The sequence below is a fragment of the Nocardia rhizosphaerihabitans genome (assembly GCF_014646295.1).
Lineage (GTDB): Bacteria > Actinomycetota > Actinomycetes > Mycobacteriales > Mycobacteriaceae > Nocardia > Nocardia rhizosphaerihabitans.
Map to the genome: position 1 here is coordinate 516302 of NZ_BMNE01000002.1, position 114157 is coordinate 630458.

Here is a 114157-nt window from a genome sequence, read left to right on the forward strand (position 1 = left end):
CATGTCGCGGCGAGCATGGTGACCAACGTGGTCGCCATCGCCTCCGTCCTCGCCGTCGGCTTCGCGCTGGGATTCCGCTCCCCGGCGACCGCTGTGCAGTGGCTGGGCGCGCTCGGCGTCCTGCTGGCCACGGCCTTCGCCGCGGCCTGGCTCACCGTCGCACTCGGCATCGCCGCGAAAACCCCTGAAGCCGCGGGTATGTCGGTGGTGCCGCTGATCATGCTGCCCTTCGTGAGCAGCGCGATCGTGCCCGCGGAGAAGATGGGTCCCGGCGTCCGGCAGTTCGCCGAGTACCAGCCCTTCACCCCGATCATCGAATCCGTGCGCGGATTCCTGGCAGGCAACCCCTCCGCCGGCTACACCGCCGCTGCGCTCGCCTGGTGCGCCGGGTTCGCCGTTGTCGGATACCTGTGGTCGCGTGCCACGTTCACCAAGCGAGCGTGAGTGCCACCAGTTCCGGCCTGCTCGCCAGCGCACCCTCCCGCATCGCCTCGGTGAATTCCACATCACCGAGGCGATGTCGTGCTGTCTGCTCGATTCTGGCGACATCCGGCTGGGAACGATCGGGCAGCCCGCGCGTCGCGGTGCTCGCCGCGAGCAGTCGCGCGGCCTGCTCGTACTGTTCCGCGCGCACCGCCAGGTCCGCGATGCCGACGAGCACCTGGGCCATCAGCGGAGCGTGGCCTGCCGCCGACGCCGCCTCGAAGGCCGAATTATGGTGCGCGCGAGCCTCATCGAGGTCATCGGCGAGGTAGCCGAGCAGGCCGTGCACCATCGCAGCGACATTCGGATGTTCGGCATCGCTGCCGAACAGCGTGCGCGCGAGGTCGAGCTGCTGGAGTGCCAGCTCGGTGTCACCGCGCCAGCGCGCCAATTCCACACGCGCCAAGGCGACTTCGGCCAGGGCTGTCGGCCAGCCGGTCCGGTCCGCGCAGCGCTGTGCTTCGGTCAGGGCGGCGGTGCTCGCCTCGGCATCGTCGAGCAGCCAGTACAGCTGGGCCTGCCGGGATCGCATCCCGACCACGTCCTCGATCGCGCCGACCTCGGTGACCACCCCGATCGCCTGCTCGTACAGCTCACACGCAGCGACGAATTCGCCGCGCAGGGCGGTGCGGTTCGCCAGTTCGGTCAGTGCGAACGAAATCCCCCAGCGCTCACCGAGGGCACGGAACTCGGTGAGCGCCTGGGCGAGATATTCGTCCGCCTCCGGCCCGTCGTGGCCGAGGACGGTGCGCAGCTTGCCCAGCTGTAGGCGCGCCAAAGCCCGCGCCCAGGGGTCGTCGTCGGTGAGCACCGCTTCGAAGGCGGGCAGATAGTGGTCAGGGCCGCCCAGCATGCGTTCCAGTGCGGCGGTGAAGCGCAGCGACGGATGGCTGCCCTGGCTGTCACGGCCGAAGCGGTACGCCTGGTGGATCCATTCCGCCACCTGGTGTTCGTCATTGCGTCCCGAGGTTCCGAAATGCACGGCCAGCCCGTACACCGTGGCCCTGGTCTCGTCGTCGACCTCGCCGGGCACCTCGGCGGCCGCGACGACCAGCTCGCTGCCCTCGGCCTTGTATCCGCCCAGCCACCAGTACCAGCCCGCTGCCGCGGCGAGCCCCATCGCCCCGGCCGCGTCACCGGACGCGAGCGCGCCACGCATCGCCGTCGCGATGTTGTCGTGCTCGGCGTCGAGGACGGCGAGCCACTCCAACTGCTCGGCGCGGCGCAGATGCGGCTCGGCGGTGGCGGCGAGGTCGGTGAAGTACGCCAGATGCGCATGGCGTGCGGACTCCGCGTCGCCCGCCTCGGCGAGCCGGTCGGCGGCGTACTGCTTGATCGTCTCGAGCATGCGGTAGCGCGGGACCTCGTCCTCGGTGACGAGCAGCAATGATTTCTCGGTCAGGGCGGTGAGCAGCTCGAGCACCTCCCACTGTTCGACCTTGCCCGCGCAGACCTGTTCGGCCGCTTCCAGACTCGCGCCGCCGGAGAACACCGAGAGCCGGCACAAGACCATCTTCTCGGCGTCGCTGAGCAGTTCCCAGCTCCAGTCGACAACCGCCCGCAACGTTCGGTGCTGCGGGATGGCGGTGCGGCTGCCGCCGGTCAGCAGGCGGAAGCGGTCATCGAGCCGGTGGGCGAGCTGATCGAGGGACATGGTGCGCAATCGGGCCGCGGCCAGTTCGATCGCCAGCGGTATCCCGTCGAGTGCCCGGCAGACCCGCGCCATGGTCGCCAGGGTGCCCGCATCGGTCGCGAGGTCCTTGCGCACCGCGCCCGCCCGGTCCCGCAGCAGCGCGACGGCGGGGGAGGTCTCGATCTCGCGGGCATCCGCGCCGTCGGCGGGCAACGTCAGCGGCTCGACCTGCCACAGCGCCTCGCCGGTGATGCCGAGCGGTTCCCTGCTCGTCGCGAGGATCCGCAGTCGCCTGCACTCGCCGAGTACCCGGTGGGCGAAGGCCGCCGCCGCCTCGATCACGTGCTCGCAGTTGTCCAGGATCAGCAGCGTCTCGCGGTCGCGGATCGCCGCGATCAGCCGGTCCATCGGGTCGGCGTTCGGGGCGTCGCCGAGCAGCGCGTCCCGGAGTCCGAGCGCGGCGAAGGCCGACTGCGCCAGGTCGCCACTGCCGTCGGCAGAGGCCAGTTCCACCAGCCAGGCGCCGTCGGGTAGATCGCCGAGCATGGTGCGCGCGGTCTCAACGGCCAGCCGGGTCTTGCCCGATCCGCCGGGTCCGGTCACGGTGGTAAGCCGGTGTGCCGCAATGAGTTCACGGACCGCGGCGATGTCGGCGCGCTTGCCGACGAAGCTGGTCAACTCGGCGCGCAGGTTCGTCGTGCGTGCCGCGGGCCTGCCCCCTACTTCGCCACGCAACAGCGCGACATGCAGCGCGGACAGCTCCGGTGACGGGTCTACGCCCAGTTCGTCGGCGAGGGCCTCCCTGGCGCGCTGGTACACGGTCAGCGCCTCCGCGCCACGGCCCGCGGCGCCCAGTGCCCGCATCAGCGCGGCAACGAGCCGTTCCCGCACCGGATGCTGGGACACCAGCTCGGTCAGCTCGGCTACCACTTCGGGGCCACGGCCGAGCCGGAGTTCGGCTTCGTAGCGATCCTCCATGGCGGCCAGGCGCAGCCCGTCGAAGCGCGTGATCACCGCGTCGAAGGCCGCGCTGTCGCCGATGTCCTGCATCAGCGGACCGCGCCACAGGTCGAGGGCTTCGCGTAGCAGCCGCGCCTGGTGCGCGTCGTCGCCGCCGCGCGCTTGGTCGAGAAGTTGTTCGAAACGGATGGCGTCGACCGCGCGAGGTTCCACCGTCAGCCGGTATCCACCCGCCTGCACCTCGACAGCCCCGTCGGGCAGCGCCCTGCGTAAGCGGGAGACCAGTGCCTGCAGGGCGTTCGCCGCGTCGGCGGGCGGCTGCTCGTCCCAGATCCAGTCGACGAGTCTCGACTTCGGGACCGCGCGACCTGCTTCGAGTGCCAGCGCGATCAACAGCGCCCGCAACCGAGCGCCCGGTACCTCTATCGATCCACCGTCCCCTGTTCGGATCTCCAGCGGCCCAAGCATCCCGATCTGCACCCGGCCCATTGTGCCTCGGACGTCAACGGGTCGCGACACCTGCTTCGACCGGCCGGAATTCGTGTCAGCGGGTGCGTCAGGCCGGTGTCAGGTCCGTGTCAGCGGCGCTCGCGACAGTAGTCACATCAACCGAACGGCAACACCCACCGAGGAGCACGAGATGATCACCTTCCAGACCCCGGCCCCGATCGCCGTCACCGTCGAAGTTCTCTCCGCCGGTGTCACTGTCATCGCCTCCGATCGCAGCGACACCACCGTCGAGATCAAGCCCGCCGACGCGACCAAGAAGGCCGACGTGCGCGCCGCCGAGCAGACCACCATCGATTTCACCGACGGCGCGCTGACGGTGACCACGCCGAAGAGCTGGCGCACCCACACTCCCTTCGGTGGCAACCCCACCATCGAGGTGACCATCCAGGTCCCCGACGGCTCGCAGCTGAGGAGCACCGCCGGTGTCGGGCACCTGCTCGGCGCCGGTGCGCTCGGCTCGTGTGACGTGACGGTCTCGCTCGGTGACATCGTCATCGAGCGCCCGCAGGGTTCGGTGACCGCGAAGGCAGCCAAGGGCAACATCCGCATCGGTGAAGCAGTCCGCGGCGAACTGCGCCTGGAGACCTCCGTCGGCGAGCTGGAGGTCGGCATCAGCCCCACCAGCGCGGTGCGCCTGGAGACCAACACCACCAGCGGCACCGTGCACAACATGATCAGCCCGGTCGCCGCGGCGCACGACCCGGCCGACACCGTCGAGGTGTTCGCGCGAAACAGCGTCGGCGACATCGTCATCGGGCACATCGTCGCCGCGTGAACGGCCTCGGCCACCGCATGGGCCGCGCCGAACCGGTGCGGCCCATGCCGATTCAGCGCTCCGGCGCATATCCTCGACAAGGAGAAACCGATGAGTGAATTTCCCGTCCCGCACGGCCTTCCGCAGCATCGCGATGCCGGCCCCTTCGATCCGCCCAGCGAGATCACCCGGCTTCGCGAGGCCCGCCCCGTCAGCCCACTGATCTTCCCCGACGGTCACGAGGGCTGGGTGGTCACCGGCTACGAGGCGGTCCGCAGGCTCCTGGCCGACACCCGGTTCAGCTCCCGCCAGGACCTCGGCATCGTCCATGTGGCGTACGAGACCCCCGGCATGCCCGTGCAGACCGAGCCGTCGCCGCAGATCCCGGGCTTGTTCGTCGCCATGGACCCGCCGGATCACACCCGGTTGCGGCGCAAGCTCACCGGCGCCTTCACCGTCAAGCGGATGAAGCAGCTCGAAGACCACATCATCGAGATCACCGAGCGGCAGCTGGACGAGATGGCGCGCCTGACCCCGCCGGTCGACCTGGTCACGGAGTTCGCGCTGCCGGTGCCCTCGCTGGTGATCTGCGAACTGCTCGGCGTCCCGTACGAGGACCGGGCGACCTTCCAGGTCAATTCGGCCCAGTTCCTGGTCAAGGATCAGGAACTGGAGCAGAAGATGGCCGCGTACGGCGCGATGACCTCGTACCTGGCCGACCTGGTCATGCGCAAACGCGCCGAACCCGGCGAGGACATCCTCTCCGACCTCGCCCGCGACGAGGATCTCGGCATCGAGGAACTGGTCGGCATCGCCTTCCTGCTGCTGCTGGCCGGTCACGAGACCACCGCCAACATGCTCGCGCTCGGCACCTTCGCGCTGCTCGAGCACCCCGGGCAGCTGGCCGAACTGCGCGCCGACCCGGAGCTGGTTCCCAACGCCGTCGAGGAGCTCATGCGCTACCTCTCGGTCGCCGACATCTTCTATCGCTACGCCACCGAAGACATCGAGCTCTGTGGCGAGACGATCGGCAAGGGCTCGACCGTGGTCATCTCGCTGCTGGCCGCCAACCGCGACCCCCTGCGCTTCGACAACCCCGACACCCTCGACGTGCACCGCACGGCCCGCGGCCACGTGTCCTTCGGCCACGGCGTCCACCTCTGCCTCGGCCAGCAGCTGGCCCGCCTGGAGATGCGCGCCGGCTTCACCGGGCTACTCCGCCGCTTTCCCACCCTCGAACTCGCCGTTCCCGCGGCCGACGTGAAGCTCAAGGCCGACATGAACATCTACGGCGTCCATGAACTGCCGGTCACCTGGACGGACCGCTAGAGTCCTGAGACCCATCGCCGCCGGGGGACCTCAGAGCTGGGTGACGCACACGACGAATTTGCGCTGGTTGTAGACGAATCCGAAATTGCCCGACTCGCATTGGTTGGCATCGGCGACGCCGTGCTTGACGTCCAGCACCTTCACGCCCTTGGTGGTTCCCCCGGTGGCGCAGTCGATGTGCATCGGCTCCTTCTTGCCGAGTTCCAGGCAACCGCCGACCACCCAGTCGATGTCCATGCACAACGAACCCTGCTCGACCGCACCCACCCGCTCGCTGTAGGTCTGATCGGTGTCGGTCGGGCAGGTACCGCCCATGGGGGCCTTGTCGAAGATCTTGTAGCTGGAAGGGTCACTGCCGCAGGTGGTCTTCTCGACCGTGACCTGCTCGCCCTCACCCTCGGCCACCACGCAGTCACCGACGGCCAGCTGGATCGCGATCGGCGTTTTGGCGGCCGAGCTGAGCGTGGCGACGGGGGCGGGTAGCTGAGGTTCGACCGGCGCCGACGGCATGTTCGTGCCCGATGCGGCTGCCGCGCTGACGTTCTCGGCCGGATGCCCGCTGCCCGCGATATCGTCCGAGGTCAGGGTGATCGCGGCCACCATCACCACGGTCGCGAGCAGAGCGGCTGAAGCGATGAAGACGGTCAGGACTAAACCGGCTTGAACACGTTGGCGTGACACGGACAGTCCTCCAGAGCTTTACTGTTGCACCTCGAATCAAGCAAATGCTTACACCATGTGACGCGCGCTCGTCGAATCACCTGTTCGGCCAAACGGATTCGGTCAAATGACTAGGTCACGATCCGGCAACGATGCGCGGCCAGGTCTGGCCGATTGCCATTCCCTGCCACAAGCTTCGGACGCTGTACAGCTGCTCGCCATTCGGTCACGCCGACCGGAGGTACCTGAGAAGGAAATGTCAGTATGAAGTTCGGCCCGTTGATCCCGGCGACCCTCCTGGCCGTCGCGGCCGTTGGCATCGCTGCGGGGACCGTGAACGCGAAACCGCAGGACAATCACGATATTTCGACGTCCGGCGTCGATCATGGCGTCGCTTACCACACCGTTGTCTCCGATTTCTCCAGGGTCGTCACGACCACCGTGGACCACGGCAAATTCGAACTGACCGACAACGGCGGCAAGGTGTCGTTGAAGTCGGATAACGGTGTCGTGATTACTGAAATACCGCTGACTTACATTGTTTCCGAAAGTCGCATGGCGGTAGCGCAGGAAATCAGCGCCGACGGCCGGAAACTCACCCTTACCCCAAAAGTGACCGCGCAAAACATCGGCGAGATGCAGCCCATCAACTCGATGGGCCGACTTGCCGCCGAGGTCAATCAGAACGTGGTCGGCGTCGTCGTCGGCGGACTGCTCGGCGCGCTGATCGGAACCGTGCTCGGCTTCGGCTTCTTCAGCATCATCACCGGGCCCGTCGGCCTGGTGGTCGGCGCGATCGCGGGTGGCGCCATCACGGGTGGCCAGTCGTTCATGGACGCGGTGACGGCGGTCGTCAGCGGCCAGCCCTGATACGAAAACTGCCACCCCCGGTCGCGTCGGACGCGACCGGGGGTGGCAGTTTTCGCGGGGGTTGTCAGCTCTTGACGAGTTCCGGCGACTCGGGTTCGTCGGACTGTTCCGGAGCGTGCGCACCGTGCGGGTTGTCGGAGCGGTTCGGCAGCAGGATCGCCATCGCGATGACGATCAGGGCCAGGCCGGCCGAGACCAGGAAGGCCAGGCGCATGCCGTCGAGGGTGGCGGTGGTCTGGTCGATGCCGTCGGCGACGAGCGAGGTGCTGCGGGCCGACATGACCGTGACGACCAGGGCGGTGCCGAAGGCGGCCGCCACCTGCTGCAGGGTGCCCAGCATCGAGCTGCCGTGCGAGTACAGGTGCATCGGCAGGGCGCCGAGGCCGAGGGTGAACACCGGGGTGAACGCGCCGGCCAGCGAGACCATCAGCAGGATGTGCAGGCCGAGCAGCTGCCAGTACGGCATGGTCAGCGAGATCTGGGTGAAGCCCGCCAGCGAGACGGCGATGCCGATCGAGCCGGGGATCACCAGCGCGCGACCGCCGAACTTGTCGAACAGGCGACCGACGGTCGGGCCGAGCAGACCCATCGCCAGACCACCCGGCATCACCAGCAGGCCGGTCTCCAGCGGGCTCAGGTGCCGCAGATTCTGCAGGTACAGCGGCAGCAGGATCATCGAACCCATCATCGCCAGGAACGCGATGGCCATCAGGACCAGCGCCTTGGCGTAGGTGCCCGACAGCAGCACCCGCAGGTCGAGCAGCGGGGTGCCGTTGCGCTGCAACTGCACCTGACGCAGCGCGAACGCGGCGATCAGGGCGACGCCACCGGCCACGATCAGCGACGGGACGGTGTAGCTGCCGCTGTGGAACTTGCTCAGACCGAACACGAGGCCACCGAAGCCGATGGCGGCCAGGAACACGCTGGGAATGTCGAGCACACCGGGCTGCGGTTCACCGACGTTCTCGAGCTGCCGCAGGCCCAGCCAGGTGACCACACCGGCGATCGGCAGCATCACCACGAACAGCAACCGCCACGAGTCGAGCGCCGGGACGCTGATCTGCAGGATCAGGCCGGAGATGACCGGGCCCATGGCGGGCGCCACCGAGATGGCCAGCGTGACGTTGCCCATCACCCGGCCGCGATCCTGCTCGGCCACGACGGTCATGAGGGTGGTCATCAGCAGCGGCATCATCACCGCGGTGCCACCCGCCTGGATGATGCGGCCGATCAGCAGCACCGCGAACGTCGGCGCGAGCGCCGAGAGCACGGTGCCCGCGATGAAGACGCCCATCGCGACCGCATAGGCCTGGCGGGTCGTGACCCGCTGCAGGAACCAGCCGGTGGTCGGGATGATCGCGGCCATCGTCAGCATGAACGCGGTCGAGACCCACTGCGCGGCGACATCGGTGACGTGCAGATCGCTCATCAGCCGCGGGATCGCGTTGATCATGATGGTTTCGTTGAGGATGACCACGAAGGTCGCGAGCACCAGCACCCGGATGACGGTCGGTGTCCGGCCTTTCGTCATCGATGGGGATAGTTCGGCCGGCATCGGGGTACCTCCAGGAGCAGCGGGGTCGGCAGGGCAAGCGGTGGCCCGATGCCGAGTCGACTGTGTCCCGGCACCACGAGAGAGAAGACGGATTCCGTCGGTCCAACTCATCGGGCGCGGGCCAGTATTCCGCTCACCACCGACACAAATCACCTTGTTTTCGGCTCGAGCGCCGCACCCGCATGGCGAAAACACGCAGGTCGAGTGGGCTTCTCGCCCACCGATCCGGTCGATGGTGAGCCTGGTCACTCTCGAAACCGATGCCGGAAAGGACTCGCCGGGGCGCGTGTGGCTGAGTGTTTGGGCCGAGTCGGCGGGGTATACCGGATCGGTGACTACATCGAGAGTGTGGCTTGCTGTGGTGTGCGCGATTGTCGCCTCGCTGGGCGGTGTCCAGGCGAAGGCCGATCCGGGGGTGTACGTGGCGGGGGAGGCGCCGCTCGGAGGGTCGGCCGCCCGGATCGATGTGTACTCTCCCGCGATGGACCGGGTGATCCAGAACCGGGTGATCAAGGCGGCGGGTGCGGGGGCGCCCACGCTGTACCTGCTCACCGGCTTGGGCGGCGGCGACGACGGGATCTCCTGGTGGGACGACACCGATGTGGTGCAGTTCTTCGCCGACAAGAACGTCAACGTGGTCATGCCGGTCGGCGGCGCGTTCACGCTGTACACCGACTGGATCGCCGACGATCCCGGCGTCGGCCGGGTGCGCTGGGAGACCTACCTGACCGACGAACTGCCCGGCGTGATCGACAGCGCGCTCGGCGCGAGCGGACGCAATGCCATCGCCGGCGTCTCGATGAGCGCGTCCTCGGCACTGGATCTGACCATCCGCGGCGGTTCCCGATTCGACGCCGTCGCCGCGCTCAGCGGCTGCCCCTGGGCGGCGGACCCGCTCGGCATCGGCATGGCCAGCGCCCAGGCCGTCCGCGGCGGCGGCAACCCGGGCAACATGTGGGGCGTCCCCGGCGGCGCGGTGTGGCGCGAACACGACGTCTTCGCCAACGCGGGCAGGCTCGCGGGCAAGACGATCTTCCTGTCGGCGGCCTCCGGGCTGCCCGGCGGCCTCGACCGGGGTTTGCCCATGCCGCCGGTCGAAGCGATCGCCGGGGCGTGCACAGCCGCCTTCGCGAACCGCCTGGGTCAGCTCGGTATCCCGGCTACCTACGTCCACCGGCCGACCGGCTCGCACACATGGGGCCAGTGGGAGGCCGACCTGCGCGAGGCCTGGCCGCACCTGGCCGCCGCCATCGGGGCCTGAGCTCAGGCCTCGACGGTGGCCGGTTGCTCGACCGGCGCGGGCGAGGCCGCCACGGGTTCGGGCCCGATCTCGGTGTCGCGCTTGCCCCGCCGGAACCACCACTGCAGGACACCGATGCCGATCAGCGCCAGCAGCGCGCTGGTGAGGCTGATCGACAGACCCGGCGGCCGCCAGGTGACGGTGAGCTGGGCGTTCTGGGTGCCCGGCGGGATGTCGACGGCGAGGAAGACGCCCGCGACCGCCCTGGTGGGAATCTCGCGGTCGCCGAGCGTGGCGGTGTAACCCGGCCAGGCCAAGCGGGACAACACGACCCGGCCGCCGGTGCCGGAGGACACGGTGGCCCGGTTGGTCAGGCCCGCCTCCGGCATCACGGTCGCGTGCACACCCGACTCGTGCGCGATGAGGTCGCCGGGGGAGGGCAGCGGGTTGACCCGCTCGAGCACCCAGATCTGCTGTTCGTGGCCGGGGTAGCGGACGAACTTCCAGCCGGCCGGAGCCGGCTTCTCGCCCGCGTCGGGGTGCTGGGCACGTTGCAGGACAACACGATCCAGCCGCATCAGATCGACGACGGGAGTATCGGTCGACGGCTCGACCGCGAACACCTTGCGATACGCGTCTGGGCAGGTGCCACCGTCCCAGGCCATGCACAGCAACCCGGCGAACGCCGCGTGCCCGACAGGGGTGTAGCCGTTGACGTACTGCAGGCCGAGGTTCTTGGCGTAGCTGCCGAGCGCGATCGAACCGTAGGTCGCCGCGAGGGTGCGCTCCTCGTCCCGCACCATGATCCGGTCGGCCAATTGCAGTGTGCGGCCGCCGAAATCGGGGAACGCGGCCGTCATCTCCGAGCGGCGTTCGGGGAACCCGTACGACATCGGTGTCGCGGGCGCCGCCGCCACCTGCGCGTAGGCGATGGGGAACGTCGCGACGATGGTCAGCGCGGCCGCGGCGGTGATTCCGCGGGTGCGCGCCAGCCAGACGACACCGGCGCCCAGCGCGACCACCACGGCCACCGCGAGCACATGGCGCTCGAGGAGTTTCGGTGCGGCGGAGAACGATCGGACGAACAGCAACCCGATCAGCGCGCCCGCCGCCGCGTACCGCCGCCGGGACGCGGCGAACACGCCGTAGCGGCTGAGCAGCACGCACACCAGCACCAGCAGCGCGATCGCCAGCATCGGCAGCACCCTGGCGGGCCAGCGCAGCGGACCGATCGCGCCGGGTCCCGCCGTCCACATCAGCGCGGCGACGGCGAACAGCGCGATTCCGCTCCAGTCGGCGGCGGTCCGCACGGCGGCCTTCCAGTCGATGAAGGCCAGCGCCGGGATCACGAACCACGCGATATAGACCATCGGCAGCGGCTGCACATGGCCCCACCAGGCGGTGAACGCGGGCACCGTGCTCGGCAGGCTCGCATTCAGCGATTCCGACCACGGCACGGTCAGGAACGGGTCGTTGTGGATGGTGGAGACGTCACCGCGCCAGGTCGCCTGCGAGGACAGCAGGATCGGCAGGTTGGCCACCATCGCGCCGAGCACCGCGAGCCCGGACACGGTGAGCAGCCGCAGCACCGGCGCCCACCGGCGCTGGTACAGGTACTCGCCCGCGGCGACGGCGGCGATCATCAGGCCGGATTCGACGGCGGGGAAGGCGTATTGGATGGTCAGGGCCAGGTACAGGAACACGAACAGCGGGATCGGCCCGGTGCGTCCCCGCGCGTACAGCACGGCCGAGGCCCAAGCGTGCACGAGCCAGGCGGTGCCGGTGTGCGAGGTGAACCAGCTGGCCTCGTCGAAGAACAGGAACCAGCCGCTGAACGGGAACGCGACGCCCGCCACCGCGGCCCAGGGCGCACGGGCGCCGTAGGCCAGGCAGATACGGAACACACCGAGCGCCGCGATCGCGGAGAACACCAGCTTCACCGCGGTGGCGTAGAGCGCGAGATTGTCGAACGAGGGCGCGAGCAGATACACCAGCAGCTGCGGCGGGTTGTAGAGCCCGGCCTCCTCGAGGCTGTAGTTGCCCGCCATCCATTCCCACGGCACCATCGCCGGGAACCGGCCCGCCCGCAGTTCGGTACCGAGCAGCTGCCACATCGGCACGTATTGCGCCTCGGTGTCGTCGGTGTAGAAGTGCCGCGGGTCGCCGAGCAAGACCGCGAGATAGCCGGCCAGTACCGCGATCACGACGATGATCGCCCACTGCGCCACTTGCTTTCGCGGTTCGAGCGCCGCGCGTATCCACACGAGCGCGGGAGCATAGGGCATAGACGTGAATCGGACAATACGTGGAGATGTCACGGCGTGGTGGTGGACGTTTGTCCAGCTCAGATGTGGTTAGGTTGGGGTAAGCACAACTCGGTGTGTCCCCGCTGTCGGGTTCGAAGTTGATAGCATGGCGCAACCGAGCCGACCCTTCGAGAGAGTCATCAATGCAGTTCGAAATCGTCGAGCGGGACGAGACATGGGTGGCCGGTCTGCCGGTCCGCAGTCCCAAGCGCGCCCTCGGTGAGCTGCGCGACCGGGATCTCGAAGCCGCGTGGTCGGCCGTCCTGCATCAGGACCTCGGCGGTCCGCTCGCCAGCGCCTACACCGACTACACCGGTGAGCTGAGCACCTACAACACCCAGATCGTCGGCTACCAGTGCGATTCCCTCGACCAGGTGACCCGTGGACATCTGGCGGCCCGCCTGCCGCGCGGCACCTACGCGCGCTTCTCCTCGGTCGGTAACTTTCCGCAGGTGATGACGGATCTGTGGACCCAGATCGCCTACGCCGAGGAGCACAACCAGATCAAGCGCACCTTCACCGGCGATTTCGAGTGCTACCCGCACGCGTACAAGATCGACCTGTATCTGGCGGTCGATCCGCGATGAGCTACACGATCGTCGTGCGCGGCAGCGCACTTTACGGGGGCCTGGCCGTGCCGCGAGTCCATCCGAGCTTCAAGGTCAGCAACAGCGACCTGATCGAGTTCCTCAAGGACCGCCTGCGCGACCGGCCCGGCGGCAGCGAGCCGCTGCACACGGTCTATGTCCCCGACCCGGCGGGCAACTGGAACGCGCTGGTGGCGCGGGAATACGCGACCCCCGACGAGGTTCCGGTCGGCGATCTCATGGTGCGGGTGCCCCGGGGCATCTACGCGCGATTCGCGCCCAACGGCGACTACCACGATCCGGTCGAGGACGTGTGGGCCCAGGTCGACGACGCGACGGCGTCGGCGGAGATCTCGCGCGCCTATCGCGAGGAGATCGAGGTCTGGCACGGCCCGGACACCGTAGAATTGTTCGTTTCGATCACGGCTGATAGCTGAGAAGTAGCCAGATTCGAACCGATTGGTCTGGATCTTGTCGGCATCACTCTGAGCACATGTTCTGACCTGCGAATACCTCACCCGCCGCGCGGTGTTTCCGGAAAATTAGCCACTCGCCTGGTGGATTCCATTCGGATGACGGATACTGCACGAGTCGGCATCGGTAGGACGCCGATCGCGCGCGGGCGCGTAGCACGGAGCTAGGAACACGATGGCTGTCGAAGCAGCGCGCAACGACGCGGGGTTGCGGCGCGTTCACCGCGGCGCCGGATGGCACGCGATGGCGCGGTTCGTGGTTCGGACCCGCCGATGATCGAACCGGACCCGCAGACGGCGGACTACCGCCCCCTTGTGCTCGATCCGGCCGATCACGCCGACGCGGCAACCTTGCGGCAGCTGGCCGGGTCGGCCGGCATCCGCCGATACGACCTGCGCGCCGGGATGCGCGCCGAACTGGCCGAGCTCACCGGCCCGCCGCCCGGACTCGATCCGGGCGAGGAACGGTGGGTCTACTACCCGTGGCGCCACGCCCTCGTCGCGATCCTCGGCCCCGCCGCGTTCCGGGCGATCCGGACCGACCGCAATCGCAACAAGCTCACCCGCGCCGAGCAGCAGCGCCTCGCGCAGCTGACGGTCGGTGTCGTCGGGCAGAGCGTCGGTCATTCGGTCGCGTACACGCTGGCGCTGGAAGGCGCGTGCGGACTGCTGCGGCTGGCCGACTTCGACACCATCGAGCTGTCGAATCTGAACCGGGTGCCGGGCGGGTTGTTCGACGTCGGCGTCAACAAGTCCGTCGTCACCGCCCGCCGGATCGCCGAACTCGATCCGTATCTGCCGGTCGAGATCTGGCAGGCAGGGGTGCTGATCGACACGGTCGACGAGTTCCTCGACGGGCTTTCGGTGGTCGTCGAGGAATGCGATTCGCTCGACATCAAATTCGCGGTCCGCGAGGCCGCGCGCAGGCGGCGGATCCCGCTGCTCATGGACACCAGCGACCGCGGTCTGTTCGACGTCGAACGCTACGACCTCGAACCCGGCCGCGAGCCCTTCCACGGACTGCTCGGCGCGACCACCGGTGCCCAGCTGGCCGACCTCGACACCAAGGCCAAGGCGCCGCATGTGCTGCGCATCCTCGACCCGGGCCAGCTCTCCTCGCGAATGGCCGCCAGCCTGGCCGAGGTCGGCGAGACCATCACCACCTGGCCGCAATTGGGCAGCGACGTGCAGCTGGGCGCGGCCATCGTGACCGCGGCCGTGCGCCGGATCGGGCTGGGCGCCAAGCTGTCCTCCGGCCGGACCCGCGTCGACCTCGAGGCGGCGCTGGACTCGCTGGCCGAACCCGGCTACCTCGACGAGGACATCGGCACCGTGCCCGAGCCGCCCGTCGACGAGCCGCCGGCCGACCCCGTCGCGGCGATCCTGGCCTGCGCCCAGCGCGCGCCATCGGGCGGCAATGTGCAGCCGTGGCGATTGCGCGGCGAACCGGGGCTGATCGAGATCGCCCTCGATCCCACCGGCTCCACCGCGATGGACATCGAGCTGCGCGGCAGTGCCGTCGCGGTCGGCGCGGCCGTGCACAACGCCCGCGCCGCCGCGGCCGCCCACGGCCTGCTCGGCGAGCCGCAATGGCGCGTCGACGACCCGGCCGTGCCCTTGCTCGCCCGGCTGCGGCTACGCGAGGGGACCGACCCCGATCTGGCCGCCGACTATCCCCTCGCCCTGGATCGGCACACCAACCGCAGGCTCGGCGCGACGACACCGCTACCGGGCACTGTCGTCCCCGCGCTCGGCACCGCCGCCGCGGCCGAAGACGCCACCGTGCACGCGATCACCGGTGCGGACGCACTGGCCGAGGCGGCCGAGCTGCTGGGCGCCAGCGACCGGGTCCGCTATCTCACACCCCAGCTGCACGGGCAGCTCTACGCCGAATTGCGCTGGCCCGGCGAGGATCTGCGCACCGGCATCGACGTGCGCACGCTCGAACCGGCGCCGGACGAACTGGCCAAGCTCCAGGTCGGCCGCCGCACCGATGTGATGGACCGGCTGCGCGAGTGGTCGGCGGGCGCCGCGCTCGGGGAATCCACCGTCGACCGGGTGCGCGCCAGCTCGGCTCTGGTGGCAATCGGTTTCCGCCCTCGCGCAGGGGGTATCCCTGATTTGGCCGACTACGCGAGAGCCGGTGCCGCGGTGGAAAGAGTGTGGCTACGGGCGCAACTGCTGGGGCTGGCGGTGCAGCCGGTGTCCCCGGTGTTCCTGTATGCCGACCGACGCGAGGATTTGCGCATCGTTTCTCCCGAGTTCACAGATACACTTGCCAGCATTCAGAGGCGTTTCCAGGACCTGTTGGGACTCCCTGAGGATGAGAACGTGGCATTGGTTCTTCGTCTGAGCTACGCCGCGGCTGCGAGCGTTCGCAGTCGACGGTTGCCGGTGCCCGGCAGTAGGAACGACGGATAGCGCGGATCGGAGACAACGTGCCTCGGCAAACGCTCGACTCACTGGTGACGCAGGTCGCCTCCGAGTTGATGGGTGTCGACGCCACGACCATGGTGGCGGCGAGCGAGCGGGTGCTCGCCTCCCTTGTCGACCACTTCGACGTCGACGTCAGCTATCTGCGCCATACCGACCGGGCGCGGCGCGCGACCGTCCTGGTCGCCGAATGGCCGCGCAGGCCCGATGTCCCCGATCCCGACCCGCTGCACACGGTCGAATTCGAGCACGCCGACTCGGTCTTCCGTGCCCTCGAATACGCGACCGAGCCGCTGATCGTGCGCCCCGGCCACGGCAGCGCCGACTACCAGGAGACGATCCGCAAGTCCTCGGGCATTCCCGAGGTGGCCATGGCCTGCGTGCCGCTGGTCTCGCGCGGCGAGTCGACCGGTGTCCTCGGCTTCGTGAAGATGGGCGACCGCGCCTGGTCCAAGCGCGAACTCAACGTCCTCAAGGCGATCGCGGCGCTCTTCGCCCAGCTGCAGGCACGCGTGGTCGCCGAGGAGAAGCTGCGCTACATCGCGCTGCACGACGACCTCACCGGGCTGGCCAACCGCCGCGCCCTGCTCGAATACATGGAGGAGCGGCTGCGCGCGGGCGAACAAGGCCCGATCGCCACCTTCTTCCTCGACCTGGACCGGCTCAAGGCGCTCAACGATTTCCTCGGGCACAGCGCGGGCGACAACTTCATCCGCACGCTGGCGCGCAGGCTCAAACAGAACCTCGAGCCCGGCGACATGATCGCGCGCCTCGGCGGCGACGAGTTCGTCATCGTCCCCGCCGCGCCGATGGACGCGGTGGCCGCCGAGCTCGAGGCGACCAGAATTCAGCAGCTCATCGGCCGCCGGGTATCGGTGGGGCAGGAGTCGGTCAGCCGCGGCGTGAGTGTCGGTGTCGCGCTGGGTATTCCGGGGGAGACCTCGGTGTCGGACGTGCTGCGCCGCGCCGACCATGCCCTGCTGTCGGCGAAATCCGGTGGCGGCAACGGGGTCGCGGTGTTCACCGACGCCATGCGCGCGCAATTCGAACTCCAGGACGACGTGGAGCTGAACCTGCGCAGCGCGGTCTCCGACGGCTCGCTGGTGCTGCACTACCAACCCGAGGTCGACCTGCGCACCGGCCGGATCGTGGCGCTGGAAGCGCTGGTCCGCTGGCAGCACCCGACGCGCGGCCTGCTGCCGCCGGGCGCGTTCGTCTCGGTGGCCGAGGCCACCAACCTCGCCGGTGAACTCGGCCGCTGGGTGATCCGTTCGGCCTGCTCGCAATTCGCCGACTGGCGCCGCCGCGGGCTGGCCGCCAATGTGGTGATCCGGATCAATGTGTCGCCGGTGCAGCTGGTCAGCGCCGATTTCGTCGAGCGCATCGAGGACATCCTGCGCCTGTTCGGGATCGACGGCAGCTCCGTCTGCCTCGAGATCACCGAGCATGTCGTCGTGCAGGACCTCGTGCGGACCAGGCTCACCCTGCGCGGGCTCAAGCGGATGGGCGTGCAGATCGCCATCGACGACTTCGGCACCGGCTACAGCTCGCTGTCGCACCTCAAGGCGCTGCCGGTCGACGCCGTGAAGATCGACCGCGGTTTCGTGCAGCGTCTCGGCGACAGCAACGACGACCTGGCGATCGTGAAGTCGATCATCGGCCTGGCCGGCTCGTTCGGGCTCGGCGTGGTCGGCGAGGGCGTCGAGACGCCGATGGCGGCCAGGACGCTGGTCGGCCTCGGTTGCTATCGCGCGCAGGGCTTCCTCATCGCCAGGCCCATGCCTGCCGAGGAAGTCGAGGCGCAGCTACGGGAAGGGCGCATCCCCCTCGACCTCGATCTGCCACGCGCGGGACGCGGCGTGGCGCCGAACTGATCGCGGCGATGCCTGCCGGGGAGTGGCTGCTGATCGAGACCCTCGTCGAGGATCTCGACCCCACCGTCGTCGCGGAAGGCGCGCAGGTCAGGCAGTGGGCTGGACCGGTGTGGCTGCACCGCAAACTCGGGCAGGCGCGCGTGGGTGTCGCCGCGGCGGCGGTGCGGCGCTGCCGGGCCGAGCAGACCTCGGTGCGGGAAGAGACCGACGGCCTGCGGATACTGGCCGAGCCGATTCGTTGCGCGTTCGACGGGATCCACGGTGTCCAGCTGTGGGCCGGACCGGCCGCGGCGCCGGTGCCGCCGCGTCGGCAGGTGGCGGCGTGGGACTGGGAAGCCGACACCGAACTCGCCTATCACGGACCGGGCTTGGAGGAGCTCATCTTCGCCCGCGATCCGGCCGAGGTGCGGGTGGTCCGCACCCCGCCGGACGCCTTCGGCCGGATGGTGCGGTTCGACGGCAGGGTCGAGTACTTCGCGATGGCCACCGGGCTCGTGCCCGGCGGTCACTGGCAGGGCGAGGTCGACATGCTCGGCGACGACGACGCGGTGCGCAGGTTCCAGATGGTCGCCAGGGCCGCACCGCGGGTGCGCCGGGTGAGCGGTCTGATGCACGCCGTCCCCGAACACAACGGGGTGCCCGACCCGGACGTGACCATCTTGCGCGCGGTATCGCAGCGCGCCGGGGTCGGTATCGGCCTGGTCGAGCTGTCCAGCGCGATCATCTACGAATGGGCCGCCGAGCCGCTGCCCCCGCTGGACCGGTGGGCGGTGGAGCGGCCCGCCGTCGACCCGGACGACCTGACCGCGTTGCGCGCCGCCTGCGCCGATGTCGCGCGCGAGCCGGGGACGGCACGGCGGCTCGCGCTGCGGGTGCGCTTCGCCGACGGCGAGTGGCTCACCGCGCAGGCCGAATTGGTCGCGATGGCCACCGCCGCGTCCGGACACGGCCTGCTGCGGGTCTGGTTCGACGGCGCGCCGGAATCCGGTTAGCCGCATCTTTCGCCGCTGTTCACGCGCTGTTCCACGGGCTGGTTCCAGGGGTCACCCGCGTCGCTGAACGATCGGGGTGTGCGCATCGTGCAGCTCGCCAACTTCTACGGCCCGCGATCGGGTGGGCTGCGCACCGCCTTGCACCACCTCGGCGAGGGCTATGTCGCGGCAGGTCACGAGGTGGTGCTGATCGTGCCGGGGCCGCGGCGCAGCGAGGAAGTGCTGCCCACCGGCGCGTTGCGAATCACCTTGCCCGCGCTGGCGATTCCGTGCACCGGTGGTTACCGCGCGGCCGATCCGCGGCGGGTGGCCGATGTGCTCGGCGGCCTGCGGCCCGACGTGCTCGAGGTCTCCGATCGGCTCACCCTGCGCGGTTTCGGGCGCTGGGCCCGGCGACGCGGGGTCGCGAGCGTGATGATCTCGCACGAACGGCTCGACCGCCTGCTCGGCCAGTTCCTGCCAGGGCCCGCCGCCCGCCGCTTCGCCGACGTGGCCAACCGGCGCACCGCCGACGACTACGACATGGTCGTGTGCACGACCGACTTCGCCCGCGAGGAATTCCAGCGGATCGGCGCACCCAATGTGGAACTGGTGCCGCTGGGCGTCGACCTCGACCTGTTCAGCCCGCGCCGCCGTGACCACCGGCTGCGCGCTGACCTCGGCGTCGCCGGGTATCCGATGCTGGTGCACTGCGGCAGGCTGTCGGTGGAGAAGCGGGTCGACCGCAGCATCGAAGCGGTCGGCGCCCTGCACCGCGCCGGTGTCCCCGCCCGGCTGGTCGTCGCGGGCGACGGCCCACGCCGCGAGTCGCTCGAACGCCGCGCTCGCACCATGCCCGCCCTCCCCGGCGGCGAACCGTCCGTCCACTTCACCGGATTCATCAGCGATCGCGCGATGGTCGCGAAACTCCTTGCCACCGCCGATGTCTCACTGGCTCCCGGACCCCACGAAACCTTCGGCCTCGCCGCCCTGGAAGCCCTGGCCGCGGGCACCCCCGTCGTCGCCAGCCGCTCCTCGGCCCTCGCCGACATCGTCACCGCCGAATGCGGCGCCATCGCCGCCGACCGCCCCCGAGCCTTCGCCAGAGCCGTCACCGACGTCCTCGCCATGCCGACCACCGGCCGCCGCAAAGCCGCCCGCACCCGCGCCGAACAATTCACCTGGCCCCGAGCGGTAGCGGGCATGCTCGCGGTCCTCGACCGGTGAGCAGCGGACCCGCCCGCGGGTGACGACTACTCGGCGGAACGGGCGGCCAGGACTGCTTCGTACAGGTCCTTGCGGGAGGCGCCGCGGCCTGCGGAGACTTCGGCGCAGGCGTCCTTGAGGCGCATGCCGCCCGCGACGAGTGTTTCCACTTCGGTGACCAGGTCGGCCGGGTCGGCCGAAACCGGCTGGGCGCCTTCGAGGACCACGGTGATCTCGCCCCGGGCGCCCTCGACGGACCAGGCGGCGAGTTCGGCGAGGGTGCCCCGGACGACTTCCTCGTAGGTCTTGGTGAGTTCGCGGCAGACGGCGGCGCGGCGGTCGGGGCCGAGGACCGTGACGGCGTCGGCGAGGCAGTCGGCGAGGCGATGCGGGGCTTCGAAGAAGACACAGGCGCGTTGTTCGGAAGCCAAGGTGCGCAGCCACTCCCGGCGCTGGCCGCCCTTGCGCGGGGCGAAACCGTCGAAACAGAAGCGTTCGACCGGCAGGCCGGACAGAGCGAGGGCGGTGGTGACCGCGGACGGACCGGGCAGACAGGTCACCGGGAGGTCGCGTTCGACGGCGGCGGCGACCAGCCGATAGCCGGGATCGCTGACCGAGGGCATGCCCGCGTCGGTCACCAGGAGCACGGTGAGGCCGCTCGCGATGTCGTCGAGCAGGGCGGGGATACGGGCCGTCTCGACATGGTCGTAGAAGCTGACGATCCGGCCGGTGATCTCCACGCCGAGTGCCTTCGCCAGCGCCTTGGTGCGGCGGGTGTCCTCGGCCGCGACCACATCGGCCGAGCCGAGCGCGTCGCGCAGTCGCTGGGACGCGTCCCCGATGTCGCCCATCGGTGTAGCCGCTAAGACCAACACAGTGTTGTCCAGCCTCTCCGGTATTTTGGCCGTACCGAGCGAGTGCGGCGGCGGGGCTTGCATGCGGTGTTCGGCCATTCTGTCAGGCGGGCCCGCCACGCCGGATCGCGCATCTGCCGGGAAACGAGGGGGAACAGTGTCGGCTCGGACTTCGATGGGCGCACCGCCTACGATCGGGGCGTGATCCCGGTGACCGAAACGCGCGCGACGCCACCGTCGCGGTCGGCGGCGTTGGTCGCGCCGGCTCCGCTGCGACCCGCCCCCGACTTCGGCCCGCTCGACACCGCCCGCGGCTGGGCGGTCACCGCCGTGCTCACGGTCATCGCGGCGATCACCCGCTTCGCGAACCTGAACTACCCGACCGACGCGCGCACCCCCGTCTTCGACGAGAAGCACTACGCGCCACAGGCCTGGCAGATGGTCACCGGCGGCGGCGTGGAGGACAACCCCGCCTACGGGCTGGTGGTGCATCCGCCGGTCGGCAAGCAGTTCATCGCGATCAGCGAGGCCCTGTTCGGTTACAACGCGTGGGGCTGGCGCGGCACCGCGGCCCTGGCGGGCACCCTGCTGGTGCTGCTGGTGATCCGGATCGTGCGCCGCATGTCGCGCTCGACGCTGATCGGCGCGTTCGCGGGCATCCTGCTCATCGCCGACGGGCTGACCTTCGTCTCCTCCCGGATCGGCATGCTCGACATCTTCATGGCGCTGCTGGTGACCGCCGCGTTCGGCTGTCTGATCGTCGACCGCGACGAGGTCCGCGAACGGATGGCCGCCGCCGACCTGGCGGGCCGGATCGGAATCACCGACTGGGGGCCACGCCTAGGCGTGCGCTGGTGGCGCTTCGGCGCGGGCGTGCTGCTCGGGCTGTCGTGCGGCACCAAATGGTCGGGCGTCTACTTCATCATGTTCTTCGGGCTGCTGAGCGTGGCCTTCGACGTGAGCGCCCGCCGCGCGTACGGGGTGCGCAAGCCGTGGATCGGCACCCTGGTCCGTGACGTGGGCCCGGCGCTGTACGCGCTGGTCGTCATTCCGCTCGTGGTCTATCTGTCCTCGTATTGGGCCTGGTTCGCCAGCGAGAACGGGGTGTACCGGTACGCGGTCGGCAACCAGATCGGCACCGGCGGCCCGTTCGCGTTCCTGCCCGACGCACTGCGCTCGCTCTGGTACTACCAGGGCGAAACCCTGGACTTCCATTCGAGTCTCACCAACTCGGCGGGCAACCATCATCCGTGGGAATCCAAGCCGTGGACCTGGCCGATGGGCCTGCGCCCGATGCTCTACTACTACGCCGACGGCACCGTCACCGGCTGCGGCGAGGCGCAGTGCGTGAAGGCCGTGATGGCGGTCGGCACGCCCGCGCTGTGGTGGCTGGCGCTGCCCGCGCTCGGCTGGATGGTGTGGCGCTCGGTCGTGCGCAAGGACTGGCGCTACGCCGCCGTGCTGGTCGGCTACGGCGCTGGCCTGCTGCCCTGGTTCCTCACCCTCGACCGGCAGATGTACTTCTTCTACGCGGTGGTGCTCGCGCCGTTCCTGGCGATGGGCGTCGCGCTGATCCTCGGCGACATCCTCGGCTCGGCCCGGCCCGCGGGGATACCGCGCAGTCCCACCGGCACCTATCTGCCAGCCCCGGTGAACGAGCGGTACGCGCTCGGACTGCTCATCGTCAGCATCTACCTGGGCCTGGTGATCGCGAACTTCGTCTGGCTCTGGCCGATCCTCACCGCCCAGCCGATCACTCCCGCCAGCTGGCAGGACCACCTCTGGCTACCGAGCTGGCGGTAGAACCTAGCTGTCCAATGTCCGCTCGACGAACTCGAGCGCGTCGGCGTCGGTGAGGCCGAGGCGGCGGATCGTCGTCACGTAGTCGACGGCGGCGCGGCCTGCGATATCGCGGGTGGGATCGCCGGAGGAGGCGATGAAGGAGCCTTGGCGGCCCCGGGTTTCGAGGACTCCGTCGGCCTCGAGTTCGCGGTAGGCGCGGGCGACGGTGTTGGGAGCGATGCCCAGATCGGCGGCCAGCGCGCGGACGGTGGGGATCTTGGTGCCCGCGGTGAGCGTGCCCGCGCGGACCTGTTCGATCACGGCCATACGCAGCTGCTCATACGGCGGCTGAGTGGAATCGGCGGACAGCTCGACGTGGAACATGATCGCTCATACCTCGTCTCGGGCCAGTGGGCAGGACATGCAGCGCGGACCGCCACGGCCGGAGCCCAGCTCCGACCCCTGGATCGTGAGTACCTCGACCCCGGCGTCGGTCAGGCGCGAGTTGGTCATCTCGTTGCGTTCGTAGGCGACGACCACGCCCGGCGCGAGGGCCAGGGTGTTGTTGCCATCGTCCCACTGTTCGCGTTCGGCGGTCGGTCCGTCGCGGCCGGTGTCGATCACCCGCAGGCGCGCGATGCCCATGGCGGCGGCCGCCGCGGGCAGGAACGGCTCGGGTCCGATGATGCTGATCCGGTCCAGATCGCTGCGCCCGGAGAAGCCGTCCTCGCGGCGGATCGTGAAGGCCTGCAAGGTTTCCCGCACACCTGGATACATCACCACCGCGTCGGTGTCGACCATCGTGCACACGGTGTCCAGGTGCATGGTCGCGCGGTTCTGCGCGATCGGCACCACCAGTACGGTGTGGGCGAGATCGTCGTCGAAGAGGCTGCGCGCCAAGGCTTCCGCGCCGGCGGGCGTGGTCCGTTCGCCGACGCCGACCGCCACCACGCCCGGCGTGAGCAGCAGCACGTCGCCGCCCTCGATCGGCGCGGTGTGCGATTCGTAGGCCCGGCGCACGCCGAGGAAGCGCGGGTGGAAGGCGTAGACGAGATCGGTGATCGAGGTCTCGCGGTGCCGGGCGGGCAGGGCGAGGGAGGTGATCGCGACCTTCGGCCCGACCCAGAACGAGGAGTCCCTGGTGAACAGCAGATTGGGCAGCGGGTCGATGACGAAGTCGGCGCCGTGGTGCATCCGGCGCACCAGCGAGGTGGTGTCGGGGCCGAAGGGCAGTTCGTCGAAGGTCATCCCGGCCATCAGGATGTCGGCGAGCTCGCGCGCCTCGAATTTGCGCAGTTCGGCGGCGAGCTGATCGGCCAGATCGTGCCCGAGTCTGCGGGCATCGACGGCGGCCGAGATACCCTGGATCCTGGCCGCGCCGCTCACCTCGAGCGTTTCGGCCAGCAACTCGGACAGCAGCAGCACTTCCACGCCGCGTTCGCGCAGCAAGGCGGCGAAGGCGTCGTGCTCGGCTTGGGCGCGTTCCACCCACGGAATGCCGTCGAAGAGCAGTTGATCGTTGTTGCTCGGGGTGAGCCTGCGCAGTTCGTCGCCGGGCCGGTGCAGCAGCACCGTCCGGAGCGTGCCGACCTCGGACGTGACGGCCAGGCGCGAGTCGGGGGCGGTTCCCATGCGGAAACCGTAATGCGAGGAGCCCGCGTCGGCACGGAAGACCCGCAGACCTGGCCTCGGGGAGTCCGGCCGTTTTCGTACACGACACGAAAACCTCAAGTATTGTTGAGGGCGAAAACGGGAGGAGCGCAGATGACGACGGCCGATTGGCAAACGAAGGAGCTGACCCCCGGGCAGCTATCCGAGCGTAGTGGAGTTGCAGTGTCCGCGTTGCACTTCTACGAACGCGAAGGTCTCATATCGAGTCGTCGAACCAGCGGCAATCAACGTCGCTACGCTCGCGAAACTCTGCGCCGGGTCGCGTTCATCCGGATCTCGCAGCGGGTGGGGATCCCGCTCAGTGAGATCCGCTCGGCGCTGGACCGGCTCCCGGAAGGGCGCACACCTACCCGTCGTGACTGGGAAGCCCTGTCCACCACGTGGCGCGAGGATCTCGACGACCGCATCGTCCAGCTCACCCGGCTACGCGACAACCTCACCGGCTGTATCGGCTGCGGCTGCCTGTCGCTCGGCTCGTGCAAGCTCGTCAACGAACACGACCGGCTCGGTGCCGAAGGCCCCGGTGCGCGCGTGCTCGATGTGCAGCTGAACTGCCCGCCGCGGACCGGTTGCGTCTAGTCCGGCGGCGCGGACACTCGCGGTGCGGCATCATCGCGGTATGACCTCTCTGGACGCGAAAGCGAAGACTCTGCTCGAACTGCACCGGCCGGGGGACCCGGTGGTGCTACCGACCGTGTGGGACGCGTGGTCGGCGAATGTCGCTGTGGCCGCTGGTTTTTCGGCGTTGACCATGGGTAGTCACCCGGTCGCCGACTCGGTCGGGCGCAGTGACGGTGAGGGGATGACCTACGACGAGCTGCTCGCGCGCGTCACCCAGGTGACCGGGGCGGTGGACGTGCCCGTGTCGGTCGACATCGAATCGGGCTACGGGCTCGAGCCCGCGCGGCTCATCGAGGGTCTGCTCGCGGCGGGTGCGGTCGGGCTCAATATCGAGGACACAGTGCACAGCGAGGGCAAGCGGCTGCGCAGTCCCGAGGAGCACGCCGAGCTCGTGCGCGGGCTGCGCGCGGCCGCCGACCCGGCGGGGGTGCATGTGGTCGTCAACGCGCGCACGGATCTGTTCCTGCGGCAGGACGGGGACGAGGCCGACCGCGTCGACCGCGCGATCGCCCGGCTGAGGCTGGCCGCCGAGGCGGGCGCCGACGTGCTGTACCCGGTGGGCAAGCACGCCGACGACGTGTTGCGCAGGCTCACGAGCGAACTGCCGTTGCCGGTCAACGCGATCGGGCAGCCGGGGACTCCGGCCAAGGACTACTTCGCCGAACTCGGTGTCGCCCGGATCAGCTTCGGTCCGTTCCTGCAGGCCGCGCTGGGCGCCGAAGCGAGCAAGCTGCTCGCCGCCTGGACCTGAGATGCGGGTGGCGCACGGTGAGATGCCGTGCGCCACACCGTCTTACTCCTTGGGCTCGACGTAGCGCGGGAACACCGGCTCCGGCGCGGGCAGGTCGATACCGGGGACGAGGGGAGTGGCGATATCGGCGAAGGTGCGCCCCTCCTGGGCGAGCAGGTCCAGGATCTTGGCGGCCGAACCCGGCATCACCGGCTGCACCAGGATCGCCACGATGCGCACCACCTCGAGGGTGACGTAGAGGACCGTGGCCATCCTGGCCAGGTCTTCCTCGGTGCCCGACTTGCGCAGCGCCCACGGCGCGTTGGCGGAGAAGTAGCGGTTGGTCTCGCCGAGGGTCAGCCAGATGGCCTCCAGCGCCAGATGCATCTGCTGGGCGTCGAACTCGGCGCGGCAGCGGTCGAGCAGGCCGTTGGCGCGGTCGAGCAGGGCGCGGTCGTCCTCGGTGAACTCACCGGGGGCGGGTGCCTTCGCGTCGCAGTTCTTGTTGACCATGGTCAGGCTGCGCTGCACCAGGTTGCCGAACTCGTTGGCCAGGTCGCTGTTGATCCGGCCCGCGATGGCGTCGTTGCTGTAGCTGCCGTCCTGGCCGTAGGAGATCTCGCGGAGCAGGAAGAACCGCACCTGGTCCAGGCCGTAGGTGGACACCAGCGCGAGCGGGTCGACGACATTGCCCGTCGACTTCGACATCTTCTCGCCCTTGTTGTACAGGAACCCGTGCACGAAGACGCGGTCCGGCAGCTCGATCCCCGCCGACATCAGGAACGCGGGCCAGTACACCGTGTGGAACCGGGTGATGTCCTTGCCGATGATGTGCACGTTCGCGGGCCAGAACTTCCGGAACTCGGCGGAATCGGTGTTCGGGAAGCCGACGCCCGTCAGGTAGTTGGTGAGCGCGTCGACCCACACGTACATCACGTGATCGGGGTGGCCGGGCACCGGAACGCCCCAGTCGAAGGTCGTGCGCGAGATCGACAGATCCTTCAGCCCGGCCTTGACGTAGCTGACGATCTCGTTGCGCCGGGTCGCGGGCGCGATGAACTCCGGCCGCTCCTCGTACAGCGCCAGCAGCTTGTCCTGGTACTCCGAGAGCTTGAAGAAGTAGTTCGACTCCTCGGTCCAGATGACCGGGGTCTGGGTCTCGGTCGAGACGCGGGTGCCGTCGTCGAGGAGGGTGGTCTCCTCCTCGGTGTAGAAGGCCTCGTCGCGCACCGAGTACCAGCCCGAGTAGTTGCCCAGGTAGATGTCGCCGTTGGCGAGCATGCGCTCCCAGATGGCGACGCTGGCGGCCTTGTGGTCCTCGTCGGTGGTGCGGATGAAGCGGTCGAAGGAGATGTCGAGCGCCTTGTCCATCGCCTCGAAGACGTCGGAGTTGCGGGCCGCGAGTTCCTGCACCGGGATGCCCTCGGTGGTCGCGGTCTGCTGCATCTTCTGACCGTGCTCGTCGGTGCCGGTCATGAAGAACACGTCGTAACCGTCGAGTCGCTTGAACCGGGCGATCGCGTCGGTCGAGATGTACTCGTACGCGTGCCCGATGTGCGGCGCACCGTTCGGGTACGCGATGGCGGTGGTGACGTAGAAGGCGGGCGCCTCGGCGCCTTCAGATGCGCTCATGCCTGAGCCTCGCTGGCGCTCGGCTCAGTCCTGACCGCATCTGCGGCTGTGCCCATTGATCGCTCGCTTCGCTCGCTCATGATGCGAACTACTGTAATCCGCGTGCCAAACACGAATCGTCCGGCTCCGCCTGTTCCGCCGCCGCTCGCGCCGCTGATCGATGCGCATACCCACCTCGATGCCTGCGGTGCGACCGATGCCGAGTCGACCGCGGTGATCTTGGACAGGGCAGCCTCGGCCGGTGTCGGGCACGTCGTGACGGTCGCCGACGATCTCGCCGCCGCGCAGTGGGCGGTGCAGGCGGCGCAGTGGGATCCGCGGGTCTACGCGGCCGTCGCGCTGCATCCGACGCGGGCGAACGCGCTGGACGACAAGGCCAAGGCCGAGCTGGAACGCCTGTCCACCGACCCGCGGGTGGTCGCGGTCGGCGAGACCGGTCTCGACTACTACTGGCCGGGCAAGCTCGAGGGCTGCGCGGATATCGAGACCCAGATCGAGGGTTTCCGCTGGCACATCGACCTGGCCAAACGCGTCCGCAAGCCGCTGATGATCCACAACCGTGAGGCCGACCACGACCTGCTCACGGTGCTGCTCGACGAGGGCGCGCCGGACACGGTGATCTTCCACTGCTTCTCCTCCGACGCGACCATGGCCGAGGCCTGCGTGGCCGAGGGCTACGTGCTCAGCTTCTCCGGGACGGTCAGCTTCAAGAACGCGCACGAACTTCGCGAGGCGGCCCAGCTGGTGCCCGACGACCAGATCCTGGTCGAGACCGATGCGCCGTACCTGACGCCGCACCCGTATCGCGGTGCGCCGAACGAGTCCTACTGCCTGCCGTACACGGTGCGCGCGCTGGCCGAAGTCCGCGAGCAGGACCCGGCGGAACTGGCCGAAATCACGACCGCGAACGCGCGACGGCTGTACCGCATTCGCTAGTCGGTTTCGTCCGGACGGTAGGGGGCTGGACGTTAAACGTGATTCGGCTCACTTTCGGGTGCCCAGGTCGTTATCTACCAGCGATGTCTATATCGAATCGTGACCTGCGATCCCGCTGATCGGGCGCATCGGTGTTGTCTGGGGCAAACCTTGTCGTTATCGTTCTGTAACCATGTCGGCTTTTGCTCGGATCAACTCGTCACGCTCGCCGCTGCTGTACGCGGCGGTGGCGGCTTTGCTGCTGACTCTTCTGGTCGGCGCCTCGCTGGCGATCACGAACCACAAGACGGTCGCGCTGGTCGTCGACGGTGAGCGGATCGAGCACAGCACCATGTCCCGTGATGTGCGCGCCATCCTGGCCGACGCCGGCTACGAGCTCTCCGAGCACGACGAGGTGAGCCCCGCGGCGGCCGCCAAGGTCGGCGACGGCGCGACCATCACCCTCAACCGCGGTCGCGAGATCACGATCACCGTCGACGGCGCCGAGCGCAAGGTGTGGACCACCGGCCTCACCGCGGGCGACGCGCTCGCCCAGATGCAGATCCCGTCCGACACCCACGTGGTGCCGACCCGCACCGAGAAGCTGCCGCTGGCCGGTGCCGCGCTCAGCGTCTACACCCCGCGCACCATCACGCTGTTCGACGGTGGCGCTGCCCCGGTCGACGTGCGGCTCGCGGCGCCGACGGTCGGCGAATTCCTCACCGCCGCGGGTGTTCCGCTCGCGGATCAGGACTTCGCCGAGCCCGCCGCCGACACCCCGCTGACCGGCGACATGCAGGTCACCGTCACCCGGCAGCGGATCGAACAGCGCACCGAGACGCTGCCGCTCGACCCCGCCGAGCTGGTGATCGAGGACGTCACCATGAACATGAGCCGCACCGTGGTCGAGAACCCGGGCGTGCCGGGCCTGCACGAGGCGACCTTCGCGGTCACCATCACCAACGGCGTCGAATCCGGTCGCGTGCAGACCAACTCCAACGTCATCACCCCCGCCCAGCCCAAGACGATCCGCAAGGGCGCCAAGCCGGGCACCGAGGTGCCGCCGGTTCGCGACGGCGCGATCTGGGACGCGCTGGCCCGCTGCGAGTCGACCGGCAACTGGGCGATCAACACCGGCAACGGGTACTACGGCGGCATCCAGTTCGACCAGAGCACCTGGGAACGTCAGGGCGGGTTGAAGTACGCGCCGCGTGCGGATCTGGCTACCCGCGAAGAGCAGATCGCCATCGCCGAAGTGACTCGCGCCCGTCAGGGCTGGGGCGCCTGGCCCGCGTGCACGGGGCGTCTCGGCCTGGGCTGATCGGATCTGCGGATCGGATCCGGTGTCCGGCCGAACCCTCCTCGAGGTCGGTCGTGCGGGGCTGGGAGTGCGGTCATGGCGGACTCGAGTTGTGGTGCGGGGCCGGGAGTGCGGTAGGTCGCGACTTTCCGGGTGCGCTCGGCGGGTCGGGTTGACTGGGTGACCGTGCACGGTACCGTGCACTCGGTTTCGCCGGGTCCGCTGTGCTCGTGCGGTGGTTTCGGCTCGTCGATGAGTCGAGGGTGGTTGTGATGCGTGGGGTTTCGGCCTGGCGGCTGGCCGCTGCCGCGGCTGTGCTGTCGACGGGTATCGGGGTGTGCGCGCCGATGGCGCACGCGGACGCTCCGGGAACAGTCATCGCGGTGATTCCGCAGGCCGACGGGTTCCACGGGATGTCCGGCGCGCAGGTGATCGACTACTGGACCCAGGGTGTCGGTGGTGTGCCGCAGCCGGCCAGCGGCGCCCTGTATCTGCCGGAAGGTGACGTGCCCGCCGGTGGCTGGCCGGTGATCGCCTACGACCACGGCACCACCGGGCTCGGCGCGGGCTGCGGCGGGCAGTCGGATCCGGCGGGGGCGCCGTGGCCGGAATCGCAGGCGGCGCAAGATGTGTTCCTGCGGCATCTGGTGGCGCAGGGCTACGCCGTTGTCGCGCCGGATTACCTGGGGCTCGGGCGGTTCGACACCGGGCCGCACCCGTATCTCGGGATCGATACCGAGGCCACCGCCACGCTGGATCTGCTGCGGGCGGCACGGTCGGTGCGGTCGGATCTGTCGCCGGTGTGGGTGGCGGCGGGAATGTCGCAGGGTGGGCAGGCCGCGCTCGGCACCGGCCACCGGCAGGCGAGCTACGCGCCGGAGCTGGACTTCCGCGGCACCATCGCCATCGACCCGGAATCGGATGTCGAGAAGGTGGCACCGCTGCTCGGGCCGGGCAATCCCGATCGTGTCAGCGGCGGCATCCTCGGTTTCTCGGTGAGCATTCTGGCCGGACTGCGCGCGGCCCGTCCCGACGCCCAGGTCGACAACTACCTCACTCCGCTCGGCCGCCAGGTCATCGACGAGATCGGCACGCTGTGCCAGGACGCGATCGACGAGCGGGTCGCGGATCTGACGCTGGGGCAACTGCTCTCGCGCCCCCTCTCCGAGGAACCGCTGCGCTCGGTCATGGCCGACTACATGACCGTCCCGACCAGCGGCTACGACGCGCCGATCCTGTTGCTGGTCAACGCCACCGACCGTACGGTGCCCTCGCCCCTGCACGCCGCGCTGGCCGCCCAATTCACCGCCAACGGCGTGAACTACACGCCCGTCGTCGGCACCGGCAAACATTGCGAGCTGAACCAGGCGATGATCGCCGCGATCGATGAATTCCTGGCCCGAGCGCGCTGACCCGTTCCTGCGGCCCGATAGGTGACCCCCTGATGCCGAAGACCATGAGCCGTGCTGCGATCGCAGCCGTCATCACCGCTGCCGCGCTGATGACCGCCACCTACGCCCCCGCCTCGGCGGAACCGGGCAGCGTGCTCGCCACCGAATTACGGCCGGCGGGTTGGCACGGCATGGACCGTGGTTCGGTGATCGAGTACACGACCACCGATTCGTCGGGCGCCGAGCGTCCGGCCAGCGGTGCGCTGTTCCTGCCCGAGGGCGATGCGCCGGCCACCGGCTGGCCGGTCATCGCCTACGACCACGGCACTTTGGGTTCGGGCCCCGGCTGCGGCGGCCAGGCCGACCCCGAGCTCGCGCCGCTGCCGGTCAACCGCGCCGCCGAGGACGAGCTGATCGCGCGCCTGGTCGACCAGGGCTACGCCGTCGTCGCCCCGGACTACCTCGGCCTGGGCCGCTTCGACACCGGCCCGCACCCCTACCTCGAGGTCTACAGCGAGGCGACCGCCACCATCGACCTCGTGCGCGCCGCCAGGGCGGCCAACCCCGACCTCTCGCGCACCTGGACCGCCGTCGGCGCCTCGCAGGGCGGGCACGCGGCGCTGAGCACCGCGCACGTGCAGCAGGGCTACGCGCCCGAGCTCGACTTCCGCGGCATCGTCGCCGTCGACCCCGCCTCCGATGTGGAGAAGGTGCTGCCGCTGCTCGGCCCCGCCTTCCCGGAGATCGAGGGCACCGCGGGCCTGACCGGCTTCACCGTGAGCATCCTGGCCGGTCTGCGCGCCACCCACCCCGAGGCCGAGGTCGACTCCTACCTCACGCCGAAGGGCAAGGCAATCCTCGACGCCGCCGGTGGGCAGTGCATCGACGCCATCGTCGCGAACGTCAAGGGCCTCGGGTTCGATGACCTGTTCGCCCGCTCGCTGTCGGACGGTCCGCTGCGGACCGCGCTGTCCCAGTACATGACCGTGCCGACCAGCGGGTACGACGTGCCGATCCTGTTGCTGATCAACGCGACCGACGCGATCGTGCCGTCGCCGCTGCACGCCGCCCTGGTCGCGCAGTTCGCGGCCGGTGGTGTCGACTTCGAGGCGGTGACCGGATTCGGTCAGCACACCGTGCTCAGCCGGCAGATGTGGGACGCGCTCGACGGGTTCGTCGCGCGAGTCAACACCGCGCCGCCGCTGCGCTGACAGTCGAATAACCAAGGGGTGCAACGCTTTTGGATGACTGCTCGATGTGCGAGGCGGAACCTCCGCTGATCTGTACACTCGTCCAGGAAGTGTCGCCTGGTGGAGAGCTGGATCCGTTGCCGAAGACCCCGATGCGCGCGGCGTTCGTCGCCGCCGTCACCGCGAGCGCGTTGCTCGCCGCAGGATTCGCCCCCGCGGCGGCGGAGGCGCCGGGCGCGATCATCGCGGTGCAGCCCGAACCCGCGGGCTGGCACGGCATGGCCCGGGGGTCGGTCGTCGAGTACTGGATGACCGACTCGGCGGGCACCCTGCGCCCGGCCAGCGGCGCGCTGTTCCTGCCCGACGGTGACGCGCCCGCCACCGGCTGGCCGATCCTCGCCTACGACCACGGCACCTCGGGCTCTGGTCCCGGCTGTGGCGGCCAGGCCGACCCCGAGCTCGCGCCGCTGCCGCGGCAGCGCGGCGCCGAGGACGCGTTCATCAAGCGGTTCGTCGACCAGGGCTACGCCGTCGTCGCCCCCGACTACCTCGGGCTCGGCCGTTTCGAGACCGGCCCGCACCCGTACCTCGAGGTGCGCAGCGAGGCCAGCGCCACCATCGACCTGGTCCGTGCCGCCCGCGCCGCCGACCCCAACCTGTCGCGCACCTGGAGCGTGCTCGGCATCTCGCAGGGCGGGCACGCGGCGCTGAGCACCGCGCACGTGCAGCAGAGCTACGCGCCCGAACTCGACTTCCGCGGGACCGTCGCCGTCGACCCCGCCTCCGATGTGGAGAAGGTGCTGCCGTTCGTCGGTCCCGAGCTGCCGGAGATCCCGGTGCTGTCCTCGGCCACCTCGTTCGTGGTCAGCATCCTGGCCGGGCTGCGCGCCACCCATCCCGAGGCCGACGTGGACTCCTACCTGACGCCGCTGGGCCGCTCGCTCGTCGACGCCGCGGGTGACCGGTGCCTGGACGAGATCATCGCCTCGGTGAAGGGCCTGTCGGCGCGAGATCTGCTGGCGCGCCCGCTCACCGGGCTCCGCGATGTGCTCGCCGCCTACATGACCCTGCCGACCAGCGGTTATGACGCGCCGATCCTGCTGACGATGAACGTCACCGACACGATCGTGCCGTCCCCGCTGCACGCCGCGCTGGTCGCGCAGTTCGCGGCCAACGGCGTCGACCAGCAGGTGATCCCCGGAACCGGCCAGCACGGGTCGATATCGCCGGAGCAGCGCGCGGCGATCGACGCCTTCCTCGACCGTGTCCATGCCGCCCCGCCACAGCGCTGAGCTGCTCGATCGGCCGGGTTGGTAGGTTCTAGCCGTGCCCGAACCAGAGATCCCCGCGCGCGGTAGCGCCGCACTGCTCGGTCCCGCCGAGGTGCGGACGCTGGCCGAGCGCTTCGGCGTCCGGCCGACCAAGCAGCTCGGGCAGAACTTCGTGCACGACGGCAATACGGTGCGCCGCATCGTCGCCGCGGCAGGCGTCGGCGCGCGGGACACCGTGCTCGAGGTCGGGCCGGGTCTCGGCTCGCTGACCCTGGCGCTGCTCGATGTGGTCGACCGGGTGGTCGCGGTCGAGATCGACCCGGTGCTGGCCAACTACCTGCCGGAGACCGTCGCCGATCGGGCTCCCGGCCTGGCCGACCGACTGCAGGTGGTCGAGGCCGACGCCCTGCGGGTGCGCCCCGACCAGCTGCCCGTCATGCCGACGGCGCTGGTGGCGAACCTGCCGTACAACGTGGCCGTTCCGGTGCTGCTGCATCTGCTCGCCGTGCTGCCGAGCATCACGGTGTCGCTGGTGATGGTGCAGGCCGAGGTGGCCGACCGGCTCGCGGCCGAACCGGGCAGCCGGGTGTACGGCGTGCCGAGCGTCAAGGCCGGTTTCTTCGGCAAGGTGCGCCGGGCGGGCGCGGTGGGCACGCAGGTGTTCTGGCCGGTGCCGCGCGTCGAGTCGGGCCTGGTCCGCATCGATCGCTACGCCGAGCCGCCGTGGCCGATGGACGAGGCGCATCGCCGTCGCGTGTTCGAGGTGATCGACGCCGCGTTCGCACAGCGCCGAAAGACATTGCGCGCGGCCCTGTCCGGTTGGGCGGGCTCGCCGGCGGAGGCCGAGCGCAGGCTGATGGCGGCGGGTATCGATCCCACCGCGCGGGGCGAGACGCTGGATACGGCGGCTTTCGTCCGCCTTGCGGCGCAGAGCTGAATCGCGGGTTCCCGCACTCCGAACCCGCAGTACACCGGCTGTTCATCGGCTCGCGGAATCACGGCCTGTGAAAGCAATTGTGGACAACCGGTTTTCGCCGGTGCCGGAGTTGATCATGGTCTGCGGGCCGCGTACCCGGTAGCGGGTGAATATCCGCACTGTTGCGCCGGGTAGCGCAGATGTGGATGACGCTGTGGATGATTCGCGGCGTCCCAAGCGGTGAATGAACCGCTGGTTAACGCATGTGGGACCACCACGTTTTCGGCCGCCTCGCGTCCGAGGGGCGAGACGGAACGCCGAAGGCGCAGTATCGCCCCTCGGACGCGAGGTCACGAGGCCGAAAACACGCGGCGCCAGCCGCCTAGGATGCAGCCAGTTCGTAGCCCGCCTCGTCGACGGCGGCCGCGACGTCGGCCTCGGACAGCTCGTTCGCGCTGTCGACGCGGACGAGGCCGCTCGCGAGGTCGACGTCGACGCTGGTCACACCGTCGATCTTGCCGATCTCCTGCTTGACCGAACTCACGCAGTGTCCGCAGGTCATCCCCGTGACGGTGTAGGTGGTGGTGGCCATGGCCGACTCCTTCGCTGTTCGATCATACGGTCCTGGGGTATGTCCCCGACACGATTGAACATACCCCCCACGGGTACCTCGCGCAACCCGTCTCGCCCTCGTATGTGCCGGATCGCCTTTCGGGGCGGGATTCGGCATGCGTACTCGTCGGTGCAACCGGTTACGCTTGGTGATCGTGCTGTCAGTTGTGCCCAGCCCGGTCGTCGTGCGCGCGCCTTCGAAGGTGAACCTGCATCTCGGAGTCGGTGATCTGCGTCCGGACGGCTATCACGATCTGACCACCGTCTTCCAGGCGTTGTCGCTGTCCGACGAGCTCGAACTCGCCCCGTCGGCCTCGCTGACCGTGCGGGTCAGCGGCGAGAGCGCCGCGGAGGTGCCCACCGACCGGACCAACCTGGTCTGGAAGGCCGCGGTGCGGCTGGCGCATCTGGCCGGGCGCGCGCCCCTGGTGGAGATCGCGATCGCCAAGGGTATTCCGGTGGCGGGCGGCATGGCGGGCGGCAGCGCCGACGCCGCAGCGACGCTGGTCGGCCTGAACGAGCTGTGGGACCTCGGCCTCGGCCGCGACGAGCTCACCGCGGTGGCCGCCGAACTCGGCAGCGATGTGCCCTTCGCCCTGCACGGCGGCACCGCGCTCGGCACCGGCCGCGGCGAACGGCTGCTCCCGGTGTTGTCGCGCAATACGTTTCACTGGGTGCTCGCGCTCGCCAAGGGCGGCCTGTCCACCCCTGCGGTGTTCCGCGAACTCGACCGGCTGCGCGCCGAGGGCGATCCGCCGCGCCTGGGCGACCCGCAGAAGCTCATGCAGGCGCTGGCCGCGGGCGATGCGCAGACGCTCGCACCCCTGCTCGGCAACGACCTGCAAGCCGCGGCGCTGTCGCTGAAGCCGGAACTGCGGCGCACGCTGCGGGCCGGTGTCGGCGCGGGCGCGCTCGCGGGTCTGGTGTCGGGGTCCGGGCCTACCTGCGCGTTCCTGTGCGACACCGAAGAGGCGGCGATCGCGGTCGCGGCGGAGCTGGCGGGCGCGGGCGTGTGCCGCAGCGTGCGCACCGCGAGCGGGCCGGTGCCCGGTGCGCGGGTGCTCGACACGGATGCGCAGGCCAAGCGCTGATCGCAACCACCTGAGCTTGGGCCGGGACCGTGGGGGACAAAACAGCAGCGGCCGGTCCTCTATGATCGCTTTCAACAGATCTCGCATGGACATGGGTAACTCGCCGGGGACGGGCTAGCTGATCCAGCAATCCAACGTAAGCCGCCGACGCGCGCCTCCCCGCGCCTGAGTCTGGCCCAAAGTCGCGGGGAGGCGGAACGGCGAGCAATACCTATGTCCAACCTGATCAACCTCGAACAGGTCTCCAAGAGCTTCGGCGTCAAGCCGCTGTTGGACGACGTCTCGCTCGGTGTGCACGCGGGAGAGCGGATCGGGGTGGTCGGTCTCAACGGTGGTGGCAAGACGACGCTGCTCGAGGTGCTGACCGGGCTGGAATCCCCCGACAGCGGCCGGGTGAGCCGGGTCGGTGGGCTGCGGATGGCCGTGGTCACCCAGCGTGGTGTGCTGCCCGACGGTGCCACCATCGGGTCCATCGTGCTCGCCGGCTTGTCCGACGACCTGTCGACCGTCGACATCGCCGAACACGAGTGGGCCGCCGACGCGCGCATCCGCTCGGTGCTCGACGGCATCGGCATCGCCGACCTCGGCCTCGACACCCCGGTCACCAACCTCTCCGGTGGCGAACGCCGTCGCGTCGCGCTGGCCGCCGCGCTGGTGCGTGACCTGGACCTGCTCGTCCTCGACGAGCCGACCAACCACCTCGACATCGAGGGCGTGCAGTGGCTGGCGCGGCACCTGGTGGATCGGCGCACCGCGCTGGTCGTCGTCACCCACGATCGCTGGTTCCTCGACACCGTCGCCACCCGCACCTGGGAGGTCGTCGGCGGCAAGGTGGAGACCTACGAGGGCGGCTACGGCGACTGGATCTTCGCCCGCGCCGAACGCGCCCGCCAGGCCGACGCCACCGAGTCCCGCCGCCAGAACCTGGCCCGCAAGGAACTCGCCTGGCTCCGCCGAGGAGCCAAGGCCCGCACCTCCAAGCCGCGCTACCGGGTGGAGGCCGCCGAAGCGCTGATCGCCGACGTGCCGCCGCCGCGCGATTCGGTGTCGCTGGCCGCGTTCGCGCGCAAGCGGCTGGGCCGCGTGGTGATCGAACTAGAGAACGCCACGCTCACCACCCCCGACGCCCGCGAACTGGTCGGCGACCTGACCTGGCGGCTCGCGCCGGGCGAGCGGGTCGGTCTGGTCGGCGTCAACGGCTCGGGCAAGACCACCCTGCTGCGCGCGCTGGCCGGGGATGTCGAACCCGCCGCGGGCAAGCGCATCCAGGGCCAGACCGTGCAGATCGGCTGGCTGCGCCAGGAACTCGACGACCTGCCCACCGATATGCGCGTGCTCGAGGCCGTCCAGCAGATCGCGCAGCGAATCATGCTCGGTGACAAGGAGATTTCGGCGGGCCAGCTGGCCGAACGACTCGGGTTCACCCCCGCGCGCCAGCGCACCCCGGTCGGCGACCTCTCCGGTGGCGAACGCCGCCGCCTGCAGCTCACCCGCATCCTGATGGCCGAACCCAACGTCCTGCTGCTCGACGAGCCGACCAACGACCTCGACATCGATACCCTGCAGCAGCTCGAAGACCTGCTCGACAACTGGGCGGGCACCCTCGTGGTCATCAGCCACGACCGCTACCTGGTCGAGCGCATCTGCGACTCCACCTGGGCCCTGTTCGGCGACGGCAAGCTCACCAACCTGCCCGGCGGCATCGACCAGTACCTCACCAAGCGCGCCACGATGGCCACCTCGGCCAAGCCGGTCACCGCGAAACCGGCCGCGGCGACCACGGATTCGGCCGACCGCCGCGCCGCCCGCAAAGAACTGTCCCGCTTGGAGCGCACCATCGCCAAGTTCGACGAGCGCGAACAGAAACTGCACGTCGCCCTCGCCGACGCCGCCACCGACCCGGACAAGCTGGTGAAGCTCGGCGGCGAACTCAAAGAGGTCGTCGCCGAAAAGGAAGCGGCAGAAGAACGCTGGATGGAGCTTGCGGAACTCGCCGAGAACTAGGGCCTGGTAAGCGTTGAGCATTCACTGAACGCTCCGACGGTCACGATTTCGACCGATCGGCCGGAAAGTGAACGTTCAGCGCGGTTCTAGGTCGCGGTCTCTCGCCCATCGCCGATGACGACCGGCAGGCAGGTCTGGACGAAATCCGCGCCGAACTCGGTGAGCAGGATGCTGCGGTAGCTCACCTTGGTGCCGAAACCGCGCTTCATCGCATCGCGGACCTGTTCCTGCGCCTCGATGAGCTGGTAGCGGCTGGGATTGCCGACCGGATCGCGGGTGAACTCGATGAGTCCGAGCCTGCGCAGGTTGGGCAGGTATTGCGGGACGCGGTTCGGGAAGCGCAGACCTGCGTGCTCGCCGATCAGCGTCAGGCCGCTGATCAGGCGTTCGCCGCCGAACGCGCGCTGACGGCCGGTGCGCACGTCGAGCGCGGGCTGCGGACCGTCGACGTGCATGAACCGCAGGATCCGTGCCTCGTCCGGGGTGATCTCGGCGAGGATGCCGGGGTAGGCGGGGTGCGTATCCGGCTGGGCGGCATGGGTACTGGCGGACAGGCGCAGCAGTTCGGCGCCCTGTTCGCGCAGGGTCGGCGTGCCGGGGTCGCCGTGGTGTTCGGCGGCGGTCGGCAGGCCGAGCGCGTGCCGGAGCCGGTCGCGCACTTCGCCTTCGGCTTCGGCGAGGACTTCCTTGGGCGGTGCGCCCGCCATGCTGCCGCGCAGGACGGTGACGGTGACCCCGAGTGCGGTGTCGAGGGTCCACAGCGTCATGCCCGAGGCCGCGGTGAGCGCGACCCGCGCGACCCCGGTCGCAGCTCGCACCGTGCGCACCGGCGAGACGGGCAGCACGCCGCGTCTGTCGCCGGTGGCTTCGATCGGCGGTACCGGCCGTCGCACCAGCTCGGTGGACGGGGTCCCGTCGTCTACATCCATGTCGTCGCTACTCCTGTTCCGAAGACCAGGATGTGAGCGTATCCGGCGAGCAGCCCCAGCGCGCCGCCATGGACGAAAAGCAACCATTCGTCCTGTTTGATGGCCGAACGCAGCATGTCCACGAAGTCGTGCGGGGAAAGTGCGGACATTTGCCGGGCGATGTATTCGTTGACCTGCCTGCCCTGTTGGACATTGAACGCGGGATCGGCGAAGGCCATCGGCGCGATCGTCATGGCCTCGGCGGTGATCGTGGACTGCAGCGAATCGTATTCGCGGCTGCCGAGCATGAATTTCACCGCGGGCCTTGCCGGGCCGAGCGCGCGATCGGCGGCCGGGCGCAGGGTGTCCTCGAGCATCTGCAGGGTGCGGTCCGAGCGCGGGCCGTTGAGCAGTTCGTCGCCGATATTGGCGACGGTGACGACCTCGGTGGAGACGAGTTCGGCGTAGCCCGCGGTGATCTCGGGCTGACGCTTGATCAGCAGACCCTGCCGCCACGGGCACCACCACTTGGGCAGCGCGGGCGCGAAGATCATGTTGATGCCGACCCAGTTGACCACCCAGCCGATGATGATGCCGCCGATCGGCAGCACGATCAGCGGCGAGAGGCCGGTGGTGTGCAGCGCGAGGACGAGCAGCAGGCCGCAGGGCGCGCCGAAATAGAAGCCGAAATTCTGCATGAACCGCAGTTCCTTGGCGCCGAGCACCTGGAACAACTGGTTGAGCAGTTGCGGGCGGGCCTGGAAGTAGCGAATGACCATCTGCTTCACATCGAGCAGCTGATCGATGTTGGTGCCGAGCTCGATGGTGAGTTCGCGCAGGATCTCCGGCAGCTGCGAGCGCACCCGCTGATGCACCATCTCGCGCACCTGGGTGGGCAGGTTGTACCAGAGCTGGGGGTGCTCGCGACGCAGGATCACCTCGACGATGTCGCTGATCTGCGCGTCGGCGACTTCGGCCAGATGTTCGGCCAGCTTCTCCGGATCCAGTTCACGGTAGAAGTCGGAGACGCTGCCCAGTTTGGACAGTCCCTTGTCGACGGCGATGCTGGCCATCTTGTCGGCGCGCGAGGGCACGATGCCCTGCCAGCCGATCCGGCCGTCATAGCTGAGCAGCGGCAACACCTGGATCCGCTTGGGCAGGTACGGGAAGACCGCGCGCAGGCCCGGCAGCTTGACGCCGTAGAACTTGATCGGCTGGAACAGCATCAAAATGCCGGTCCAGTTGGTGATGTAACCGATAATTCCTGTGAAAAGGGGAATGGTCACAATTTCGAGCAGGAGTGTCGGGTGTAACCCGAACACACTCTCCAACAACGACACCCTCCTGCCGTAATCCGGTGACCACCGCCTTCACCGGCAAACCAAAATTAGCACCTGCACCCCCATGGCGAGGTGACCCTACTGTGAGATGCGGAACTGGGTCCATTCGTCGTGCGTCAGGCCACAGGGTAGTGTCTGAGACATCAGTCACAGAACCTGTCCCGAATGCCGTACTCGCCCTGGCGAGTCGCGACAATGAGCACCACCACATTTGATGACAGGACACAACCAGCGCGTTCAGGGGGCGCGCTGCGAACGCACTGTGCCTGAAGCGTGGTCGGGCAATAATCTGTGAGCGAGAAGTTCACATGGCGAGACTTCGGAGTAGGACGTGACAGACGACAGGACCGGACAGGACCTGGCCCGTGCCGGTACCCGCGCCGTCGAGCGCAGCTCGGATGTCGAGCAGCGACAGATCAGCAACGAAGCCCGGTTGATCCGAGGCGTGTTCCGCGCCGCGGGACTGGCCGCCGGGACCGCGGTGCGCGGCAGCCAATGGGCTGTCGGCACCACCTACGAGGTGACCAAGGAACTGGCCCAGGCGGCTCTGGACGGCGAGTCCTCGGCCGACATCGCGGAGCGCACCGGTAACGCGCTGCGCTCCATCGCGCGCAGCGCGCTCGGCGTCACCGAGGGGTCGGTGCGCGAGATCGTCAGCTATGTGCCGACGCCCAACGGGTCGACCCAGCAGGCCATCACCGTCGGCCCGTACCTGCGCTCGGCCAGCACCGAGGACCTGCGCCGCCGCGGCGACGCACTGCTGGCCCGCTCGGCCGACGTCTACTTCACCGAGGACGTGCACCCGGCCTACGACCGCATTCTCGACGAGATCGCGCCCGACGAGGCCCGCATCCTGCGGTTCATGGCCCTCAACGGCCCGCAGCCCTCGGTCGACGTGCGCACCAACCGCCCGCTCGGCATCGGCTCGGAGCTGGTGCAGGGCGACCTGACCTCGGTGCCCGAGCAGGCCGGCGTGCGCTACCCGGACCGGGCCCGCTCCTACCTGATCAACCTCAACCGCCTCGGCCTGACGTTCACCTCCGACGACCCGGTCGTGCTGAGCCGCTACATGGTGCTCGAGGTGCAGCCGGTGGTCGAGGAAGCGCTCAAGAAGGCGGGCCGCGCGCCCAAGATCGTGCGCAAGAGCCTGCGGCTCTCGGAATTCGGCGAGGACTTCTGCCGCACCTGCTTCACCATCGGGTAGCTGAGACAGCGCGGGGCGCCGGCGCCGGAGATCACGCTCCGGTGTCGGCAGTGATAGCGATCTGATACAGATCGGGCACTGCGCGCGTTTCAGTGGGATCGTGGAGGGATGGAGCAGGGGTCCGGATCACCGAACGACATGCGGGTCGACGAACCTGTCGCGCCCGCATGGGTGCGGCCGGGATCGTTGCTACCCGGAGGCGACGAACCGCTGGTCGCCGGGCCGGAGACGGGGGAGGGCCGGATGGCCGGAGAGTTGCCGGAAGAAGCACAGGACGAGCAGCCGGAACCGTTCGTGCGGCCGCCCGATCACCCCGACGACCTCATCGCGATCAGCAGGCTCAAGTTCCGCTACCTGCGCGCGCTGGACACCAAGTCCTGGGACGAGTTCGCCGACACGCTGATCCCCGAAGCCACCGCGACCTACAGCGAATACCTGCAGTTCGAATCGCGTGAGGCCTTCCTGGCCTTCCTGCGCAACACCCTCGGACCGCACGTCATCACCGAGCATCGGTGCGATCATCCGGAGGTCGATGTCGACGGCGACACTGCGACCGGCACCTGGTATCTCGCCGACACGGTGATCATCCCCGAGCACAACATGTGCCTGCGCGGCGCCGCGTTCTACACCGATCGCTATGTCCGCTGCGACGACGGGCACTGGCGCATCGCGCACACCGGCTACGAGCGCACCTATGAGGTGGTGCTCTCGCTCAGCGATCTGCCCAGCCTGCGTCTGACCGCGAGCCGCTGGGGAATGATCGCGCAGGAGAACCACATCTCCTCGGTGGAACGCAACCCCGGACCGGCCGCGTAGGGCCGACTCAGACAGTTGACCAGTTAGTCCGCGGTCGCGACGAGCGGTTCCAGCGTGAGCTTCGGGTGTTCCTTCTCGATGTACTGCAGCCGCCACTTGTCGCTGAACAGGGCCAGGATCGCGCCGTCGGTGCGGGTGAACACCTCGACACCGCGCTGGCGATCCAGTTCCGGCGCCGATTCGGCGTCGGTGCGCCGGGCCAGGGTGAAGGGCAGGAAATCCAGCTGGGTTTCCACATTGAACTCCGCCTGCATGCGGGCGGTGACCACTTCGAACTGCATCGGGCCGACCGCCGCGAGTACCGGCGACTGGTCGCCGCGGGCGTCGTTGCGCAGCACCTGGACAACGCCCTCGGAGTCGAGCTGGTCGATGGCCTTGCGGAACTGCTTGTACTTGCCTGCGCTCTGCGCGCGCAGCGTCGCGAAATGCTCGGGGGCGAAGCTCGGGATCGGCGGGAACTCCACCTTCTTGTCCACGAACAGGGTGTGACCGGGCGCGAGCGCGGTCGCGTTCACCAGACCGACCACGTCACCCGGGTAGGCGGTGTCGACGGTGGTGCGTTCGCGGCCGAACACCGTCAGCGCGTACTTGGTGGCGAACGGGCGACCGGTCTGCGCGTGCGTCACGACCATGCCGCGCTCGAACTCGCCGGACACGATCCGCATGAACGCCAGCCTGTCCCGGTGCGCGGTGTCCATGCCCGCCTGCACCTTGAACACCACCGCGCTGAACGGATCACCGGTCTCGCGGTCCTTGCCCGCGACGTCGGCCCGCGCGCCCGGCGCGGGCGCCAGCGCGACCAGCGTCTCCAGCAGTTGGCGCACACCGAAGTTCAGCATCGCCGACGCGTAGATCACCGGCGAGGTCTGCCCGGCCAGGAACAGCTCCTGGTCGTGGTCCTGCCCGGTGGCCGAGAGCAGTTCGCTCTCCTCGGCCGCGGTCGTCCAGGCCTCGCCCTCGCGCGCCTCGGCTTCGGCGGGCGTCAGCGATTCCTCCGGCGCGATCGTCGCGCCACCGGCGGTGCGGGTGAAGTGGATGTACTCGCTCGCCTCGCCCTCGGGGCCGCGGCGCAGCAGGCCGCGGAAATCGCCCGCGATGCCGACCGGCAGGAAAAGTGGGGTGGGGGTGAGGCCGATCCGCTCGCTGATCTCGTCGAGCAGTTCCAGCGGCGCCTGGCCGGGGCGGTCCCACTTGTTGATGACGGTGATGACCGGGATACCGCGGTGGCGGCAGACCTGGAACAGCTTCAGCGTCTGCGGCTCGAGGCCCTTGGCGGCGTCGATCAGCATGACCGCGGCGTCGACCGCGGTGAGCACGCGGTAGGTGTCCTCGGAGAAGTCGGAGTGACCGGGGGTGTCGACCAGGTTGATGACATTGTCGACATCGGACCCGGCGGCACGGTAGTTGAACTGCAGCGCGGTCGAGCTCACCGAGATGCCGCGCGCCTTCTCCATCTCCATCCAGTCCGACACGGTCGACTTGCGGCCTGCCTTACCGTGGATCGCGCCCGCCTCGGAGATCATCTTGGCGTGCAGCGCCAGCGCCTCGGTCAGCGTCGACTTACCCGCGTCCGGGTGCGAGATCACGGCGAACGTGCGGCGGCGCGCGACCTCGGCGGGTAGTCCGCGCGGGGTGGGGGCGGCGCTATCTCCGGACTCGGTCAACGCAGAACCTTTCGCAGTGGTCGGCAAATTCTATTGGAGCGCTGGCGCGCTCGAGGTCGCGGCCCCTCCTGTCCCGCCGGTCAGGCACCGTTGCTTGCTCCTTCGTCGCCTACGCAACGGCACCTGACCGGCAGGACGGCCGCGACGGCCGCTTCGCGGCCTGCCCCTCCTCGGGGTCGGGGCGTGGGGGCTGGGAGTTCGACAGGTAGCGGTTTCAGGTCAGGTATGCCGATGCGGTATGGTTGTCGGGTTGTCTCGGCGAGGGTGAGTTGCCCCTAGTGGTTGTGCTCACCGTGATCGACGCGGCTCGGCCTTCCCGGTCGTCCTCGTTCGTTCTTCGTCCGACGAGTAGACGTTGACCCCTCAGATGGGTCGCCACAATGACCAGCCCGGAAGAGCCGTAGGAGCGCATTCAGTCATGTCCGACGTGAACCAGATCGAAGCCGCCGTCCGCACCGAATTCGGTAAGGGCGCCGCTCGCCGTACCCGTCGCGACGGCAACGTGCCCGCCGTGCTGTACGGCCACCAGGCCGAGCCGCAGCACCTGAACCTCAACGCCAAGGCCTTCGCCGCCATCCTGCGTGAGCACGGCACCAACGCCATCCTGAACCTCGTCGTCGACGGCAAGCAGCAGCTCGCGATGACCAAGTCGGTCGTGGTCCACCCGATCCGCCGCTACATCGAGCACGCCGACCTGCTGATCGTCAAGCGTGGCGAGCGCGTCACCACCGACGTCAACGTCGTCGTCACCGGCGATGCCGCCGCGGGCACCCTGATCACCCAGGAAGCCACCAGCCTGTCCATCGAGGCCGACGCGCTGAAGCTGCCCGAGACGATCGAGATCTCGGTCGAGGGCATCGAGGCGGGCACCCAGATCCTGGCCGGCTCCATCGAGCTGCCCGCGGGCGTCACCCTGGCCGGCGACCCGGAGGCGCTGATCGTCAACGTGATCGCCGCGCCGTCCGCCGCGCAGGTCGAGGGCGAGGGCGAAGGCACCACCGCCGAGGCGCCGGCCGCGGAGACCGAGTCCGAGTCCGAGTAAGACTCCCGCACCACGGTTCGGCCGATGACCGAATCTTCCGGGCCCGCACTCGTGGTGGGGCTGGGTAACCCCGGCCCCGAATACGAGCGCACCCGCCACAATGTGGGCTTCCTGGTCGCCGACGTGCTCGCCGAGCGCGTCGGCGGCCGTTTTGCCGTACACAAGAAGTCCGGCGCCGACCTGCTGCAGGCGCGGCTGGACGGGCGCCAGATTCTGATCGCGAAGCCGCGCACCTACATGAACCTGTCCGGCAGGCCGGTGGCCGCGCTGGCCAAGTTCTTCTCGGTGCCCGTCGACCAGGTGATCGTCGTGCACGACGAGCTGGATCTGCCGTTCGGCACGATCCGGCTCAAGCAGGGCGGCGGCGAGGGCGGCCACAACGGTCTGCGGTCGATCTCGCAGGCGCTGACCACCAAGGAGTACCTGCGCACCAGGATCGGCATCGGCCGTCCGCCGGGACGCCAGGATCCCGCCGACTACGTGCTCAAGCCGTTCGCGGCCCCGGAACGTAAAGAGGTCCCGGTGATCGTCGAACAGGCCGCAGACGCGGTCGAGTTGCTGCTGAAGGTCGGGCTGGAAACCGCCCAGAACTCGCTGCATTGAGTTGAACTCCCGGCGCGCCCAGGCGAATTCGTCTGGGCGCGCCGAGTGCGTTTCAGCGCAGGTGCACCGCGGTCGCGGCGCGCCGGAGCTTGCCCGACGACGTCTTCGGCAGGGCGCCGGGGCCGAGGACCGCGACCGTGCGCGGGCGCGCGCCGACCTCGGCGAACACCTCGTGGACGATCTCGCGCTCCATCCGCTTCACCTCGTCGGGTTCCTGGTAGTCGTTGGATTCCACCACCACCGCGAAACTTTCGCGCTTCTCGCCCGCGTCCAGGCGCACCGCCACCGCGTTGCCGGGACGCACGCCGGTCACGCGCAGCGCGGCCCGCTCGATATCGGTCGGGTAGATGTTGCGGCCGCCCATGATGATGACGTCCTTCATCCGCCCACACACCACGATCAGGCCCGCGTCGGTGAAGTAGCCGATGTCGCCGGTGTCGAGCCAGCCCTCCTCGTCCTGGGCGGGCCGGAATCCGTCGACGGTCACGTAGCCCGAAGTCACCGCGGGACCGCGCAATTCGATGATGCCGACCGTGCGGACCGGCAGCGGCTGCCGTTCGGTGTCGACGACGCGGCCCTCCAGATCGTCGACGAGATGGCCGAGCGTCGGCAGTCTGCGCGGCGTGCCGTGGTGGCCGGTCTCGGCGACCGGCACCGCCTTGCCGACGGCCTCGAGCAGATCCGCGTCGATGATGTCGAGCACCATGCCGTGGCCGCAGTCGGGCACCGACACGGCCAGCGTCGTCTCGGCCATGCCGTACACGGGGGTCAGCGCCATCGGGTTGAGCCCGAAGTGCTTGCCCGCCTCCGCGAGCGCGATCATCGTGTCCGGGTCGACCGGTTCGGCGCCGTTCCACATGTATCGCACGCTGGACAGGTCCATCGACCCCGGCTCGGCCTGCCGCAGCCGCCGGGCCAGCAGCGAGTAGGCGAAATTCGGTGCCGCGGTGACGGTTCCGCGGTACTTGTCGATCAGCTCCGCCCACAGCAGCGGCCTCGCCAGGAAGTCCAGCGGGGTCACGCAGACCACCTCGGCGCCGAATTGCATGGGCACGCTGAGGAATCCGACCATGCCCATGTCGTGGAACAGCGGCAGCCAGCTGATCATGACGTCGTCGTCGAGCTGGAACTTCACGCGATTGAACATCGCGCGCGCGTTGACGTTGAAGTTGCCGTGGGTGATGCGCACGGCCTTGGGCGACCCCGTCGATCCGGAGGTCAACTGCTGCAGGGCGATATCGGATTCGGTGGTCGGCACCGGATCGGTGTCGGGGCCGGAGTGCAGGTCCTCGATCTTGACCACGGTGATCCCGCGTTCGAGCAGCACGGGTTCGGCGGCGGCGAACGGCGCGCCGAGCACCACGGCCTTGGCCTCGATCATGCCGAGCACGGTTTCGGTGTCGCGCACCCAGACCGCGAGATCGGTGCGCGGCGTCGGCTGATGCAGCATCGTGATGGAGGCGCCACGCATCCAGATCGCCTGACAGACCGGCGCGATGTCGACGGGCAGCCCGGCGAGCACGCCGACGGCGTCACCGTGCTCGATCCCGGCGGCCGCGAGACCACCCGCCATCCGCCGCGCCTGGCGATGAATTTCCCCCCAGGTCTGCCGCAGCGGCGCCTCCGGTTCCCCGGTGACCAGCCCCCGTGGGCTGGTCAGCGCTGTGGCAAACATTTCGTCGGTGAACCTGCTCAACGTCGGACTCCCTTTACGCCAACGATCGGTTACGGCCGTGCTCCCAACAGAAAATCCCCGCCCGCCCAACGGGTGTTAACCCCGACTGACACCCGAGCACCCTCGCCGATCAGCTCTCGGCGGCGAAGGGGGCAGCGTAGCGGTCCACATATGGTCTACCCGATAGTGCCGACTTTTCCCGCATCAGCTGAACAGTTGCCACTCTGACCTGGGCGCGATGAACCGCTGCCGCGGCGCCCCTGTAGGCGTGGCAACGCGTGGCGCCCCGGTGCGACCACGATAGACCTGCCGTCGATCGGCCGTGTGCCCTCCTGGTGAATTGCCTTGGCGCAGTTCGTTGCCCTCGGCAAGGACCCTGGCCGACCGGGTCGTCTGCCCGGCTAGCGGGTGATGTCGGCCAGGGTGGCTACGAAGCGGTCGAGGTCGTCGGTGGTCACGAAGTAGTGGGGGGAGGCGCGGACGATGGCGGGGAGGGCGCGGGCGGTCATGTCGAGGAGGGTGGAGCCGGCGTGGCTGACGGTGACGGTGACGGCGTGGTCGGCGAGGCGGTCGCGTAGTTCGACGGGGTCGTGGTCGTCGGCGGTGAACGAGACGATGCCGCTGTGTTCGGTGCCGAGGTCGCGGACGGTCACTCCGGGCAGTTCGGGCAGGGTTTTGCGGAGGTAGTCCGCGCGCTCGGCGACGGCGGCGTAGACCTCGTCGGGGCCGAGGGCGAGCAGGTAGTCGACGGCGGCGCCGAGGCCGAGGCGGGCGGCGACGTCGCATTCCCAGAATTCGAAGCGGGACGCGTCGGGGGCGAGGCGATATTCGCGCTCGCTCACCCACTCGGCGCTGTGCAGGTCGAGCCTGGCCGGTTCCATTGTCTGCGCCAATTCTTCGCGGAGGTAAAGGAATCCGGTGCCGCGTGGGCCGCGCAGCCACTTGCGTCCGGTGGCCGAGAGCGCGTCGACGCCGAGTTCGGCGACATCGATCGGCAGCTGGCCGATCGACTGGCAAGCATCGAGCAGGACAAGCGCGCCCGCCTCGTGGGCGATCCGGGTGGCCTCGGCGACGGGGTTCACCAGGCCGCCGTTGGTGGGCGCGTGCTGGAGCGAGACCAGCCGTACCCGCTCGTCGAGCATGGCCGCGAGCGCGTCGGTGTCGAGGCGGCCGGTGTCGTCGCTGGGGATGTGCTCGACCACCGCGCCGGTCTGCTTGGCGCGCTGGAGCGCGGCGATCGCGTTGCTGGCGTAGTCGGCGCCGGAGATCAGGACGCGATCGCCGGGGCGCAGGGGTAGCGAGTAGGCGAAATCGGCCCACGACCGGGTAGCGCTGTCGCTGAGCGCGATGGTGTCGGCGGTGGCGCCGATGAGGGTCGCGATCGAGGTCTTCACCGCGGCGAGGTCATCGAGACGTTCGTTTGCTGCACGATAGCCACCGATCTCCGCTTCCCGGTGCAGATGGCCGATGACGGTGTCGGTGACCACCCGCGGTGGCAGCGAGGATCCGGCGCTGTCGAGGAATACCTGTCCGGTGGCAAGTCCGGGGGTGGCGGCTCTGATCGCGGCGAGATCCATCATGGCGACGACCCTAGCGTCCCGAGGCGTTCCCCAATTCGTCACTTTTCCTGTCGGTGCCCGTCGCTACTCTGGAATGAGTCGGTTGCACGAACACGCGAATTCCCCCGATGGAACACAGCACGCGGAGGTTGGCATGGCGGTCACTCTGGAACGTTCTTCGTGGCCTGATTCCGCCACTGACCAGGGCGAACTATCGTCCAGAGCGGCGGCGGAGGCCTATGTCGGCGGTGTCTGCTTCAAGCTCGGACCACCCGCGCTGATCGGCGCCGAACTGGAGTGGCTCACCGCCGGGCCCGCCGGTGCGCGCCCCTCGCTCGAGCTGATGGCAGCGGCCCTCGGGCCACACGCGCCCACCTCGATCGCCCCGGCTTCGGCCGCGGCACCCCTGCCCGGCGGGAGCATGGTCACCCTCGAACCGGGTGGTCAGATAGAACTTTCCAGCGCCCCGTTCGCCGATACCGAGGCGCTGACGCGGAATCTGCGCGCTGATGCGGCCCGTTTGCGGGACCTGCTCGCCGCCCACGATATCGACATCATCTCCGCCGCCGCCGATGCCGATCGGCCCGCCGGGCGGCTGCTCAGGCTCCCTCGCTACGCCGCCATGGAACGCCGGTTCGCCGGTGTCGGTCCGTTCGGCGGCCTGATGATGTGCAATACCGCCGCCACCCAGGTCAGCGTCGACGCGGGCGTCGATCCCGACGAGGTCAGGGCGCGCTGGACGGCGCTCTACGCGCTCGGACCGGCCCTGATCGCCGCCTTCGCATGCTCGCCCGTCCTGCACGGCGCACCGCAGGGCGAGTGGGTCTCGCAGCGGATGCGCACCTGGCTGCGGCTCGACCCGTCCCGCACCCGCCCACCGGTCGCCGACTGGGGTGATCCGATCACGGCCTACGCGCACTGGGCGCTGGACGTGCCGCTGCTGTGTGTGCGCTGCACAGAGCGCGACGCCGACTGGTCGCCACCGCCGGGCGCCACCTTCGCCGACTGGCTGGCGGGCGCACTCGACGACGAGGTCGGTCGCAGACCGGGCATCGCCGACCTCGACTATCACCTGACCACCCTGTTCCCACCGGTCAGGGCCTCGGGCCACCTCGAGGTCCGCTACCTCGACACCCAGCCCGGCGATACCTGGACCACCCCGATCCACGTCGTCGACGCGCTGTTGTCGACACCGGCGGTGGTCGAGAAGGCGACGGCCATCGCCGCCCCGACGGCAGGAGAGTGGCTGGGCGCGGCACGCACCGGACTGCAGGACCCCGAATTACGTCGAGCCGCAGTCGATCTGCTCGAGCTGGCCGAGCAGCACGCCCGGTCAGATACTGCCGCACGGGAATTGGGACTCGCCGCCCGCCGATGTCGGTCCGGCCGCAGCCCGCTCACCGTGGCGCAGCCGGCACGCAACGGATCGTGACGATCCCGCGCTTCGATCCCGATGTCGTTGTCGCCCCTCTTCGTTCGGAGCTGATCCCGTGACTCTTTCCGCCCCCACCGACCACAGCGGCCGCGACCGCATGCGCGAGCGGATCGCCGAAGTGCTGCAGCGCGCCCGCAGCCGCACCGCCACCCTCACCGACAGTGTCGACGAGGCCGACCTCGTCGCCCAGCATTCGCCCCTGATGAGCCCGCTGGTCTGGGATCTCGCGCACATCGGCAATCAGGAAGAACTCTGGCTGGTCCGCGACGTCGGCGGCCGCGAGGCCGTCCGGGCCGATATCGACGAGCTCTACGACGCGTTCAAGCACGCCCGCGCGAACCGTCCCGCGCTGCCGCTGCTGAACCCTGATCAGGCGCGTGGCTACGTCGGCACGGTGCGCGACAAGGTCTGGGACGTCCTGGGTTCCAGCGCGCTGTCCGGTGACCCGCTGGTGGACAACGGCTTCGCGTTCGGCATGATCGCCCAGCACGAACAGCAGCACGACGAGACCATGCTCGCCACCCATCAGCTGCGCCTCGGCGCGCCGGTACTGTCCGCGCCGCCCGCGCCCACCGCGCAGGCGCCGATCGGCGGCGAAGTCGTCGTTCCCGCAGGCGAATTCCTGATGGGCACCTCCGCCGACCCGTGGGCGCTGGACAACGAACGCCCCGCCCACCCGGTGCACGTGCCCGGCTTCGCCATCGATGTCGCGCCGGTGACCAACGAGCAGTACCTGGCCTTCATCGCCGACGGTGGCTACGAGCGGCCCGAACTGTGGTCGGATCGGGGCTGGGCGCACCGGCAGGAGGCCGGGCTCGTCGCACCACAGTTCTGGGAGCGCGACGGCACACAGTGGACGCGCCGGGCCTTCGGTGTCAGCGCACCGCTGCGGCCCAGGCAGCCGGTGGTGCACGTGTGCTGGTTCGAGGCGGAGGCCTACGCGCGCTGGGCGGGCAAGCGATTGCCGACCGAGGCCGAGTGGGAGAAGGCGGCCCGATTCGATCCGGCCACCGGAGCGTCGCGCCGCTATCCGTGGGGCGAGGACACGCCGGACGAGCGCCTGGCCAATCTCGGTCAGCGACACCTCGAGCCCGCCGACGTCGGCGCGTACCCGGCCGGTGTGTCGGCGACCGGCGTGCACCAGCTGATCGGCGACGTCTGGGAATGGTGCGCTTCGGGTTTCGAGGCGTATCCCGGATTCCGCCCGTTCCCCTACCGCGAGTACTCGGAAGTCTTCTTCGGCGGCGACTACCGCATCCTGCGCGGCGGCTCGTTCGGCACCGACGAGGTCGCCTGCCGCGGTACCTTCCGCAACTGGGACCACCCGATCCGTCGCCAGATCTTCGCCGGGTTCCGCCTGGCCCGCGACCTGAGCGAGGACGAACGCTGATGGCCGGGCTGGACTACGCGCGCTATCAGGCGGCACGGTGGGAAGGCGGATGCTGATGGGCGGGCGAGATTTCGCGCGCTGCCGACCCGCGCGGCACGAGGGTGGACGCTGATGTGCAGGCAACTCGGATACGTCGGCCCGCCGGTGGCGGTCGGCGAACTCGTCGTGCGCGGCCCCCAGTCGCTGTACGTGCAGTCCTGGGCGCCGCGGGAGATGCGCGGCGGCGGCACGATCAACGCCGACGGTTTCGGCGTCGCCTGGTGGCGTCGCGCCGAGGTGGGTGTCGAGGGCACGCGTGACGCGGTCACCAGATACCGCAACCCCGCGCCGATCTGGACCGATCCGGCCGTCACCGAGGTGCTCGGGCAGGTGGAGTCGCGCGCCGTGCTCGCCGCCGTCCGGTCGGCCACCGTCGGTATGCCGGTGGAGCGCGCGGCCTGCGCGCCGTTCGTCGACGAGCACTGGGCGTTCAGCCACAACGGCGTCGTCCCCGACTGGCGGACAACACTGGCGCTCGCCCTCGCCGACCTTGACGAGATACTGGCCTCCGCACCAGGACTCGATGCGCCCCCCGGTTCGTTACATGCCCAGGGAAACGGTGCGGTGCCGTCGGGTTCGTCTGCCGGGGCGTTTTCCGGCGCGGAGTACGCCGGTGCAGCGCAGTCCGCCGAATCGGTGCGGATCCGCCCCGATGCCGCGCCCCTGTTCGGTTCGGCCGCTGCGCTGTTGCAGGCCGAGGCGCTCACCGATTCCGCGGCGCTGTGGGTTTTGCTTCGTGGCCTGCTCGGGGCGATCCGACCCGGCGGCCCGGTCGCCGACGCGGCCGACGCATTGCGCCTGCTGACTACCGCGGTGTTGCGGCACCAGCCCAATGCCCGCCTGAACCTGTTGCTCGGCAACGGGACCCAGCTGTGGGCCACCACCTGCTGGCACGCGCTGTCGGTCCTCGTCGCCGACGACTACACCGTGCTGTGCTCCGAACCGTACGACGACGATCCACGGTGGCAGCCGGTCGCCGATCGCCAACTGGTGATCGCGGGCCCCGGCCACTGCACCATCACCGCTCTCGAGCTTCCCGTCACCGAAAGGGTCCGTTCATGACCGCGCCGCTGCTGGACATCCACCTCACCGACGACGACCTCACCGCGGCCTTGCGCACCGACGCCCGCACCGGCCTCACCGCCACCCCGAAATCGTTGCCGCCCAAATGGTTCTACGATGCCCGCGGCAGCGAGCTGTTCGAGCAGATCACCGAACTGCCCGAGTACTACCCGACCCGCACCGAGCGGGCCCTGCTGCAGCGGGTCGTCGGCGAGATCGCCGCGGCAGCCCGCCCCGAGGTGCTGGTGGAACTCGGGTCAGGCTCGGCCGCCAAGACCCGCCTGCTGCTCGACGCGCTCAGCGCCGAAGGCTCTCTGAAAACCTATGTACCGCAGGATGTCTCGGCCTCGGCGCTGCGTGGCGCGGCCGGCGAGATCGCGACCGAGTACCCGAACCTGGCCGTGCACGGCGTCGTCAGCGACTTCACCGACACCCTGCACAATCTGCCGCGCGGCGGCCGCCGGATGATCGCCTTCCTCGGCGGCACCATCGGCAACCTGGTGCCCGCCGAGCGCGCCGAGTTCCTGTCCGGCATCAACGAGGTGCTCGAACCCGGCGAGCTGCTGCTGCTCGGCGCGGGCCTGGTGATCGACCCGGCCGTCCTCGTCCCCGCCTACGACGACGCCGCCGGCGTCACCGCGGAGTTCAACCGCAATGTCCTGCACGTGCTCAACCACCGCCTCGGCGCCGACTTCGACCCGGACAGGTTCGAGCACATCGCGCTGTGGGACGCCGAGAACGAATGGATCGAGATGCGCCTGCGCGCCACCGAGGCGATGACCGCCACCGTCGCCGACCTGGACCTGACCGTCGACTTCGCGGCGGGCGAGCAGATGCGCACCGAGATCTCCGCCAAGTTCCGCCCCGACGGCCTGCGCGCGGAACTCGACGCCGCGGGCTTCACCACGGTACACACCTGGACCGACCAGGACGACCGCTTCGCCCTGGTCCTGGCCGAACGACGCTGAGGGCTACAGGTCGAGCTCGTCGGCGAGGTATTCGCCCGCGGTGAGGTTCTCGTCGCCCTCGAGGTCGCGTTCGACGCCTTCTTCGCCGTTGATCGCGTCGTCGTAGAGGTCACCGTCGACGCCGTCGTCGCCGACTATCCGGACGGCGGAGACCTCGGCAGGGCGTTCGTCCTCCTCGACGGCCTGGCGGGCGGCGCCGTTCTCGGTCCACTCCTCGCCGACTTCCTCGTTGATGCCGAGGAAGCCGTCGGCGTCGGCTTCGTGATTGCGGATCACGTAGTCCTCCGGCGGGTCCTCGACGTACCGCTCGTATTCGACGATGTCGTCGGCCTGATCGTCGTCGCCCATGTCCATGTCCAGCGGTTCACGGCTCATAAGCCCAGTATCGGCCTCCGGTCGGCCTCCGTCACCGTAGCCACGCCCGGTAGTCAGTGCTCGACGCCCTCGAAGACGCCGGTGAACCACTCGACGAGCGGCCGCAGGTCGGTCCACGCCCGCCGGATCTCGGTGGCCGCCGCCGGGGTGGTCAGCCAGTCGGGCGCGCCGAACTCCCGGCTCGCGATGAGCGACTTGTGGCGCAGCAGGTCGATACGGGGATGGTCGATGGAGTAGCTCTTGGGCTTGGTCTTGAGGCGGTCACCGCCGATGGTGTACCCCGCCGCGGTCGCCGCCGCCAGGATCGCCTCGAGCTCGGCGCCACGGACGTCGTCGTCGATGGTGGCTCGCAACGTCGCCAGCGCCGCGGGCGACATCTGGTAGCAGCCGCCCGCGACGAACAGCCCCGCCGCGTTGATCTGCACGTACCAGCCGACACCGGGCGCCGTGCCCGCCACCGCGCCCTGATGGTTCTTGTACGGCGTCTTGTCGGCGGAGAAGCGGACGTCGCGATAGGGCCGGAAGATCTTGGCCTGCCCGAACTCCGGTTCGAGTTCGGCGGCCAGCGCCGTCATCGGCGCGCGCACCGCCTCGTCGTAGGTCTGCTTGTGCGCGGTCCAGAATGCCTTGGAATTGTCGGCCTCGAGGTCCTCGTAGAAGTCGAGGGCCGCCAGCGGGAACCCGGTGAAAGCGTCCATCGATGCAGTATCGCCCGCGCCGGTCAGAGACCGCCGAGCGCCACCACGAACAGCACGACGGCCAGCGCGGCCAGCGCCGCGACGACACCGTTGGCGATCGCCGCCCATTTACCCATCTGCTCGCCCTTGGCGTGCCCGACGATCCCGAGCACGATCCCGGTCGGCGCCGTCACCAGGATCGGCAGCCCGCACAGCATCGCCCCGCCGACCACCGACGCCGCGACACAGCAGAAGCTGAGGATCGACCAGATGGGGGTGGTGTCGGCATACCCGTAGCGCTGCATCGGCACGGGCTGATAGGGCAGCGGATACCGCGGCGCGCCATAACCGACCTGGCCCGGAACGGGATACGCCCGCGGGTAGACCGGCGCGGGCGGTGGCGGCGGATACGGCGGCAGCTCGACCGGCGGCGCCGGACGTTCGATCCCGGCCCACGGCAGCTCGGGCTGGGCGGGCGCAGGCGGTGGCAGTTCGGCGGGCGGGGCGTCGTCCACCCACATCCGCTCGGTCGGCGCGGGCGCGTCCTGCACCCGCGGCGCGACGGGATCCTTGCCCAGCTCTACCCGGCGTTCCGGTTCGGTCCCCATGGCGTCCCCCTCGCTCGTCCTGGGTTCCATGCCTACCACGCACTCGGTCCTGGCACCAGAAACGGCCCCTCAGCTGCTGCCGAAGGGCCGTTCCGTCATAGCGTCAGTTACGCGTTGCCGTTGAAGAGTCCCGTGACCGAGCCGTTCTCGAAGACCTCGCGGATGGTGCGCGCCAGCAGCGGCGCGATGGACAGCACGGTCAGCGTGGGGAACTTCTTCTCCTCGCTGATCGGCAGGGTGTTGGTGATGACGACTTCCCTGGCACCGCAGTTGGCCAGGCGCTCGGCCGCCGGGTCGCTCAGCACGCCGTGCGTGGCGGCGATGATGACGTCGCCCGCACCGGCCTCCTTGAGGACCTTCACCGCACCGGCGATGGTGCCACCGGTGTCGATCATGTCGTCGATCAGCACGCAGGTGCGGCCCTCGACGTCACCGACGACGCGGTTGGACTTCACCTGGTTGGGCACCAGCGGGTCGCGGGTCTTGTGGATGAACGCCAGCGGCGTGCCGCCGAGCGAGTCGGCCCACTTCTCGGCGACCTTCACGCGACCGGCATCGGGGGAGACGACGGCCAGGTTGTCCGACGGGTAGTTGGTGCGGATGTACTCCGAGAGCTGCACCAGCGCGTGCATGTGATCGACGGGGCCGTCGAAGAAGCCCTGGATCTGGTCGGTGTGCAGGTCGACGGTGATGATGCGGTCGGCGCCCGCGGTCTTGAGCAGGTCGGCGACGAGGCGGGCCGAGATCGGCTCGCGGCCACGGTGCTTCTTGTCCTGGCGCGCGTACGGGTAGAACGGCAGCACCGCGGTGATCCGCTTGGCCGAACCACGCTTGAGCGCGTCGATCATGATCAGCTGTTCCATCAGCCACTGGTTCAGCGGAGCCGGGAAGCTCTGCAGCACGAAGGCATCGGAACCGCGCACCGACTCCTCGAACCGCACGAAGATCTCGCCGTTGGCGAAGTCACGCGCGGTCTGCGGGGTGATGTCGACGTCCAGTTCCTTGGCGACCTGCTCGGCCAGCTCAGGATGTGACCGGCCGGCGAAGAGCATCAAGTTCTTCTGGTTGTCGATCGAGAACGCGGTCACTGCTGGTTGCCATCCTTTTGCTCGATTGTCTGATCAGACGTCTCGTTTGCCGCGATGGCATCCGCCGCCGCGCGCGCCGCAGCGGTTCCTGGACGGTAACGCTGCACCCAGTTCTCAATGATGCGCTGTGGCCCACCCGACACGGCCAGTGCCCCCGGTGGAACGCTTCTACGCAGCACAGTACCCGCTCCGGTATAGGCTCCGTCACCCACGGTGACCGGGGCGATGAACATGGTGTCGCTACCGGTCCGCACGTGGGAACCGACCACGGTGTGATGCTTGTTGACGCCGTCATAGTTCACAAAGACGCTGGAAGCGCCGATGTTGCTGTGCTCGCCGATGGTCGCGTCGCCGACGTAGGTCAGGTGCGGCACCTTCGAGTGCGCTCCGATCGTGGCGTTCTTGGTTTCGACGAAGGCGCCGAGCTTGCCCGCGTCGCCGACGACGGTGCCGGGCCGCAGGTAACTGAAGGGGCCGATGGTCGCGCCGTCACCGATCTCGGCGCGCTCGCCGTGGGTACGGATGACGCTCGCGCCCGCGCCGACGACGACGTCGGTGAGCGTGGTGTCCGGCCCGATCTCGGCGTCCTCGCCGATGTGGGTCTCGCCGAACAGCTGGGTGCCGGGCCGGAGCACGGCGTCACGCCCGATCCGCACGGTCGCGTCGATCCAGGTCGTCGCCGGATCGATGATCGTGACGCCCGAGCGCATGTGCCGTTCGAGGATGTACCGGTTGAGGGTGGCGCCCGCCTCGGACAGCTGCACCCGGTCGTTGACCCCGGTCACCTTGTTGGAGTCGACGAGTCGCGCGCCGTGCACGGGATGCCCGGCCTCGCGGGCCAGCCGCAGCACATCGGTCAGGTAGAGCTCGTGCTGTGCGTTGGCGGTCGACAGCCTTCCGATCATCGTGCGCAGCACGGAGGCGTCGAAGGCGTAGACGCCGGAGTTCACTTCTTTGATCTTGGCCTGGGCCGGCGTCGCGTCGGCGTGCTCGACGATCTCGGCGACCTGGCCGTCGGCGTCGCGCACGATCCGGCCGTAGCCGTTGGGGTCGTCGGGGACGAAGGTCAGCACGGTGACGGCGGGCCGTTCGGCGTAGCTGCGGTGCTCGTCGAGCAGCGCGGCGAGCGTGTGTCCGTCCAGCAGCGGCACGTCGGCCGAGGTGACGAGCAGATCGCCGTCGAAGTCCGTCGGCACCGAGCTCAGTGCGCACTGCACCGCGTGGCCGGTACCGAGCTGCTCCTCCTGCACCGCGCTGACGATCTCGCGGCCGAGGTCCTTGCCGACCTCGGCGACGGCGGCGCCGACCTTGTCGCGGTCATGGCCGACCACGGTGATCAGGTGGGTCGGATCGATCTCGGCGGCGGCGTGCAGCGCGTGCGAGAGCATCGACCGACCGGCTAATGGATGCAGCACTTTCGGAGTCTTCGACCGCATTCGCGTCCCAGCACCCGCTGCGAGAACGACGACGGCGGTCTGCGGTGGCATGGATCTCCCTCGGCTGCCTGTCAGCGAGTGTGCTGTGGCGGGTTCGGTCGGTGATGGTGCGGGCCGACGATACGTCACTGTGTCCGTGTGCTCCGCCGCCAGGACTCGAACCTGAACTATCTGAACCAAAATCAGAGGTGCTGCCATTACACTACGGCGGATCGCCACACCAGTGGGCCGTGAGAGCCCACCACTGTGCTACGGCACGGCCATGATCCTCGCACAGTTCCCGCCTCCCCGGAAATTCTGGCTGGCCCGCCTCTCCGAAAATTTTGGCCGGACTGAGGTGCGGGGTGAGCTCGGGACGCGGCAAGCCTTGTTGAGGTGGCAAGTTGGCCCGTACCCGCGGCGGGTGGGGTGGGGTCTGCGGTGGGGTGGGGTGATGGTCTGAGACAGTTGTAGGACTGTCGGGCGGTAGGAGAGCGGGGAATCTGGTGACTGAACCGGGGCGGATCGCTAGACCGAGGATGACCGGTACGCAGCGGCGGCAGCAGCTGATCGAGATCGGTCGCGCGTTGTTCGCCGAGCGAGGGTATGACGCGACATCGATCGAGGAGATCGCGCAGCGTGCGCAGGTGTCCAAGCCGGTGGTCTACGAGCATTTCGGCGGCAAGGAGGGTCTCTACGCGGTGGTCGTCGACCGCGAGATGTCGATGCTGCTGGACATGATCACCTCCTCGCTCACCCAGAATCGCTCGCGGGTCCGGCTCGAGCAGGTGGCGCTGGCGCTGCTCACCTACATCGAGGAACGCACCGACGGCTTCCGGATCCTGGTGCGCGATCAGCCGGCCGCCAATGCCGACGGCCGCTATTCGAGCCTGCTCAACGAGGCGGTCAACCAGGTCGCGCACCTGCTGGCCGGCGATTTCGCTCGCCGGGATCTCGACACCAGTCTCGCCCCGCTCTACGCGCAGGCACTCGTCGGCATGGTGTCCACCGCGGCGACGTGGTGGCTCGACGAGCGCGAACCACCGAAAGAAGTGGTCGCGGCGCATCTGGTCAATCTGTGCTGGAACGGATTGAGCCACTTGGAAGCCGAACCGGGGCTCAGCTCCGAATGGAATACCGGGCAGGCGCGCGGATCGGCGGGGTAACCGGACGATAGCGCCTACTGCCACAGTGAATCCAGGATTCGGCTGCCCCGTAGCCGCCTGGTGGTACGGTTCACCCATCCTTTTGGGTGCTGCCGGGCGGTATGTCGATCAAACTTCGGGATGTCGGTCTACTTCAGGATGGCTGGATTATTGGATGACAGGCGGATCTGATGGCTAGGCAAGCGCGCGCGGAGATCACCCGCGACTCCGTCCTTGCTGGCGCTGCCGATGTCTTTCTCCGTTTGGGCTACGCCAACGCGAGCCTCAGCGAAATCATCGCGCAGTCCAATGTGACCAAGGGCGCCTTGTACTTTCACTTCGGCTCCAAGGAGGAGCTGGCCAGGGCGGTGGTCGATCAGGGCAACGAGCGCCTGGTCGGCTCGTGTCAGGGATTCTTCGATTCCCGGGTACCCGCGCTGGAGGCGTGCATCGGGATCACCTACGTGGTGGCCGACCTGTCGATGAACGATCCGATGGTCGGGGCGATGCTCAAGCTCAACCATCAGATCGGCGACTATCGCGGCGCCCAGGGCGACAACATCGCCAAGGTCTGGAGCGAGACGTACCGGGTGCTGGCCGAGCGCGCCATCGCCCAGGGCGACCTGAACGCCGACCTGGACGCCGACGTGGTCGGCCTGCTGCTGCACGAGCTGACGGCGGGCGTGCACATCGTGGCCGTCGGCACCGAGTCGATGGACGAGATGGCGGCCAGGATGGAACGTGCCTGGTACTTCCTGCTGCCCTCGATCGTGCCGCCGGAGAAGCTGTCGTACTTCCGCGAGTTCGCCGCCCGCCGCCTGCGCCGCTACGTGCTCTAGACGCTGCGATCGGTGGCGAGCACCGCGCGCACGTCCGCCTCGTCGCCGGAGGTCTCGATCCTGACCTCGTTGCGGCCGAACGCGTGCAGCAACAGCTCCGACGGCCTGCCGGTGAGCACGACCTCGGCGCCGGGCGCCTTGTGCGCGGTGATCCGGTCGCCGTCCGGCGTCGCCAGCGCCACCGCGACGGGTGCCTTGCGATAGGCGGCACGGGCGACCGTGCGCAGCGCCGACCACAGCCGCGACTCGTCGTTCGCCGCCAATTCCCGTGGCGTCCAACCGGGTTCGGCGCGGCGGACGTCCTCGTGATGGATGAACATCTCGGTGAGGTTGGCGAACGCGTCGACCGGCCGCAGCGGTGACCACCAGGGCGGTCCGGTGCGGACCAGTTCGGCGAGTTCGGCGAAGGGCCGCTGCGCGATCTTGTCCTGGGTCGCGTCGAGGTATCCGGCCAGCGGCTTCACCAGGATGCCGAGCGAGGCATCCGGCCGACGTTCCCGGACCACCAGGTGGGCGGCCAGGTCGTGCACCGTCCAGGTACCGCACAGGGTCGGGGCCGAGGGCCCCGCTTCGATCATTGTCGCCACCAGGGCGTGGCGTTCCCGCTGAGCCAGACTCACGACCTCGACGGTACGCGGGCACGGGGGAAATCACCTCGTCGGGCGCGAACCCCGACATCACCGCGGCGGGGCAGGAGGCGTGCGCCGAACGTGTCGGGGCCGGTGATTAGACTCGACCCGGAACATCCCGTCTGCGTATCAGGAGCGTTCATGTCCTCCCTTCGTCCTCCGCTCGCCGGTCTGGCCGAGGCGGCTGGGGGTGACGCCGCGCTGCGGACGGTTGCCGACCTGGTCGGCAAGTCCGGGGTGGAACTGGTCGCGCCCTCGGCGGTGCGCCCGTTCGTCGCCGCGACGATCGCGGCCCAGCAGCCGCTGGTCGTTGTCACCGCGACCGGCCGCGAGGCCGACGACCTGACCGTCGAGCTGGCCGAGATGCTCGGCCCGTCGGTGGCGATGTTCCCGTCCTGGGAGACGCTGCCGCACGAACGGCTCTCGCCCGGCCCCGACACGGTGGGCCGCAGGCTCGAGGTGCTGCGCAGGCTGGCCCACCCCGACGACCCGGTCTACCCCGAGCCGCTGCGCGTCGTGGTGACCACGGTGCGCTCGCTGATGCAGCCGATGACGGCGGGTCTCGGCGATATCGAACCGATCGTGCTGCGCGTCGGCACCGACTACGACTTCGACGCCTTGCTCGCCCGCCTGGTCGAATTCGCGTACACCCGGGTCGACATGGTCGGCAAGCGCGGCGAGTTCGCCGTGCGCGGCGGCATCCTCGACCTGTTCCCGCCGACCGCGGATCACCCTGTGCGCGTGGAGTTCTGGGGTGACGAGGTCACCGAGCTGCGCCCGTTCTCGGTGGCCGATCAGCGCTCGCTGAGCGAGCACACCCTCGACACCATCGTCGCGCCGCCCTGTCGCGAACTGCTGCTCACCGAGCCGGTGCGCGAACGCGCCGCCGCCGTCGCCGCCGACAACGCGGCCGATGCCGCCCTGGTCGAGATGCTGGACAAGATCGCCGAGGGCATCCCGGTCGACGGCATGGAGGCCCTGCTGCCGGTGCTCGCGCCCGGCAAGCTGAGCCTGCTCACCGAGGCGCTGCCCCCGGGCACCCACCTGCTGCTGTGCGACCCGGAGAAGATCCGCACCCGCGCCGCCGATCTCGTGCGCACCGGCGAGGAATTCCTCGAAGCCTCGTGGACCGCAGCGTCTTTCGGTAGCGACGCGCCGCTGGGCGCGCACGGTCTAGACCTGGCCGCCTCCGGCTACCGCAGCCTGCCCGAACTGCACACCAGCGCCGACGAACTCGGCATGCCGTGGTGGACGCTGAGCCCGCTCAGCTCCGGTGATCCGGTCGAGGTGAACCTGCCCGTGCTGGCCGGTCCCACCGCGCGCGGGTCCGAAGAACTGGTCGCCACCATGTTCGCGTCGCTGCGCGCGCACGTGGCCACCGGCGGTCGCGCGGTCGTCGTGGTGACCGGACACGGTACGGCGCAACGCATTCTGGAACGCCTCGCCGACGCCGAGGTGCCCGCCGCCGCGCTGGCGGCGGGCGCGGTGCCGGAACCGGGCGTGGTCGGGGTGCTGTGCGGTTCGCTGCACGACGGCCTGATCTTCGACGACGCGAGCCTGGTCGTCGTCGCCGAATCCGATCTGACCGGCAACCGGGTCACCGCACCCACCGAGGGCAAGCGGCTGCCCGCCAAGCGCCGCAACCAGGTCGACCCGCTCGCGCTCACCGCGGGCGACATGGTGGTGCACGATCAGCACGGCATCGGCCGCTTCGTGGAGATGATCGAGCGCACCATCGGCGGTGCCCGCCGCGAGTACCTGGTCATCGAGTACGCGCCGAGCAAGCGCGGCCAGCCCGGCGACCGGCTGTTCGTGCCGATGGAATCGCTCGACCAGCTGTCCCGCTATGTCGGCGGCGAGTTGCCGAGCCTGTCCAAGCTCGGCGGGTCCGACTGGGCGAACACGAAACGCAAGGCGCGCAAGGCCGTTCGCGAGATCGCCGGCGAGCTGGTGCAGCTCTACGCGGCCCGCCAGGCGGCGCCGGGTCACGCCTTCGCCCCGGATACACCGTGGCAGCAGGAGATGGAGGACGCGTTCGCGTTCACCGAGACCGTCGACCAGATGACCGCCATCACCGACGTCAAGGCCGACATGGAGAAGGCGGTCCCGATGGACCGCGTGGTGTGCGGCGACGTCGGCTACGGCAAGACCGAGATCGCCGTGCGCGCCGCGTTCAAGGCTGTCCAGGACGGCAAGCAGGTCGTTGTTCTCGTGCCGACCACCCTGCTGGCCCAGCAGCACCTGCAGACCTTCACCGAGCGGGTAGCCGGTTTCCCGGTGACGGTGAAGGGCCTGTCGCGGTTCACCGACGCGGCCGAGTCCAAGGAGATCATGGCCGGGATGGCCGACGGCACGGTCGACATCGTGGTCGGCACGCACCGGCTGCTGCAGACCGGCGTGCGCTGGAAGGACCTCGGCCTGGTCGTCGTCGACGAGGAGCAGCGCTTCGGCGTCGAGCACAAGGAACACATCAAGGCCCTGCGCACCCATGTCGACGTGCTCACCATGTCGGCCACCCCGATCCCGCGCACCCTGGAGATGAGCCTGGCGGGCATCCGCGAGATGTCGACCATCCTCACCCCGCCCGAGGAACGGCACCCCGTCCTCACCTATGTCGGCGCCTACAACGACAAGCAGGTCACCGCCGCCATCCGCCGTGAGCTGATGCGCGACGGTCAGGTGTTCTACGTGCACAACCGGGTGTCCTCGATCGACAAGGCGGCCAAGAAGATTCGCGACCTGGTGCCCGAGGCGCGCGTCGTCGTCGCGCACGGGCAGATGAACGAGGACCAGCTCGAGCGCACCGTGCAGGGTTTCTGGGAGCGTGAATACGACGTGCTCGTCTGCACCACCATCATCGAGACCGGCCTCGACATCTCCAACGCCAACACCCTCATCGTGGAACGCGCCGACTCCCTCGGCCTGTCGCAGCTGCACCAGCTGCGTGGCCGCGTCGGCCGGTCCCGCGAGCGCGGCTACGCCTACTTCCTGTACCCGCCGGAGAAGCCGCTCACCGAGACCGCCTACGACCGCCTGGCCACCATCGCCCAGAACTCCGATCTCGGCGCCGGTATGGCCGTGGCGATGAAGGACCTCGAGATCCGCGGCGCGGGCAATGTACTCGGCGCCGAGCAGTCCGGCCATGTGGCGGGCGTCGGCTTCGACCTGTACGTGCGCCTGGTCGGTGAGGCCGTCGAGGCGTATCGCGCGGCCGCCGACGGCAAGCCGATCGTCACCGAGGAGAACAAGGAGGTGCGCATCGACCTGCCGGTGGACGCGCACATCCCGCCCGACTACATCGCCAGCGACCGGCTGCGGCTCGAGGCCTACCGCAAACTCGCCGCCGCGCAGGACGATGCGGCGCTGGCCGCGGTCGTCGAGGAGCTCGTCGACCGGTACGGCCCGCTGCCGGTGGAGGTCGGCAGGCTGGTGTCGGTGGCCAAGCTGCGCCTGCTCGCCCGCGCCTACGACGTGTCCGAGATCGTGGTCACCGGAACGACACTCAAGATCGCGCCGCTGACGCTGCCCGATTCCAAGCAGCTCCGGCTCAAGCGGCTCTACCCGAGCGCGACGTACCGTGCGGCCAGCGGCCTGGTGCAGTTGCCGCTGCCGCGGGTCACCGACAGCGTCGGCGCCGACCGGGTGCGCGATGTCACCGTGCTGCAGTTCGTCGCCGATCTGCTCCTGGCGCTGGACGGCAAACCGCAAGGCATGGTCGATCTTTCGGTGCCGACGGAAGCGACGCCGGTCTGATGGGCGGCGAGACCCAGGAGGCGGCCGACACCGCCGTCGTCGCGGCCGGTCTCGCGGGCGCGGTCGAGGTGATGGACCGGCTGTGGCATTTCGGCGGCTGGGAGACCACCCAGACCCACGACTCGCTGCGGCCCTACCTGCTCGAGGAGACCTACGAACTGCTCGACGCCATCCAGGAAGGCGACTACGAGACCATCAAGGAAGAACTCGGCGACCTGCTGCTGCAGGTGCTGTTCCACTCCCGGATCGCCGAAGCCGCAGGCGAATTCACCGTCGACGAGGTCGCCGCGACGCTGGTGGGCAAGCTGGTCAACCGCAGCCCGCACCTGATCGCGGCCGACCTGCCCGCCGGCACCTCGGTGGCCGACAAGATCGCCGCCCAGGAAAAGGCATGGGAGGAGCGTAAATCCGCGGAGAAGTCGCGCCGCTCCTGCCTCGACGGCATCGCCATGGCCCAGCCCGCGCTGGCGCTGGCCGAGAAGGTGCGCGCACGCAGTGCCAGAGCCGGTCTGCCCGAGGAGCTGGTTCCGGAAGCGTTGCGCGTAGTCGAGCTCGGCGGGCCGGATTCCGCCGAGGAACGCCTGCGTAAGGCCACCCTCGACTTCGCCACCGCCATCCGCGCCGCCGAGGACAATGCGGAAACCGCACGTGGCGAACGTCTCCCGTTGACGGCGCGGGAATGGCGCGCCTACTGGCCGAAATAGCTACCGGTCAGCTAATCGGACTGTTCGCGCAGGTGACGGCTGAGACGTTGCTGAGATCTGCCGGACAATCCGGCGCGAGCCAGCGAGCAAGTGGCACACCGATTTAGACTCGGGGGTGCGCTCGCCGTTCGCGGCGGGCCACGTGGTGTCCGACGATCGTCGAGGTGAGGTAGATGGCAACAGAAGTCGATCCGGCAGGGCAGGATTACATGACCGATCACCCCGAGCTCGACGTGTTGCCGGTGTGGCCGCAGGAGACGATCGCGGTGCTGGTCACGACCGATCCCGCGCCGCACGCGATTCCCGTGTCGTGGCCGGTGCGCGCGGGCGACCGGCGGATCCTCATCAGCCTCAAGTCCGATCGCGGCTCGCTGGCCCGGCTGCGGGCCCAGCCCGAGGTGGCCCTGCTCATCCTGGGCGGCGGCAATGTCGCGCTGTGCGCGCGCGGACGGGCGAAGGTGATCGCCGAGCAGATGCCGTCGGCGGAGGACTACACCGCCGTGCAGCTCGACGTGGACGTGATCGACGACCATCGGCAGTCGGCCTTCGCGGTGGACCGCGGCATCCAGCGCACCGTGCTCGACGCGTCCGAACTGCGCGCACTGGAGGGCCGGGTCGAAACCCTGCGGACCTGGGCAGAGAAAGGAAACTGATATGACTGTCACGCTCGCCAAGGGCGGCAATGTCTCGCTGTCGAAGCAGACCGACAACCTCACCAAGGTGGCGGTGGGTCTGGGCTGGGACGTGCGGACGACGACCGGCGCCGATCACGACCTCGACGCCAGCGCGCTGGCGACCGGCGCCAACCTGAAGGTGCTCTCCGACCAGCACTTCATCTTCTACAACAACCTGCGTTCGCCGGAAGGCACCATCGAGCACACCGGTGACAACCTGACCGGCGCGGGCGATGGCGACGACGAGGTGATCAACGTCGACCTGGCCGCCACGCCGCCGACGATCACCAACATCTTCTTCCCGGTGTCGATCCACGACGCCCAGGCTCGCGGCCAGTCCTTCGGCCAGATCCGCAACGCCTACATTCGCGTCACCGACGCCAACACCGGCGTCGAGCTGGCCCGCTACGACCTCTCCGAGGACGCCTCCACCGAGACCGCCATGGTTTTCGGCGAGCTGTACCGCCACAACAACGAGTGGAAGTTCCGCGCGATCGGCCAGGGCTACGCCTCCGGCCTGGCAGGCATCGCCAGGGACTACGGCGTCAATATTTGATGCGGGCCGGGGCCCGCGTGTTCGCGGCCCCTCCTGTCCCGCCGGTCAGGCACCGTTGCTTGCTCCTTCGTCGCCTACGCAACGGCGCCTGACCGGCGGGACGGCCGCGAACCGCCGGTGCGCGGCGGACCCTCCTCGAGGTCGGGTCGTGCGGGGTACTAAAGCGATTGGGCGGCGGGTACGCGCACTGCCTGTGCCGTGCTCGCCTGGTCGAGCAGGGCGAAGTACTTGCGCAGCATGAGCGCGGCGGTGGTGGCCAGGCCTGCCGTGAGGCCCCACCAGACGCCGGCCGCGCCGAGGCCAAGCGGGAAAGCGAACAGCAGGGCCGCGGGGAGGCCGACGCCCCAGTAGCCGACCAGCGACAGCCGGAAGCCCGCCGAGGTCTCCTTGAGCCCGCGTAGCAGCCCGGTGCCGATGTTCTGCGCGGCGTCGAAGAACTGCAGCACGATGCCGATGAGCAGCAGGGTGTGCGCGATGGCGATCGTATCGGTGTCGCCGGAGTCCAGGAACGGCGCGAGTACCAGGTCCGGCGCGGCCACATAGACCACGCCGGTGACCGCGGCGACGATGCCCGCGTGTCGCAGCGCCACCCAGGCCAGGTTCTTGGCGTGGCCGTACTCGTCGCGCGAGACGGCGTGGCTGACCAGGATCGACGCTCCGTGCGAGATGCCGATCGCCACCTGGAACACGATGTAGATGATCTGGTAGACCACATTGTGCGCGGCCAGCGCGGCAGGGCCGAAGCTGCCCATCACCAGTGCGAGCACCGAGAACATGCCCGCTTCGGAGCCGTAGGTGAGCGCGATCGGGGTGCCGAGGCGCAGTTCCTCACGCACGGTCGACCAGCGCACCGGCCACGGCGTCGACGGCAGCGTGCGGCCGAGATGCGCGTCGCGGCGCACCATCGCCCAGAACACGCCGAAGGTGATCAGGAAGACCAGCGAGGTCGCGATGCCGACACCGGTCAGCCCGAACGCGGGCAGGCCGACCCAGCCGTGGATGAAGGTGAGCGCGAGCACCAGGTTCAGCGCGACCGAACCCAGCGTCACCAGCAGCAGCGCCTGCGGTCGCTGCATGCCGACGGTGTACTGGCGCAGCACCTGGAACCACAGGCACGGCAGCAGGCCGGGCGCCAGCGCGATCATCATCGGCCTGGCGAGGGCGAGCACACCCTCGTCCTGACCCAGCCACGACAGCGCCCAGCCGAGCCCGATCAGCACGGCTCCACCGAGCAGGCCCGCGAGGGTGGCGATGACGAACGCCGCGCGCACCACGCCGCGCACCTCGTCGTCGGCCGAGTCGCCGCGTTTACCGGCCGCGCCGAGCGCCCCGGCGATCTGGTTGCCGGTGCCGGTGATCAACCCGACGCACATGGTGCGGATCTGGTTGAACAGCACCAGCGCCAGGCCACCGGCGGCGACCTCGGCCACGCCGAGGGTGCCCATCAGCGCGAGATTCGTCGTCGACACCGCGATCTGCGCCAATTGCGTGAGCGCGATCGGGGTCGCCAGCTTGGCGAGTGCGCTGCTGTCGGTGATCTTCCCGCTCACCGGCGCCCCTCGGCATTCGAGCTGTGGCGCGCGATCGCGCTCACCTGACCTCCAGCAGTTCGTCGTGGCGCCGCAGCGGCGAGTAGCGGCGCAGCAGCGTGGTGATCTCGCATTCGGCGGCGGGGTCGAGCAGGCCGCGCGCGGCCATCCAGTCGTCGTCGAACACGGTGTCGAGATATTTCTCGCCACCGTCGCACACGATGGTGACCACGGTCGACCCGGCCGGGAATTCCTCGAGCCGCGCCAAGGCATTGTGCACCGAACCGCCCGCCGAACCGCCGATCAGCAGACCGTGTGTCCTGGCGACGGCCCGCGCGGTGGCGAAGGCGTCGACATCGCTGACCTTCACGCCCTCGTCGAGCTGGGAGTAGTCGACGGCGGTGCCGATGGTCGCGCCGGGCGGGGTCCCGGTGCCCGACTGCCAGTACGGGCCGCCCTCGCCGCCGAAGGCGATGGAGCCGACCGGCTCGACGCCGATGACCAGTGCGGGTTTGCCGAGCTCGCGCAGCCGGGTGGCCGTGCCGAACAGCGAGCCGCCGGTGCCGACCGCCGAGAGCAGGATGTCGACCCGCTCGACCTCGGCGAGCAATTCCTCGGCCACCGCGTAGTAGCCGACGGCATTGGCGTCGTTGTTGTGCTGTTCGGTGAAGTAGGCGTCGTCGCGGGCGGCCGCCATCGCCTCGGCGAGATCCTCTCGTGCCGAGGTGGCCAGCTCGTCGTCACCGTCGTCGGCGACGAACACCAGGTCGGTGCCCATGGCCCGCATCGCGCGCAGTTTGTCCTTACATGCGTGGTTGTCGACCACGGCGGTGAATCGATAGCCACGTTCGGCCGCGACCACCGCCAAGCCGAGTCCGGTGTTGCCGGACGTCGACTCGATGATATGCCCGCCATCGCGCAGCAAACCCCGCCGCTCCGCGTCGAGCACCATCGACCTCGCCATTCTGATCTTGGCGGCGCCGGTCGGGTTGAACTGTTCGAGCTTGAGCAGCAGCCGGGTCCCGGAGTCGGTGACGGCGAGTTCGAACAGGGGAGTGCGGCCGATCAGATCCGTCACGCGCGTGACGAGAGCCATGGGAAATTCCTCCATCGGATTGGGAGCTCGGGTGGATCAGCGGGCGTCCATATTCCAGCGCAACCGGTCGCCGTCCGCGCGCAGGACGATCTTCGGCGGGAGCGGGAGTTCGTGGAACGGGGACTCGTTGGAGTCCATCTGATACCCGGCGGTATTCGGGTAGATCAGCAGATCGCCCACGCGGGCGCGGCGCGGCAGCGGGATCCGCCGCCCGCTCAGCAGGTCGGACTCCAGGCAGGTGGTGGCGCCGACACAGGTGGGTGTGGGATGGCCGGATCGTGGCGGCCACAGCACGGGATCGGGCAGGTATTCGCTGGCGAACCACTGCTCGGACAGGCTCAGGCTGGTGCCGTCGACGGTGAGGATGTCGTACGGTTCGCCCTGTGCGGTACGGGTTTTGACGCCTTGCACGCGGAACACGGAACTACCCGCCCGATCCAGCAGTGCACGGCCGGGTTCGACAGCGAGACGGATCCCGTTGTCGCGCAACAGGCCTGCCAGATCGTTGTGGGTGAGGACGGCGGACAGCATGTCCGCGCCGGGGACCGGGAAGTGGTACGGGTAGTAGCCGCCGGTGGGCGGGTCGGCGTGGAACCAGCTCTCGCTCAGGTCGTCCTGGAACCGCGCCCACGCGTCGGCATCGAGGTAGTCCACCCCGAACCCGCCGCCGATCGAGATCGTATCGGCCGGGTGGCCGTCTGCCCGCGCCCGCAAGCAGTGCCCGACCAGCGCGACAGCCAGTTCGGCACGGGCCATGGCGTCGTAGCCGGACAGGTGAAAGCTGAAGCCGGACAGCGTGATCGGGCCGTCGGCAGCCACGGTCTGCACAGCCTGCTCCAGCTCGACGGGGTCGAGACCGAAGCGGCTGGTCGAGCCGTCGGGCAGCACCCGCAGCAGAATCCGTGCAGGCAGGCCGAGTTCGGTGAGCCGATCGAGTTCGTCGAGCGCGTCGATCGCGATCAGCGCCCGGTGCCGCGCCGCCAACCACAACAGCTGGTCGGACTTCGCGGGCCCGGTCACCATCAGATCCTCGCCGCGCACACCCTGCGCCAGCGCCGCGACCAGCTCGCCGGTACTGGCGACATCGATGCCCGCCCCGTTCTCCGCACAGGCCCTGGCCACGCACGCGGCCTTGTTCGCCTTCTTCCCGAAGTACACGAACCCGTCGACGCCCGCCGCGAGGAAGGCCGCCTGGAATGCGGTGACATTCACCGCGACTCGCTCGGGAAACAGCACGTGGAAGGGCCCGCCGACAACCTCGGCGATATCGCCGAGCAGCTGGGGATCCTCGATCAGTCGCTGTTCTCCCGCGCTGATCCGAGCGGGCATCGGCGGCGCACAGTGCGTCGGCTCGGCCTCCCGGCGCAGGACGGCGGCGTCGGCGGGCCAACCACCGCCGCCGCCACCGGAACTCGCGTCCGTCAGTCCCACAACGGCACCTCGACACCCCGTCCCTCGGCGATGGCGCGGGCCGCCAGCGCGTGCGCGACCGCGATATCGGTGAGCACCAGCCCACTGTTGTAGACGAAGATCTTCTCGTCCTCGCTGCGCCGTGCGGGCGCGCTGCGGGTGAGGATCTGCGGCAGCTCGGCATCCACACTGCGCAGTGTGCCGTCGGGCCCGGCCATGTCGGTGCCGGTCAACGCCATCTGCGCGGCGCTGGTGGCGATTACCCGATCCGCCTCGACCAGCGTCGACGGCGCGAGCCCGTACCCGACCAGCACCGCCACCGAACCCGGTGCGAGATGGGCGGATTCGAGGGCGACCTCGGTACCGGGACCCGCGGTCGCCAGCACCACATCGGCGTTGGCCGCCGCCGCGTACGGGTCGTCGACCACCTCGAGCAGCGCGTGCGGCACCGCGTCGGCCAGCTGCGCGTGCACCGCCGCCAAACCCTCCGGATGCGTGCCGAACACCATCAGTTTGCGTAACTGCGGATTCACCGCCAGCAGATGCGGCAGGGCATTGCGGCCCTGGGTGCCGGTGCCGATGAGCAGGGCGCTCTCCGCCCCCCGCCGCACCGTCTCGCGAACCAGCAACGCCGACACCGCGGGCGTGCGTAAGGCGCCGACCCTGGCGCAGTCCATCATCGCGATGGGCGCGCCGGTGGTGTCGTCGTAGAGGGTGATGGTGGTGTAGTACCGCTTGGTGCTGCGGTCGTGGCCGGGATCGAACTTGTAGGAGGTCTTCATGGCCACCACCCGGCGCCTGCCGTCGCGGCCGAGCATCGCGTAGGACACCGAGGAACCGCCGGGGTCGGCGACGCTCAGCTTGCGCGGGTTGTCGGATTCGCCTGCCGCGAAGGCGAGATACGCCTCCTCGACGGCCCTGACCACCTCCGCCGGGGTGATCGGCACGTCGGCCAGGTCGCTGCGCGAGAGCACCCGCAGCGGGATGCTCCGGTCACGGTTGTTCAACGGATCCTCGTTCATCTGTCCTGCCCCGCTCTGCTGCCCGATCGGTGCTCGCCCGGAACGGCGCGACCACGTGTTGCCCATACCCATTCTCGGACGACTCCTGCGCGCGCCTGCGACGTTCGGGCAACCGGACATTGACGCGTTTGAGCCAGCGATCGGTGCCGTCGTAGCGGGCGCGGAATGGCACCCGGCCGTGGACGGCCACGTCGTTGTCCACCAGCAGGACCTCTCCCGGAGCCAGCGCGGGCGCGTGGCAGACCCGGGCGAGCTCGGCGGTGAGGCGGGAATAGGCCGCCCTGAATGCGGGGTCGGCATCCTCGAGCGGGGTGTAAGCGGGATCGTAACGCAGTGTGGGACTACCGGATTCGTCGAACCAGATGGTCGGCACGGCGGGTGCGGGCTGATCGAAACCGATGCCGTAGGACACGTCGGGCAGGATCGGCACCGTCGGCACGGCGAGCGTGCGCAGGTCCTCCTCGGTCAACCGCACCTGACCCACCGACGACACCGTGGTGGCGACCTGGTCGGGGTTGCGCAGACAGGTCAGCATCAGCAGGTTCGCGCGCGCGGCGTGGAAGGCGTCCTCGGTGTGCGGGCTGAGCAGGGTGGAGCTGCTGGCGCCGGACTGCTCGTCCTCGTGGCCGACGGCGGGCAGGATGTTGTTGACCAGCCTGCCGTTCTGCTGGCCCTGCCAGCCGAACGGCTCGCCGGCGCACCGCGCCAGCAGCAGCATCGCGATGTCGAGTTCGAGCGAGCCGGTGTGCCGGGGATCGGCCGCCGCGGTGGCCGCGGCCTGCCAATGTGCCGGTGTCGGGCCGAATTCGGCGTCGTCGACAGGCAGGCCGCGCACGACGGTGGCGCCCGCCGCGGTAGCGGGCGGGCGCACGGCATGGCGGACGGCGTCGGGGAGTTCGGCGGCGCGCTCGTGCACCTGGGCCAGCAGCACGGGATCGTGCAGGGTTTCGGTGTGAGGTGTGTCACCTAATTGATGTCGGATGTCGGTCGCGAGTGCGCGGACGGCCGAGGCGGCGTCAGGCGGTAGCTCGCGATGTTCGATGTCGTGCAGGTGAAGTGTCATACGTTCGGGCAGAACGCTTTTCACCGGCCTTCCCTTCTTCGCATCGGTCGAACGCGGGTGATCGGAGACTCGATGAGCGAAGGTAGTGCCTGTATTCTGATTAGGCAAGACTTACCTAATGTATCGGCCGAGAAATAGCCTGTTCATATAACTCTGTGTTCTACCTGAGGCGTCGGAACGGGCGACATCCGGGGGCGTCCGGGTCGACTGCGGTTCGATGTCGGTCGCGAGGAACCCCACCACTCGGCAAGTATTTTAGGCTAGCCTCGCCTAGTTTGCGACGTCAGGAAATCGGGCGTGGCGCACGCGGTTCGAGGGAGGCAACACGATGAGTTTCACCCGCAGGCAACTCCTGCAATCCGGGCTCGGCGTCACCGCGCTACTGCTGGTGGCCGCGTGCGCGAGCGAGGAGGGATCCGACGGACCCGCCAAGAAGGGCGGCACGCTGCGCGTCGGCGCGCTCGGCACCACCGCCCGCATCGAACGCGACCCGCACGCCAATCTCAGCAACGACAGCGACTTCCTGATCGCCTCGCTCGTCTACGACGCGCTCACCGTCCCCGGCGCCGACCCGAACGTCGCGCCGCGGCTGGCCTCGCGCTGGGAGCCCTCCGCCGACAATCGCCGCTGGACCTTCACCATCGCCGACGGCGCGAAGTTCCACAACGGCGCACCGGTCACCGCCGACGACGTGGTGTGGTCGATGCGCCGCCTGCGCTCGGTCGGCGGCGCGTCGAAGATGCCGGTGGCCGAGAACGATATCGCCGCCGACGGCCCGAACCGCGTCGTGTTCACCCTGGCCGCGCCCAATACCCAACTGCCACTGCTGCTTCGGCTCATGACCTTCACCGTGCCGCAGGGCACCACCGACTTCACCGCCGCGATCGGCACCGGTCCCTTCCGGCTCGAGTCCTACCAGGGCGGCAATGCCAGGCTGGTCCGCAACGAGCAGTGGCACGGCACCCCGCCGCTGCTCGACGCGATCGAGGTGACCATGTTCGACAGCGTCACCGCGCTCGGCAATGCCGCGCTCGGCGGCCAGATCGACCTCGCCTCCAATGTGGGCGCGATCGCCGGACGCACCGCGGCGGGCCGTGGCGACCTCCAGGTGGTCCGGCGCGCGAACGACACCATGCTCGGCGTGGCCATGCGCGTCGCCGACGGTCCGTTCGCCGACGCGCGGGTGCGCACCGCGCTGCGTCTCGGTGTCGACCGGACCGGGCTGATCAACCAGGTGCATTCCGGCTACGGCACCGTCGCCGCCGACATCCTCGGCACCGCCGACCCGCTCTACGACACCGCACTCGCGCGCCGCGACCGCGACATCGAGCGCGCCAAAACCCTGCTGCGCGAAGCGAATTTCGATACCGGCCGCCGCTATCCGTTCGTGACGAAGGCCGAGGTGCCCGGCGAGGTGGAATCGGCGAAGGTGATCGCCACCCAGCTCGCCGAGATCGGCGTCAGCCTGGACGTGCAGGTGATCGAACCCACCGCCTTCTACGACAAGACCTGGCTGAACGCGCCGCTGTACACGGTGTCGTGGGGAACCAACGATTCGGCGCTCTTCTACGCCGACAAGCTGATGACCTCCGGTTCCAACCGAAACGAAACCGCCTTCCGTGACCCGGAATTCGATGCCGCCACCGCCATGGCGCTGGCGTCCTCGGGCGAGGACTACATCAAGGCGGTCCGCGACATCCAGCGCATCCAGTTCGAGCGTGGCGGTTACCTGGTGTGGGGCATGGCCGACGGCATCGATATCGCCGCAGCGCCGGTACGTGGTCTGCCGACCCTCGGCGGCTTCGCCCGCGTCCAGCTGGAACGTGCCTGGCTGGCGTGATCGCCGTGAAAACCTTCGTCCTGCCCCTGCTCCGGCGGATCGCGCTGCTGCTGGCATTGCTGGCCATCGTCTTCGTGGCGGTGGACCTGCTGCCCGGCAGCGCGGCCCGCTCGGCGCTGGGCCGGGACGCGGAACAGGCCGAGCTCGCCGCGAAGGAGCACGAGCTCGGCCTCGACCGCGCATTGCCGGTGCAGTTCTGGCACTGGCTCTCCGGCGTGCTGACCGGTGACTTCGGGCAGACCGCGCGCGGAAACTCGATCGCCACATTGCTGGCCGACAAATTCCCGCAGACCTTGCTGCTCGGTGGGATCGCGCTACTGCTGACCGTCGTGGCCTCGCTGGTGCTCGGCTGCTGGTGGGCGGTGCGCCCGACCGCCCTCGGCGCGCGGATCTTGCAGCCCGCCACTACGGTCGCGGTCGCGGTGCCCGAGTTCGTCTGCGGCACACTGCTGATCCTGGTGTTCTCGCTGGCGACGGGCTGGCTGCCCGCGGTCACCATCACCGACCGCTCCGGTTTCCCCGCGGGCCCGGAGATGCTGATCCTGCCGGTGCTCGCCTTGGCGATACCGCAGATCGGCTGGAACGCCAGGGTGGTGCGCTCGGCGCTCCAGGATGTCGCCACCGCGCCGCATGTGGAAAGCGCTGTGCTGGACGGACTTCCGGTCCGCACTGTCTTGGTTCGGCACATGCTGCCCTTCGCCGCGCCCGCCATCGTCGCCGGCTACGCCACCACTGTCGGCATGCTCTTCGGCGGCGCGCTGGTGGTAGAGACCCTGTTCAACTATCCGGGAGTGGGTGCGGTGCTGGCCGGTTCGGTGGCCGACCGCGACACCGCGACGGTCGCCGCGGTCGTCGCCCTCACCGCCATCGTCATCATGGCCTTGCTCGCGGTAGCCGACTTCGTCCGGAACTGGGCATCGGGAGGTGCGCGATGAATGCTGTCGAGCGTCCCGAACAAGGTCAACACGCGGTGGTGGCGGGAGCTACTCGGCCGATGCCGCCACCACGGCGTGGTGATCGCCTGTCCAGGCGTGTCTGGTGGCGATGGTCGGCGGCGGCCGGGGTGGCGCTCGTCGTGCTTGTCGCGGTGGTGGGGCCTTTGGTCGCACCGCATCCGGCGGAGCGGGCGGTGGGGATGCCGTTCGCGTCGCCCGGTGGGGGAGCGGTGCTCGGGACCGATCGGCTCGGCCGGGATGTGCTGAGTCATCTGCTCACCGGCGGTGCCCAGCTGCTGCTGGTGTCGGCGGTGATCGCGGTGGCGGTGACCGTTCTGTCGGCGGTGCTCGGTGCGGTGGCCGCGGTCCGGCCGCGGGCGGGTTCGGTGATCGAACTCGGCGGCGATCTGGTGATCCTGCTGCCCGCGGTGCTCGGCATCCTGCTCGTCCTCACCGCGTGGCCACAGGGCGGAGTGTTCGCGCTGATCATGGTGTCGCTGCTGTTCGGCGTGCCCTATTGCGCCAGGATCTTCGCGGCCGCCGCGTCGGGCATCGCCACCAGCGGTTATGTCGAAGCGGCGATCGCCAGCGGAGAGTCCCTGTCCCACTTGGTCTTCCGGGAGATCCTGCCGAACCTGCGCTCGGTCTTCACCACCCAGCTCGGCCTGCGCTTCGTCGTCGCCGTCTACCTCGTCAGTACCGTCTCGTTTCTCGGGGTGTCCGTCCTCGACGAGCACAACTGGGCGAACATGGTGCGCGACAACGCCTCCGGCCTGCTGCTCAACCCGTGGGCGGTGCTTGTCCCGAGCGCGGCCATCGCGATCGTCGCGGTCGGGGTCAACCTGGTGGTCACCGGTGGCGCCGTGAAGAGCAGGCCAACGGTCGGTGGAGCCACCGACAGCCACGTCGCTCACCCGGACACTGATCCCCTCGCAGGTGACCCGATCGGCATCGGAGACCCTGATGTGGTCGATGCCGGAGATGCCGCCGTGGTCGATGGATTGACCGTGGTCGCCGAGTCCGGCGCGGTGCTGTTGGCGCCGTTGTCGTTCCGGTTGAAGGCGGGCACTGTCACCGCGCTGACCGGTCCGTCGGGTGCGGGCAAGTCGACCGCGATGCGGGCGCTGCTCGGCCATCTCCCCGCGGGCGCCAGGCAGGAAGGCGCGGTGCTGGTCGCCGGGCACGAGGTGTTCGCGCTGGATTCGAGTGCGCTGCGGACATTCCGGCGCACCCGGATCGCCTATGTCGGCCAGGACCCGGGCTCCGAACTGAATCCGCTGCTCCGGGTACGCGCCCTGCTCGCCGAAGCCGCGCCGACCGCGTCCGACGCCGACCGCCGCGCCGCCCTCGAACTTGTCGGCCTCGACGCCACCCATCTGCGCCGCCGCAGTGGTCGCCTCTCCGGTGGCCAGCAACGCCGCGTCGCCCTCGCCCGCGCCTTCCTCCGCCGACCCGAGGTCCTCGTCCTCGACGAGCCGCTCGCGGGCCTGCACGGCGCCCTGCGCACCGACATCGCCCGCCTCATCGCCGACCTCGCCCTGCGCGAGTCGACCGCGGTCCTCCTCTCCGGCCACGACACCACCACGATCCACGCCATCGCGGACACCGTGGTCGAGATCCACCCGCCCGGCGGAATGCCGGTGATCGACGAGGCTGGGTCGCCCGAGTCGGAGACTGCTCTCGAGTGCGTAGACAAAATCGCCGACGGCGGCGCGGAGGAACAGACTGGCGCTACCGAGGGCGCACGACCGGAAACTCGGACAGCTTCATCGCCGTCATGTGCCGACCGACCCGGCAGCGGAGCAGAGTTGGCGGTCAACGGAAACGGGCAGCCGGGCACGGCGCCGACGCCGCGGGCGAACGGTGCCGTCGGTCCTGACAGTGCGACGGTGCGGGGGAACGGAGCACGAGGAGCCCTCCGACGCGAACGAGAGGACGCCGCAGGCAGACCAGAGGCTGCGCCGCACCGAGGCAGCGCGACTGCCCTGCGCGTCAACGGAATCAGCGCCGTAGCCGACGGTCACTCGATCCTCGCCGACATCGATTTCACCGTGCGCGCGGGCGAAGCGCTGGCCGTGGTCGGCCCATCCGGCGCGGGGAAGACGACCCTTGCGCGGGTGATCGCAGGCCTGCACACCACCGGCTCGGGTTCGCTCGACCTACGGGGTGCCAGAATCCCGATCGGTCGTAAACGTCGAATCAAAGCCGGTATCAACGGCATCCAGCTGGTCACCCAGAACCCCCTGGCTGCACTGAATCCCCGCCGCACCGTCGAACAGACCCTCGCCCGCCCACTCCGCCGCATCGCCCGCGTACCGAAGAACCAGGTCCGCGCCCACATCGAATCCCTGCTCATCGCAGTCGAACTCCCCACCGAGCTCGCGACCCGCCATCCCCGCGAACTCTCCGGCGGCCAACGCCAGCGCGTCGCCCTGGCCAGAGCACTCGCCGCCGACCCCGCCGTCCTGATCTGCGACGAGATCACCACCGCCCTCGACACCGACACCGCCGCCGCGATCATGACCCTCCTAGACCACCTCCGCGCCGACCGCGGCACCACCGTCCTGCTGATCAGCCACGACATGGCCCTGGTCACCAGACACTGCACCGAACTCCTCGTCCTCGACCACGGCCGAGTAGTCGAATCCGGCACCCCGGCAACCGTTCTCGCCAGCCCGGCGCACCAGGCGACAGCGGACCTGATGGGCTGACACCTCGTGTCCTGTCTCGTGTACGCCCAATTCGCCCGCACGGTCGCCGAACCCAACCGCAACCTCGCCGCACTCTGAGAACTCGCTGTGAGAGGTGCCGCGGAGGCCCCAGACCTGGATGATGGGTTGAGTGTCTGTGCAGAAAGTCGGCGTCCTCGCCGCCGTGGCGATGACCGCGCTGCTCGCCGGGTGTAGTTCGCTCGCGTCGATCCCCGGCGACATGCCGCCGGGGCCGGGTGCCGCGCTGCCCGCGATCGATGTGGACGCGCCGGGTCGCGCGGCCGAGCAGTTACGCGGCTGGGCCGACGAGCAGTCGGGGGCGGTCGGCATCGAACCGGTCGCGCTGGAGGCCTACGGCTACGCGGCGGCGGTGCTCGCGCGGTCCAAGCCCGAATGCGGGATCGCCTGGACCACCATCGCCGGGATCGCGAGTGTGGAGAGCGGGCACGGCACTCATCGCGGCGCGGGCGTCGACGCCGACGGGACGGTGCGTCCGGCGATCATCGGCGTCGCCCTCGACGGCACCAAGGGCAATGCCGTCATCCGCGACACCGACGGCGGCAGCCTCGACGGCGACACCACCTACGACCGCGCGGTCGGCCCGTTGCAGTTCATCCCGGAGACCTGGCGCCGCTGGGCGGTCGACGCCAACGGCGACGGCGTGCTCGACCCGCAGAACATCGACGACGCCGCCCTCACCGCCGCCAGGTACCTGTGCACCCGCGGCGGCGACCTGACCTCGGCCGACGGCTGGCAGCGCGCCCTGTTCGCCTACAACCAGTCGAACAAGTACATGCGGGTCGTGCGGGACAGAGCCGCCACCTACAGCATCGGCCGGCGCGTGTAGTCGGCGCCGGCCCGGAGTGCCGGTTACTCGACGTCACGCCGAGGCGATAGGCTCGCACCCGCACGGACCAAGCCGTGAGACCTACCGTGCCTTCAGTCGTAAGGAGTCGTTTTCGTGGCCATCATCGAACAGGTCGGAGCGCGCGAGATTCTGGATTCGCGCGGCAATCCCACTGTCGAGGTCGAGATCGCCCTCGACGACGGCACCCTGACCAGGGCGGACGTTCCGTCCGGCGCGTCCACCGGTGAGCACGAGGCCGTCGAGCTGCGTGACGGTGGAGACCGCTACAACGGCAAGGGTGTCACCAAGGCCGTCGAGGGTGTCCTCGACGAGATCGCGCCCGCCATCATCGGCCTCGACGCCGTCGAGCAGCGCACCGTCGACCAGGTCCTGCTGGACCTGGACGGCACTCCCGACAAGTCCCGCCTCGGCGCGAACGCCCTGCTCGGCGTCTCGCTGGCCGTGGCCCGCGGTGCGGCCGAGTCCTCGGGCCTGGAGCTGTTCCGCTACCTGGGCGGCCCGAACGCCCACGTGCTGCCCGTGCCCATGATGAACATCCTCAACGGTGGCGCGCACGCCGACACCGGCGTCGATGTCCAGGAGTTCATGGTCGCCCCGATCGGCGCCCCCACTTTCCGTGAGGCGCTGCGCTGGGGCACCGAGGTGTACCACTCGCTCAAGGCCGTGCTCAAGGAGAAGGGCCTGTCCACCGGTCTCGGTGACGAGGGTGGCTTCGCCCCCGACGTCGCGGGCACCAAGGAAGCCCTCGACCTGATCAGCCTGGCTATCCAGCGGGCAGGCTACAAACTGGGCACCGATGTCGCGCTCGCGCTCGACGTGGCCGCCACCGAGTTCTACACCCCCGGCGAGGGCTACAAGTTCGAGGGCAAGGTGCGTAGCGCCGCCGAGATGGGCGAGTTCTACAGCGAACTGCTCACCCAGTACCCGCTGGTCTCCATCGAGGACCCGCTGTCGGAGGACGACTGGGACGGCTGGGTCGCGCTGACCGACTCGATCGGCGACAAGGTGCAGCTGGTCGGCGACGACCTGTTCGTCACCAACCCCGAGCGCCTCGAAGAGGGCATCGCCAAGGGCGCCGCCAACGCGCTGCTGGTGAAGGTCAACCAGATCGGCACCCTGACCGAGACCCTCGACGCCGTCGAGCTCGCGCACCGCAACGGCTACAAGACCATGATGTCGCACCGTTCGGGCGAGACCGAGGACACCACCATCGCCGACCTCGCGGTCGCCGTCGGTTCGGGCCAGATCAAGACCGGCGCCCCCGCGCGTTCCGAGCGGGTCGCCAAGTACAACCAGCTGCTGCGCATCGAGGACGCCCTCGGCGACTCGGCACGCTACGCGGGTGACGTGGCCTTCCCGCGTTTCACCGGCGAGTTCTGAGCACAGCAGTACCGCAGTACAGGTTGAGATGACGGGGCGGTAGCGAATGACCGAGCGACGTGCGCGTGGAACCAGTCCGGGTGGACGAGGCGACCGCCGCACGTCGCGGGCCGCACGCTCCCGCCCCAGTCATCTCGACGCCCCCGGCCGCCCCGCCGCGGCCAAACGCACCACCCGGCGCCGCCCCGAATCCGCCACCGGCGCGACCACGGGCAAGCGCAAGCCCAGCGGCAAGCTCGAGCGCAGCGAACACACCATCCTCGGTCTCTCGACCGGCAAGGCGGTGATCCTCGCTGCCGTGCTGTGCGGCCTGGCACTGACCCTGGCCGTGCCGACCCGCACCTACTTCAGTCAGCGCGCCGAAGCGGCCGCGCTGGCCCAGCAGCGGGCGGAACTGGACGCCGACCTGGCCGTCCTGCGTGATCGCCGGGCCCAGCAGCAGGATCCGGCCTACATCCGCTCCGAGGCCCGCGACCGGTTGCGCCTGGTGATGCCCGGCGAAACCCCCTACATCGTGCAGATTCCCGGCATCGAAGCACCGGCGCCGCCGCCGATGAGCACCCGAACAGCGGCGCCCGACCCCTGGTACACCGACCTGTGGCGCAGCATCTCCGAACCGGCCCCGGAAGGACCAAGGTGACCGCACCGAACGAGCGCGACCTCGAGATCATCGCCCAGCAGCTGGGCCGCGAGCCGCGCGGTGTGCTCGCCGTCGCCTACCGCACCCCCGACGGCCTGCCCGCCGTGGTGAAGACCGCGCCGCGCCTGCCCGATGGCACCCCGTTCCCCACCCTGTACTACCTGACCGACCCCCGGCTCACTGCCGAGGCGAGCAGGCAGGAGTCGGCCGGGGTGATGCGCGAGATGACCGAACGTCTCGCCGCCGACCCCGAGCTGGCCGCGGCCTACCGCGCCGCGCACGAGAGCTACCTGGCCGAACGCGACGAGATCGAGTCGCTCGGCACCGATTTCACCGGCGGTGGCATGCCCGACCGGGTCAAGTGCCTGCACGTGCTGATCGCGCATTCGCTGGCCAAGGGCCCCGGCGTCAACCCGTTCGGCGACGAGGCCGTGGCACTGGCGGCCGACGCCGGACTGCGCGGCACCGCGATCCCGGCCGACTGGCCCTCCGCCCGCAAGTCCGGCGAACCGGCATAATCGCGGACAGCACGCGGCGCCTGCACACCTCGCACGGCGCTCGGGCCGACCAGGAGGAACATCATGACTGAGCGCATCGCCGCGGTGGACTGCGGCACCAATTCGATCCGTCTGCTGATCGCCGAGGTCGGCGCCGACGGTGGTCTCACCGATGTGCACCGCGAGATGCGCATCGTGCGGCTCGGCCAAGGTGTCGACGCCACCGGCCGGCTCGCTCCCGAGGCGATCGAGCGGACGCGTGTCGCGCTGGCCGATTACGTCGATCTGATGCTGGCGCAGGATGTTTCGCGTGTCCGGATGGTCGCCACCTCGGCCACCCGCGACGCCGCCAATCGGGGCGACTTCTTCGAGATGACCCGCGCCGAACTCGGCCGGGTCGTCGACGGCGCCGTCGCCGAGGTGATCACCGGCGACGAAGAAGCACGGCTGTCGTTCGCGGGCGCGGTCGGCGAACTGTCCGCTGACGCAGGGCCTTTCGTCGTCGTCGACCTGGGCGGTGGCTCCACCGAACTGGTGGTCGGCGACGCCGAGGGTGTCCAGGCTGCCTACTCCGCCGACATCGGCTGCGTGCGGGTCACCGAGCGCTGCCTGCCCGGTAACCCGCCGACCGCCGAACAGGTCGACGCCGCACGGGAATTCGCGGAGAGCAAGCTCGACGAGGCTTTCGCCAAGGTTCCGGTCGACAAGGTGCACACCTGGGTCGGTGTCGCCGGCACGATGACCACCATCACCGCTGTGGCCCTCGACCTGCCCGAATACGACTCCACCCGCGTCCATCTCACCCGGCTGAGCCTGGCCGAGGTGCACGAGGTGTGCGACCGCCTGATCGGCATGGACCACGACCAGCGCGCCGCCCTCGGCCCGATGCACCCCGGCCGGGTCGACGTGATCGGCGGCGGCGCCGTCATCACCGAGGTGCTGGCCGACGAATTGGCCCGCCGCGCCGGTGTTTCCGAGCTGGTCGTGAGCGAGCACGACATCCTCGACGGCATCGCGATGTCGATCCTCGGCTGAGCGGCCCCGGCCTGCGAGCCAGGTCATTGCCGCCTGACACGACATCGCCGCGCACCGTGATGCTTTCGGTGCGCGGCGATCGAGGCGTTCAGGATCAGGGGAGTACCTGCGGGATGACCTCGGGCGCCACGGCGCCGACGGCCGCGCCGATGAGCGCGCCGATGAGGGCATTGGGCAGGCCGATCAGCCCGGTACACGCCAGGAACACGAGGACGGCCATGATCCCCGGCAAACACATGACCGCGGCGAACACCAGGCCGGCCCCGGCACCGAGGGCAGCGGCGTTCTGGACCGGGTCGGAGTTCTGCGCGGCCGGATTGGTGGCGACCGTCTTCAGTTCGGCCGCCGCGCCCTGGGACACCTGCGGCCTCGCCATGATCGTGCGCCCGTCGGCGGAGATCGCGGTTGTCACGGTGATGGTGTGGCCGCCTACCGTGCCGAAGCGGGTCGGCACCTGGGCGATCGGCCTGCCGGTCGCCGATTCGACCGTCAGCGTGCCGTCCTGGCCGAGGACGAAGCGTCCGTCGTCCAGGGTCGCCGAGACGGTCCGCAGATCCGGCGTCACCGCAGTGCTGTAGCCGATGCCCTCGGCATTGCCCACCGTGGACAGCCCCTGGGCGAACCGCGCCTGCTGATCGGTATCGACCTCGGCCGAGGCCACACCGGCGAACGTGACGGCCACCGCTACCGGCAGGACGGCGGCGAGCATCCGCCGCGCCACGCTGGAACTCGAGTTCTGGAACATATCGGAGAAGCTCCCTCTCCGAACTCACCCGAAGATTTCGATCCCCGGGAGAATCCGAAATTTCGTGGTCGATGAACACCCACTATTCGGACCGCCCGCTCCGTTGGATGGATATCCGTGCCCGCCCTATTCACACCGGGCGAGTCGCGAAGCCCTCACCGTGGGCCGGATCGGAGCGCGATGCCGGCGCGGGGCGATCCGCTCGGGCACGGTCACGGGCCCGAGCGCGGCAATCAGCTCCCGCCGCAGGTCCGGCCCGATCAGCCGTCGATCGCGATAGGTGAGCGCCCCTTCGAGCGCCCAGAGCATCTCCAGGTTCAGGCCTTTCACCTCGGCCGCGCGCAGCCGCCGGTAGGATTCGAGGGCGCCGAGTTCGGTGAGATCGTCCAGCGAATGCATATCGGCGTGCGCGAGCATTCGGGCGGCGGCGTGGCCGAGTTCGACGCCGCGTCCGTAGTATTCGCGAATTCGCAAGTGCGCGTCACCCCGAACGGATTCAGCCTCGCTCCATACGGCAGCACGCAAGTCGTCCGGCGGGCGTCCGCGGGGTGAGAACAAGCATTCCGCGCCGGCGAACGGTGTCACCCCGCGTTCTTCGATAGTGCTGCCGAGTTGCCCAGCGGTCAAACGCCCCAGGTTCCAGCGTTCGGTCCAGCCCGAAGGACCGCCGCCGCATACCGGTGCAGTTTCATCCCATCCCCGACGGACCGGGCATTACCCGGGCGCTGTCTCTTCATCCCGTCAAGAAGGCCACACCTCGCGGTGAGCACGCCATCGATTTTGGCGGCTATGCGGCGGGCGGCGCGAGGGTGTCGGCTTCGGCGCGCAACTCGGCCGCCTCGGTGGTTCGCTCCAGCTCCGACAATTGATCGGCCTGGCCCGGCAGTCTAGACATTTGGTGTCGTTTGTCTTACGTTGGAGTCATGAGTTCAACGACGTCTCATGCGGTTCGGTTCGAGCTTCGCTCCGGGGACACCTGGCGCGACCCCTGGTCCATGTATTCCGCACTGCGCGACCATGATCCGGTCCATCGGGTGATTCCCGCGGGGCAGGAAACCGGCGACTTCTACGTGCTGTCCCGCCACGCCGATGTGTGGGCCGCCGCCAGGGACCCCGAGACCTTCTCCTCCGCCTCGGGGCTGACCGTGGACTATGTCGACCTGGCGGCCGCCGGCTTCGGCGCGGTCAAGCCGTTCGTCTTCATGGACCCGCCCGAGCACACCGACTTCCGTCGCCGCGTGGCACCGGGATTCACACCGCGCCAGGTGAATTCGGTGGAGCCCGCGGTGCGCAGGTTCGTCGTCGACCGCATCGAGCAGCTGCGCGAGGCGGGCGGGGGCGACATCGTCGGGGAGCTGTTCAAGCCGCTGCCCACCATGGTGGTCGCGCACTATCTCGGGGTGCCGGAACAGGATCACGGCAAGTTCGACGAGTGGACCGAGAACATCGTCGGCGGCGCGGTCGCGGGAGCCGGCCTGGCCGCGGGCGACCAGAACGCCTTCACCGCGGTCGGTGAGCTGGTCGGCTACTTCACCGAGCTGATCGCCCGCCGCCGCGTCGAACCGGGCGACGACACCATTTCGCACCTGCTCGCCTCCGGTCTCGGCGAAGACGGCGACAACGAGGGCCTGATCGCGATCCTCGGCTTCGCGTTCACGATGATCACCGGCGGCAACGACACCACCACCGGCAACCTGGGTGGCGCGGTCCAGCTCCTCACCGCCGATCCGGACCAGCGCAGGCTGCTCATCGACGACCCGTCGCTCATCCCCGACTCCGTCGAGGAATTCCTCCGCATGACCTCCCCGGTGCAGGGCCTGGCCCGCACCACCACCCGCGATGTCGAACTGCACGACACCACCATCCCCGCGGGTCGGCGGGTGCTGCTGCTCTACGGCTCGGCCAACCGGGACGAGCGCGAATTCGGCCCTACCGCAGCCGAACTCGACATCCGACGCGACCCCAAGCGCATCCTCACCTTCAGCCACGGCCACCACCACTGCCTCGGCGCGGCCGCCGCCCGCATGCAGGCGCGCGTCGCGCTCGAGGAACTGCTCGCCCGCTGCCCCGACTTCACCGTCGACCTCGATGCGGTGCGCTGGTCGCAGGGCAACTACGTGCGCTGGCCCGTCTCCGTGCCGTTCCAGGCTGTGGGCGCATGAGTGGCGACTGGCTGGCCACCGACCGGGCCGATCTGGCCGCCGAGCGCATCCTCGACGCGGCCGCCGAACTGTTCGCCGAACACGGGGTGGCCGCGGTGGGGATGCGCGACATCGCCGCAGCGGCCGGGTGCTCCAGGGCGACCCTGTACCGCTACTTCGACAACCGCCACGCCGTGCGCATCGCCTTCGTGCACCGCGAGACCCGCCGCATCGTCGCCGACCTCGCCGAACAGGTCCGCGACATCGCCGACCCCGGCGAGCGCGTCGTCGCCGCGATGCTCGGCGCCATCGCGGCAGTCCGCGCCGACCCGCTGCTCATCGCCTGGTTCCGCCCCGGCGACTCCGGCACGGCGGGCCGCATCAGCCAGGACTCCGACGTCATCGAGTCCCTCGCCGCCGCCATGTTCGCCGACGCCGACCTCAGCGACCCTGAACGCAGCCGCCTGGCCCGCTGGCTGACCCGCATCATCGTCTCGTTCCTGGCCACCCCCGGCCGCGACGAGACCGACGAACGCGCCATGCTCCAAGAATTCGTAGCCCCGATCATCACCCGGACCGCCCCCACCTGGGCCGACCGCTGACCTGTCAAGATCCCGGTTGTGCCTTCAGGCCGGTGTGCTCGGTGCGTGGTTCCGGCATCGCGCACACCATGCCGTCGGCCATGCCGGTCGGCTGTACGCCCAGGGCTTGGTTGAGTCGTGCCCGCTGGTTCTCCCAGGAGATGGACGCGGCCAGTTCGGTCAGCTGCGCCTTCGACAGGTGCGTGAGCAGGGTGTCGCGCAACTCGTCGATCTCGACCGCCGGCGTCGTGGTCATCGCCTCGGCGAACGCGATCACCAGTTTCTCCAGCTCGGTATAGGCGTCGCTGGTCCGGTACCGGGGCAGATCGGTGATCTGTTGCCGGGTCAGCCCGGAGGTATGCGCCATCGCCGATCCGATGTCGAGACAGAACTGGCAGGCCACCATCCCCGCCGTCTTGAGCTCGGCCAGCTCTTTGAGCCGGGGATCGAGCTTGTTGCTGAACAGCAATGCTGTCTCATAAGTCAGGGTCGCGACCCCGATCTGCGGCCGCCGCCCGAGCCATCCGGCCAGATCGCCCCGATTGCGCCGGGCTTGCCCGACTACCTTGGCGTAGCCCCTGATTCGATTGACAACCCGCATCGATAACACCTCTTCGTGTCGACGATTCGCTTACCCCTCAACCTACGCCGGGCGGCCGCCGAACCCCAGTCGACTAGAACGTGTTCTATATTTGAGGCAAAGTTCCGGCGATCCCTCGGGAGTCCAGATATGTACCAGTGGTCCGACGAAGACCTGATGTTCCGCGATGCTGTGCGCGGCTTCATCGCCAAGGAGGTCACCCCGCACGTCGACCAGCTGGAGAGCGGCGCGCTGCCCCCGTTCGACATCATCCGCAAGCTCTACGCCACCTTCGGGCTGGACGAGATGGCGCGGGAAGGGCTCGAGAAGGCCATCGCGCGGGAAGAAGCGGGCACCACCGGGTCGGGCAAGTCGGGTGGCGGGTTCAGCGGTGCGGGCAGCATGGGCGTCATCCTCAACAGTGAGCTCGCCGGCGTCAGTCTGGGCCTGGTGGCCTCCATGGGTGTGAGCCTGGGCCTCACCGCGGGCACCATCCGCAGCCGCGGCACCCTGGCCCAGAAGAAGCGGTGGCTGCCCGAACTGGTCACCATGGCGAAGGTCGGTGCCTGGGCCATCACCGAACCCGATTCGGGGTCGGACGCGTTCGGCGGCATGAAGTCCTATGTCCGTCGGGATGGTGAGGATTACATCCTCAACGGCCGCAAGACGTTCATCACCAACGGTCCGTATGCCGACGTCACCGTCGTCTACGCCAAGCTGGACGAAGAGGACGGCACCGACCGCCGCGACCGCAAGGTGCTGACCTTCGTCCTGGACAAGGGCATGCCCGGTTTCGTCCAGAGCCCCGCGTTCAAGAAGATGGGCATGAACTCCTCGCCCACCGGCGAACTGTTCTTCGAGAATGTCCGTATCACCCCCGACCGTTTGCTCGGCGAAACCGAGAACCCGGCCAAGGGCGACGGAAAAGACAGCGCCAAGGAATCTTTCGCGGCCGAACGCATCGGCATCGCCTCACTGGCGCTCGGCATCATCAACGAATGCCACCGCCTGTGTATCGATTACGCCAAGTCGCGCAAGTTGTGGGGCAAGGAGATCGCGCAGTTCCAGCTCATCCAGCTCAAGCTGGCCGAGATGGAGATCGCCCGGATCAATGTGCAGAACATGGTCTTCAACGCCATCGAGCGCACCGCCGCGGGTGACAAGGTCACCCTCGCCGAGGCCTCGGCGATGAAGCTCTACTCCTCCCGCGCCGCCACCGAGGTGGCGATGGAGGCCGTCCAGCTGTTCGGCGGCAACGGCTACATGGCCGAATACAAGGTCGAACAACTCGCCCGCGACGCCAAGTCCCTGATGATCTACGCGGGCAGCAACGAAATCCAGGTCACCCACATCGCGAAGGGGCTGATCGCCGGGTAGTCATCTTCAGCGGTTCGAGCAGGTAGTCCGCTCGTATACTACGAAGATGCGAATCCGCCGGGATGCCGTGATCGGCGCCGTCGTCGTGGTCGCTGCTGCGGTCGTCGCGCTCGCGCCCTCGGCTTCGGCCACGCCGTCCTCCGGCGTGACCGTCGAACCGCTGGCGCAGGTCGACGTGAGCGCATTCAGCCCCTTCTCCTCGTTGCCGAGCAAGTTCACCTTCCGGCGCATCACCATCGCACCCGGGGGATCACTCGGCTGGCACTACCACGACAGCAATGTCTTCGCGGTGGTCACCGCAGGTCAGGTGACGCGCTACGAGGCGGACTGCGTGCCGACCACGTACTCCGCGGGCCAGGGTTTGTCCGAGACTGTCGGCCCTGACCACGTCCATACCGGAAGCAACGTCGGCAACGAGCCGGCCGAGCTGTATGTCGCGTACGTCAACCGCGCGAACGAACCGCTCTTCGTGGACGCACCCGCCCCGGACTGTTCGTAGTACTCAGCCGCCGAGACAGGCGCCGGCGCCACCCGCGGCGAACGTTTCCGCGCTGCAATAGGCGGCCTTCGGGTAATACGGCCCCATCGTGGTGGCCGGGTCGCTGCCGGAGTCCTGGGACGCCTGGATCGAAGAAGGATAGAACTCCGCGCTCGGGGTCATGTTCCGCAGGAACAGCACCTTGTCCACGTCGGTGCTGCCCCAGGGAATCACCGTCACGCCCGGGTCGTGGCTCGCAGGCAGGTCGGCGGGCTCGGCGACCACATAGGTGTAGTAGCCGGACTCGTCGAACGCGGTCTGGAAGTCGGCTGCGCAGGCGACAACGGGATAGGGCGAGCGCAGATCGTTCTGACACATCGACCAGTACCGCACCTGGCTCGGATCGGTCGGCGATTGTCCCGCCCTGGTATCCGGGAAGGTCGGCGCCTTGCCCCGCACCACCAGCAGCCGCCCCGGCTGATAGCTGATGCGCGTCCCGATGTACTTGTTGTCGCCGTTCGGAAACAGCCCGGAGGTACTCGCCGGATTACCGAACGTCGCCTCGGGCGCGTTCCCAGGAAACGCGCCCGAGGCCGCCGCGGCGATCGCCCGATCGAAGGCGGCCTTGGCGACATCGGCGACCGGGCCGGTGTACGCGGCCGGATCGAAGGGCTGCGCGCACGGCTGGCTCGGCACCTCGGCGCCCGCGATCGAGAGCTTCACCTCCGGCAGCGCAACGCCGCCACTGACCGAGCCCGGGTCGGTCGGAACATAGACACGCACGATGACGAACCCGATCGGCGTGCCCTGCCCACTCGCGACAGCCTGCAACTCGTTCCGGCTGTGATCGGCAGGCCCGTTGACCAACCTGGCATGCCAACGCTGTCGCGCCGCAGGCAACGACGCGGCGGAGGCGTCGACGAACGGATTGGCACTACCCGCGTCGGGTGCAATCTGGTTGTCCCGCAACGTGTCCACCGTGTCGAGATCGGTCCCGTAGGTGTTCAGCGAGAAATACCGCGCGGCCGGATAGGTACCGGACAACTCGATCGAGTCCCCCGGCCCCAAGGCGTAGGGCATCATCCAATACGTCGAGTTCGCATCGGGGAACGCCACATTCAGCACCGTGCTGTTGGACATGAACCGCCACGCACACAGCGGCGAATCCGGCGGATCCGCGGCGACGGGCCCGGCGAACCCCACCGCTATGGCCAGCACACAACCTAGGCGGACGATCAATGCCACCACCGAATGCACGATGATCCCTTCGCTGCGTCAGAGCTGTCGAAGAATCCACGCGTCCACGCCACCGCGGGCCGTCTCCCGCAGTACCATAGCGCCCCCACTGGGACTCGAACCCAGACCGCGCGGTTTTCGGTTCGGGACCTTTCGGTCTTCACGCTCAGTCCCGACAGATCACGAAAATGCATCTACCTATTGAGATAGAACGCATTGGTCGCGGACTGGAACAGTCTCGCGCGTCTCAACAGTGCCGATCCGAGCCAGTCGAGGTGCCCATGGACGCTGGCCTCGGACCGCAAGTAGCGGCGCTCGTCGTCCGCCACGCGGGGCTCGTCCCACAACGGCTGCAGGGACGCGTCCTCCATCAGGATCCGTGATAGACCCGGAATTCCTGTGACGGATGACCCGTCGGCTTCGGCGAACGGTGCGAGACATGAGAAGGCGCGTTCAGCTGCGTTGTATGTCTCGTCGAACGCGGCGGCGTAGGCATCGAGGTGAATCGTCACAGAGCCATCCGGCTGCGGTCGAACTCGGGTGATCGTGAACGGGTGTTTGGTCCACAGCCGGATGTCGGCCAGCGCCGTGAAGATCCGGGACTCCAAAGGACCACCGCGCGGCGTGTTCTCGTCTTGCCGAGCGGTGGCCAGAGACGTCCCGAGATGCCCGAATCTGCACAGTGCGCGCGGTGGTGGCGTCTACCGGCGGTCTTCCTGCGTGAGTGGGGTCGGGGGCCCGGAAGACTGGGCTGTTCGGCGATGATCGCGTAGCCGACATACCGAACGTCATCGGCACCACCGAAGGCCAGAAGGTTCTACTACGGCATGCTCGTCTCGGTTCTGAGCCGCCGCGACGCCGACGATGCCCGCGACTTCACCGAACAGGTCCGCACGACCCCGATCCCACCGGTCGACTGATCGTATATCTCTGTGACGTGCGCCCCGCCTGACGTTCGGTGACCATTCACTGACCGGTAGGGGCCGGTCTCGCTGGTGCCCGGTTCGAAGTGACCAGAAGCGGTCGATGGTGCGGACGCTTCGCTCAATTCATCCCCTGTGGGTGATGTTTCTCCCGGTGCCGACACCGACGATGGAAGCGGCCGACCCTCACCGGATCATCTGCAATGGAGGCGTAATGAGCGTGTTGTCCAGCGATCTGCGAACCTTGAGCTACGAGGCGTATGTCTACCTGTACTCGCTGGTGACGATGGATGTCACTCGCCGTCAGCAGACGAACTCCCCGGCCGGTTCAACCCCGGGCTTCGGACCGCCGAACCAGTTCCATCACATGCGCGAATTGCCTGACGTCGATTTCCGCGCGGTCGTACGCCCGAACTTCGACACGCTGTACTCGTCGGCGTGGCTGGACCTCACCGACGGTCCGGTCCAGATTCATATTCCCGACAGTCGCGGCCGGTATTACATGATGCCGATGCTTGACGCCTGGACGGATGCGTTCGCCACACCTGGTAAGCGAACAACCGGCACCGAGGCCCAGGACTATGTCGTCGCCGGGCCGAGCTATCGCGGACAGTTACCCACCGGCATCCCGGTGATTCAGGCGCCGACCCCGATCGTGTGGGTGATCGGGCGAACTCAGGCGAACGGCCCCGACGACTACGCATCGGTCAACGAGTTCCAGGCCGGACTACAGATCACCGAACTCGGCGACCGGCCGCCATTCACGCCCGATCCGGCCCTGGTCAGCGAGATCGAACCGCTCCGCAGGGTCAACGAGATGACCCCGACGGAGTTCTTCAGCCACGCTGCCACCGTATTGAAGACGATCCCCGCTCACCCGACCGACTTCTCCATCCTCGCCCGCATCTCGTTGCTCGGTATCGTTGTCGGCCAGGACTTCGACGCGAAACGGTTCTCCGCCGCCGAACTCGCCGAGATCGACGCGGGCGTCAGTGCGGCGCGCGCCGACCTCCTCGACGCGCGAACCACGATGATCCCGCCCACCGACGGCTGGATGAGCATCCTGTCCACCATCGGCGTCTACGGCAACGACTACTTCCGCAGGTCTGCGATCACCCTGGTCGGGCTCGGTGCCAATACCGCCGAGGACGCGATCTACCCGCTGCTGGTTCGTGACGCCGCGGGCAACCCGCTAGTCGGCGACGACGACTATGTGCTCCACTTCGACGCCGGGAAACTGCCGCCGGTCGGGGCGTTCTGGTCGGTCACGATGTATGACCTGGAGGGCTTCCAGATCGCCAACGAACTCGACCGCTACGCCCTCGGCGACCGCGATCGGCTGAACTACAACTCCGACGGATCGCTCGACATCTACATCTCGCACAAGAACCCGGGCCCGGACCGCGAACCGAACTGGCTGCCCGCGCCGACCGGTCCGATGGGCATCACCCTGCGCCTCTACGCGCCCGACGCCGAAGCCCTTGACGGAACCTGGACCCCGCCGCCGGTCCACAAAACGTCATGACGGCAACTTCACAGGAATGGCGAACTCGACGGCCGCCGCGCTGGTACCGGCCACGAACTGGTGCAACCGAATTCGCTCGACGGACGCCGGGCTCGGGTTGATCAGGGTGACTTCGATATCGCCGCGTGCCTGTAGGCGATTGGCTGCCACCGCGCCCGCGTTCATAGTCCGGCCGCTGGTGGGTCATCTCGCCATTCGGCCGGTCACGTCGGCGTTCGTCGGTCAGCTGGAGCCGCTGGGCAGCAGTCCGGCCGAGCCGCTGCCGAGCTGGGCGTCTCCGGTGATCTCGACGACGAGGGTCTTCGTGGAGGAGCCCTGGGTGGCCACGATCGTGTATGTCCCCTTGGCCGGTGGGCGCCAGGTGCCGCGGATCGCGCTGCGCTGTCGGTCCGGATAGTCCAGGCGTTCGGGCGAACTGAGCTCGCGGCCATTGATCGTCACGGTGGCGGGCAGTGCGTAGTCGGAGCCGAACATCCGGGCCATGACGCTACAGTTGGCGCCCACATAATCGCAGGCGACGGGCATTTCGCTGTTTCCCCAGGCGGAAATGGTGATGTCCTCCACCTCCGCCGAGGCCGCGGGAGCCAGGGTGGCTGGGATCAGTGCGCCCGCCGCCAGGGCGATCAATGCTGCGATTCGCATGGGTTCGGTGGTCCTTCCGTGGGCGAGGTCAGCCCCGGCGCTCGTCCCCGGAACCGCGTGAAGCGGTAGCGTTCCACGATTTTCGAAGGGCCGGTACCCCGAAAACCCAGGGCTTGACCCTGGGTTCCCGGACCCGGGCGGTACCCGATCCGCGTCAGCGGACGCACCTGGATTCGATCAGTGCGACCGTTGCGGCGGGATCGTCGACCTCGACGATCAGCCGGGCGTAGCGCTCGTCAGTGAGCTCGATCACCACGGCCTTCGCGCCGTCGCGAACGTCCCAGAACACACGCTCCCCGTCGATGTGGAACGTCCCCGCTGTGATGACACCCGGCAGATGGGTACCCGGAGCGCGGATGCCCTTACGCTCCTTGACAATCCCCGGATCGATGGTTGCGCCGCGCACATTGGCCAAGGGAATCGACAGGTGGCTCTTCAGTGCCCACAGCTTGTCCAGGCCTTCCATGCGAACGATCAAGTTGCTTCCGTCGATGACGACCTCAGCCACGGTTTCCTCCTGTTGTGATGCTCATCGGCTCGATTCGGATCGTCGGCACCACTGATCGACGATCTCCGATACTGGATCTCCCGCACGGGCACGCAGTCGCAGCCCGAGCAGCATCGTTGCGGGCAACGCACCCCCGGAGGCGCTGGCGGCAGCATCCAATTCGGCAAAGGCGCCGCGAACCTCGGCACTGACCTCGGGATCGACCGCCGCCTGTTCGATGGCCGCCATCAGCAGCAGATCGAGGTCGATGATCTGCTCGGAGAGCACCGTTGTGCGTAGGACCTCGAGCGGCTCCTCGGCGACGGCCAGTGCGTGAACGTTCTTCGCTCGCGCACGCCGCAGCGCCCGCAGATACAACCCCCGCTTGCTGCCGAAGGTTCGGTACAGACTGTGCCGGTGTACACCGAGCTCGCCGACGAGGTCGTCGATCGACACCGCGTCGAACCCGCTCCGCGCGAACAGTTTCGTCGCCGCCTCGACGGCCGCCTCTTCGTCAAATGTCCTCGGTCGCGCCATATCTCGACATTAACCGTTTGGGAACGGTTGGTCAAGAATGGTCATTCCCAAATGTTTCGGGCGGTAGCAGTGGCCGACCAGGCGGCCTAGGAGCTCGGCGTCACTCAACGGCAGGTGTTCGCTTTGGCGTACATGTACGACCTTGCGCGGCGTGCTGGAGCGTGCTGTGTTCCGCGTTGTGAAGGTGGCCGGGGTGACCTGGCACCTTGGTGCCCCCACTGGGACTCGAACCCAGACTGCGCGGATTTTAAGTCCGCTGCCTCTGCCAATTGGGCTATAGGGGCGTCCCGGACAGCCTAGCGACTCGTACGGGTGTACCGGAATCTTGTCGGTGGACAAGGTCGGCCCGGCGTGTCGCCTGATGACTCGCGCCGGTCCGACCTTATCGCCGAGACTGCCGGTCAGTCGGTTGTCGGCGACTTCTTGCCGAGGACGGAGTGGCGGCGGCTGTAGGCGAAGTAGACCACGAAGCCGATGGCCATCCAGACGATGAAGCGGATCCAGGTGTCCACCGAGAGGTTGACCATCAGCCACAGGCAGGACAGGACGGCCAGGATGGGGACGAGGGGGACCAGGGGGACGCGGAAGCCGCGGGGGAGGTCGGGGCGGGTCCGGCGCAGGATGATGACGCCGACCGAGACCAGGACGAAGGCGAACAGCGTGCCGATGTTCACCATTTCTTCGAGGGTGCCGAAGTCGACGAACCCGGCCAGCACGCAGCAGACGATGCCGACGAGGACGGTCAGGCGAACCGGCGTGCCACGCGAGCCGGTGTGGGCCAGCCAGCGCGGCAGCAGCCCGTCGCGCGCCATCGCGAACAGCACGCGGGTCTGGCCGAGGAACAGCACCATCACCACGGTGGTCAGGCCGGCCAGCGCGCCGATGGAGATGACGTTCTTGGCCCAGTCGACGCCGTGGATCGCGAAGGCGGTTGCCAGCGTGGCGTTCTCACCGGCCAGGTCGGTGTAGGGCACCATGCCGGTGAGCACCAGCGACACCGCGACATAGAGCACGGTCACGATGAGCAGCGAACCGAGGATGCCGCGCGGCACCGCCTTCTGCGGGTTCTTGGTCTCCTCGGCGGCGGTGGCGACGACGTCGAAACCGATGAACGCGAAGAACACCAGGCTGGCCGCGGCGAGCAGGCCGTACCAGCCGAAGTTGCTGTCACCCGCGCCGGTCAGGAACGAGAACAGCGACTGATGCAGGCCGCTAGCGCCGTCCTCGGCAGGCTGCGACGGCGGGATGTAGGGGCTCAGGTTGGAGGCCTTGAAATAGGTCATGCCGAGGACGAGCACCAGCGCGATGACGCCGAGCTTGATCGCGACCGCGATCGCCGACACCCGCGAGGACACCTTGGTGCCGATGGCCAGCAGGACGCCGAGCACCGCGATCAGCGTGACCGCGCCCCAGTCGAAGGTGACCGAGCCGAGTTGCATGGTGGCGGACTCGAATCCGAAGACCGTGCCCAGATACTGCGACCAGCCCTTGGCGACCACCGACGCGGCGAGCGCGAATTCGAGTATGAGGTCCCAGCCGATGATCCAGGCGACCAATTCACCGAAAGTGGCATAGGAATAGGTGTAGGCGCTACCGGCGACCGGCACCGTCGAGGCGAATTCGGCATAGCAGAACGCGGTGAGACCACAGGCGATCGCGGCGAACACGAAAGCCAGCGAGACCGAGGGGCCCGCCACATTGCCCGCGGTCCGCGCAGTGAGCGTGAAGATACCGGCGCCGACGACCACCGCGACACCGAAGATCGTGAGATCCCACGCCGTCAGGTCTTTGCGGAGTCTGGAATCCGGTTCGTCGGTGTCGAGAATCGATTGCTCGACGGATTTGGTGCGGAACAATCCACTGCTGCGTGCGGATGTTCGGCCCGCCTCTGGTGTGGCTTCCGGTGTCGGCACGGTCTTTCTCCTTCTGTGCGAACGTCTTCGGGGAGTACCCGGAGGCAGGTCAGTGCACGCCCTGCATGTGACGCTTGATCCAGGGGGCGCACGCGACCACGACGAGACCGGCCGCGATGGCGGCGGCGCCGCTGATCCCGAAGTAAGCGGTCTCGCTGTCGGGGCTGTAGTAGCGGGCCAGGGTGCCTGCCATCGAGGTGCCGATACCGACCGAGAAGAAGTACAGGGCCATCATCTGGGAGCGGAACGCGGCGGGCGCGAGATGAGTGGTCACCGCGAGACCGATCGGCGAGAGCAGTAGTTCGGAGACGGCGAAGCCGCCGAGGATGACGAACACCGCGAGCACCGGGACGGTCTTGCCCTCGAATCCGCTCAGCAGCGCGAACAGCCAGAACGCGATGCCCATGCCGATGACGCCGAGGGCGAACTTGATCGGGGTGCTCGGCGCCCGGTTGCCGAGCTTGGTCCACATGAGCGCGAACAGCGGCGAGAGCGCGATGATCCACACCGGCTCGACCGAGCCGATCCAGCTCGCGGGCGCTTCCCAGCCGAAGATCCGCCAGTCGATGCGCTCGTCGGAGTACACCGCGAGCATGGTGAACATCTGCTGGAACAGCGACCAGAACACCGCGTTGGCGATGAACAGCGGGATGAAGGCGAGCACCCTGGTTCGCTCGACCGGGGTCACCTTGGCGCTGGTGAGCAGCACCGCGAAATAGGCGATCGAGGCAAGCACGATGACGCCGGTGGTGACGTCGGAGAGATTGTCGAGCGTGATCAGCCCGGCTGCCACGGCCACCGCCACCACGACCGCGGCGACGGCGGTACCGATCAGCACCGGGGTCAGGTCATTGCGGGTGACCGGGTTGGGCACGTCGCGGCCGTGAGTGCCCAGGTTGCGCCGGAAGATCACGTACTGGGTCAGGCCGAGCGCCATGCCGACCGCGGCGGCGGCGAAGCCGACGTGGAAGCCCCACTCACGCTGCAGCAGACCGGTGATCAGCGGACCGGTGAACGCGCCGATATTGATGCCGAGATAGAACAGCGTGAAACCACCGTCGACGCGCGCATCCGAGGGCGCGTACAGCGTGCCGAGCAACGACGACGCGTTCGCCTTCAGCGCGCCGCTGCCGAGCGCGACGAGCACGAGGCCGGCACCGACACCGGTCAGCCCGGGCAGCACCGCCAGCGCGATATGGCCCGCCATCACCACGACACCGCCATAGAAGACGGTGCGCTCCATGCCCAGCACCCGGTCGGCAATCCAGCCGCCGAGCACGGTGGACAGATACACCAGGCCGCCGTACGCGCCGACGATGCCCAGCGCCGTGCTCTGATCGAGGCCGAGCCCGCCCTCGGTGGTCGAGTAGTAGAGGTAGTAGCCCAGGATCGTGAGCATGCCGTAGAAGGAGAAACGCTCCCACAGCTCGACGCCGAACAGGTTGGTCAAGCCGATCGGATGACCGAACAGGGTACGTTCGGCAGCCTCGTCGGCGGGGCCTGGCGGGTCGCCGAGCCGCGTTTCTTCGGTGGACATAGGGGAACGATCCCACGTCCAAACGGTGTACAGCAATTTTCCCGCATCGTCGCGGGTTCGGCGCGCCGCGGGAGTCTCACCTCGGCAGAACTCGGCGCGCGGCGGCCTCGTGCGCCAATTACGCTGGAGTGGCTCGACTCCCGCGACGGACGAGGAAATCAGACATGCTGACTGCCGAAGTCACGGTGCCGGTGGACCGCGGTGCGGCCTTCGCGACCCTGTCCGACGGCTGGCTGTACGCGAGCTGGGTGGTCGGCGCCTCGCATATCGGCCGGGTCGACCCGGGTTGGCCCGCCGTCGGCAGCCGCATCCACTACCGATTCGGGCTGTGGCCGGTGTTGATCAGCGATACCACGGTGGTGCGGGCCGTCGACCCGCCGCGTCGGCTGGAGCTGGAGGCGCGGCTGTGGTCGGTGGGGTCGGCCTGGATCCGGCTGACGCTGACCGAGGAGAAACCGGGCCACACCACCATCCGGATGACCGAGCGGGCCTCCCGCGGCCCGGCGCAGCTGATTCCCGGACTGGCCCAGGACCTCGTCTTCGCCGCCCGCAACCAGGAATCGCTGGACCGGCTGGCGGATCTGATCAGGGCGCGCACACAGAAGTCATGAGCGTGTGGCGGCGCGTGGCCGGGCGGGCCGAGCTGGACGCCGACGCCGAGAAGAAGGCCGGACGCGCACCACTGTGGCGCGCGTCCGGCTGCGACCGGTGCAGCACCGGCCCGGCCACCTCCGGCAGCGGCAGGCAATGGCCGCGCCGGAGCTGACCACGGGCTACTGGCTGGGTTCGGGCAGCTCGCAGTCGTTGACCTTGGGGTTGACCCCCATGTAGTTCAACGGACCGGCGACCACCGTCACCGCGATGGTGCTCAGCGTCGCGCAGTTCTGGTCACGCTCGGTGAGATAGCCGCGCTGACCTGCGGCGATAACGCCGATCACCAGCCACACCAGCACCAGGAGCGGAATGAGGCGGGACAGATACATGATGTCTCCTCCAGGAAGTCCGGCCGGGGATCAGTACCAGTGCCGCCGGCCGCCGACCGGACGGCCCATGCCGCCGACCAGGGCGAGGACGACGCCGATCACCAGCAGGATCACGCCGATGGTGGTCAGCAGCGAGATGCCGAGGACGAGTCCTAGGATGAGGAGAATTGCGCCGAGAATGATCATTGAGCTCACCTGTTCGGTATGGGGTCTACGTCGGGATGTGCCGGGATAGTCCGCCACATCGGGCGTATGCCCCGTTGTGCCGATCGGAAACAGGTATCGCTTGCGCGGGAACGGATCTGCCGGAATCGCGGCCGGTCAGCGGGTGGTTGCCCCGCGCCGGGACGCCGCCTCGTTGTCGGCGGTCATCCGGTAGACCGTGCGCTCCATGGTGGCCAGGATCCCGGTGATCGGCAGGGTGCCAGCGGCGAAACGGCCGATCAGGGCCAGTGCCATATTGCCCAGGATGAGGCCGAGATCGTCGAGGTAGCCGGGGTCGAGGTCGCGCAGCGCGACCTCGGCGACCGGGAGCACCGCGATCAGGCCCTGGCTGTCGAGGCGTTCGCCGCCGGGTCCGGTGCGGGCGTGGTGGTAGGCCTCGAGCATCTTGGGATTGCGCTCCCACGGCTCGAAAACGGTGCGCAGCAGCCGGGTCAGGCTGTCGCGGACGGACTCGCCGGGTTCGGGTGGGGTCACGTCCGCGTAGGCGTTGGCGTCCATCCACTGCTGCAGCGCGGCGATGATCAGCTCGTCCCTGGTGTGGAAGAGCCGGTAGATCTTGGCCAGCGAGACGTGGGCCTGCGCGGCGACGGTGCGTAGCTGGACGGCGTCGTAACCGTCGGTGGTCAGCAGGTCCAGCACCACCGCGATGATCTTCGCCGATGCGTCCGATTCCGTTCCGCTGCCCACCGTTGAATGGTAGCGTCGCGCGGTGGTAACCCAGTTACTGCTGGATGAGGTCGGTGCACGCCTCGTCTGAACGAAGCGACACCCAACCACTGACGAGGTCTTCCTCCGCTGCCGCGTGGCGGTGGAACAGCTCGCAGGCGAAAGAAAGGCGGCCCCGTTCGCGGGGCCGGCGACAACTCCATGACTCGTCTGTTCACTCCCGCGGCCCGCCGCTACGGCCTCGCCGCGGTGGCGGTGCTGCTGATGCCACTCGGCATCGCCGCCCCACCACCCGCGGCCGGTGCACCCGCCGCGCACACCGCCGACTGCCTGCCCGGCTCCCTGCCCGAAACCGGTCTGCAGGGCGACGTCCCCGCCGCCGACCGCGACAGCGGGCGCTCCCGCGACGGATTCCGTTGCAATATGCGGATGCTCGGCAGTTCCGCGGGCCGCGGCGGCGGCATCACGTCGGTGACCTTCGACCACTGCGCCTATGTCGGTACCTTCTTCCCCGGCAACCTGCTCGGTCCCGACGAGGGGGTCAGGGTCCTCGACGTCGCCGATCCCTCCGCGCCGGTGCACACCACCACCCTCACCGAGCCCGCGATGCTGGCGGGGACCTGGGAGAGCCTGAAGGTCAATGCCGCGCGGAAACTGCTTGTCGGAGCGGGTGTTCCGGCGCTGACCGGAGCCGGTCTGCTCTCGGTCTACGACATCTCCGATTGCGCGCATCCCCGGCTGCTCAATCCGGGCCCCGGCACCGATCTTGCGCTACCGGTACCGATCACCGCGCACGAGGGCGGCTTCTCCCCGGACGGCCGCACCTACTGGGCCTCGGGCACGGCACCAGGCCTGCTCAGCGCGGTCGATCTCACCGACCCCGCCGAACCCCGGGTGATCTGGCAGGGCCTGCCGGGTCTGTCCATGCACGGGTTCGGCTTCTCGCCCGACGGCAATCGGATGTATCTGGCCGACAATATGGGCGGGCTGAAGATCCTCGACGTCGCCGCGGTGCAGCGCCGCGATCCCGAACCGCGCGTCCCGGAACTCGCCGATATGACGTGGACCGACGGCTGGGCAACCCAGCACGCCGTTCCGGTGACCTACGGCGGGACGCCCTATGTGTTCGCCGTCGACGAGGCCGGTTCGGGCGGGGTGAAACTCATCGACGTCTCCGACGAGCGACGCCCCCGGCTCACGCAGTCGATCAAGCTCGCGATCAACCTGCCCGAAAACCAGGACAGTATGGTCGCCTCGGCGTCGGGCGGTTCGCTGTTCGCCTATGACGCGCACTACTGCGCGGCCGACCGCCCGGTGGACCCGACCGCTCTGGCCTGCAGCTGGACCTCCTCCGGCATCCGGGTCTTCGATGTCCGCGACCCCGGCGCCATCCGCGAGATCGGCTACTTCAATCCGCCCGCCCGTACCGGCGAGAACGCCGGGCTGTGGAACTCTCCGCACGCGCTCGCCTCGATCATCGGTCCGCCGCTGCTGGCGGCGCCGACGCTGGCCCAGTCGATGCTGCAGGGCGCCTTCGATCCCGCGCAGGCGCTCAGCTCACGCACCGGCACACTGGCTTTCGGCGATTTGTCGACCGACTGGTGCTTCTCGCCGCCGGAATGGCGCGGCAATCAGCTGTGGACTACCTGCGCGGACAACGGCTTCCTCGCGCTGGAACTGGCGCCCGAGGTGTACACCCCGCCTGCCGGCCAGTCCTCGACCACCGGATCATGAACGGGCACAGTGGATTCCGGCTGGCCGGCGCAGCCGGGCTGGTAGCGCTGCTGCTGGCCATGGGCGCCGCGCTGCGCTCGCTGCTGCCCGTTGGCGCGGTCACCGCGGCGCCGGTACTGACCGCCACCGAGATCGGCTTCGTCCAGGACATGGCGGCTCATCACAGCCAGGCCATCGTGCTGGTCCAGCGGCTCGATCGGGGCGCCGACCCGTCGGTCGTCGCGCTGGCCGGGCAGATCGCCGACACCCAGCGCACCGAGTTGGGCATGTTGCTCGGCTGGTTGCGCTTGGCGGGCGCGCCCACCACCGGCACCGAACCGATGGTGTGGATGCGGCCTCGTGGGGCCCATCGGCACGCCGGAGTCGATCTCGCCCAGCACCATTCGACGATGCCGGGGATGGCGACGACAGCCGAACTCGCCGAACTCGCCGCCGCGCGTGGCGGCCGGGCCGAAGTCCTGTTCCTGCGGCTCATGCAACGACATCACTACGGCGGCATCGCGATGGCCGCGGTGGCTGACGCGCTGCTCGACGGCGGGGAAGTCGAGCGAGCGGCCCGCGACATGATCACCGGCCAGGGCCGCGAGGCCGGCCTGCTCGGGTTGCTGCTCGACCACCGCGCCTGAGCGGACTGCTCGAAACACCGATTCCCAACCCCGATGAAGGTCTCCCGAATGTCGAAGTTCACCCGTCGTACCCTGCTGGCCGGTGCTGCCGCCGCAGGTCTCACCCTCGCCACGGCAGGCACCGCCGCGGCCCGGCCCGGTCTCGCCCCCCGCACCGGCGGCATCCCGCTCACCCACGAGGACCGCAGGGTCGTCGTGATCGGGTCCGGCTTCGGCGGCGGGGTGACCGCGCTGCGATTGGCCGAGGCCGGCGTTCCGGTCCTGCTGCTGGAGCGGGGCAGGCGCTGGGCGACGGGCCCGAACGCCCAGACCTTCCCGCTGGCCACCCGCCCCGACAAGCGCCTGCTCTGGTACCGCTCCGATCCGGTCGTGTTCGGGCAGCCGCTGCTGTTCGAGCGGTACGCCGGTCTGGTGGAGGCGGTGCCGGGCGCCGGGATGACCGCGCTGTGCGCGGCAGGCCTCGGCGGCGGCTCGCTGATCTACCAGGGTATGTCGCTGCAGCCGGCACGCGAGGTGTTCGAGACCCACTTCCCTGCCGGGATGGACTGGGATCGGATGGACCGGGTGCACTACCCGAAGGTGGCCAGGATGCTCGGGCTCGCCACCGCGCCCGACGAGCTGATCGCCCACCGGAACTACACCGCGGCACGGGTTTTCGCCGACCGGGTACGCGGCGCGGGGATGCCGCTGTCGAAGATCCCGATGCCGATCGACTGGAACTACGCCCTCGCCGAACTGCGCGGGGAGATGGCGCCGTCCTACACCAACGGCGACGGCGCGATGGGTGTGAACAACGGCGGCAAGCATTCCGTCGACGTCACCTATGTCGCGGCGGCCGAGGCGACCGGTCTGGTCGACGTGCAGACCCTGCACGAGGTCACCGAGATCGAGCGCGCCGCCGACGGCCGCTGGGTGGTGCGCGTCGACCGGGTCGACCTCGCGGGCACGGTGCTGGAGAACAAGGTCATCACCACCGGCGCGCTGGTGCTCGCGGCGGGCAGCCTCAACACCACCCGCATGCTCGTGCGCGCGGCGGCTTTGGGGCACATTCCCGATCTGCCCGACGAGCTCGGTCGCGGCTGGGGCACCAATGCCGACCGGATCTATGTGTGGCGCGACGCGTCCGCGGGATTCGGTGCGGCGCAGGGCGGTCCGGTCGTGTACGGCAGCAAGAACTGGGACGACCCGAATTCCGCGTTCACCGTCATCCAGGCGTCGATCCCGTCGCTGCCGGTCGACCCGGGCGCCACCATGCTCGTCGGCTACGGCGTCAGCGCCGGGCGCGGCGAATTCGTGTACGAATCAGGCGCCGACATCGCGACCCTGCGCTGGCCAGGCGACGGTGACCGGGCCATCCAGGACGGACACATCGGCCCCGCGGTGCAGCGCATCGCGGGCCCCGGCAGCTCGCTCATCGATACCAATGCGCTGTTCCCGTCCACCTGGCATCCGCTCGGCGGCGCCAATATGGGCTCGGTCTGCGATCTCGACGGTCGGGTGCTCGGCCAGCGCGGTCTCTACGTCATCGACGGCGCGCTGATGCCGGGCAACACCGCGGCCTGCAATCCGTCGATGACCATCGCCGCGGTCGCCGAACGCGCGCTGGAGAATCTGGTCCGCACCGACGTGGGAACGCTCATCTGAGCGCGTTCGGCGCGCCGCCGGAATGGGGCGCGCCGAACGTGCAATCAGCCTGCGGAGCCGGGGATTCCGGGCAGGACGGCCGAGCCGGTCGACGGCGGGCGCGGGCCGCCGGAGCCGAGGTCGGCATCGAAGGAGCCGGTGCCACTTCCGAAGTCGGCGTCGACCGACCCCGCTGAGCTGCCGGTGGGTGGGCCGATCTCGACCGAACCGGAGGGGAGCAGATCCCAATCGAGACCGCCGACGGCGTTGGCGGTGCCGCCGGTGCCGAGCACGGCGCCCGCGGCGAGCACGGCCAGCAGGCCTGCCCGGGTGGTGGACTTACGGATGGACATGGGGTGATACCTCCGAGCACTTCGCTGTGATAGCGCTCATACAGTATCTGAAATAAAGCAGTTTCATACCTGCGATCGCTGGCCGACTTCCATCTGCACGCGATAGCGGTCGGCGCGGTACCAGCTCTGGGTGTGCTCGATCGGCACCTCGGCGCTGAACGACACCCGGTCGAAATGCAGGACGGGAGCGCCCTTCTTGACCCCGAGCAGCATCGCGACGCCGGACTCGGCGGCCTGGGCGTCGACGGTCTGCACGGCCCGTTCGATGGGTCGGCCGTACCGGTCGGCGGTGGTCCGGTAGATCGAGCCGGTGAGGTCGTGCGAGATCAGGCCGGGCAGCAGTTCGGGATTGAACCAGGCGTCGTCGACGCTGACCGGTTCCTCGTCGGCCAGCCGCAGCCTGCGCACGTGATAGGCGCGCGCGTCCTGGGGCAGGCGCAGCGCGCGGGCGGTGGCCTCCGGCGGCACCGCTTCCTCGGCGACCAGCACCAGGGTGGTCGGCTGATGCCCGAGCGCGCGCATCTCCTCGGTGAACGAGGCCAGATGCAATCGCGATTGCACCGGCCGGTGCGCCACGAAGGTGCCCTTGCCGCGCACCCGCACCAGATAGCCCTCGTTGACCAGCTGGCCGATCGCCTCGCGTACGGTGATCCGGCTGACGCCGTAATCCTGCATGAGATTGCGTTCGCTGGTCATCAGGTCGCCCGGCTGCAGCTCGTGCGTGCATTTCTGCAACAGAATCGCGCGCAGCTGTTCGTGTTTGGGCACTGCGCTGTCGCGCAGCGGTGCGGGCATGAGGGCGGCTCCTTCTCGCGAGCGGTGCACCGGTCCCTACTGGTCCTGTCCGGTTTGATCGAGGATACGCGACCTCGGCAAACGACGAAAGCCTCGCGCACCGAGGGAATCGGCGCGCAAGGCTTTCGGTGGAACCCGGCTTCAGCCGAGTGCCTTGGCCTTCAGGTGTTCGAATTCGGCCTGGGTGATCGAGCCTTCCTCGAGCAGCTTCTTGGCGTCGGCGATCTGCGCGGCGGGACTGGTGCCCGCGGTCTCCCTGATATACGAATCCTGCGCCTGCTGGATCTGCTTGGCCTCGGCGCTCGAGCGCTCGGCCATGCCCTGGCCGCGGACGATCAGGTACGCCAGCGCGGTGAGGAACGGGAGGAAGAGCAAGCAGATGATCCAGATCGCCTTCACCCAGCCCGAGGTCTTGTGGTCCCGGAACAGGTCTCCGATGATCATGAACAGCATGAGCAGGTAAGCGACGAATGCGAAGCTCACAATGATGAGCCAGAGCACTTCCCAGAATGACATGACACACCTCGCGTTCGGACACGGATCGATTCGCCCCAGTTCGGGTGATCGATTGAAGCACGCATATAGCTGGAAACTTGCCGGTCTTCGAGCATTGTGCCAACCCTGTTCAGGGTGACCACCCGTCAGCGTACGCGCAGATGGGGTCGCGTCGCAGGTGGCGGCTCCGGCGCCGCCACATCACGATTCAGCGGATGCCGGGAGTCGCGGGGTTGCTGCCGACGCAGCCGAGCACGACGCAGCCGGGCGGCCAGTCGGAGAACGGCGGCTTGGGCGTCTCGCCGAGACAGTCGACGAAACTACAGCCGGGGTAGGCGTACGGGCCGATGCCGAGGGTGCCGAAGAACGCGTCGGGGCGGGCGATCATCGGATCGGTGACGCTCACGTCCGGGCGCTCCTGGTAGGGGCCGGGGTCGGGCTGCGGCTTGTCGACGAAGGCCGAGACCAGCGTGCGCAGCACATTGTGGGTGTAGGTCGACGAGGCGCCCGGCGTCGCGACGCCGGTCCAGTTGAGCATCAATCCCAGGCTCGGGACGATGTAGCTGTCGTTGCGCAGCATGCCCGACATCTTCACCGCGTCGTCGGGCAGGCCGGGGAACTCCAGGCGGCAGGGCGCGCCGTTGATCACGAACAGGAAGCCGTAGCAGGGCATGCTCGCCGAGGGGGACAGCGCCGCGCGCATGTAATCGTCGGAGATCACCTGCAGGTCGTTCCAGCGTCCCCGATTGCCCACCAGCAGACCGAGTTTCGCGAAGTCGTCCGGCGGCAGGATCAGATGCGCGTGACCGTAGGTGTTTCCGGCGCGGTCGCGGGCCCAGAAGTAGTCGCTGCGCGCGATACCCAACGGGTCGAACAGCTTTCGCTGCGCGAAGGTCTGGAAGTCCTCGCCGACGGCCTGCTGGATCACGTAGACGAGCAGGTCGACCGCGCGCTGGCTGTAGCGGAACATGGTGCCCTGCGGGCGCTCGATCGGCATCGCCAGCGCCTGGGCGACGACATTCGGATCCAGCGCGGCCAGCCCGGTCGCGCCCTCGGCGGCGACGGCGACCTCCATCCCGGAGGACTCGGTGAGCAGGTTGCGCACGGTGATCGCCCGGTGCGCCTCGTCGCCGAGACCGGCGGGCAGATAGCGGCCGATCGGCTCGTCGATGACCAGGCGGCCATCGTCGACCGCCAGGCCCGCGACCAGCGCGACCACGCTCTTGGTCCCGCTCCACAGATTCCAGGGCACCCCACCGGATTCGGCATTGCGCGGCCCGCCGGCTACCAGGCAGTTGTTGCGGTAGAGCTGGATGTTGAAGCGGGTGGTGTCGATCGCCAGGTTCATGGCGGCGGTGACGCGCCCCGGGTCGAGGGCGGCCTCGGCGGGCGTCGCGGTCTGCGGCGTGCGCCCCGAGCTGACATCACACTGCTTCGCGGTGACCGGGTCGGCCTGCGCCGTTGCGGGCAGCAGCGCTCCCGAGGTGAGCGCCAGCGCGGTAACCGCTGCTGCTACAACATATTTCAGATAGCCGTGCACTCAACCCTCCAGAAAGAGATTCCGGGAGGGAATCGTGAACGATCACGTTCTTGTTACGTCGGCTCAGCTTCCGTAGGGCTTGCAGACCTCGATCGCGGCGTCTTTTGCCGCGTTGAACGTGTCGATCACACCGTTGAGTTCGTCGGTGGGCGCGCGCCGTTCGAGGGTGTCGGCGAGGGTGTTGGTGTTGTCGCGGTAGGAACGCAGCGGCTCGGCCAGTGTCGGGATCACATCGTTGGTGATCTTGCGGCCGAGGTCCTTGGCGTTGTTGCGCAGGGTGGCGACCGCGTCGTTGGCCTTGGTGTCGGTGTCGGGCGCCCTGGTGTTGCTGGCGTCGATGTAGGCGTTGAACGCGGTCACCGAGCTCTTGTTGGCCGCGCGCAGTCCGTCGCAGGCTGTGTCGTTGGCCTTCTTCACTCGCGCCGCCGAGGAGGCGGCCACCTCGGAGGTGTAGGAGGCGAGGTCGGTCTGGTTGGCCTGGGCATCGCCCGGCACCTGCTTGGTGCAGGCCACCAGCACCATTCCGGTCGCGACGGCCACGAGTGCCGTGGTCACCCCCACCCGTTCCCGTTGTCTCATCTCGCCCTCTCCTCCCTCGGGACCGCCGGCACCGGATCGCGCACCGGAGCCGAACATATCGACCGTACTGGCTGTGAGCGGGTGACGTCAGCTCGCGGTGGCGATTTCGATGACCAACCGAGACGTCGGGCCGGTCGCGGTGCCGGGACCGTCGGCCCCGGCACCGCCTCCGATCAGCCCTGTCCGAGCATGCCGCGCATCGTGTTGATCTCGGCCTCCTGCGCGGCCACGATGGCCGTGGCGAGCTGCCTGGATTCCGGGTTGACGCCGTTGGCCAGCTCGGTGCGGGCCATGTCGACCGCGCCCTCGTGATGGTCGATCATCATCTCCAGCCACTGCTTGTCGAACTCGGCGCCCTGGGCGGACTGCAGTGCGGACATCTGGGCGTCGGTCATCATGCCGGGCATGGCGTGACCGCCGTGGCCTTCGCTCGCGCTCGGCGCGGGCTTGCCGAAGGACACCAGCAGGTCGGTGATCTGCTGCATCTCCGGCGCCTGCGCCTTCTCCACCTCCGCGGCCAGCGCGATGAGCTGCTGGTTCTGGGTGTGGCTCGGCACCATCTTCGCCATCTCGACGGCCTGCGCGTGGTGCGGGTACATCATCTGCAGGAAGGTGACGTCGGCGTCGTTGAAGTCGGTGCGGGCCGCGGCCGTCGCGCTGGTCGCGCTCGCCGAGCTGGTCGAGGAGTGGGTGTCGTGCGTCGCGGAATCGGTGTCGTCGCCGCAGGCGGCGAGCAGCAGGACGCTCGCGGCGGAGGCGGCGAGGACGGTGGCGCGGGTACGGGTGATGAACATGGGTGATCCTCCTGGGGATTCGGGTGACAGTGAGAGGGGTCGGACCGCCGCCGGGCGCACCGGTGGCGGCTGACCTGTCAGATCCGCAGGATCGCCAGTTGTGCGAGGGAGAGGACGGTCCACGGCGGTGGGCGTTCACGCCTGCCACGCCATGGCCGTGCGATGGCGTGGCCGATCGCCGCGGTGTCGTTCGTGAGCCGGTAGAGCAGCACCAGCGTCAGGGCGACGGCCAGTGCGGCGAGGACGAAGACGCAGGAATGGACGGCGGCGTGCTCGCCGCAACCCGCGGCGCCGCAGCCGGTGTCCGTTCCGTGCTTGCCCTCGGCGGGGGCCGCGGCCAGCACGATGTCGGTGGCGGGGTCGGCGAAGTGGATCGGGCCGCCGGTCGGGACATCGCGCACCGCGGTGCTCGCGTGCGACGGTTCCTCGGCCATGGCGTTCGACGACGCGGCGGTGCTCGCGTGCGATGAGTCGCCGGCCATGGCGCCCGACGACGCCGCGGTGCTTGCGTGCGATGAGTCGGTGGTGGATGGGTGCGCTGACGCGGCGTTGGTTGCGTGCGATGACTCCGCCGTGGACGCGTGTGCGGTGCCGAAAACAGCCGAGTGCATGGCGACGATCCCGGCCAGCAACATCAGCATGGCGAGCACCCTGGCGATGCCGGGTGCGCGCTCGAGCGGATGCTGATCGTTCACAGCACCGAGTCTAACCAGCGTGATCGGCCTGCCGGAAATACCCCGACACGGTAGGGGTAGTTACTGGGTGGCGATGTCGACGACCAGCCGCGGCGGGTTCGTCAGCGCGGTGACGGTGAACGGCGGCCGATCGGCGTCGACGCCGATGAAGGACTGGGTCGCGCCTTCGTAGACCAGGGTCTTGTAGACGCCGGTGATGCCAGGGACGCCAGGGTCGGTCACCGGGTCGGGCCCCGAATACGCCGGGACGGTCGATTCGAATGGGTAGACGGACCCGAGGATGCGCACCTCCAGGATCGAACTACCCGCCACGTCGACGGTCTTGCCGCTGCCGTCCTGCACCGCGCGGTCGGTGTACTCGACCCGCCAGCCCGGCGTTCCGGTGCCGCCGAGGGCGAAGACCACCCGGTCGAAGCCCTCCTGGCGGCCGACGCGGATATCGGTGACGGTCAGCGCGGCGCCGGTGGAGGCCTCGCCGGACTTGGGTTCGTTGTCGGTCGGCACCTCGCCGGTGGCGTCGGCGAAGGTGGTGGTGGTGCTCGTCGGCGCGGTGGTGGCGACCGGCGCGGTGTCGGTGCCGCAGCCGGACACCGCCAGCGCCGCGATGGCGACCATGCCGAACACGAGAGCAGTACGCATGAGGCTGATGGTACGCAGCCCAGGTGGCGCGGCGGGCGAACTAACGCAGGGTGTGTTCGGGCTACGGCAAGTTTGCTGGGGCACGGGCGAGTGGCCTGAGCGGGCCGGTCTGCGCGAGGGCGTTCGGGTAATCAGCGGTGGCAGCGGGTTCGACGCGGGGGTGCACTGCGTCCGAGGCGGATCAGACGAGGTCGATGTAGTCCAGAAACGGTGGTCGAAACATTGGGGAACAACAGGATTCGTGAGATCGGCCCGCTAGAGCCGGTCTGCAAGGATGGCGCAAATCGATGGAAGCTGTTCGTGCCCATCGGAGTACGTGCCACGACACCGCACTGTGAGCAAGGCCACCGGCGGATATCAGGGCCGGATGTGACGGTGGGGCAACGATCTAGCACACTTGTCGCGTGGACAGAGTCGAGGACGTATTCACCCGGCTGCGCCGGTATCCGGATGTGGAGGCGCCGAACCTCTATGCCGTCGACGCCGCCGACCGGTTACTCCTCGACACCGCCGCGGACGCCCTGACGGTGGCGGGTAGCGGCGAGGTTGCGGTGATCGGCGACGCCTACGGCGCGCTCACCGTCGGCGCGGCGACCCGGCACGATCTGACCGGTTTGCGCGTGCATCAGGACCTGCTCACCGGGGAACTCGCGCTGGCCGCCAATGCCAAGAATCTCGGGCTGACCGATCGCTACACCGCGCACGGTCTCGACGCCGAGTTGCTGACCGGCGCGCGGGTCGTCCTGATGCGCCTGCCGCGGATGCTGTCCGGCCTGGCCGAGATCGCCGAGGCGATCGCCCGCTACGCCGCCGAGGACGTCGTCGTGTTCGCGGGCGGCCGCGACAAGTACCTGACCCCGGCCATGAACGAGGTGCTCGCCGAATCGTTCGGCCAGGTGCGCGCGGGCCGTGGCAGGCAGAAGTCGCGGGTGCTGGTCGTGAGCGAGCCGCTGCCGGTCGGCGAGTCGCGGTTCCCGGTGGCCGAGCACATCGCCGAGATCGACGGTGACGTGCTCGCCTACGGCGCCGCGTTCTCCGGGCCGCGCCTGGATATCGGCACCCGCTTCCTGCTCGAGCATCTGGACCGGATGAAGCCCGACGCCCGCGAGGCCATCGACCTCGGCTGCGGCACCGGCATCCTCGCGGTGGCGCTGGCCAAGTCGCGCCCGCACATCCGGGTCGTCGGAACCGACCAGTCCGCCGCCGCGGTCGCCTCGGCCAGGGCCACCGCGGCCGCCAACGGCGTGGCCGACCGGGTGACGGTGGTGCGCGACGACGCCATGTCCTCGGCCGCCGACAACAGCGCCGACCTGGTGCTGTGCAATCCGCCGTTCCACGTCGGCGCCGCCGTGCACACCGGCTCGGCGATCAAGATGTTCGCCGAGACCGGCCGGGTGCTCCGGCCGGGCGGCGAGCTGTGGACGGTCTACAACTCGCACTTGAACTATCGGGGAGTGGTCGAACGGATGGTCGGGCGCACCGATGTGATCGGCCGGAACCAGAAGTTCACGGTGACGCGGTCCGTTCGTGGCCTGCGCGACGTACAACGATAGAGCCGGTCACACGCGGTAGAGTCCGATTTGTCCGAACGGACGGGTGACCGCACGCCGGGAACTTTGTCCGGTCGTGTCGCGTTGAACAGGCAGTTGGAGCTGTGCGACGCCGACAGGCGTACAGCGACTAATCACTCCAAGAAAGGCGCACGGTGCGTACCTCATCGAATCCGGTGTTCAAGAACTTACCTCGCCAGGAGGGTGTCGGCGGTTACGCGAACTTCGGTTCGGGCGTCGCCGGCGCGGGCCAGCTGGGTAACCAGCAGTACGGACAGCAGCAGTACGGCGAGTACGGGCAGCAGTACCAGCAGGCCCCCGCCACCCGCGCGATGACCATCGACGACGTGGTCACCAAGACCGGCATCACCCTCGCGGTGCTGACCGTCACGGCGATCATCTCCTTCGCGCTGTCCTCGGCGAACCCCTCGCTGGCCCCGCTGTTCGTCATCGGCGGCGGCCTGATCGGCCTGGTGCTGGTCCTGGTGGCGAGCTTCGGCAACAAGATGGACAACCCGGCCATCGTCCTGTCCTACGCGGCGTTCGAGGGCCTGTTCCTCGGCGCGCTGTCGCTGATGTTCACCGACGTGACCTTCGGAGGTGTGGGCGGTAGCGCTCTGATCGGCCAGGCGGTGCTCGGCACGTTCGGCGTGTTCTTCGGCATGCTCGTCGTCTACAAGACAGGCGCGATCCGGGTCACCCCGCGTTTCACCCGCATGCTGCTCGGCGCCATGGTCGGCGTACTGGTCCTGATGGTCGGCAACCTGATCGCGAGCTTCTTCACCGACGGCGGCTTCGGCCTGCGCGACGGTGGCGTGCTGGCGATCGTGTTCAGCCTGGTCTGCATCGCCATCGCCGCGTTCAGCTTCCTGCTGGACTTCGACGCCGCCGACCAGCTGATTCGCGCCCAGGCCCCCGAGAAGGCCGCCTGGGGCGTCGCCCTCGGCCTGACCGTCACCCTGGTCTGGCTCTACGTCGAGATCCTCCGCCTGCTGAGCTACTTCCAGCGGGATTGATAGCCAAGACATAAAAGAGCGGCCCACCGAATTCGGTGGGCCGCTCTTTTCGTTCTAACTCAGCTGAGGCGCTCGATCACGAGAGCCATGCCCTGGCCGCCGCCGACGCACATGGTCTCGACGCCGAACTGCTTGTCGTAGGTCTGCAGGTTGTTCAGCAGGGTGCTGGTGATGCGGGCACCGGTCATGCCGAACGGGTGACCCAGCGCGATCGCGCCACCGGAGACGTTGAGCTTGTCCTCGTCGATCTTCAGCTCACGCGCCGAGCCGAGCACCTGCACCGCGAAGGCCTCGTTGATCTCGAACAGGTCGATGTCGGAGACCGTCTTGCCCGCCAGCGCGAGAGCCTTCTTGACCGCCTCGACCGGGCCGAGGCCCATGATCTCGGGGGACAGGCCGGACACGCCGGTGGAGACGATGCGGGCCAGCGGGGTCAGGCCCAGCTCCTTGGCCTTGGTGTCGCTCATGATGACCAGCGCGGCGGCGCCGTCGTTGAGCGCGCAGCAGTTACCGGCGGTGACGGTGCCGTCGGGACGGAAGACCGGCTTGAGCTGGCTGACCGCCTCGTAGGTGACGCCGGCGCGCGGGCCGTCGTCCTTGCTGATCACGGTGCCGTCGGGCAGGGTCACCGGGGTGATCTCGCGTTCGAAGAAGCCGGCCTTGATGGCCTCTTCGGCGCGGTTCTGCGAGCGCACGCCCCAGTGGTCCTGGTCCTCGCGGGTGATGCCGGTCAGCGAGGCCACGTTCTCGGCGGTCTGGCCCATCGCGATGTAGGCGTCGGGGAGCAGGCCGTCCTGGCGCGGGTCGTGCCACGCACCGGCGCCACCCTCGGCGGTCTTGGCGGTGCGGGCCTCGGCCTCGGCGAACTCGGGGTTCTTGGTGTCGGGCGAGCTGTCGGCCGAGCCACGGGCGTAGCGCGAGACGGTCTCCACACCGGCGGAGATGAACACGTCACCCTCGCCGGCCTTGATCGCGTGGAAGGCCATCCGGGTGGTCTGCAGCGAGGACGCACAGTAGCGCTGCACGGTGGTGCCGGGGACGACATCGAGGCCGAGCTTGATGGCGACGATGCGACCCATGCCGAAGCCACCCTCACCGGCGGGGGAGCCGGTGCCCAGGATGATGTCGTCGATCTGCGTCGGGTCGAGCGAGGGCACCTTGGCCAGCGCGGCCTGGACCATCTGCGCGGTCAGGTCGTCCGGACGCATACCCGCCAGGGACCCCTTGACGGCACGGCCGATGGGGGAACGGGCGGTGGAGACGATAACGGCCTCGGGCATGAGGACTCCTTTTCGGATGCTGGCGTGAACGGCTGTTTACCTTGCCGGTCTTTCGTGAATCTACGTCTCGCCGTACGCGACGGGAAGAGCAGGGCGGGCGCGCACCGCCTCGATCAGGACGGGAAGCAGCTGAGCAGCGGCCAATTCGTAGCCCGCCGCGGAGGGGTGAAATCCGTCGGTGGCGAACAGGATTTCCGGAGCGGCGCGGAACTCGGAGGCGACCAGCGGTGAACCCATCGCCACCGGCGTACCACCTGCCACCGTGGTCGCCACCGTCTGTGCCTTGGCCAGGCGGACGCTCCAGTTGGCCACCACTGTGCGCAGCGGCTGCTGGATCGCGGTGACGGTGCCCAGGTTCGGGCAGGTGCCGACGACGACCAGCGCGTCGGCCTCGCGCAGCCGCGACACCGCGGCGGCCAGCCTGCGCGCCGAGGCCCGGATGGAGTGCTTCTTGGTGATGTCGTTGGCGCCGACGAGGATGACCGCGGCGTCCGGCGGCGGCCCGGCGACGAACATCGCGTCCACCTGTCCCGCCAGCCCTTTGGAGGTGGCGCCCGAGATCGCCTTGGTGCTCAACCGGATCCGCATTCCGGTGGCGTCGGCCAGACCGCGCGCCAACCGCACACCCGGCACGTCGGCGGCGCTGAGGCAGCCGAGCCCGGCGGCGGTGGAGTCACCGAAGATCATCAGATGCAGGTCGCTCGGCACGCCCTTGCGCCACGGCTCGGGTAGTTGCTCGCCGGGCGCGTAGACGCCGTCGGCTTCCGGCGGCTTGGAGGTGTCGCGCCCGATGACCGCACGCGCCGCGCCTGCCTGCGTCATCAGCAACCGATAGGTGGCCCAGGAAACGGTGCCTGCGCCGGACCCGGCGAGCACGGTGGTCGCCCCCGTGACGGCAGCGGTACGCCAGCTGATTCGAGGTGCGCTCACATCCGAAAATTCTACGACGCCAGTCCGCCTCTCCGGGCTTCTGGCCAGACCCGGGTGCCACGATTCATCGCAGGCGGCCGGAGGTTCAGACGCGTGTGAGCCAGCCCGTACCCGGCGAGCTACCCATGTCCCGACGAGATCATGCTGCACGACAGGACGCACCCCAAGGTCCCGTGCCCGATGCGCTGACTGCGGTGCGCTGGCTCACACCATCGGACCAGGTCGCACCGTCGATCTGAGGTTCTGCAACGATGGAGCTTATGCGTATCGCGGATCATGTCGTCGACCTCATCGGCAACACCCCCCTGGTTCGGCTGAACTCGGTGGTCGGCCCGAACGCGGGCCTGGTCGCCGCCAAGATCGAATACCTCAACCCGGGCGGCAGCTCCAAGGACCGGATCGCGGTCAAGATGATCGATGCCGCCGAAGAGGAAGGGCTGCTGAAGCCGGGCGGCACCATCGTCGAGCCCACCTCGGGTAACACCGGTGTCGGTCTCGCGCTGGTCGCCCAGCAGCGCGGCTACAAGTGCGTGTTCGTCTGCCCGGACAAGGTCAGCGAGGACAAGCGCAACGTGCTGCGTGCCTACGGCGCCGAGGTCGTGGTCTGCCCGACGGCCGTGCCGCCGGAGCACCCGGACAGCTACTACAACGTCTCCGATCGCCTGGTCCGCGAGATCGAGGGCGCCTGGAAGCCCAACCAGTACGCCAACCCGGGCGGCCCGGACAGCCACTACGAGACCACCGGCCCGGAGATCTGGGCCGACACCGAAGGCAAGATCACCCACTTCGTCGCGGGCGTCGGCACCGGCGGCACCATCACCGGCACCGGCCGCTACCTCAAGGAGGTCTCGGGCGGGAAGGTGAAGATCATCGGCGCCGATCCCGAGGGTTCGGTGTACTCCGGTGGCACCGGC

At 68.9% G+C, this 114157-nt stretch carries 106 protein-coding genes and 2 tRNA genes (2 of these 108 cut by a window edge); 57 read left to right on the forward strand and 51 right to left on the reverse strand.

Features of this window, described 5'->3' with window-relative positions; genetic code table 11:
* Nucleotides 1-444: the 3' portion of an ABC transporter permease gene (locus IEY60_RS08775; protein ID WP_189025937.1), read on the forward strand. The gene continues 324 nt to the left of window position 1, outside the view; the window shows 444 of its 768 coding nt (coding positions 325-768); the start codon falls outside the window, past its left edge; its stop codon occupies nt 442-444.
* On the opposite strand, the gene IEY60_RS08780 is transcribed toward IEY60_RS08775, so the two are convergent.
* Nucleotides 428-3556 (reverse strand): BTAD domain-containing putative transcriptional regulator, encoded by a 3129-nt coding sequence (locus IEY60_RS08780; protein WP_189025939.1) that lies wholly within the window; start codon nt 3554-3556, stop codon nt 428-430. The genes IEY60_RS08775 and IEY60_RS08780 overlap by 17 nt on opposite strands.
* A gap of 160 nt (nt 3557-3716) precedes the next feature.
* Here IEY60_RS08780 and IEY60_RS08785 point away from each other — a divergent pair, with 160 nt between their 5' ends.
* A complete protein-coding gene (locus tag IEY60_RS08785) occupies nt 3717-4361 on the forward strand; it encodes a DUF4097 family beta strand repeat-containing protein (protein WP_189025941.1) in 645 nt (214 codons plus the stop codon).
* Between the two features lie 90 nt (nt 4362-4451).
* A complete protein-coding gene (locus IEY60_RS08790) occupies nt 4452-5669 on the forward strand; it encodes a cytochrome P450 (RefSeq protein ID WP_189025943.1) in 1218 nt (405 codons plus the stop codon).
* A gap of 30 nt (nt 5670-5699) precedes the next feature.
* Here the strand turns inward: IEY60_RS08790 and lppU are convergent, their stop codons facing one another.
* Nucleotides 5700-6350 (reverse strand): LppU family putative lipoprotein, encoded by a 651-nt coding sequence (lppU, locus tag IEY60_RS08795; protein WP_189025945.1) that lies wholly within the window; start codon nt 6348-6350, stop codon nt 5700-5702.
* 243 nt (nt 6351-6593) lie between these two features.
* On the opposite strand from lppU, the gene IEY60_RS08800 reads away from it, so the two are divergent.
* Nucleotides 6594-7199 carry a DUF8020 domain-containing protein gene (locus IEY60_RS08800; protein ID WP_189025947.1) on the forward strand — a complete coding sequence of 202 codons (606 nt, stop codon included), beginning with the start codon at nt 6594-6596 and terminating at the stop codon, nt 7197-7199.
* Nucleotides 7200-7263: 64 nt separating this feature from the next.
* Here the strand turns inward: IEY60_RS08800 and IEY60_RS08805 are convergent, their stop codons facing one another.
* Nucleotides 7264-8730 carry an MDR family MFS transporter gene (locus tag IEY60_RS08805; RefSeq protein ID WP_229739655.1) on the reverse strand — a complete coding sequence of 489 codons (1467 nt, stop codon included), beginning with the start codon at nt 8728-8730 and terminating at the stop codon, nt 7264-7266.
* Between the two features lie 355 nt (nt 8731-9085).
* Here IEY60_RS08805 and IEY60_RS08810 point away from each other — a divergent pair, with 355 nt between their 5' ends.
* A complete protein-coding gene (locus IEY60_RS08810) occupies nt 9086-10015 on the forward strand; it encodes an alpha/beta hydrolase (protein WP_229739656.1) in 930 nt (309 codons plus the stop codon).
* A 2-nt stretch (nt 10016-10017) separates the two neighbouring features.
* Here the strand turns inward: IEY60_RS08810 and IEY60_RS08815 are convergent, their stop codons facing one another.
* Complete coding sequence (locus IEY60_RS08815; RefSeq protein ID WP_229739657.1) at nt 10018-12279, reverse strand: glycosyltransferase family protein; 2262 nt, start codon at nt 12277-12279, stop codon at nt 10018-10020.
* A gap of 164 nt (nt 12280-12443) precedes the next feature.
* On the opposite strand from IEY60_RS08815, the gene IEY60_RS08820 reads away from it, so the two are divergent.
* The 6 genes from IEY60_RS08820 to IEY60_RS08845 all read left to right on the forward strand — a co-directional run bounded on the left by IEY60_RS08820 (nt 12444) and on the right by IEY60_RS08845 (nt 19865).
* Nucleotides 12444-12887, forward strand: a complete 444-nt coding sequence (locus IEY60_RS08820; RefSeq protein WP_189025953.1) for a GyrI-like domain-containing protein — start codon at nt 12444-12446, stop codon at nt 12885-12887.
* Nucleotides 12884-13324, forward strand: coding sequence for an AraC family transcriptional regulator (locus IEY60_RS08825; RefSeq protein WP_189025955.1), 441 nt, complete (start codon nt 12884-12886; stop codon nt 13322-13324). Before IEY60_RS08820 ends, IEY60_RS08825 begins: the two co-directional genes overlap by 4 nt.
* Nucleotides 13325-13633: 309 nt before the next feature.
* Nucleotides 13634-15781, forward strand: a complete 2148-nt coding sequence (locus tag IEY60_RS08830) for an Rv1355c family protein (RefSeq protein WP_189025957.1) — start codon at nt 13634-13636, stop codon at nt 15779-15781.
* A gap of 68 nt (nt 15782-15849) precedes the next feature.
* On the forward strand, nt 15850-17667 hold the full coding sequence (locus IEY60_RS08835) for a putative bifunctional diguanylate cyclase/phosphodiesterase (protein ID WP_229739754.1): 1818 nt from the start codon (nt 15850-15852) through the stop codon (nt 17665-17667).
* An 8-nt stretch (nt 17668-17675) separates the two neighbouring features.
* Nucleotides 17676-18659, forward strand: a complete 984-nt coding sequence (locus tag IEY60_RS08840; RefSeq protein ID WP_189025959.1) for a GAF domain-containing protein — start codon at nt 17676-17678, stop codon at nt 18657-18659.
* Nucleotides 18660-18737: 78 nt separating this feature from the next.
* Complete coding sequence (locus IEY60_RS08845; protein ID WP_189025961.1) at nt 18738-19865, forward strand: glycosyltransferase; 1128 nt, start codon at nt 18738-18740, stop codon at nt 19863-19865.
* A 26-nt stretch (nt 19866-19891) separates the two neighbouring features.
* Here IEY60_RS08845 and rsmI read toward each other — a convergent pair whose 3' ends face one another.
* The gene (rsmI, locus tag IEY60_RS08850) at nt 19892-20782 is read right to left on the reverse strand and encodes a 16S rRNA (cytidine(1402)-2'-O)-methyltransferase (protein ID WP_189025963.1); all 891 of its coding nucleotides are present in this window, start codon (nt 20780-20782) and stop codon (nt 19892-19894) included.
* Nucleotides 20783-20950: 168 nt separating this feature from the next.
* Between rsmI and IEY60_RS08855 the strand changes: the two genes are divergently transcribed.
* Nucleotides 20951-22501 carry a dolichyl-phosphate-mannose--protein mannosyltransferase gene (locus IEY60_RS08855; protein ID WP_373291703.1) on the forward strand — a complete coding sequence of 517 codons (1551 nt, stop codon included), beginning with the start codon at nt 20951-20953 and terminating at the stop codon, nt 22499-22501.
* 3 nt (nt 22502-22504) lie between these two features.
* Here the strand turns inward: IEY60_RS08855 and IEY60_RS08860 are convergent, their stop codons facing one another.
* Both IEY60_RS08860 and arcA read right to left on the reverse strand, forming a co-directional pair.
* Entirely contained in the window at nt 22505-22864 is a 360-nt protein-coding gene (locus IEY60_RS08860; RefSeq protein WP_189025967.1) for a GntR family transcriptional regulator, read from the reverse strand.
* Between the two features lie 6 nt (nt 22865-22870).
* Complete coding sequence (gene arcA, locus IEY60_RS08865) at nt 22871-24112, reverse strand: arginine deiminase (protein WP_189025969.1); 1242 nt, start codon at nt 24110-24112, stop codon at nt 22871-22873.
* Nucleotides 24113-24244: 132 nt separating this feature from the next.
* Between arcA and soxR the strand changes: the two genes are divergently transcribed.
* Both soxR and IEY60_RS08875 read left to right on the forward strand, forming a co-directional pair.
* Nucleotides 24245-24730: a redox-sensitive transcriptional activator SoxR gene (gene soxR, locus IEY60_RS08870; RefSeq protein ID WP_189025971.1), complete on the forward strand. Its 486-nt coding sequence runs from the start codon at nt 24245-24247 to the stop codon at nt 24728-24730.
* Nucleotides 24731-24770: 40 nt separating this feature from the next.
* On the forward strand, nt 24771-25523 hold the full coding sequence (locus IEY60_RS08875; protein ID WP_189025973.1) for an isocitrate lyase/PEP mutase family protein: 753 nt from the start codon (nt 24771-24773) through the stop codon (nt 25521-25523).
* A 42-nt stretch (nt 25524-25565) separates the two neighbouring features.
* On the opposite strand, the gene metG is transcribed toward IEY60_RS08875, so the two are convergent.
* Nucleotides 25566-27134, reverse strand: coding sequence for a methionine--tRNA ligase (metG, locus tag IEY60_RS08880; protein WP_189025975.1), 1569 nt, complete (start codon nt 27132-27134; stop codon nt 25566-25568).
* A gap of 102 nt (nt 27135-27236) precedes the next feature.
* Between metG and IEY60_RS08885 the strand changes: the two genes are divergently transcribed.
* From IEY60_RS08885 to rsmA, 6 genes are all read left to right on the forward strand, one after another.
* Nucleotides 27237-28070 (forward strand): TatD family hydrolase, encoded by an 834-nt coding sequence (locus tag IEY60_RS08885; protein ID WP_444543794.1) that lies wholly within the window; start codon nt 27237-27239, stop codon nt 28068-28070.
* 172 nt (nt 28071-28242) lie between these two features.
* On the forward strand, nt 28243-29370 hold the full coding sequence (locus IEY60_RS08890; RefSeq protein WP_189025980.1) for a resuscitation-promoting factor: 1128 nt from the start codon (nt 28243-28245) through the stop codon (nt 29368-29370).
* Between the two features lie 251 nt (nt 29371-29621).
* Entirely contained in the window at nt 29622-30761 is a 1140-nt protein-coding gene (locus IEY60_RS08895; RefSeq protein WP_189025982.1) for an alpha/beta fold hydrolase, read from the forward strand.
* 32 nt (nt 30762-30793) lie between these two features.
* Complete coding sequence (locus IEY60_RS08900; protein WP_189025985.1) at nt 30794-31951, forward strand: lipase family protein; 1158 nt, start codon at nt 30794-30796, stop codon at nt 31949-31951.
* Nucleotides 31952-32067: 116 nt separating this feature from the next.
* Complete coding sequence (locus tag IEY60_RS08905; RefSeq protein ID WP_444543796.1) at nt 32068-33222, forward strand: alpha/beta fold hydrolase; 1155 nt, start codon at nt 32068-32070, stop codon at nt 33220-33222.
* Nucleotides 33223-33256: 34 nt separating this feature from the next.
* Nucleotides 33257-34138, forward strand: coding sequence for a 16S rRNA (adenine(1518)-N(6)/adenine(1519)-N(6))-dimethyltransferase RsmA (gene rsmA / locus IEY60_RS08910; RefSeq protein ID WP_189025987.1), 882 nt, complete (start codon nt 33257-33259; stop codon nt 34136-34138).
* 361 nt (nt 34139-34499) lie between these two features.
* Here rsmA and IEY60_RS08915 read toward each other — a convergent pair whose 3' ends face one another.
* Complete coding sequence (locus tag IEY60_RS08915) at nt 34500-34709, reverse strand: cation transporter (RefSeq protein WP_189025989.1); 210 nt, start codon at nt 34707-34709, stop codon at nt 34500-34502.
* Between the two features lie 175 nt (nt 34710-34884).
* On the opposite strand from IEY60_RS08915, the gene IEY60_RS08920 reads away from it, so the two are divergent.
* Both IEY60_RS08920 and IEY60_RS08925 read left to right on the forward strand, forming a co-directional pair.
* Nucleotides 34885-35820 carry a 4-(cytidine 5'-diphospho)-2-C-methyl-D-erythritol kinase gene (locus tag IEY60_RS08920; RefSeq protein ID WP_189025991.1) on the forward strand — a complete coding sequence of 312 codons (936 nt, stop codon included), beginning with the start codon at nt 34885-34887 and terminating at the stop codon, nt 35818-35820.
* 213 nt (nt 35821-36033) lie between these two features.
* Nucleotides 36034-37824, forward strand: a complete 1791-nt coding sequence (locus IEY60_RS08925; protein WP_189025993.1) for an ABC-F family ATP-binding cassette domain-containing protein — start codon at nt 36034-36036, stop codon at nt 37822-37824.
* Nucleotides 37825-37910: 86 nt separating this feature from the next.
* Here the strand turns inward: IEY60_RS08925 and IEY60_RS08930 are convergent, their stop codons facing one another.
* Together IEY60_RS08930 and IEY60_RS08935 are read right to left on the reverse strand one after the other, a co-directional pair.
* Nucleotides 37911-38753, reverse strand: a complete 843-nt coding sequence (locus tag IEY60_RS08930; protein ID WP_189025995.1) for an Abi-alpha family protein — start codon at nt 38751-38753, stop codon at nt 37911-37913.
* Nucleotides 38744-40018 carry a DUF445 domain-containing protein gene (locus IEY60_RS08935; RefSeq protein WP_229739659.1) on the reverse strand — a complete coding sequence of 425 codons (1275 nt, stop codon included), beginning with the start codon at nt 40016-40018 and terminating at the stop codon, nt 38744-38746. The genes IEY60_RS08930 and IEY60_RS08935 overlap by 10 nt, the downstream gene beginning before the upstream one ends.
* 385 nt (nt 40019-40403) lie before the next feature.
* On the opposite strand from IEY60_RS08935, the gene IEY60_RS35590 reads away from it, so the two are divergent.
* Nucleotides 40404-41276 carry an Abi-alpha family protein gene (locus IEY60_RS35590; RefSeq protein ID WP_229739660.1) on the forward strand — a complete coding sequence of 291 codons (873 nt, stop codon included), beginning with the start codon at nt 40404-40406 and terminating at the stop codon, nt 41274-41276.
* Between the two features lie 294 nt (nt 41277-41570).
* The gene (locus IEY60_RS08945) at nt 41571-42092 is read left to right on the forward strand and encodes a nuclear transport factor 2 family protein (protein ID WP_229739755.1); all 522 of its coding nucleotides are present in this window, start codon (nt 41571-41573) and stop codon (nt 42090-42092) included.
* A gap of 23 nt (nt 42093-42115) precedes the next feature.
* Here the strand turns inward: IEY60_RS08945 and IEY60_RS08950 are convergent, their stop codons facing one another.
* The gene (locus IEY60_RS08950; RefSeq protein WP_189025999.1) at nt 42116-43756 is read right to left on the reverse strand and encodes a peptide chain release factor 3; all 1641 of its coding nucleotides are present in this window, start codon (nt 43754-43756) and stop codon (nt 42116-42118) included.
* 418 nt (nt 43757-44174) lie between these two features.
* On the opposite strand from IEY60_RS08950, the gene IEY60_RS08955 reads away from it, so the two are divergent.
* Both IEY60_RS08955 and pth read left to right on the forward strand, forming a co-directional pair.
* Nucleotides 44175-44798 carry a 50S ribosomal protein L25/general stress protein Ctc gene (locus IEY60_RS08955; protein WP_189026002.1) on the forward strand — a complete coding sequence of 208 codons (624 nt, stop codon included), beginning with the start codon at nt 44175-44177 and terminating at the stop codon, nt 44796-44798.
* A 24-nt stretch (nt 44799-44822) separates the two neighbouring features.
* Complete coding sequence (gene pth / locus IEY60_RS08960; protein WP_189026004.1) at nt 44823-45401, forward strand: aminoacyl-tRNA hydrolase; 579 nt, start codon at nt 44823-44825, stop codon at nt 45399-45401.
* A 52-nt stretch (nt 45402-45453) separates the two neighbouring features.
* Here pth and IEY60_RS08965 read toward each other — a convergent pair whose 3' ends face one another.
* On the reverse strand, nt 45454-47097 hold the full coding sequence (locus tag IEY60_RS08965) for a fatty acyl-AMP ligase (RefSeq protein ID WP_189026007.1): 1644 nt from the start codon (nt 47095-47097) through the stop codon (nt 45454-45456).
* Between the two features lie 380 nt (nt 47098-47477).
* On the reverse strand, nt 47478-48656 hold the full coding sequence (locus tag IEY60_RS08970; protein ID WP_189026009.1) for an aminotransferase class V-fold PLP-dependent enzyme: 1179 nt from the start codon (nt 48654-48656) through the stop codon (nt 47478-47480).
* A 133-nt stretch (nt 48657-48789) separates the two neighbouring features.
* Here IEY60_RS08970 and egtA point away from each other — a divergent pair, with 133 nt between their 5' ends.
* The 4 genes from egtA (at nt 48790) to egtD (ending at nt 53529) form a co-directional block, all read left to right on the forward strand.
* On the forward strand, nt 48790-50067 hold the full coding sequence (gene egtA / locus IEY60_RS08975; protein WP_189026011.1) for an ergothioneine biosynthesis glutamate--cysteine ligase EgtA: 1278 nt from the start codon (nt 48790-48792) through the stop codon (nt 50065-50067).
* 100 nt (nt 50068-50167) lie between these two features.
* Nucleotides 50168-51460 carry an ergothioneine biosynthesis protein EgtB gene (gene egtB / locus IEY60_RS08980; protein ID WP_189027408.1) on the forward strand — a complete coding sequence of 431 codons (1293 nt, stop codon included), beginning with the start codon at nt 50168-50170 and terminating at the stop codon, nt 51458-51460.
* Nucleotides 51461-51571: 111 nt separating this feature from the next.
* The gene (locus IEY60_RS35595; protein WP_229739661.1) at nt 51572-52561 is read left to right on the forward strand and encodes a class II glutamine amidotransferase; all 990 of its coding nucleotides are present in this window, start codon (nt 51572-51574) and stop codon (nt 52559-52561) included.
* On the forward strand, nt 52558-53529 hold the full coding sequence (gene egtD / locus IEY60_RS08990) for an L-histidine N(alpha)-methyltransferase (RefSeq protein ID WP_189026013.1): 972 nt from the start codon (nt 52558-52560) through the stop codon (nt 53527-53529). Before IEY60_RS35595 ends, egtD begins: the two co-directional genes overlap by 4 nt.
* A gap of 3 nt (nt 53530-53532) precedes the next feature.
* Here egtD and IEY60_RS08995 read toward each other — a convergent pair whose 3' ends face one another.
* The 6 genes from IEY60_RS08995 to IEY60_RS09020 form a co-directional block, all read right to left on the reverse strand.
* Nucleotides 53533-53904, reverse strand: a complete 372-nt coding sequence (locus tag IEY60_RS08995; protein WP_189026015.1) for a hypothetical protein — start codon at nt 53902-53904, stop codon at nt 53533-53535.
* Nucleotides 53905-53957: 53 nt separating this feature from the next.
* Nucleotides 53958-54602, reverse strand: coding sequence for a DUF2461 domain-containing protein (locus IEY60_RS09000; RefSeq protein WP_189026017.1), 645 nt, complete (start codon nt 54600-54602; stop codon nt 53958-53960).
* Between the two features lie 23 nt (nt 54603-54625).
* Nucleotides 54626-55189, reverse strand: coding sequence for a hypothetical protein (locus IEY60_RS09005; protein ID WP_189026019.1), 564 nt, complete (start codon nt 55187-55189; stop codon nt 54626-54628).
* A 107-nt stretch (nt 55190-55296) separates the two neighbouring features.
* The gene (locus IEY60_RS09010; RefSeq protein WP_110039788.1) at nt 55297-56277 is read right to left on the reverse strand and encodes a ribose-phosphate diphosphokinase; all 981 of its coding nucleotides are present in this window, start codon (nt 56275-56277) and stop codon (nt 55297-55299) included.
* A complete protein-coding gene (gene glmU, locus IEY60_RS09015) occupies nt 56274-57764 on the reverse strand; it encodes a bifunctional UDP-N-acetylglucosamine diphosphorylase/glucosamine-1-phosphate N-acetyltransferase GlmU (protein WP_189026021.1) in 1491 nt (496 codons plus the stop codon). The genes IEY60_RS09010 and glmU overlap by 4 nt, the downstream gene beginning before the upstream one ends.
* A gap of 90 nt (nt 57765-57854) precedes the next feature.
* Nucleotides 57855-57925 (reverse strand) — tRNA-Gln (locus IEY60_RS09020).
* Nucleotides 57926-58231: 306 nt separating this feature from the next.
* On the opposite strand from IEY60_RS09020, the gene IEY60_RS09025 reads away from it, so the two are divergent.
* A complete protein-coding gene (locus IEY60_RS09025; RefSeq protein ID WP_189026023.1) occupies nt 58232-58858 on the forward strand; it encodes a TetR/AcrR family transcriptional regulator in 627 nt (208 codons plus the stop codon).
* Between the two features lie 170 nt (nt 58859-59028).
* Nucleotides 59029-59676 (forward strand): TetR family transcriptional regulator, encoded by a 648-nt coding sequence (locus IEY60_RS09030; protein ID WP_189026025.1) that lies wholly within the window; start codon nt 59029-59031, stop codon nt 59674-59676.
* Here IEY60_RS09030 and IEY60_RS09035 read toward each other — a convergent pair.
* On the reverse strand, nt 59673-60296 hold the full coding sequence (locus tag IEY60_RS09035) for a TIGR03085 family metal-binding protein (RefSeq protein ID WP_189026027.1): 624 nt from the start codon (nt 60294-60296) through the stop codon (nt 59673-59675). The two genes, IEY60_RS09030 and IEY60_RS09035, sit on opposite strands and share 4 nt — an antisense overlap.
* A gap of 150 nt (nt 60297-60446) precedes the next feature.
* Between IEY60_RS09035 and mfd the strand changes: the two genes are divergently transcribed.
* The 4 genes from mfd (at nt 60447) to IEY60_RS09055 (ending at nt 65992) form a co-directional block, all read left to right on the forward strand.
* The gene (gene mfd, locus IEY60_RS09040) at nt 60447-64058 is read left to right on the forward strand and encodes a transcription-repair coupling factor (protein WP_189026029.1); all 3612 of its coding nucleotides are present in this window, start codon (nt 60447-60449) and stop codon (nt 64056-64058) included.
* The gene (locus IEY60_RS09045) at nt 64058-64762 is read left to right on the forward strand and encodes a nucleoside triphosphate pyrophosphohydrolase (RefSeq protein ID WP_189026031.1); all 705 of its coding nucleotides are present in this window, start codon (nt 64058-64060) and stop codon (nt 64760-64762) included. The genes mfd and IEY60_RS09045 overlap by 1 nt, the downstream gene beginning before the upstream one ends.
* Nucleotides 64763-64935: 173 nt before the next feature.
* Nucleotides 64936-65415: a hypothetical protein gene (locus IEY60_RS09050; RefSeq protein WP_229739662.1), complete on the forward strand. Its 480-nt coding sequence runs from the start codon at nt 64936-64938 to the stop codon at nt 65413-65415.
* A gap of 1 nt (nt 65416) precedes the next feature.
* Nucleotides 65417-65992: a TerD family protein gene (locus tag IEY60_RS09055; RefSeq protein ID WP_189026033.1), complete on the forward strand. Its 576-nt coding sequence runs from the start codon at nt 65417-65419 to the stop codon at nt 65990-65992.
* A 158-nt stretch (nt 65993-66150) separates the two neighbouring features.
* Here the strand turns inward: IEY60_RS09055 and IEY60_RS09060 are convergent, their stop codons facing one another.
* From IEY60_RS09060 to IEY60_RS09080, 5 genes are read right to left on the reverse strand one after another with little or no spacing between them, the layout of a single operon-like run.
* A complete protein-coding gene (locus tag IEY60_RS09060) occupies nt 66151-67542 on the reverse strand; it encodes an MATE family efflux transporter (protein ID WP_189026035.1) in 1392 nt (463 codons plus the stop codon).
* Between the two features lie 40 nt (nt 67543-67582).
* The gene (locus tag IEY60_RS09065) at nt 67583-68617 is read right to left on the reverse strand and encodes a PLP-dependent cysteine synthase family protein (RefSeq protein ID WP_189026037.1); all 1035 of its coding nucleotides are present in this window, start codon (nt 68615-68617) and stop codon (nt 67583-67585) included.
* 36 nt (nt 68618-68653) lie between these two features.
* Entirely contained in the window at nt 68654-70048 is a 1395-nt protein-coding gene (locus IEY60_RS09070; protein WP_229739663.1) for an alanine racemase, read from the reverse strand.
* Nucleotides 70039-71049 carry an ornithine cyclodeaminase family protein gene (locus IEY60_RS09075; protein ID WP_189026039.1) on the reverse strand — a complete coding sequence of 337 codons (1011 nt, stop codon included), beginning with the start codon at nt 71047-71049 and terminating at the stop codon, nt 70039-70041. Before IEY60_RS09075 ends, IEY60_RS09070 begins: the two co-directional genes overlap by 10 nt.
* Entirely contained in the window at nt 71021-72136 is a 1116-nt protein-coding gene (locus IEY60_RS09080) for a TauD/TfdA family dioxygenase (protein ID WP_229739664.1), read from the reverse strand. The genes IEY60_RS09075 and IEY60_RS09080 overlap by 29 nt, the downstream gene beginning before the upstream one ends.
* Nucleotides 72137-72440: 304 nt before the next feature.
* Between IEY60_RS09080 and IEY60_RS09085 the strand changes: the two genes are divergently transcribed.
* From IEY60_RS09085 to IEY60_RS09130, 8 genes are all read left to right on the forward strand, one after another.
* A complete protein-coding gene (locus tag IEY60_RS09085; protein WP_189026041.1) occupies nt 72441-73952 on the forward strand; it encodes an ABC transporter substrate-binding protein in 1512 nt (503 codons plus the stop codon).
* On the forward strand, nt 73949-74887 hold the full coding sequence (locus IEY60_RS09090) for an ABC transporter permease (RefSeq protein ID WP_189026044.1): 939 nt from the start codon (nt 73949-73951) through the stop codon (nt 74885-74887). Before IEY60_RS09085 ends, IEY60_RS09090 begins: the two co-directional genes overlap by 4 nt.
* Nucleotides 74884-77598 (forward strand): ABC transporter ATP-binding protein/permease, encoded by a 2715-nt coding sequence (locus IEY60_RS35600; protein WP_229739665.1) that lies wholly within the window; start codon nt 74884-74886, stop codon nt 77596-77598. Before IEY60_RS09090 ends, IEY60_RS35600 begins: the two co-directional genes overlap by 4 nt.
* Before the next feature lie 169 nt (nt 77599-77767).
* A complete protein-coding gene (locus IEY60_RS09110) occupies nt 77768-78445 on the forward strand; it encodes a lytic transglycosylase domain-containing protein (RefSeq protein WP_229739757.1) in 678 nt (225 codons plus the stop codon).
* A gap of 114 nt (nt 78446-78559) precedes the next feature.
* Nucleotides 78560-79846, forward strand: a complete 1287-nt coding sequence (eno, locus tag IEY60_RS09115) for a phosphopyruvate hydratase (protein WP_189026046.1) — start codon at nt 78560-78562, stop codon at nt 79844-79846.
* 46 nt (nt 79847-79892) lie between these two features.
* Nucleotides 79893-80486 carry an FtsB family cell division protein gene (locus IEY60_RS09120; RefSeq protein ID WP_189026048.1) on the forward strand — a complete coding sequence of 198 codons (594 nt, stop codon included), beginning with the start codon at nt 79893-79895 and terminating at the stop codon, nt 80484-80486.
* Nucleotides 80483-81004 carry a DUF501 domain-containing protein gene (locus IEY60_RS09125; protein WP_189026050.1) on the forward strand — a complete coding sequence of 174 codons (522 nt, stop codon included), beginning with the start codon at nt 80483-80485 and terminating at the stop codon, nt 81002-81004. Before IEY60_RS09120 ends, IEY60_RS09125 begins: the two co-directional genes overlap by 4 nt.
* Nucleotides 81005-81067: 63 nt before the next feature.
* Entirely contained in the window at nt 81068-82018 is a 951-nt protein-coding gene (locus IEY60_RS09130) for a Ppx/GppA phosphatase family protein (RefSeq protein ID WP_229739666.1), read from the forward strand.
* Between the two features lie 94 nt (nt 82019-82112).
* Here IEY60_RS09130 and IEY60_RS09135 read toward each other — a convergent pair whose 3' ends face one another.
* Both IEY60_RS09135 and IEY60_RS09140 read right to left on the reverse strand, forming a co-directional pair.
* On the reverse strand, nt 82113-82763 hold the full coding sequence (locus IEY60_RS09135) for a DUF8020 domain-containing protein (RefSeq protein WP_189026052.1): 651 nt from the start codon (nt 82761-82763) through the stop codon (nt 82113-82115).
* A gap of 126 nt (nt 82764-82889) precedes the next feature.
* Nucleotides 82890-83390 carry a TfoX/Sxy family DNA transformation protein gene (locus tag IEY60_RS09140; RefSeq protein WP_189026054.1) on the reverse strand — a complete coding sequence of 167 codons (501 nt, stop codon included), beginning with the start codon at nt 83388-83390 and terminating at the stop codon, nt 82890-82892.
* A gap of 296 nt (nt 83391-83686) precedes the next feature.
* Here IEY60_RS09140 and IEY60_RS09145 point away from each other — a divergent pair, with 296 nt between their 5' ends.
* Together IEY60_RS09145 and IEY60_RS09150 are read left to right on the forward strand one after the other, a co-directional pair.
* Nucleotides 83687-84925, forward strand: a complete 1239-nt coding sequence (locus IEY60_RS09145) for a cytochrome P450 (RefSeq protein ID WP_189026056.1) — start codon at nt 83687-83689, stop codon at nt 84923-84925.
* Nucleotides 84922-85506 (forward strand): TetR/AcrR family transcriptional regulator, encoded by a 585-nt coding sequence (locus tag IEY60_RS09150; RefSeq protein ID WP_189026058.1) that lies wholly within the window; start codon nt 84922-84924, stop codon nt 85504-85506. Before IEY60_RS09145 ends, IEY60_RS09150 begins: the two co-directional genes overlap by 4 nt.
* A gap of 4 nt (nt 85507-85510) precedes the next feature.
* On the opposite strand, the gene IEY60_RS09155 is transcribed toward IEY60_RS09150, so the two are convergent.
* Nucleotides 85511-86086 carry a carboxymuconolactone decarboxylase family protein gene (locus tag IEY60_RS09155; protein ID WP_189026060.1) on the reverse strand — a complete coding sequence of 192 codons (576 nt, stop codon included), beginning with the start codon at nt 86084-86086 and terminating at the stop codon, nt 85511-85513.
* Nucleotides 86087-86215: 129 nt separating this feature from the next.
* On the opposite strand from IEY60_RS09155, the gene IEY60_RS09160 reads away from it, so the two are divergent.
* Nucleotides 86216-87442 carry an acyl-CoA dehydrogenase family protein gene (locus tag IEY60_RS09160; RefSeq protein ID WP_189026062.1) on the forward strand — a complete coding sequence of 409 codons (1227 nt, stop codon included), beginning with the start codon at nt 86216-86218 and terminating at the stop codon, nt 87440-87442.
* Between the two features lie 46 nt (nt 87443-87488).
* Nucleotides 87489-87941 (forward strand): cupin domain-containing protein, encoded by a 453-nt coding sequence (locus IEY60_RS09165; protein ID WP_189026064.1) that lies wholly within the window; start codon nt 87489-87491, stop codon nt 87939-87941.
* 3 nt (nt 87942-87944) lie between these two features.
* Here the strand turns inward: IEY60_RS09165 and IEY60_RS09170 are convergent, their stop codons facing one another.
* A complete protein-coding gene (locus IEY60_RS09170) occupies nt 87945-89168 on the reverse strand; it encodes a hypothetical protein (RefSeq protein ID WP_373291684.1) in 1224 nt (407 codons plus the stop codon).
* Between the two features lie 182 nt (nt 89169-89350).
* The gene (locus IEY60_RS09175; RefSeq protein ID WP_189026067.1) at nt 89351-89764 is read right to left on the reverse strand and encodes a hypothetical protein; all 414 of its coding nucleotides are present in this window, start codon (nt 89762-89764) and stop codon (nt 89351-89353) included.
* Between the two features lie 529 nt (nt 89765-90293).
* Here IEY60_RS09175 and IEY60_RS09180 point away from each other — a divergent pair.
* Nucleotides 90294-91604 carry a DUF1254 domain-containing protein gene (locus IEY60_RS09180; protein WP_189026069.1) on the forward strand — a complete coding sequence of 437 codons (1311 nt, stop codon included), beginning with the start codon at nt 90294-90296 and terminating at the stop codon, nt 91602-91604.
* Here IEY60_RS09180 and IEY60_RS09185 read toward each other — a convergent pair.
* The 7 genes from IEY60_RS09185 to IEY60_RS09215 form a co-directional block, all read right to left on the reverse strand.
* Entirely contained in the window at nt 91599-91769 is a 171-nt protein-coding gene (locus IEY60_RS09185) for a hypothetical protein (RefSeq protein ID WP_189026071.1), read from the reverse strand. The genes IEY60_RS09180 and IEY60_RS09185 overlap by 6 nt on opposite strands.
* A 57-nt stretch (nt 91770-91826) precedes the next feature.
* A complete protein-coding gene (locus IEY60_RS09190) occupies nt 91827-92246 on the reverse strand; it encodes a hypothetical protein (RefSeq protein ID WP_189026073.1) in 420 nt (139 codons plus the stop codon).
* 154 nt (nt 92247-92400) lie between these two features.
* Nucleotides 92401-92754 carry a hypothetical protein gene (locus IEY60_RS09195; RefSeq protein WP_189026075.1) on the reverse strand — a complete coding sequence of 118 codons (354 nt, stop codon included), beginning with the start codon at nt 92752-92754 and terminating at the stop codon, nt 92401-92403.
* 21 nt (nt 92755-92775) lie between these two features.
* Nucleotides 92776-93270 (reverse strand): TetR/AcrR family transcriptional regulator, encoded by a 495-nt coding sequence (locus IEY60_RS09200; RefSeq protein WP_189026077.1) that lies wholly within the window; start codon nt 93268-93270, stop codon nt 92776-92778.
* A gap of 207 nt (nt 93271-93477) precedes the next feature.
* Nucleotides 93478-93554, reverse strand: a tRNA-Leu gene (locus tag IEY60_RS09205).
* Between the two features lie 117 nt (nt 93555-93671).
* Entirely contained in the window at nt 93672-95183 is a 1512-nt protein-coding gene (locus tag IEY60_RS09210; RefSeq protein WP_189026079.1) for an amino acid permease, read from the reverse strand.
* Nucleotides 95184-95232: 49 nt separating this feature from the next.
* On the reverse strand, nt 95233-96720 hold the full coding sequence (locus IEY60_RS09215) for a peptide MFS transporter (protein WP_189026081.1): 1488 nt from the start codon (nt 96718-96720) through the stop codon (nt 95233-95235).
* Nucleotides 96721-96884: 164 nt separating this feature from the next.
* Between IEY60_RS09215 and IEY60_RS09220 the strand changes: the two genes are divergently transcribed.
* Together IEY60_RS09220 and IEY60_RS09225 are read left to right on the forward strand one after the other, a co-directional pair.
* Nucleotides 96885-97331 (forward strand): SRPBCC family protein, encoded by a 447-nt coding sequence (locus IEY60_RS09220; protein WP_189026083.1) that lies wholly within the window; start codon nt 96885-96887, stop codon nt 97329-97331.
* A complete protein-coding gene (locus IEY60_RS09225; RefSeq protein WP_189026085.1) occupies nt 97328-97486 on the forward strand; it encodes a hypothetical protein in 159 nt (52 codons plus the stop codon). Before IEY60_RS09220 ends, IEY60_RS09225 begins: the two co-directional genes overlap by 4 nt.
* A gap of 7 nt (nt 97487-97493) precedes the next feature.
* On the opposite strand, the gene IEY60_RS09230 is transcribed toward IEY60_RS09225, so the two are convergent.
* From IEY60_RS09230 to IEY60_RS09240, 3 genes are all read right to left on the reverse strand, one after another.
* Nucleotides 97494-97703, reverse strand: coding sequence for a hypothetical protein (locus tag IEY60_RS09230; protein ID WP_189026087.1), 210 nt, complete (start codon nt 97701-97703; stop codon nt 97494-97496).
* A 30-nt stretch (nt 97704-97733) separates the two neighbouring features.
* Nucleotides 97734-97889: a DUF6131 family protein gene (locus IEY60_RS09235; RefSeq protein ID WP_189026089.1), complete on the reverse strand. Its 156-nt coding sequence runs from the start codon at nt 97887-97889 to the stop codon at nt 97734-97736.
* A gap of 135 nt (nt 97890-98024) precedes the next feature.
* Nucleotides 98025-98615, reverse strand: coding sequence for a TetR/AcrR family transcriptional regulator (locus IEY60_RS09240; RefSeq protein WP_189026091.1), 591 nt, complete (start codon nt 98613-98615; stop codon nt 98025-98027).
* 180 nt (nt 98616-98795) lie between these two features.
* On the opposite strand from IEY60_RS09240, the gene IEY60_RS09245 reads away from it, so the two are divergent.
* The 3 genes from IEY60_RS09245 to IEY60_RS09255 are packed head-to-tail and all read left to right on the forward strand — an operon-like array spanning nt 98796 to nt 102598.
* A complete protein-coding gene (locus IEY60_RS09245) occupies nt 98796-100328 on the forward strand; it encodes an LVIVD repeat-containing protein (RefSeq protein WP_189026093.1) in 1533 nt (510 codons plus the stop codon).
* Nucleotides 100325-100954 carry a DUF305 domain-containing protein gene (locus IEY60_RS09250; protein WP_189026095.1) on the forward strand — a complete coding sequence of 210 codons (630 nt, stop codon included), beginning with the start codon at nt 100325-100327 and terminating at the stop codon, nt 100952-100954. The genes IEY60_RS09245 and IEY60_RS09250 overlap by 4 nt, the downstream gene beginning before the upstream one ends.
* Before the next feature lie 48 nt (nt 100955-101002).
* A complete protein-coding gene (locus IEY60_RS09255) occupies nt 101003-102598 on the forward strand; it encodes a GMC oxidoreductase (protein ID WP_189026098.1) in 1596 nt (531 codons plus the stop codon).
* 44 nt (nt 102599-102642) lie between these two features.
* Here the strand turns inward: IEY60_RS09255 and IEY60_RS09260 are convergent, their stop codons facing one another.
* The 8 genes from IEY60_RS09260 to IEY60_RS09295 all read right to left on the reverse strand — a co-directional run bounded on the left by IEY60_RS09260 (nt 102643) and on the right by IEY60_RS09295 (nt 108467).
* Nucleotides 102643-102930 (reverse strand): hypothetical protein, encoded by a 288-nt coding sequence (locus IEY60_RS09260; protein ID WP_189026100.1) that lies wholly within the window; start codon nt 102928-102930, stop codon nt 102643-102645.
* Nucleotides 102931-102993: 63 nt separating this feature from the next.
* The gene (locus tag IEY60_RS09265; RefSeq protein WP_189026102.1) at nt 102994-103725 is read right to left on the reverse strand and encodes a GntR family transcriptional regulator; all 732 of its coding nucleotides are present in this window, start codon (nt 103723-103725) and stop codon (nt 102994-102996) included.
* Nucleotides 103726-103866: 141 nt separating this feature from the next.
* Entirely contained in the window at nt 103867-104241 is a 375-nt protein-coding gene (locus IEY60_RS09270; RefSeq protein WP_189026104.1) for an SHOCT domain-containing protein, read from the reverse strand.
* Nucleotides 104242-104428: 187 nt separating this feature from the next.
* Complete coding sequence (locus IEY60_RS09275; RefSeq protein WP_229739667.1) at nt 104429-105760, reverse strand: serine hydrolase domain-containing protein; 1332 nt, start codon at nt 105758-105760, stop codon at nt 104429-104431.
* A 63-nt stretch (nt 105761-105823) separates the two neighbouring features.
* On the reverse strand, nt 105824-106339 hold the full coding sequence (locus IEY60_RS09280) for an Rv2240c family protein (RefSeq protein ID WP_229739668.1): 516 nt from the start codon (nt 106337-106339) through the stop codon (nt 105824-105826).
* A 173-nt stretch (nt 106340-106512) separates the two neighbouring features.
* On the reverse strand, nt 106513-107133 hold the full coding sequence (locus IEY60_RS09285) for a DUF305 domain-containing protein (RefSeq protein WP_189026106.1): 621 nt from the start codon (nt 107131-107133) through the stop codon (nt 106513-106515).
* Between the two features lie 77 nt (nt 107134-107210).
* Nucleotides 107211-107828, reverse strand: coding sequence for a hypothetical protein (locus IEY60_RS09290; RefSeq protein ID WP_189026108.1), 618 nt, complete (start codon nt 107826-107828; stop codon nt 107211-107213).
* 60 nt (nt 107829-107888) lie between these two features.
* Entirely contained in the window at nt 107889-108467 is a 579-nt protein-coding gene (locus tag IEY60_RS09295; protein ID WP_189026110.1) for an AMIN-like domain-containing (lipo)protein, read from the reverse strand.
* A gap of 404 nt (nt 108468-108871) precedes the next feature.
* Here IEY60_RS09295 and IEY60_RS09300 point away from each other — a divergent pair, with 404 nt between their 5' ends.
* The gene (locus IEY60_RS09300; protein ID WP_189026112.1) at nt 108872-110020 is read left to right on the forward strand and encodes a class I SAM-dependent methyltransferase; all 1149 of its coding nucleotides are present in this window, start codon (nt 108872-108874) and stop codon (nt 110018-110020) included.
* 152 nt (nt 110021-110172) lie between these two features.
* Entirely contained in the window at nt 110173-111033 is an 861-nt protein-coding gene (locus tag IEY60_RS09305) for a Bax inhibitor-1/YccA family protein (protein WP_189026114.1), read from the forward strand.
* A gap of 59 nt (nt 111034-111092) precedes the next feature.
* Here the strand turns inward: IEY60_RS09305 and IEY60_RS09310 are convergent, their stop codons facing one another.
* Both IEY60_RS09310 and IEY60_RS09315 read right to left on the reverse strand, forming a co-directional pair.
* Nucleotides 111093-112313 (reverse strand): acetyl-CoA C-acetyltransferase, encoded by a 1221-nt coding sequence (locus IEY60_RS09310; RefSeq protein ID WP_189026116.1) that lies wholly within the window; start codon nt 112311-112313, stop codon nt 111093-111095.
* Nucleotides 112314-112373: 60 nt separating this feature from the next.
* On the reverse strand, nt 112374-113243 hold the full coding sequence (locus IEY60_RS09315; RefSeq protein ID WP_189026118.1) for an SGNH/GDSL hydrolase family protein: 870 nt from the start codon (nt 113241-113243) through the stop codon (nt 112374-112376).
* A 260-nt stretch (nt 113244-113503) separates the two neighbouring features.
* Between IEY60_RS09315 and IEY60_RS09320 the strand changes: the two genes are divergently transcribed.
* Nucleotides 113504-114157, forward strand: partial view of a cystathionine beta-synthase gene (locus IEY60_RS09320; RefSeq protein ID WP_189027429.1) — the start only. The gene runs 735 nt beyond the window's last position; only the first 654 of its 1389 coding nucleotides appear in the window; it begins with the start codon at nt 113504-113506; its stop codon lies beyond the right edge, outside the window.

Bases quoted from the DNA above. Each gene is read 5' to 3' on its own strand.
- mfd (WP_189026029.1), top strand. From the start codon at position 60,447: ATGTCCTCCCTTCGTCCTCCGCTCGCCGGTCTGGCCGAGGCGGCTGGG.
- IEY60_RS09075 (WP_189026039.1), bottom strand. From the start codon at position 71,049: ATGAACGAGGATCCGTTGAACAACCGTGACCGGAGCATCCCGCTGCGG.
- IEY60_RS08895 (WP_189025982.1), top strand. From the start codon at position 29,622: ATGCGTGGGGTTTCGGCCTGGCGGCTGGCCGCTGCCGCGGCTGTGCTG.
- IEY60_RS09025 (WP_189026023.1), top strand. From the start codon at position 58,232: ATGACCGGTACGCAGCGGCGGCAGCAGCTGATCGAGATCGGTCGCGCG.
- IEY60_RS09165 (WP_189026064.1), top strand. From the start codon at position 87,489: ATGCGAATCCGCCGGGATGCCGTGATCGGCGCCGTCGTCGTGGTCGCT.
- IEY60_RS08785 (WP_189025941.1), top strand. From the start codon at position 3,717: ATGATCACCTTCCAGACCCCGGCCCCGATCGCCGTCACCGTCGAAGTT.
- IEY60_RS09230 (WP_189026087.1), bottom strand. From the start codon at position 97,703: ATGTATCTGTCCCGCCTCATTCCGCTCCTGGTGCTGGTGTGGCTGGTG.
- IEY60_RS09185 (WP_189026071.1), bottom strand. From the start codon at position 91,769: ATGAACGCGGGCGCGGTGGCAGCCAATCGCCTACAGGCACGCGGCGAT.
- arcA (WP_189025969.1), bottom strand. From the start codon at position 24,112: ATGGGAACCGCCCCCGACTCGCGCCTGGCCGTCACGTCCGAGGTCGGC.
- IEY60_RS08890 (WP_189025980.1), top strand. From the start codon at position 28,243: ATGTCGGCTTTTGCTCGGATCAACTCGTCACGCTCGCCGCTGCTGTAC.
- IEY60_RS08875 (WP_189025973.1), top strand. From the start codon at position 24,771: ATGACCTCTCTGGACGCGAAAGCGAAGACTCTGCTCGAACTGCACCGG.
- IEY60_RS08825 (WP_189025955.1), top strand. From the start codon at position 12,884: ATGAGCTACACGATCGTCGTGCGCGGCAGCGCACTTTACGGGGGCCTG.
- IEY60_RS09285 (WP_189026106.1), bottom strand. From the start codon at position 107,133: ATGTTCATCACCCGTACCCGCGCCACCGTCCTCGCCGCCTCCGCCGCG.
- IEY60_RS09160 (WP_189026062.1), top strand. From the start codon at position 86,216: ATGTACCAGTGGTCCGACGAAGACCTGATGTTCCGCGATGCTGTGCGC.
- IEY60_RS09130 (WP_229739666.1), top strand. From the start codon at position 81,068: ATGACTGAGCGCATCGCCGCGGTGGACTGCGGCACCAATTCGATCCGT.
- IEY60_RS08790 (WP_189025943.1), top strand. From the start codon at position 4,452: ATGAGTGAATTTCCCGTCCCGCACGGCCTTCCGCAGCATCGCGATGCC.
- IEY60_RS09200 (WP_189026077.1), bottom strand. From the start codon at position 93,270: ATGGCGCGACCGAGGACATTTGACGAAGAGGCGGCCGTCGAGGCGGCG.
- IEY60_RS09120 (WP_189026048.1), top strand. From the start codon at position 79,893: ATGACCGAGCGACGTGCGCGTGGAACCAGTCCGGGTGGACGAGGCGAC.
- IEY60_RS09145 (WP_189026056.1), top strand. From the start codon at position 83,687: ATGAGTTCAACGACGTCTCATGCGGTTCGGTTCGAGCTTCGCTCCGGG.
- egtB (WP_189027408.1), top strand. From the start codon at position 50,168: ATGCGCGAGCGGATCGCCGAAGTGCTGCAGCGCGCCCGCAGCCGCACC.
- IEY60_RS09180 (WP_189026069.1), top strand. From the start codon at position 90,294: ATGAGCGTGTTGTCCAGCGATCTGCGAACCTTGAGCTACGAGGCGTAT.
- IEY60_RS09255 (WP_189026098.1), top strand. From the start codon at position 101,003: ATGTCGAAGTTCACCCGTCGTACCCTGCTGGCCGGTGCTGCCGCCGCA.
- IEY60_RS08800 (WP_189025947.1), top strand. From the start codon at position 6,594: ATGAAGTTCGGCCCGTTGATCCCGGCGACCCTCCTGGCCGTCGCGGCC.
- glmU (WP_189026021.1), bottom strand. From the start codon at position 57,764: ATGCCACCGCAGACCGCCGTCGTCGTTCTCGCAGCGGGTGCTGGGACG.
- IEY60_RS09050 (WP_229739662.1), top strand. From the start codon at position 64,936: ATGGCAACAGAAGTCGATCCGGCAGGGCAGGATTACATGACCGATCAC.
- IEY60_RS09235 (WP_189026089.1), bottom strand. From the start codon at position 97,889: ATGATCATTCTCGGCGCAATTCTCCTCATCCTAGGACTCGTCCTCGGC.
- IEY60_RS09190 (WP_189026073.1), bottom strand. From the start codon at position 92,246: ATGCGAATCGCAGCATTGATCGCCCTGGCGGCGGGCGCACTGATCCCA.
- IEY60_RS08805 (WP_229739655.1), bottom strand. From the start codon at position 8,730: ATGACGAAAGGCCGGACACCGACCGTCATCCGGGTGCTGGTGCTCGCG.
- IEY60_RS08995 (WP_189026015.1), bottom strand. From the start codon at position 53,904: ATGAGCCGTGAACCGCTGGACATGGACATGGGCGACGACGATCAGGCC.
- IEY60_RS09055 (WP_189026033.1), top strand. From the start codon at position 65,417: ATGACTGTCACGCTCGCCAAGGGCGGCAATGTCTCGCTGTCGAAGCAG.
- pth (WP_189026004.1), top strand. From the start codon at position 44,823: ATGACCGAATCTTCCGGGCCCGCACTCGTGGTGGGGCTGGGTAACCCC.
- IEY60_RS08815 (WP_229739657.1), bottom strand. From the start codon at position 12,279: ATGCCCTATGCTCCCGCGCTCGTGTGGATACGCGCGGCGCTCGAACCG.
- IEY60_RS08925 (WP_189025993.1), top strand. From the start codon at position 36,034: ATGTCCAACCTGATCAACCTCGAACAGGTCTCCAAGAGCTTCGGCGTC.
- IEY60_RS09295 (WP_189026110.1), bottom strand. From the start codon at position 108,467: ATGCGTACTGCTCTCGTGTTCGGCATGGTCGCCATCGCGGCGCTGGCG.
- IEY60_RS09000 (WP_189026017.1), bottom strand. From the start codon at position 54,602: ATGGACGCTTTCACCGGGTTCCCGCTGGCGGCCCTCGACTTCTACGAG.
- IEY60_RS08830 (WP_189025957.1), top strand. From the start codon at position 13,634: ATGATCGAACCGGACCCGCAGACGGCGGACTACCGCCCCCTTGTGCTC.
- IEY60_RS09225 (WP_189026085.1), top strand. From the start codon at position 97,328: ATGAGCGTGTGGCGGCGCGTGGCCGGGCGGGCCGAGCTGGACGCCGAC.
- IEY60_RS09215 (WP_189026081.1), bottom strand. From the start codon at position 96,720: ATGTCCACCGAAGAAACGCGGCTCGGCGACCCGCCAGGCCCCGCCGAC.
- IEY60_RS09220 (WP_189026083.1), top strand. From the start codon at position 96,885: ATGCTGACTGCCGAAGTCACGGTGCCGGTGGACCGCGGTGCGGCCTTC.
- IEY60_RS09280 (WP_229739668.1), bottom strand. From the start codon at position 106,339: ATGAGACAACGGGAACGGGTGGGGGTGACCACGGCACTCGTGGCCGTC.
- IEY60_RS09110 (WP_229739757.1), top strand. From the start codon at position 77,768: ATGACCGCGCTGCTCGCCGGGTGTAGTTCGCTCGCGTCGATCCCCGGC.
- IEY60_RS09065 (WP_189026037.1), bottom strand. From the start codon at position 68,617: ATGGCTCTCGTCACGCGCGTGACGGATCTGATCGGCCGCACTCCCCTG.
- IEY60_RS08970 (WP_189026009.1), bottom strand. From the start codon at position 48,656: ATGATGGATCTCGCCGCGATCAGAGCCGCCACCCCCGGACTTGCCACC.
- IEY60_RS09030 (WP_189026025.1), top strand. From the start codon at position 59,029: ATGGCTAGGCAAGCGCGCGCGGAGATCACCCGCGACTCCGTCCTTGCT.
- IEY60_RS08835 (WP_229739754.1), top strand. From the start codon at position 15,850: ATGGGTGTCGACGCCACGACCATGGTGGCGGCGAGCGAGCGGGTGCTC.
- egtA (WP_189026011.1), top strand. From the start codon at position 48,790: ATGGCGGTCACTCTGGAACGTTCTTCGTGGCCTGATTCCGCCACTGAC.
- IEY60_RS08820 (WP_189025953.1), top strand. From the start codon at position 12,444: ATGCAGTTCGAAATCGTCGAGCGGGACGAGACATGGGTGGCCGGTCTG.
- IEY60_RS08860 (WP_189025967.1), bottom strand. From the start codon at position 22,864: ATGTTCCACGTCGAGCTGTCCGCCGATTCCACTCAGCCGCCGTATGAG.
- IEY60_RS08955 (WP_189026002.1), top strand. From the start codon at position 44,175: ATGTCCGACGTGAACCAGATCGAAGCCGCCGTCCGCACCGAATTCGGT.
- IEY60_RS09045 (WP_189026031.1), top strand. From the start codon at position 64,058: ATGGGCGGCGAGACCCAGGAGGCGGCCGACACCGCCGTCGTCGCGGCC.
- IEY60_RS09250 (WP_189026095.1), top strand. From the start codon at position 100,325: ATGAACGGGCACAGTGGATTCCGGCTGGCCGGCGCAGCCGGGCTGGTA.
- IEY60_RS08840 (WP_189025959.1), top strand. From the start codon at position 17,676: ATGCCTGCCGGGGAGTGGCTGCTGATCGAGACCCTCGTCGAGGATCTC.
- IEY60_RS08915 (WP_189025989.1), bottom strand. From the start codon at position 34,709: ATGGCCACCACCACCTACACCGTCACGGGGATGACCTGCGGACACTGC.
- IEY60_RS09005 (WP_189026019.1), bottom strand. From the start codon at position 55,189: ATGGGGACCGAACCGGAACGCCGGGTAGAGCTGGGCAAGGATCCCGTC.
- egtD (WP_189026013.1), top strand. From the start codon at position 52,558: ATGACCGCGCCGCTGCTGGACATCCACCTCACCGACGACGACCTCACC.
- IEY60_RS09265 (WP_189026102.1), bottom strand. From the start codon at position 103,725: ATGCCCGCACCGCTGCGCGACAGCGCAGTGCCCAAACACGAACAGCTG.
- IEY60_RS08900 (WP_189025985.1), top strand. From the start codon at position 30,794: ATGCCGAAGACCATGAGCCGTGCTGCGATCGCAGCCGTCATCACCGCT.
- IEY60_RS09135 (WP_189026052.1), bottom strand. From the start codon at position 82,763: ATGTTCCAGAACTCGAGTTCCAGCGTGGCGCGGCGGATGCTCGCCGCC.
- IEY60_RS08930 (WP_189025995.1), bottom strand. From the start codon at position 38,753: ATGGATGTAGACGACGGGACCCCGTCCACCGAGCTGGTGCGACGGCCG.
- IEY60_RS09150 (WP_189026058.1), top strand. From the start codon at position 84,922: ATGAGTGGCGACTGGCTGGCCACCGACCGGGCCGATCTGGCCGCCGAG.
- IEY60_RS09155 (WP_189026060.1), bottom strand. From the start codon at position 86,086: ATGCGGGTTGTCAATCGAATCAGGGGCTACGCCAAGGTAGTCGGGCAA.
- IEY60_RS09245 (WP_189026093.1), top strand. From the start codon at position 98,796: ATGACTCGTCTGTTCACTCCCGCGGCCCGCCGCTACGGCCTCGCCGCG.
- rsmI (WP_189025963.1), bottom strand. From the start codon at position 20,782: ATGCAAGCCCCGCCGCCGCACTCGCTCGGTACGGCCAAAATACCGGAG.
- IEY60_RS35595 (WP_229739661.1), top strand. From the start codon at position 51,572: ATGTGCAGGCAACTCGGATACGTCGGCCCGCCGGTGGCGGTCGGCGAA.
- IEY60_RS09310 (WP_189026116.1), bottom strand. From the start codon at position 112,313: ATGCCCGAGGCCGTTATCGTCTCCACCGCCCGTTCCCCCATCGGCCGT.
- metG (WP_189025975.1), bottom strand. From the start codon at position 27,134: ATGAGCGCATCTGAAGGCGCCGAGGCGCCCGCCTTCTACGTCACCACC.
- IEY60_RS09260 (WP_189026100.1), bottom strand. From the start codon at position 102,930: ATGTCCATCCGTAAGTCCACCACCCGGGCAGGCCTGCTGGCCGTGCTC.
- soxR (WP_189025971.1), top strand. From the start codon at position 24,245: ATGACGACGGCCGATTGGCAAACGAAGGAGCTGACCCCCGGGCAGCTA.
- IEY60_RS09085 (WP_189026041.1), top strand. From the start codon at position 72,441: ATGAGTTTCACCCGCAGGCAACTCCTGCAATCCGGGCTCGGCGTCACC.
- IEY60_RS35600 (WP_229739665.1), top strand. From the start codon at position 74,884: ATGAATGCTGTCGAGCGTCCCGAACAAGGTCAACACGCGGTGGTGGCG.
- IEY60_RS09270 (WP_189026104.1), bottom strand. From the start codon at position 104,241: ATGTCATTCTGGGAAGTGCTCTGGCTCATCATTGTGAGCTTCGCATTC.